General features: G+C 52.8%; 106 protein-coding genes and 1 riboswitch (2 of these 107 only partly in view). Of the genes, 80 read left to right on the plus strand and 26 right to left on the minus strand.

The genetic code is table 11. From position 1 onward, the window contains the following. On the minus strand, positions 1-198 hold the 5' portion of the coding sequence (locus tag RB620_RS10490; protein WP_308094078.1) for an ABC transporter substrate-binding protein. Its footprint begins 99 nt before the window's first position; only the first 198 of its 297 coding nucleotides appear in the window; the start codon lies at positions 196-198; its stop codon lies off the left edge, out of view. A 6-nt stretch (positions 199-204) separates the two neighbouring features. Here RB620_RS10490 and RB620_RS10495 point away from each other — a divergent pair, with 6 nt between their 5' ends. Continuing rightward, entirely contained in the window at positions 205-1,074 is an 870-nt protein-coding gene (locus RB620_RS10495; RefSeq protein WP_308094080.1) for a FecCD family ABC transporter permease, read from the plus strand. An 82-nt stretch (positions 1,075-1,156) separates the two neighbouring features. Here RB620_RS10495 and RB620_RS10500 read toward each other — a convergent pair whose 3' ends face one another. Continuing rightward, entirely contained in the window at positions 1,157-2,299 is a 1,143-nt protein-coding gene (locus RB620_RS10500) for a metallophosphoesterase (protein ID WP_308094082.1), read from the minus strand. Between the two features lie 314 nt (positions 2,300-2,613). Here RB620_RS10500 and RB620_RS10505 point away from each other — a divergent pair, with 314 nt between their 5' ends. The 6 genes from RB620_RS10505 to RB620_RS10530 all read left to right on the plus strand — a co-directional run bounded on the left by RB620_RS10505 (position 2,614) and on the right by RB620_RS10530 (position 9,808). Further along, the gene (locus tag RB620_RS10505; protein WP_308094083.1) at positions 2,614-3,672 is read left to right on the plus strand and encodes a DUF418 domain-containing protein; all 1,059 of its coding nucleotides are present in this window, start codon (positions 2,614-2,616) and stop codon (positions 3,670-3,672) included. Positions 3,673-3,752: 80 nt separating this feature from the next. Beyond that, complete coding sequence (locus RB620_RS10510; RefSeq protein ID WP_308094084.1) at positions 3,753-5,912, plus strand: DNA topoisomerase III; 2,160 nt, start codon at positions 3,753-3,755, stop codon at positions 5,910-5,912. Positions 5,913-6,028: 116 nt separating this feature from the next. Then, positions 6,029-6,745, plus strand: a complete 717-nt coding sequence (locus RB620_RS10515) for a TetR/AcrR family transcriptional regulator (protein WP_308094085.1) — start codon at positions 6,029-6,031, stop codon at positions 6,743-6,745. Positions 6,746-6,756: 11 nt separating this feature from the next. Next, complete coding sequence (locus tag RB620_RS10520) at positions 6,757-7,218, plus strand: DUF2269 family protein (RefSeq protein WP_308094087.1); 462 nt, start codon at positions 6,757-6,759, stop codon at positions 7,216-7,218. Positions 7,219-7,334: 116 nt separating this feature from the next. Next, positions 7,335-8,012 (plus strand): YheC/YheD family protein, encoded by a 678-nt coding sequence (locus tag RB620_RS10525; protein WP_308094089.1) that lies wholly within the window; start codon positions 7,335-7,337, stop codon positions 8,010-8,012. Between the two features lie 143 nt (positions 8,013-8,155). After that, positions 8,156-9,808, plus strand: coding sequence for a putative bifunctional diguanylate cyclase/phosphodiesterase (locus RB620_RS10530; protein ID WP_308094091.1), 1,653 nt, complete (start codon positions 8,156-8,158; stop codon positions 9,806-9,808). Between the two features lie 160 nt (positions 9,809-9,968). Here the strand turns inward: RB620_RS10530 and RB620_RS10535 are convergent, their stop codons facing one another. Next, positions 9,969-11,135, minus strand: a complete 1,167-nt coding sequence (locus RB620_RS10535) for an IS110 family RNA-guided transposase (RefSeq protein ID WP_308094092.1) — start codon at positions 11,133-11,135, stop codon at positions 9,969-9,971. 851 nt (positions 11,136-11,986) lie between these two features. Here RB620_RS10535 and sda point away from each other — a divergent pair. Beyond that, entirely contained in the window at positions 11,987-12,136 is a 150-nt protein-coding gene (sda, locus tag RB620_RS10540) for a sporulation histidine kinase inhibitor Sda (RefSeq protein ID WP_308094094.1), read from the plus strand. Position 12,137: 1 nt separating this feature from the next. On the opposite strand, the gene RB620_RS10545 is transcribed toward sda, so the two are convergent. Both RB620_RS10545 and RB620_RS10550 read right to left on the minus strand, forming a co-directional pair. Beyond that, positions 12,138-12,383, minus strand: a complete 246-nt coding sequence (locus tag RB620_RS10545) for a hypothetical protein (protein WP_308094096.1) — start codon at positions 12,381-12,383, stop codon at positions 12,138-12,140. A 109-nt stretch (positions 12,384-12,492) separates the two neighbouring features. Continuing rightward, complete coding sequence (locus RB620_RS10550) at positions 12,493-13,494, minus strand: NAD(P)/FAD-dependent oxidoreductase (RefSeq protein ID WP_308094098.1); 1,002 nt, start codon at positions 13,492-13,494, stop codon at positions 12,493-12,495. A 365-nt stretch (positions 13,495-13,859) separates the two neighbouring features. On the opposite strand from RB620_RS10550, the gene RB620_RS10555 reads away from it, so the two are divergent. The 6 genes from RB620_RS10555 (at position 13,860) to RB620_RS10580 (ending at position 21,750) form a co-directional block, all read left to right on the plus strand. After that, positions 13,860-15,053, plus strand: a complete 1,194-nt coding sequence (locus RB620_RS10555) for an NAD(P)/FAD-dependent oxidoreductase (protein WP_308094100.1) — start codon at positions 13,860-13,862, stop codon at positions 15,051-15,053. Next, positions 15,053-15,319: a hypothetical protein gene (locus RB620_RS10560; RefSeq protein WP_308094101.1), complete on the plus strand. Its 267-nt coding sequence runs from the start codon at positions 15,053-15,055 to the stop codon at positions 15,317-15,319. Before RB620_RS10555 ends, RB620_RS10560 begins: the two co-directional genes overlap by 1 nt. Before the next feature lie 339 nt (positions 15,320-15,658). After that, a complete protein-coding gene (locus RB620_RS10565; RefSeq protein ID WP_308094103.1) occupies positions 15,659-18,016 on the plus strand; it encodes a helix-turn-helix domain-containing protein in 2,358 nt (785 codons plus the stop codon). 177 nt (positions 18,017-18,193) lie between these two features. Next, complete coding sequence (locus RB620_RS10570; protein WP_308094105.1) at positions 18,194-19,813, plus strand: extracellular solute-binding protein; 1,620 nt, start codon at positions 18,194-18,196, stop codon at positions 19,811-19,813. A 134-nt stretch (positions 19,814-19,947) separates the two neighbouring features. Then, on the plus strand, positions 19,948-20,862 hold the full coding sequence (locus RB620_RS10575; RefSeq protein ID WP_308094260.1) for an ABC transporter permease: 915 nt from the start codon (positions 19,948-19,950) through the stop codon (positions 20,860-20,862). Positions 20,863-20,874: 12 nt separating this feature from the next. Beyond that, the gene (locus RB620_RS10580) at positions 20,875-21,750 is read left to right on the plus strand and encodes a carbohydrate ABC transporter permease (RefSeq protein ID WP_308094107.1); all 876 of its coding nucleotides are present in this window, start codon (positions 20,875-20,877) and stop codon (positions 21,748-21,750) included. Between the two features lie 683 nt (positions 21,751-22,433). Here RB620_RS10580 and RB620_RS10585 read toward each other — a convergent pair. Both RB620_RS10585 and RB620_RS10590 read right to left on the minus strand, forming a co-directional pair. Then, positions 22,434-23,312, minus strand: a complete 879-nt coding sequence (locus RB620_RS10585) for a carbohydrate ABC transporter permease (RefSeq protein WP_308094108.1) — start codon at positions 23,310-23,312, stop codon at positions 22,434-22,436. A 27-nt stretch (positions 23,313-23,339) separates the two neighbouring features. Continuing rightward, the gene (locus RB620_RS10590; protein ID WP_308094110.1) at positions 23,340-24,284 is read right to left on the minus strand and encodes an ABC transporter permease; all 945 of its coding nucleotides are present in this window, start codon (positions 24,282-24,284) and stop codon (positions 23,340-23,342) included. Positions 24,285-24,632: 348 nt separating this feature from the next. Between RB620_RS10590 and RB620_RS10595 the strand changes: the two genes are divergently transcribed. The 6 genes from RB620_RS10595 (at position 24,633) to RB620_RS10620 (ending at position 36,577) form a co-directional block, all read left to right on the plus strand. Further along, on the plus strand, positions 24,633-26,408 hold the full coding sequence (locus tag RB620_RS10595) for a sensor histidine kinase (protein WP_308094112.1): 1,776 nt from the start codon (positions 24,633-24,635) through the stop codon (positions 26,406-26,408). Next, complete coding sequence (locus RB620_RS10600; protein ID WP_308094113.1) at positions 26,383-27,993, plus strand: response regulator transcription factor; 1,611 nt, start codon at positions 26,383-26,385, stop codon at positions 27,991-27,993. Before RB620_RS10595 ends, RB620_RS10600 begins: the two co-directional genes overlap by 26 nt. Before the next feature lie 108 nt (positions 27,994-28,101). Next, positions 28,102-29,823, plus strand: coding sequence for a type 2 periplasmic-binding domain-containing protein (locus tag RB620_RS10605; protein WP_308094115.1), 1,722 nt, complete (start codon positions 28,102-28,104; stop codon positions 29,821-29,823). A 189-nt stretch (positions 29,824-30,012) separates the two neighbouring features. Further along, a complete protein-coding gene (locus RB620_RS10610; RefSeq protein ID WP_308094116.1) occupies positions 30,013-31,125 on the plus strand; it encodes a hypothetical protein in 1,113 nt (370 codons plus the stop codon). A gap of 49 nt (positions 31,126-31,174) precedes the next feature. Next, a complete protein-coding gene (locus tag RB620_RS10615) occupies positions 31,175-35,533 on the plus strand; it encodes a galactose-binding domain-containing protein (protein WP_308094118.1) in 4,359 nt (1,452 codons plus the stop codon). Positions 35,534-35,551: 18 nt separating this feature from the next. Then, the gene (locus RB620_RS10620; protein ID WP_308094120.1) at positions 35,552-36,577 is read left to right on the plus strand and encodes an S-layer homology domain-containing protein; all 1,026 of its coding nucleotides are present in this window, start codon (positions 35,552-35,554) and stop codon (positions 36,575-36,577) included. Positions 36,578-36,672: 95 nt separating this feature from the next. Here the strand turns inward: RB620_RS10620 and hemQ are convergent, their stop codons facing one another. Next, complete coding sequence (gene hemQ, locus RB620_RS10625) at positions 36,673-37,419, minus strand: hydrogen peroxide-dependent heme synthase (protein WP_308094122.1); 747 nt, start codon at positions 37,417-37,419, stop codon at positions 36,673-36,675. Between the two features lie 168 nt (positions 37,420-37,587). On the opposite strand from hemQ, the gene RB620_RS10630 reads away from it, so the two are divergent. From RB620_RS10630 to RB620_RS10660, 7 genes are all read left to right on the plus strand, one after another. Beyond that, the gene (locus RB620_RS10630; protein ID WP_308094124.1) at positions 37,588-37,887 is read left to right on the plus strand and encodes a YuiB family protein; all 300 of its coding nucleotides are present in this window, start codon (positions 37,588-37,590) and stop codon (positions 37,885-37,887) included. A 346-nt stretch (positions 37,888-38,233) separates the two neighbouring features. Further along, entirely contained in the window at positions 38,234-39,754 is a 1,521-nt protein-coding gene (locus tag RB620_RS10635) for a replication initiation and membrane attachment family protein (RefSeq protein WP_308094125.1), read from the plus strand. 50 nt (positions 39,755-39,804) lie between these two features. Continuing rightward, positions 39,805-40,761: a primosomal protein DnaI gene (gene dnaI / locus RB620_RS10640; RefSeq protein ID WP_308094127.1), complete on the plus strand. Its 957-nt coding sequence runs from the start codon at positions 39,805-39,807 to the stop codon at positions 40,759-40,761. A 345-nt stretch (positions 40,762-41,106) separates the two neighbouring features. After that, complete coding sequence (locus tag RB620_RS10645; protein ID WP_308094129.1) at positions 41,107-42,219, plus strand: sulfate ABC transporter substrate-binding protein; 1,113 nt, start codon at positions 41,107-41,109, stop codon at positions 42,217-42,219. Between the two features lie 44 nt (positions 42,220-42,263). Further along, positions 42,264-43,097, plus strand: a complete 834-nt coding sequence (gene cysT, locus RB620_RS10650) for a sulfate ABC transporter permease subunit CysT (RefSeq protein ID WP_308094130.1) — start codon at positions 42,264-42,266, stop codon at positions 43,095-43,097. Positions 43,098-43,162: 65 nt separating this feature from the next. Continuing rightward, on the plus strand, positions 43,163-44,041 hold the full coding sequence (gene cysW / locus RB620_RS10655; protein ID WP_308094131.1) for a sulfate ABC transporter permease subunit CysW: 879 nt from the start codon (positions 43,163-43,165) through the stop codon (positions 44,039-44,041). 36 nt (positions 44,042-44,077) lie between these two features. Beyond that, positions 44,078-44,338: a YezD family protein gene (locus tag RB620_RS10660; protein ID WP_308094132.1), complete on the plus strand. Its 261-nt coding sequence runs from the start codon at positions 44,078-44,080 to the stop codon at positions 44,336-44,338. Between the two features lie 131 nt (positions 44,339-44,469). Here the strand turns inward: RB620_RS10660 and RB620_RS10665 are convergent, their stop codons facing one another. Then, positions 44,470-44,616, minus strand: coding sequence for a YqzM family protein (locus RB620_RS10665; protein ID WP_308094133.1), 147 nt, complete (start codon positions 44,614-44,616; stop codon positions 44,470-44,472). Positions 44,617-44,835: 219 nt separating this feature from the next. Between RB620_RS10665 and uvrC the strand changes: the two genes are divergently transcribed. After that, positions 44,836-46,641: an excinuclease ABC subunit UvrC gene (gene uvrC, locus RB620_RS10670; RefSeq protein WP_308094261.1), complete on the plus strand. Its 1,806-nt coding sequence runs from the start codon at positions 44,836-44,838 to the stop codon at positions 46,639-46,641. Here the strand turns inward: uvrC and RB620_RS10675 are convergent. Together RB620_RS10675 and RB620_RS10680 are read right to left on the minus strand one after the other, a co-directional pair. Continuing rightward, positions 46,607-48,244: a CPBP family glutamic-type intramembrane protease gene (locus tag RB620_RS10675; protein WP_308094134.1), complete on the minus strand. Its 1,638-nt coding sequence runs from the start codon at positions 48,242-48,244 to the stop codon at positions 46,607-46,609. The two genes, uvrC and RB620_RS10675, sit on opposite strands and share 35 nt — an antisense overlap. 134 nt (positions 48,245-48,378) lie before the next feature. After that, positions 48,379-49,281: a LysR family transcriptional regulator gene (locus RB620_RS10680; RefSeq protein ID WP_308094135.1), complete on the minus strand. Its 903-nt coding sequence runs from the start codon at positions 49,279-49,281 to the stop codon at positions 48,379-48,381. Positions 49,282-49,715: 434 nt separating this feature from the next. Between RB620_RS10680 and RB620_RS10685 the strand changes: the two genes are divergently transcribed. The 6 genes from RB620_RS10685 to RB620_RS10710 all read left to right on the plus strand — a co-directional run bounded on the left by RB620_RS10685 (position 49,716) and on the right by RB620_RS10710 (position 56,710). Further along, positions 49,716-50,387, plus strand: a complete 672-nt coding sequence (locus tag RB620_RS10685) for a succinate dehydrogenase cytochrome b558 subunit (RefSeq protein ID WP_308094137.1) — start codon at positions 49,716-49,718, stop codon at positions 50,385-50,387. A gap of 25 nt (positions 50,388-50,412) precedes the next feature. Further along, a complete protein-coding gene (gene sdhA, locus RB620_RS10690; protein ID WP_308094138.1) occupies positions 50,413-52,170 on the plus strand; it encodes a succinate dehydrogenase flavoprotein subunit in 1,758 nt (585 codons plus the stop codon). A 2-nt stretch (positions 52,171-52,172) separates the two neighbouring features. Continuing rightward, positions 52,173-52,937 carry a succinate dehydrogenase iron-sulfur subunit gene (gene sdhB / locus RB620_RS10695; RefSeq protein WP_308094139.1) on the plus strand — a complete coding sequence of 255 codons (765 nt, stop codon included), beginning with the start codon at positions 52,173-52,175 and terminating at the stop codon, positions 52,935-52,937. Between the two features lie 314 nt (positions 52,938-53,251). Next, positions 53,252-54,445 carry an MFS transporter gene (locus tag RB620_RS10700; RefSeq protein WP_308094141.1) on the plus strand — a complete coding sequence of 398 codons (1,194 nt, stop codon included), beginning with the start codon at positions 53,252-53,254 and terminating at the stop codon, positions 54,443-54,445. A gap of 134 nt (positions 54,446-54,579) precedes the next feature. Continuing rightward, on the plus strand, positions 54,580-56,148 hold the full coding sequence (locus RB620_RS10705; RefSeq protein ID WP_308094143.1) for an MDR family MFS transporter: 1,569 nt from the start codon (positions 54,580-54,582) through the stop codon (positions 56,146-56,148). Between the two features lie 4 nt (positions 56,149-56,152). Continuing rightward, a complete protein-coding gene (locus RB620_RS10710; RefSeq protein ID WP_308094145.1) occupies positions 56,153-56,710 on the plus strand; it encodes a helix-turn-helix transcriptional regulator in 558 nt (185 codons plus the stop codon). 113 nt (positions 56,711-56,823) lie between these two features. On the opposite strand, the gene RB620_RS10715 is transcribed toward RB620_RS10710, so the two are convergent. From RB620_RS10715 to corA, 5 genes are all read right to left on the minus strand, one after another. Beyond that, a complete protein-coding gene (locus RB620_RS10715) occupies positions 56,824-57,132 on the minus strand; it encodes a winged helix-turn-helix transcriptional regulator (RefSeq protein ID WP_308094147.1) in 309 nt (102 codons plus the stop codon). 76 nt (positions 57,133-57,208) lie between these two features. Next, entirely contained in the window at positions 57,209-58,069 is an 861-nt protein-coding gene (locus RB620_RS10720) for an EamA family transporter (protein WP_308094149.1), read from the minus strand. Between the two features lie 205 nt (positions 58,070-58,274). Continuing rightward, positions 58,275-59,084, minus strand: a complete 810-nt coding sequence (locus tag RB620_RS10725; protein WP_308094151.1) for a histidinol-phosphatase — start codon at positions 59,082-59,084, stop codon at positions 58,275-58,277. 11 nt (positions 59,085-59,095) lie between these two features. Next, positions 59,096-59,998 carry a LysR family transcriptional regulator gene (locus RB620_RS10730; RefSeq protein WP_308094153.1) on the minus strand — a complete coding sequence of 301 codons (903 nt, stop codon included), beginning with the start codon at positions 59,996-59,998 and terminating at the stop codon, positions 59,096-59,098. A 130-nt stretch (positions 59,999-60,128) separates the two neighbouring features. Continuing rightward, the gene (gene corA, locus RB620_RS10735) at positions 60,129-61,064 is read right to left on the minus strand and encodes a magnesium/cobalt transporter CorA (protein ID WP_308094156.1); all 936 of its coding nucleotides are present in this window, start codon (positions 61,062-61,064) and stop codon (positions 60,129-60,131) included. Positions 61,065-61,475: 411 nt separating this feature from the next. After that, a riboswitch (SAM riboswitch) is annotated at positions 61,476-61,583 on the plus strand. Positions 61,584-61,669: 86 nt separating this feature from the next. Here corA and metA point away from each other — a divergent pair. The 12 genes from metA to RB620_RS10795 all read left to right on the plus strand — a co-directional run bounded on the left by metA (position 61,670) and on the right by RB620_RS10795 (position 75,194). Continuing rightward, positions 61,670-62,587, plus strand: coding sequence for a homoserine O-acetyltransferase MetA (metA, locus tag RB620_RS10740; RefSeq protein WP_308094158.1), 918 nt, complete (start codon positions 61,670-61,672; stop codon positions 62,585-62,587). A gap of 97 nt (positions 62,588-62,684) precedes the next feature. Continuing rightward, positions 62,685-63,842, plus strand: coding sequence for an aminotransferase class I/II-fold pyridoxal phosphate-dependent enzyme (locus RB620_RS10745; protein WP_308094160.1), 1,158 nt, complete (start codon positions 62,685-62,687; stop codon positions 63,840-63,842). A gap of 233 nt (positions 63,843-64,075) precedes the next feature. Beyond that, on the plus strand, positions 64,076-65,212 hold the full coding sequence (mqnC, locus tag RB620_RS10750; RefSeq protein ID WP_308094161.1) for a cyclic dehypoxanthinyl futalosine synthase: 1,137 nt from the start codon (positions 64,076-64,078) through the stop codon (positions 65,210-65,212). A gap of 905 nt (positions 65,213-66,117) precedes the next feature. Further along, positions 66,118-67,053 carry a putative sporulation protein YtxC gene (locus RB620_RS10755; RefSeq protein ID WP_308094162.1) on the plus strand — a complete coding sequence of 312 codons (936 nt, stop codon included), beginning with the start codon at positions 66,118-66,120 and terminating at the stop codon, positions 67,051-67,053. A 427-nt stretch (positions 67,054-67,480) separates the two neighbouring features. Beyond that, positions 67,481-69,415 carry a threonine--tRNA ligase gene (gene thrS, locus RB620_RS10760; protein WP_308094164.1) on the plus strand — a complete coding sequence of 645 codons (1,935 nt, stop codon included), beginning with the start codon at positions 67,481-67,483 and terminating at the stop codon, positions 69,413-69,415. Between the two features lie 128 nt (positions 69,416-69,543). Beyond that, a complete protein-coding gene (locus RB620_RS10765; protein ID WP_374121395.1) occupies positions 69,544-70,041 on the plus strand; it encodes a 3D domain-containing protein in 498 nt (165 codons plus the stop codon). Positions 70,042-70,101: 60 nt separating this feature from the next. Next, positions 70,102-70,245 (plus strand): hypothetical protein, encoded by a 144-nt coding sequence (locus RB620_RS10770; RefSeq protein WP_308094168.1) that lies wholly within the window; start codon positions 70,102-70,104, stop codon positions 70,243-70,245. 132 nt (positions 70,246-70,377) lie between these two features. Continuing rightward, on the plus strand, positions 70,378-71,763 hold the full coding sequence (locus tag RB620_RS10775; RefSeq protein ID WP_308094170.1) for a methyl-accepting chemotaxis protein: 1,386 nt from the start codon (positions 70,378-70,380) through the stop codon (positions 71,761-71,763). Positions 71,764-71,979: 216 nt separating this feature from the next. Next, a complete protein-coding gene (gene liaF / locus RB620_RS10780) occupies positions 71,980-73,014 on the plus strand; it encodes a cell wall-active antibiotics response protein LiaF (protein WP_308094172.1) in 1,035 nt (344 codons plus the stop codon). A 10-nt stretch (positions 73,015-73,024) separates the two neighbouring features. Continuing rightward, the gene (locus RB620_RS10785) at positions 73,025-74,059 is read left to right on the plus strand and encodes a sensor histidine kinase (protein ID WP_308094174.1); all 1,035 of its coding nucleotides are present in this window, start codon (positions 73,025-73,027) and stop codon (positions 74,057-74,059) included. Continuing rightward, on the plus strand, positions 74,056-74,721 hold the full coding sequence (locus tag RB620_RS10790) for a response regulator (RefSeq protein ID WP_308094176.1): 666 nt from the start codon (positions 74,056-74,058) through the stop codon (positions 74,719-74,721). Before RB620_RS10785 ends, RB620_RS10790 begins: the two co-directional genes overlap by 4 nt. A gap of 59 nt (positions 74,722-74,780) precedes the next feature. Beyond that, on the plus strand, positions 74,781-75,194 hold the full coding sequence (locus tag RB620_RS10795; protein ID WP_308094178.1) for a YugN family protein: 414 nt from the start codon (positions 74,781-74,783) through the stop codon (positions 75,192-75,194). 161 nt (positions 75,195-75,355) lie between these two features. Here the strand turns inward: RB620_RS10795 and RB620_RS10800 are convergent, their stop codons facing one another. Next, entirely contained in the window at positions 75,356-76,192 is an 837-nt protein-coding gene (locus RB620_RS10800; RefSeq protein ID WP_308094262.1) for a tyrosine-type recombinase/integrase, read from the minus strand. Here RB620_RS10800 and RB620_RS10805 point away from each other — a divergent pair. From RB620_RS10805 to RB620_RS10820, 4 genes are all read left to right on the plus strand, one after another. After that, complete coding sequence (locus tag RB620_RS10805) at positions 76,133-76,846, plus strand: N-acetylmuramoyl-L-alanine amidase (RefSeq protein ID WP_308094263.1); 714 nt, start codon at positions 76,133-76,135, stop codon at positions 76,844-76,846. The genes RB620_RS10800 and RB620_RS10805 overlap by 60 nt on opposite strands. A 3-nt stretch (positions 76,847-76,849) precedes the next feature. Then, a complete protein-coding gene (locus tag RB620_RS10810; protein ID WP_308094180.1) occupies positions 76,850-77,047 on the plus strand; it encodes a phage holin family protein in 198 nt (65 codons plus the stop codon). Between the two features lie 253 nt (positions 77,048-77,300). Continuing rightward, positions 77,301-78,380, plus strand: a complete 1,080-nt coding sequence (locus tag RB620_RS10815) for a hypothetical protein (RefSeq protein ID WP_308094182.1) — start codon at positions 77,301-77,303, stop codon at positions 78,378-78,380. 68 nt (positions 78,381-78,448) lie between these two features. Continuing rightward, positions 78,449-78,835: a hypothetical protein gene (locus RB620_RS10820; protein ID WP_308094184.1), complete on the plus strand. Its 387-nt coding sequence runs from the start codon at positions 78,449-78,451 to the stop codon at positions 78,833-78,835. 149 nt (positions 78,836-78,984) lie between these two features. Here the strand turns inward: RB620_RS10820 and RB620_RS10825 are convergent, their stop codons facing one another. Beyond that, positions 78,985-79,773 (minus strand): stalk domain-containing protein, encoded by a 789-nt coding sequence (locus RB620_RS10825; RefSeq protein ID WP_308094186.1) that lies wholly within the window; start codon positions 79,771-79,773, stop codon positions 78,985-78,987. 80 nt (positions 79,774-79,853) lie between these two features. After that, on the minus strand, positions 79,854-80,588 hold the full coding sequence (locus RB620_RS10830; protein ID WP_308094188.1) for a DUF4352 domain-containing protein: 735 nt from the start codon (positions 80,586-80,588) through the stop codon (positions 79,854-79,856). Between the two features lie 157 nt (positions 80,589-80,745). Between RB620_RS10830 and RB620_RS10835 the strand changes: the two genes are divergently transcribed. The 18 genes from RB620_RS10835 (at position 80,746) to serC (ending at position 95,769) form a co-directional block, all read left to right on the plus strand. Further along, complete coding sequence (locus RB620_RS10835; RefSeq protein WP_308094191.1) at positions 80,746-81,666, plus strand: stalk domain-containing protein; 921 nt, start codon at positions 80,746-80,748, stop codon at positions 81,664-81,666. A gap of 172 nt (positions 81,667-81,838) precedes the next feature. Further along, positions 81,839-82,045, plus strand: a complete 207-nt coding sequence (locus RB620_RS10840; protein WP_308094265.1) for an N-acetylmuramoyl-L-alanine amidase family protein — start codon at positions 81,839-81,841, stop codon at positions 82,043-82,045. Continuing rightward, the gene (locus RB620_RS10845) at positions 82,006-82,194 is read left to right on the plus strand and encodes a stalk domain-containing protein (RefSeq protein WP_308094192.1); all 189 of its coding nucleotides are present in this window, start codon (positions 82,006-82,008) and stop codon (positions 82,192-82,194) included. The genes RB620_RS10840 and RB620_RS10845 overlap by 40 nt, the downstream gene beginning before the upstream one ends. Before the next feature lie 128 nt (positions 82,195-82,322). Continuing rightward, a complete protein-coding gene (locus tag RB620_RS10850) occupies positions 82,323-82,823 on the plus strand; it encodes a restriction endonuclease (protein WP_308094194.1) in 501 nt (166 codons plus the stop codon). Between the two features lie 66 nt (positions 82,824-82,889). Continuing rightward, complete coding sequence (locus tag RB620_RS10855; protein WP_308094195.1) at positions 82,890-83,081, plus strand: topoisomerase DNA-binding C4 zinc finger domain-containing protein; 192 nt, start codon at positions 82,890-82,892, stop codon at positions 83,079-83,081. 190 nt (positions 83,082-83,271) lie between these two features. Further along, complete coding sequence (locus RB620_RS10860) at positions 83,272-83,973, plus strand: hypothetical protein (protein ID WP_308094196.1); 702 nt, start codon at positions 83,272-83,274, stop codon at positions 83,971-83,973. A gap of 12 nt (positions 83,974-83,985) precedes the next feature. Continuing rightward, on the plus strand, positions 83,986-84,645 hold the full coding sequence (locus tag RB620_RS10865) for a hypothetical protein (protein ID WP_308094197.1): 660 nt from the start codon (positions 83,986-83,988) through the stop codon (positions 84,643-84,645). A 100-nt stretch (positions 84,646-84,745) separates the two neighbouring features. Further along, entirely contained in the window at positions 84,746-84,946 is a 201-nt protein-coding gene (locus RB620_RS10870; RefSeq protein ID WP_308094198.1) for a hypothetical protein, read from the plus strand. A 102-nt stretch (positions 84,947-85,048) separates the two neighbouring features. After that, positions 85,049-85,264 carry a YolD-like family protein gene (locus tag RB620_RS10875; RefSeq protein WP_308094267.1) on the plus strand — a complete coding sequence of 72 codons (216 nt, stop codon included), beginning with the start codon at positions 85,049-85,051 and terminating at the stop codon, positions 85,262-85,264. Between the two features lie 160 nt (positions 85,265-85,424). Continuing rightward, a complete protein-coding gene (locus RB620_RS10880) occupies positions 85,425-85,670 on the plus strand; it encodes a YolD-like family protein (RefSeq protein WP_308094269.1) in 246 nt (81 codons plus the stop codon). A gap of 70 nt (positions 85,671-85,740) precedes the next feature. After that, positions 85,741-85,932 (plus strand): hypothetical protein, encoded by a 192-nt coding sequence (locus tag RB620_RS10885; protein ID WP_308094200.1) that lies wholly within the window; start codon positions 85,741-85,743, stop codon positions 85,930-85,932. A 322-nt stretch (positions 85,933-86,254) separates the two neighbouring features. After that, the gene (locus RB620_RS10890) at positions 86,255-87,868 is read left to right on the plus strand and encodes a trypsin-like peptidase domain-containing protein (RefSeq protein WP_308094202.1); all 1,614 of its coding nucleotides are present in this window, start codon (positions 86,255-86,257) and stop codon (positions 87,866-87,868) included. Between the two features lie 83 nt (positions 87,869-87,951). Further along, positions 87,952-88,644 (plus strand): response regulator transcription factor, encoded by a 693-nt coding sequence (locus RB620_RS10895; RefSeq protein WP_308094204.1) that lies wholly within the window; start codon positions 87,952-87,954, stop codon positions 88,642-88,644. Between the two features lie 4 nt (positions 88,645-88,648). Then, complete coding sequence (locus tag RB620_RS10900; RefSeq protein ID WP_308094206.1) at positions 88,649-90,184, plus strand: sensor histidine kinase; 1,536 nt, start codon at positions 88,649-88,651, stop codon at positions 90,182-90,184. 53 nt (positions 90,185-90,237) lie between these two features. Further along, complete coding sequence (locus RB620_RS10905; protein WP_308094208.1) at positions 90,238-91,218, plus strand: 4-hydroxy-3-methylbut-2-enyl diphosphate reductase; 981 nt, start codon at positions 90,238-90,240, stop codon at positions 91,216-91,218. Between the two features lie 513 nt (positions 91,219-91,731). Then, complete coding sequence (aroF, locus tag RB620_RS10910; RefSeq protein WP_308094209.1) at positions 91,732-92,793, plus strand: 3-deoxy-7-phosphoheptulonate synthase; 1,062 nt, start codon at positions 91,732-91,734, stop codon at positions 92,791-92,793. A 234-nt stretch (positions 92,794-93,027) separates the two neighbouring features. After that, on the plus strand, positions 93,028-94,452 hold the full coding sequence (gene glnA / locus RB620_RS10915; RefSeq protein ID WP_308094211.1) for a type I glutamate--ammonia ligase: 1,425 nt from the start codon (positions 93,028-93,030) through the stop codon (positions 94,450-94,452). 231 nt (positions 94,453-94,683) lie between these two features. Next, positions 94,684-95,769, plus strand: a complete 1,086-nt coding sequence (serC, locus tag RB620_RS10920; RefSeq protein ID WP_308094213.1) for a 3-phosphoserine/phosphohydroxythreonine transaminase — start codon at positions 94,684-94,686, stop codon at positions 95,767-95,769. 123 nt (positions 95,770-95,892) lie between these two features. Here the strand turns inward: serC and RB620_RS10925 are convergent, their stop codons facing one another. Further along, positions 95,893-96,612, minus strand: a complete 720-nt coding sequence (locus RB620_RS10925) for a response regulator transcription factor (RefSeq protein ID WP_308094215.1) — start codon at positions 96,610-96,612, stop codon at positions 95,893-95,895. 129 nt (positions 96,613-96,741) lie between these two features. Here RB620_RS10925 and trmL point away from each other — a divergent pair, with 129 nt between their 5' ends. From trmL to RB620_RS10940, 3 genes are all read left to right on the plus strand, one after another. Further along, positions 96,742-97,209 (plus strand): tRNA (uridine(34)/cytosine(34)/5-carboxymethylaminomethyluridine(34)-2'-O)-methyltransferase TrmL, encoded by a 468-nt coding sequence (trmL, locus tag RB620_RS10930; RefSeq protein WP_308094216.1) that lies wholly within the window; start codon positions 96,742-96,744, stop codon positions 97,207-97,209. A gap of 242 nt (positions 97,210-97,451) precedes the next feature. Then, positions 97,452-97,700: an AbrB/MazE/SpoVT family DNA-binding domain-containing protein gene (locus RB620_RS10935; RefSeq protein WP_308094218.1), complete on the plus strand. Its 249-nt coding sequence runs from the start codon at positions 97,452-97,454 to the stop codon at positions 97,698-97,700. Between the two features lie 368 nt (positions 97,701-98,068). Beyond that, the gene (locus tag RB620_RS10940; RefSeq protein WP_308094220.1) at positions 98,069-99,265 is read left to right on the plus strand and encodes an aminotransferase-like domain-containing protein; all 1,197 of its coding nucleotides are present in this window, start codon (positions 98,069-98,071) and stop codon (positions 99,263-99,265) included. Here the strand turns inward: RB620_RS10940 and RB620_RS10945 are convergent. Further along, entirely contained in the window at positions 99,249-99,974 is a 726-nt protein-coding gene (locus RB620_RS10945) for a DUF2161 family putative PD-(D/E)XK-type phosphodiesterase (protein WP_308094224.1), read from the minus strand. The genes RB620_RS10940 and RB620_RS10945 overlap by 17 nt on opposite strands. Positions 99,975-100,214: 240 nt before the next feature. Here RB620_RS10945 and RB620_RS10950 point away from each other — a divergent pair, with 240 nt between their 5' ends. The 6 genes from RB620_RS10950 to RB620_RS10975 all read left to right on the plus strand — a co-directional run bounded on the left by RB620_RS10950 (position 100,215) and on the right by RB620_RS10975 (position 107,544). Then, on the plus strand, positions 100,215-102,110 hold the full coding sequence (locus RB620_RS10950; RefSeq protein WP_308094225.1) for a PrkA family serine protein kinase: 1,896 nt from the start codon (positions 100,215-100,217) through the stop codon (positions 102,108-102,110). Between the two features lie 195 nt (positions 102,111-102,305). Further along, on the plus strand, positions 102,306-103,313 hold the full coding sequence (locus RB620_RS10955; RefSeq protein WP_308094227.1) for a protoglobin domain-containing protein: 1,008 nt from the start codon (positions 102,306-102,308) through the stop codon (positions 103,311-103,313). Between the two features lie 243 nt (positions 103,314-103,556). Continuing rightward, a complete protein-coding gene (locus tag RB620_RS10960) occupies positions 103,557-105,017 on the plus strand; it encodes a circularly permuted type 2 ATP-grasp protein (RefSeq protein ID WP_308094229.1) in 1,461 nt (486 codons plus the stop codon). Positions 105,018-105,033: 16 nt separating this feature from the next. Then, complete coding sequence (locus tag RB620_RS10965) at positions 105,034-106,029, plus strand: alpha-E domain-containing protein (protein WP_308094231.1); 996 nt, start codon at positions 105,034-105,036, stop codon at positions 106,027-106,029. Further along, complete coding sequence (locus RB620_RS10970) at positions 106,026-106,940, plus strand: transglutaminase family protein (RefSeq protein WP_308094232.1); 915 nt, start codon at positions 106,026-106,028, stop codon at positions 106,938-106,940. The genes RB620_RS10965 and RB620_RS10970 overlap by 4 nt, the downstream gene beginning before the upstream one ends. 103 nt (positions 106,941-107,043) lie before the next feature. Then, positions 107,044-107,544 (plus strand): YhcN/YlaJ family sporulation lipoprotein, encoded by a 501-nt coding sequence (locus tag RB620_RS10975; RefSeq protein ID WP_308094234.1) that lies wholly within the window; start codon positions 107,044-107,046, stop codon positions 107,542-107,544. 97 nt (positions 107,545-107,641) lie between these two features. On the opposite strand, the gene RB620_RS10980 is transcribed toward RB620_RS10975, so the two are convergent. Next, positions 107,642-108,127, minus strand: a complete 486-nt coding sequence (locus RB620_RS10980) for a WGxxGxxG-CTERM domain-containing protein (RefSeq protein ID WP_308094235.1) — start codon at positions 108,125-108,127, stop codon at positions 107,642-107,644. 215 nt (positions 108,128-108,342) lie between these two features. Between RB620_RS10980 and RB620_RS10985 the strand changes: the two genes are divergently transcribed. Continuing rightward, positions 108,343-108,729 carry a hypothetical protein gene (locus RB620_RS10985; protein ID WP_308094236.1) on the plus strand — a complete coding sequence of 129 codons (387 nt, stop codon included), beginning with the start codon at positions 108,343-108,345 and terminating at the stop codon, positions 108,727-108,729. Between the two features lie 187 nt (positions 108,730-108,916). Here the strand turns inward: RB620_RS10985 and RB620_RS10990 are convergent, their stop codons facing one another. The 4 genes from RB620_RS10990 to RB620_RS11005 form a co-directional block, all read right to left on the minus strand. Continuing rightward, on the minus strand, positions 108,917-109,414 hold the full coding sequence (locus tag RB620_RS10990; RefSeq protein ID WP_308094237.1) for a FixH family protein: 498 nt from the start codon (positions 109,412-109,414) through the stop codon (positions 108,917-108,919). Between the two features lie 15 nt (positions 109,415-109,429). Next, a complete protein-coding gene (locus RB620_RS10995) occupies positions 109,430-110,848 on the minus strand; it encodes a PepSY-associated TM helix domain-containing protein (protein WP_308094239.1) in 1,419 nt (472 codons plus the stop codon). 181 nt (positions 110,849-111,029) lie between these two features. Beyond that, the gene (locus RB620_RS11000; protein ID WP_308094240.1) at positions 111,030-112,487 is read right to left on the minus strand and encodes a SpoVR family protein; all 1,458 of its coding nucleotides are present in this window, start codon (positions 112,485-112,487) and stop codon (positions 111,030-111,032) included. 219 nt (positions 112,488-112,706) lie between these two features. Next, positions 112,707-114,170, minus strand: a complete 1,464-nt coding sequence (locus RB620_RS11005) for an MFS transporter (RefSeq protein WP_308094242.1) — start codon at positions 114,168-114,170, stop codon at positions 112,707-112,709. A gap of 189 nt (positions 114,171-114,359) precedes the next feature. On the opposite strand from RB620_RS11005, the gene fabI reads away from it, so the two are divergent. Further along, positions 114,360-115,136 carry an enoyl-ACP reductase FabI gene (gene fabI / locus RB620_RS11010; protein WP_308094244.1) on the plus strand — a complete coding sequence of 259 codons (777 nt, stop codon included), beginning with the start codon at positions 114,360-114,362 and terminating at the stop codon, positions 115,134-115,136. Between the two features lie 172 nt (positions 115,137-115,308). Then, positions 115,309-115,343, plus strand: partial view of an ATP-binding protein gene (locus RB620_RS11015; protein WP_308094245.1) — the start only. 1,237 nt of this gene lie beyond the right edge of the window; the window shows 35 of its 1,272 coding nt (coding positions 1-35); the start codon lies at positions 115,309-115,311; the stop codon falls past the right edge of the window.

Consider the following 115,343-nt stretch of genomic DNA (forward strand, 5'->3'; position numbering starts at 1 on the left):
GTAATAGACGCGGCTTTCCCTAACAGCGCTTAGTTGCTCCCAGTCAGGGGCGGCGGCAAAGGCATGCAATACCGATTCGTCCGACCATAAAATAAGCAATTGCTCGGGATCGAGCTGAAGCAATTCCCGCAAGGAAACGGTTCGGTAAGCGCCGAATTCAAGTCCTTCCTCGGGATCGGGCCTTTTGAACTTTGGCATGCGATATTGGGCCGAGAGGCCGAAGAGCTGGTCTTCATCGTGCGGGAGCTTCGGGCGCCTCGGCTCATCGTTGCCTGTCTTGTTGGGGCTTCCCTTGCGGTGTCGGGCGCGATCCTGCAGGCGGTAATCCGTAATCCGCTCGCCGCTCCGGACGTGGTGGGCATTACCGGAGGGGCATCCGTTGGGGCCGTGGCGTTTATTACTTGCCTGCCCGGGATGTTCACCGTCCATTTGCTGCCCGTCGCATCGATCCTGGGCGCATTCCTTGCGGCACTGTTCGTCTATCTGCTCGCTTGGAAACGCGGCGCCAGCTCGCTAAGGCTCGTGCTTGTCGGCATCGGCGTTGCATCGCTGCTGTCCGCCATCACGTCTTTCATGATGACGTTCGGAGGCACATATACGGCGACGTCGGCCTACATCTGGCTGACCGGCACGATCTACGGCTCCTCCTGGCTCCACGTATGGGCGCTGCTGCCATGGACGGCCGCCGCGTTCGTGATCGTTTACTTCAACACGCGAATCATCGGCGTCCAGCTGCTTGGAGACGAGCTTGCCATCGGGCTCGGAAGCTCGGTCGAGCGGCAGCGTCTAGGCTTGGTCATGCTGAGCGTGGCGCTGGCGGGCTCCGCGGTGTCCATCGGCGGCGTTATCGGATTCGTCGGGCTGATCGCGCCCCATATGGCGCGCAAGCTGACGGGGCCGATCATGTCGAGGCTGCTTCCGGTAAGCGCCTTGACAGGCGCTATCATCGTGACGGCAGCAGATCTGGTTGCACGTACCGCCTTCCTCCCGCTGGACATTCCGGTGGGCGTATTCACTTCGGCGATCGGCGCGCCGTTCTTCATCTATCTGCTCTACCGTTCCCGCAGAGCCTAAACGAAAAAAAGCTTCCACGGGCCCTAGTATACGGCCGTGGAAGCTTTTTTATTGATTTGAAAGCGGAAGCCCAAGATGGGCGTTAGCTGAAATTCACCTCGACATGCAGCACCTCGGATCGGCTGCCAATCCGGACGGGCGGCCCCCAGAAGCCGAAGCCGGACGAGACGATCGCATGGAGCTTGCCCTTCCGTTTGTATCCCCAATCGAGCTCGAATACCTTCTTCGTGATGAGGTGGTTTGGCATCATTTGGCCGCGATGCGTGTGACCGGAGAGGCTGAGGTCGATCCCGCTTTCCTCCGCGGCGTTTAACTCAAGCGGCTGGTGGTCCAGCAGGATAAGCGGCATGGAATCGTCCAGCGGCTCGACCAGTTCAGCAATCGATTGCCGTTTGCCCTGGCCGCCGCCGTCAGCCGCCTTGTCCTTGCGTCCGATGAGGATGAAGCTGTCATCGACGACGGCCGTTTCGTCCATCAAGACGTGGACGCCGATCGTTTCCATCTCGCTGACGTACTCAGGCACCTTTCTGCCGATGTATTCGTGATTGCCGGTCACGGCGTACACGCCAAGCGGCGCTTTCAGCTTGCTGAATGTGGCGGCCAGCCCCTTCCTCAGGAACGGCTCCAGATCGTCGTCGAGCACGTCGCCCGGGATGAGGATAATGTCGGGTTTGATTTCGTTCACTTTGGCGATTAGACGGTTCAAGTGATTGTGTCCGATCACCGTTCCCAGATGGAGGTCGGAAGCGACCGCGATCGTGAGCTTGCTACGATTCCGGGCGGGCTTCGCGATCGTTACGTCGTAGCGGCGGATGACGGGGCTCCATGCGTTCCGCGTGCCATGCACCAAGATGAAGAACAGCAGCAAGGCGGTTACGCCGCCGACGCCGACCAAGTATACGTCTCTGCCTGCTCCGGCCAGCTTCAGCGCGAGCGCGGTCAGGTCCGCGATCGGAAGAAGCAACAGACCGTATTGCACGAGAGCGAACCAATACGAACCGATCAGCTTCACGGGATCCGCGATGATTCGCAAGGCCGAGGATTGGCCGAATCGTCCAAGGATATAGGCCAGCGCAACGAAGGCGACAACGACGGCATATGCGGGCCACGCCTCCCAGCCGGTCAGCTCCGACAGCAGCATCCAACCGTTCCAGCCGATATAGGCCGTAATGGCGGCATAGATCGCGAAGAAGGAGACAATCATAACCAACGTACGGGCTTTCATAGCAATCAGGCTCCTTTTGCGAGAGTAATAAATAAATAGATTGATAGTTAAGCTGTTGAATACTATAGCACAGCGCGAGACCGGCTTCCAATCGGGAGACGGAAGCAACGCGGCCGCTCGTCATCGGGAAGCCTCGGTAGAGGTTTTTTCATAGCCATTATACGGGACGGTCGGGGGGCGGTATGATCGGTTTACGAACAATTCAAACGAAACGAATCTTTCAACTTCGTCATGTTCGCGTAAGCTTGATCGATTTCTTCACAAGCTCATTGCAGGTATACTAAGAGCATGATTCCAAGTATACGGAGGTTACGATGGAAAGGCTTGAACTTACGAGAAGAATAGACGATTTGGATGTTTTGCGCGGTTTCGCGCTGCTGGGCATCCTGCTGATGAATGCGATCCCGCTTCTACATCTTTCGGATCCCGCTCCGGGAACGATCGACGTTTCCTATCAGCGTTTTCTTTACCTGTTCGTAGAGGCGCGGTTTTTCAGCTTGTTTTCTTTCCTGTTCGGCGTTGGGTTTTACCTGTTCATTACGAGAGCGAGCGGAAAGGGTCGCAACGGATACTTGTTATTCTTGAAGAGAGTGGTTGTTCTGTTCGGGTTCGGATGGCTGCATATGAAGGTTCATCCCGGTGAGGCGCTGAGCGTGTACGCTGTCTGCGGTCTGCTCCTGTTGCCGATGTATAAGGTTGGGAAATGGATCAATTTGGCCGTGGGGCTTGCGTTAACCGTAGCGTTCAGCGTTATGGCGGCGAAAATATTGCTTCCTCTGTCCCTCATCCTGCTCGGCATCGCCGCCGGCCAATTCCGCGTGTTCGAGAAGCTCGCCCGACACCGCGGACGGCTTGCCTTATTCACGCTGATCATGCTCGCGTTAAGCGCGGCAGCGCTTTTCTACCAATACGGCCTTGCGCCGGAGGGCCCTTTCTCGCCCTATCTTATTGGCGGCACGGGATCGTCGGAGACCGAGCAAGCAAATGCGTTCATGAGCGCCGGTGTCATGATCGGTCCGATCGTCTCCGGTTTGTATGCCGGGACGATACTGCTTCTCCTGCAGCGCAAAGCAGGGCGCATGCTTCTTCTGCCCCTCAAATTTTACGGCCGTATGGCGCTCACCAATTACATTGGACAAACCGCGCTGGTCATCGCCGCCGGCGACTGGCTGTCGCTTCGCGGAAACATCGGCTGGACGGAGCTGCTCGGGTATCTGCTAGCGATTCATATCGTTCTGATGGCTTTCAGCATGTTGTGGCTCAAGTGGTTCGCGATGGGACCGCTGGAGTGGATCTGGAGGGCGCTGACGTATTTCCGCTGGCCGCCCGTGCTGAATCGCAAACGCGGAAACAAGTCGGCCGCCGGGGGATAAGCGCCATCGGTCGTTGCGCCCATGCCGGGCTTATGTTATCTTGTCTCCATAGCTGAAAAGGATGGGAGAGAGCGCAAGGAATGAAAGCATTGGTGCTGGCCGAGAAGCCGAGCGTGGCGAAGGAAATCGCTAGGGTGCTGGGCTCCGGGGGGAAGCAAAAGGGTTACTTCGAAGGCTCGAAATACGTTGTGACATGGGCGCTCGGACATCTGGTAACTTTGGCGGAGCCGGAAGATTACGACGTTAAGTTCCGTACGTGGAACCTGGAGGACCTGCCGCTGCTGCCGGACAAGATGAACCTGAAGGTAATGAAAGAAACGTCGCAGCAATTCAAGACAGTCGCCCAGTTGTGCAAACGGAACGATATCGGCGAACTGATCATCGCGACGGACGCGGGACGCGAAGGCGAGCTTGTCGCGCGCTGGATCATGGAGCTGGTCCATTGGCGCAAGCCGTTCAAGCGGCTATGGATTTCCTCGCAGACGGACAAAGCGATCAAGGACGGCTTTGCTTCTCTGAAGCCGGGCAAGGATTACAATCATTTGTACGCGTCGGCGGTATGCCGCGCGGAAGCGGACTGGCTGATCGGTCTCAACATGACGAGGGCGCTGACGACCAAATACAATGCGCAGCTTGCCGCCGGACGCGTTCAGACGCCTACGCTGGCCATGATGATGGAGCGGGAGCGCGAAATCGCCGAATTCCAGTCCAAGCCGTATTGGACGGTTTCGGCAACCTTCGGAAGCTTCGCCGCGCAATGGCGCGAAAGCGATGCTCACGACGGCAGGCTATGGACGCGCGAAGCGGCGGAAGCTGCTGCGGAACGCGCGGCTAAGGCGGGTTCGGCGAAGGTGGAGAACCTTCGGACGTCGGAACGCTCCGAACCCCATCCGCAAGCTTACGACTTGACAGAGCTTCAACGCGACGCGAACAAGCGGCTCGGATTCTCGGCGAAACAAACGTCGAACGTGCTCCAGAAGTTGTACGAGACGCATAAGCTGGTTACTTACCCTCGCACGGATTCCCGGTACCTCTCAAGCGATATGGTCCCTACGCTCAAGGGTCGGCTGGAGAGCGTGGCGGTAGGACCCTATGCGCCTCTCGCCCGCAAGCTGCTTCGCGCACCGCTTCAAGTGACGAAGCGGATCGTGGACGACGGCAAAGTTAGCGACCACCATGCCATTATTCCGACGGAGCAATATGTGCAGCTCGGCGCGTTATCGAACGACGAGCGACGGTTATACGATCTGATCGTTCGCAGGTTCATCTCCTTGTTCTATCAGCCGTATCGATACGATGAGACGAGCGTTACGTTGGCCGCGGGCGGAGAGCGTTTCTATGCGAAAGGCAAAATCGAGAAGGAATCCGGCTGGAAGGACGTATACGCCGGCCACTCGGATCCGCTGCAGGACGACGAAGACGGCGATGACGGCGAATCGCATTCGCGGAACGATCGCCAGCCCGCGCAGGTGCTACCTCCGATGTCGATCGGCGGCACGCTTACCCTCAAGAGCGCGGCGGCGAAGGAGCTGCGGACGCTCCCGCCAGCGCGTTACACGGAAGCGTCGTTGCTGACACGAATGGAGAAACACGGCCTCGGCACGCCGGCGACGCGCGCGGATATCATCGAGAAGCTGCTGTCGACCGATACGATCGAGCGAATTCGCAGCTCGCTCGTTCCAACCGCCAAAGGCAAGCAGCTTATCGAGCTTGTCGTGGAGCAACTGCGCAGTCCGGAGCTTACGGCAAAGTGGGAGGGCGAGCTCGAACGGATTGCCAAAGGCAACGGCGATCCTGCCAAGTTTATGGCCGGCATTCGTGAGCAGGCCGCTAGTTGGGTTGCCGAAGTGAAGCGGGAGACGAGAGAATACAAGCCGCATAATATGACCGGTTCGTTCTGCCCGGAATGCGGCAAAGGAATGGTCGAAGTGAAAGGCAAACGCGGCAAGTCGCTCGTTTGCTCGGACCGGGAATGCGGTTACCGGAGGAACGCGGAGCCGGTATTGCTGAACAAACGTTGCCCGCAATGCCGCAAGAAGATGGAGCTGCACGACGGCAAAGCCGGCAAGTACGCGCAGTGCAAGCCGTGCAACGTCATCGAGATGCTGGGCGATAAGGACGGAGGCCGCATGAACCGCAGGGAGCAAGAGAGGCTCGTCCAACAGTACAGCGACGGCGCGCCGCTCTCGAACAGCCTTGCGGATAAGCTCAAAGCGGCGCTTGAAGCGAAAAAAGAATAGATAACGCAAATAGGCAATCAAACAAGCTTCGCAAACGGGCATAAAACATGTCCGTCCGGCGTAGCTTTTTTTGTCCCGGAAATGGAAGTTCTTTACAAACCGACCGGCGGTCTGTTATGATAAGCATATACAAACCGACCGTCGGTCTCTTCTGGGTGCGAAGGCATATTATCGGCCGCGCGAATAAACCGATGGCCGAAACGAATGAAGGAGCGTTCTCAATGTCAATGACGATGCCGGGCATTCCAAGCGGCAATCCGAACTTTAAACGACTTCTCGACTGCGCGAGGAGCCTGATCGAAGAGAAAGGCTGCGTCAAGACGACACTGCAAGACATCATGGCCTGTTCGGGGCTGTCCAAAGGCGCCATCTACCATTATGTGAAGAGTAAGGAAGAGCTGTTCGGATTGCTGCTGCAATTCGAATTGGGGAAGGTGGACGACCGTTTCCGACAGGCGGCGGCTTCAAGCGGCGACCTCACCGGCCCGCTGCGCGCGATTGCCGCCGGACTCACGGCCATGCAGCAAGAGGATAGCGTCGGAAGCCGCGTGCTAACCTATCTTCTCAGCCAGCGGGGGAAGAGCGGCATACAAGCGATCTTGTCCGAATACCATGAACGTACGGTCGCGATGTCTACGGGCTGGATAGAGCTGGGACAGCAGGAAGGCGTTATCCATTCGGAATTGAACGCCTCGATGGCAGCCGAGCAATTCGTAACCGTCGCCTACGGCATGGGGATGCGCAATTTGCTCGCGAACGTATCGGAGGCAGGTGGAGCCGTTTTTGGCGAAGAAGAGTTTTATCGTTACATGTTAGCCATTTTGAAAAAATAGAGGTGTGACGAATGGAAAAAATATTCGTGTTCTTGCATGTATTAGGCGCTATGCTGTTCCTCGGCAACATCATTACGACGGCATTCTGGAAGCTGCAGGCCGACCGGAGCCGCGATCCGGAGCAGCGGCATCGCGCCGCTCTGGCCGTTATGCGAGCGGACTACGCGTTAACGATACCCGGCTTGATTCTGCTCGTCGTTTTCGGCGTCTTGACGGCGCATGCCTACGGATACTCCATGGCCGAGCTGAACTGGTTGACCGCCTCGATCGGATTGTTCGCCCTGTCCGGCATTCTGTGGGGCGCCGTTCTCCTGCTATGCCAGCTTGCGATGATTCGCCACAGCGAGTCCGGCATCCCGAGCGGAGAGCTCCCGAAGGCTTACGATCAAGCCAGCGCGAGATGGAATCTGTGGGGGACGGTCAATACGATCATTCCGATTATCGTATTGTTTCTGATGGTCGTTAAGCCGTAGCCTTCCGCCGGCCATCCGGAACGAATTCCGGCGGCTGCCTAAGGCAATCATCCACGAGCTTTGGACATTCCTGCCATACACTAGAGAGAAGGCGTCGTGAAAGGAGCTCTCCAGGAATGTTCATTCAAGTTTATCAAGGCAGGCAGTTGGCAAGCAAATGGGCCAAAACGGAAGCGCTGCTCTCTGAACGAAGCATCGTGCCCCATATACCTCCAACGAGGAAATATTCGCCGGGGCAGCTGTACAGCATGCTTCAGCAGCACGGCATGGTCGTCGTGAAGCCTATTGTCGGTACTGGCGGTGGCGGAGTAATCAAGGTGGTTCGGGAAAACAGCGGATATTCGCATACGTATCGGAATAAGACTTATCGCGTTGGCAGCTTTCAGGCGTTGGCGCAAGCGCTCAGGAGCCGCACAAGGAAACGCCGGTACCTGATTCAGAAGGGTATCCATCTGGCTACGGTGAACGGCAGGCCTATCGACTATCGGGTCAAATACGTGAAGACGCACAAAGGCTGGGAATACCGGGCGTTAGTGGGGAGAATCGCGAAACGAGGTTTGTTTGTAACGAATTTGAGCCAAGGGGGAGATTTGGTTTCCGCCTCTCAAGGCATCCGCGCTTCGCTGGGATCCGCCTACGTGAAGGAAAAGAAAGCCCAAATGCGGGCTTTGACGGTGCTTTCGACCCGGGTGCTGGAACGGAAGTTTCCGGGCATCGGACAGCTCGGTTTCGATTACGGTATCGATAGACAGGGGAAAATATGGATATTTGAGGTAAATACAAGACCTCATTAACCAAAATATGAGGATTGGACGGGGGATAATCCCGTCTTTTTTTGTAGAATATCATCGACATTCAATGAAAAAAAGGAGATTGGGCAAACTTGTGGAATAGGAAGGGGAGAGAGACAGCGCATACAAAAGGTGGGTAATGGCTTATGAACTCTTCCGCGGTGATCCATCTGCTGCTGCAGATGTTGGATGAGATCGAAGATTCCATTTATATTATGGAAGTGGATGGAATTAACTTTACATATTTTTATGTCAACCGAGCGGCGACCACGCTTAGCGGCATCACGATGGACGCGTTCGGGCTTACGTTCGAAGACGTCAATTCGCCGGAGATGGCCAGCTACCTGCGGATCAAGTACTCGAAAGTACTGCTAAGCCGTAAGCCAATCCGATTCGAAGATGGCGTCAAGCTTCCGAACGGCCTCATCAGCGGCGAAAGCATCCTGAATCCGATTCTCGACCACGCGGGCAACGTCAAATATATTTTCAGCGTCACGCGGGACACGACCATTAGGCGCGACTACGAGGAGAAACTGCTGGAGCATGCATACCACGACGATCTGACCGGGCTGTACAACCGACGCTACTTCTTCGAGCACGTGGGTTGCCCGGGATCCATCTTATTGTTCGATCTCGATTATTTCAAAAACATTAATGATACGTTCGGCCATGACGCCGGCGATGCCGTGTTGACGGAAATCGCAAGCCGTCTGAAACAAACCTTTGGCTCTAGCTGCACGCTCGTTCGGCTGGGCGGTGACGAATTTATCGTCGCCTGCGAGCCTTCGAGGGAAGGCGCGATGACGAATACAGAGGCGATGATTCAGTCCGCTCAGAACCTCTTCCGTTCACCCTTCCTCGTGCAGGAGAAAGAAATGCGCCTGACGGCAAGCATTGGCATATCGCTGCGATCTGGCGAGGAAGATATCCAGACGCTTCTCAAGCAGGCAGACATTGCTTTGTACCGGGCGAAGGGCGAAGGAAGGAACAGGCATCATATCTATCGTCCCGATTTCAGGTACGAGCATGTAGAGAACTTCATCCATGAGCTGGAGTTATCCCGCGCCATCGAACGGGATGAGCTCGCGCTCGTCTACCAGCCGATCTATAGCTGCTCCAAAAAGAATATCATCGGCGCGGAGGCGCTGCTGCGCTGGAAACATCCCGAGCTAGGCATCGTGTCGCCGGCAGACTTTATCCCCATCGCGGAGAAGACGGGACTCATTATTCCGATCGGCTACTGGGTCATCCGGGAAGTATGCAAGTGCTGGTCGCACTGCCGCACGTCCTTCGGCACGGCATTTAGCTTCTCGATCAACATATCGAGCGTGCAATTAAACGCCCCCGGCTTCGTCGGCCGCTTGAAACGCCTTCTCGCGGAAGAGGGCGTCCCGCCGCAAGCGATCGAACTCGAAATTACGGAGAGCACCGTCATCCATAACCTGCAGGCGATCCAAGCGACGTTAAACGAGCTTCGCGCTGAAGGGTTCTCGATCGCGCTGGACGATTTCGGCACGGGCTATTCGTCGCTCAGCATGCTGACACAGCTACCGATCGATAAGCTGAAGATCGACAAGTCGTTTATAAGCGACATGAACGAGGCGCTTGTGTCGGCCATCGTGCAGATGGCCCAGGCGCTTAGGTTGGACGTCGTGGTCGAGGGCGTGGAGGACGTGTCCCAATTCGATAGGCTGGCGAACATGCAGTGCTGGGGCATGCAGGGGTATTATATTAGCAAGCCGATTTCCCAGTCGGAGCTTACCGTGCCGTGGGATTTGGCTTTAGGGTCCAAGGCGTAGAGCGATGCGGCATATCATAGAGGCGAACGAAAGGGGCTGTCCCAAAACCAGCTAATGTTTGTCAAGCTTTAGTATGTTGGCCAATCAGTCAGATCCTGATTTAATTTTACTGTATACCAAATAACCTCCGTTAGCGCGGAGGGCGTTGGTTAAATATGGTTTAAATGGTGTAGGGCGTGCCCTTCTTCAAGATGGCGTATATGTGATGCAATAGCTTGTTGGCGCAAGCGATCACCGTCACCTTGTAGGGCTTGCCCTCTTGTCTTTTCTTATCGTAATATGTCCGCAACTTTTCGTTCATACTTCCTCTAATTCCGCACAACACTGCTAGATACAACGCTCTTCGCAACCGTTTAGAGCCGCGTTTGGTTATCCGGGTGCTGGTTGCCACGAACTGACCGGAGCTATGCACGCCTGGATCTAGTCCGGCGTAAGCCACAAGCTGCTTCGGATCCCCGAACTGATTGACATCACCAATTTCTGCAATTAGCTTGGCAGCCAGCTTATCTCCGATTCCTGGGATGGTTTTTAACAAACCCACTTCCGGGATCCGCCTTGCTTCTTCTTCGATTTTCATTTCCAATTGACTCAGTTGCTCTTGCTGAGCAAGCAAAATTTCCACCATACATAATAATGCCGTCCTTTGAGCCATGCTTGACCTGTTTAGCTCCGGTAGAGCTTGAATTCGATCTACTTTCGCCTGAATCCATGCTTTCCCATGCGAGGTGCCCACGGTTTTCCTAATCACTTCTTCAGTAACAACGGTGCCTATTAGCATATGACGCAGCACTTGCAACGCCGTCTTGGAAAACAGATCGCTGAACACAGCTTCATAAGCCACACATACTTGATCCAGCAGAGCCCTTGCATTCAACTTCGACTGCACAAATTGAGATGTCATAAACTCATGCTGCCGCGTTAAATGCTGGATCTCCGTGATGCTGTTCTCCCACTTACGATGCGGTTTCACATCCCCACGGTAATACATTTCCGCCAAATGCCAAGCATCCGCTGCATCTGTTTTCACTTTGCGTAACTGTGCGCTCTTCGTACGTTTGGATAAGAGTGGATTAACGATGAAATGCGTGATTCTCATACGCTCCAGATAAGCTGCAACGATACGATGGTAATGTCCTGTTGCCTCAAAAACAATAACCGGTTCTTTCCCCGTTTGTTCCTCTAGCAGCCGAATCACGTCGTCAAGTCGTCCGAATCCGCTCTCGGTATGCCGAATTGTCTCCGGTTTTCCAAACGCCTCATTACGCTTCACGAACGCTTGAATTACGCTTGCACCTTTTGCTACATCCAGTCCGATAACCGGTTCCATGTCATCTCCTCCTGATATCGATACTAGCTGGCAATCCCACGATGGTTCCAAACCCATAGCTTCGCTTGTGATACGAGGTCAGGTGCCTCAACCAGCTCAAACATGGTCATTGGAGATAGTGGGAAAACAGTTTTGGGAACGGGTTCGTTGACCCAAGTCATTGTGAGTTCTCCCGGCTACCGCCATCATAGAACAGCCATAAAAATAGGCCAACCAGAAATCTCTGGTTGACCTAATAATACGAAGTCATAGTTGACTTGGGGACAGCCCCTGCGTGTTTGAAATTTCATATACATACAGCCCGTTGCACCCAGAGTGGGCGTCGCGAGAACGTTTTTTCGTACACATTCGGCCTGTTGCGCCCCGAATGGGCGTCGTGAGTACGAATTTTCGTACACATTCGGCCTGTTGCGCTCCGAATGGGCGTTGTGAGTACGGATTTTCGTACACATTCGGCTCGATGCACCCCGGATGGGCGACGTGAGTACGATTTTTCGTACACATTCGTCTCGTTGCACCCCTGTAATCAAAATAAAGCTGCCCTAAAAGTGTATGCTTCTGGGACAGCCCCTTCTTTTTTAGATGGAGAAAGGTACGTATATTCGAATAGTTTCGTTAATAGAACTATAGATTTCAATTAAATTTTTTTATGGATTTTGGAAGAGAATGGGATGTGGATAACCCTATCCACAATATACCATCTGCCATGCCGCGGAAATTGACAACTATTCACAGTTCATACACAGCGTATCCACATCCCCATGTGCATAATGAGGCGTGTTGTCCCGATTTTCGTCGCATGCTACACTAAAAAATGTAAAGAAACGTTTTGATAACAAGGAGGAATTAAGATGGATCTGTTGTCCGACGAACTTCTCATAGATACCTATTTCGCAGCGATCGAATTTAAGCTTGAGCCTGAATTTATTCGCATGCTTGCCGTGGAGGTAAAGCGCAGAGGGGTTGACCTCACCGCTCACGCCCATCAACATACCGCCTGAATTAAGAAGGCCATTCCGATATTAGAATCTCGCTGACGCGGCTGCAATTCTCGCAATAGATAACATGGCAGCACACGTCCCCGGCCGACGAGATCGGCATGTTATTCTGCAAGCTGCCCTCTATAGGCCCATACGGCTCATATGGTCCGGTCCAATCCGATAACCGGCCGCATTCCGTCACTTTTCCTCCGCAAGACTTGCAGCTTTCAAGGTAGTCGCCAATCCCATTGCATAGCGGACATAACATAAGGGTACCCTCCTCGGCTTGAAGTGCGGCAATCGCCCCGATTTCATGAATCGCCAAGTATAGGATACCCTTATCTCTATTTTGTATCACGCAGCGAACGCGGCAATCGTTAAAGCTTCATGTTGCTGCTATGTCCCGGCGAGAGCTTCGCGCCCGGATCTACATATACCTTCGCGTTATTGATGGCGGTAGGCGCTTCGCCGAATCCGACGGCTATGAGCTTCAGTTTGCCCGGATAGGTCGTTATGTCACCCGCGGCGAATATGCCCGGAATGTTCGTCTCCATCCGCGTATCCACGACTATGGAACCTCCCTGAATCGTAATGCCCCATTCCGCAATCGGTCCGAGCGAGGATACGAAGCCGAAATTGACGATGACGGCATCGACGTCCAGCTCCGTCGTTTCATTCGATTTGACATTGGTTAAGGTGACCTTCGTAATGGTTTCGTCGCCGTGAAGCGCCGTAATTTCCGTAGGCGTGACTACGTTGACGCTCGAGCTCATCAGATTCTCCACGCTATGCTCATGCGCGCGGAATTTATCCCGGCGGTGGATCAGCGTTACGCTTTTCGCGATCGGCTCCAACATGAGCGACCAATCGACTGCGGAATCGCCGCCGCCGCTGACGAGTACGCGTTTGTCTTTGAATCGCTGCAAGTCGCCAACGAAATAATGCAGGTTTTTGCCCTCGTATCTAGACGCCTCCGGAAGCTCCAGGCGACGCGGCTCGAATGCGCCTACTCCGGCCGTAATGATAACGGCTTTGGCATAATGGACGGTTCGATCGGTCGTAACCTCGAACAATCGCTCATCCTTTTTCTTTACGTTCACGACTTTCTCTTCGAGGCAAACCTCGGGTTTGAATAAGTCGATCTGTTCCTTCAACCGATCCACCAGCTCTTGCGCGGTCACTTTGGGGAAGCCGGCGACATCGTATATGTATTTCTCCGGGTATAGCGCGGCAAGCTGGCCGCCGAGCTGCGGCATGCTCTCGATGATTTTCACGGACGCTTGGCGCATGCCGCCGTAGAACGCGGCGAACATGCCCGCTGGCCCGCCTCCGATAATCAAAATATCGACCGTAGCCGTTTCGTTTATTTGCTCAGACATCTCTGTGCACCTCCATTAATGGACTTTACGAGTTCCATTATAATCCTTTACGCGCAGTCGCGCATCATCGAGTTGCTTCGATAGTGGTCATCTCAATTGTACAGTGTTCTAAACATTTTCGTATAATTTACCCTTGAACTTTTGTTCAAAAGTCTGTAATATGTCTGATGTATATATGATATGGTTAAGGGGAAATACGGCGATTGCCGTCGAAATTCCAAGAACGTTCTTGGCTCCTTTGCATGATATTGGTTATAAGCGCACAGACTACAGCTGATCATCATTCTTTTTTGTATGGGTTTGTGTAATTTTTCACAAGTATAATTAAACGAAAAAAGAAAACAAGGAATGGATGGGATCCCACAATGAGCAACATACCGAAGATTGTAATTCTTGGCGCTGGATACGGCGGCGTGCTGACGGCGCTTCGCTTGCAGAAAGAGCTGAATTATAACGAGGCTGACGTTACGCTGGTCAACAAACATGATTACCACTACATCACGACGCATCTGCATATGCCGGCTGCCGGCACGGACAACCCCGAGAACGCGCGCGTTAGCATCTCCAAGCTGATCGACGAGTTCAAAATCGACTTCGTCAAATCGACGGTCGTCCAAATCCGCCCTCAGGATAAGAAGGTCATCCTGGAAGACGGAACTCTGTCGTATGACTACCTGGTAATCGGTCTTGGCGGCGAGCCGGAAACATTCGGTATCCCTGGCCTTGGCGAGCATGCCATGAACATTCGCAGCATTAACTCCGTTCGCCTTATCCGCGAACATATCGAATATCAATTCGCTCGTTACAAACGCGAGCCGCATCGCACGGACTACCTGACATTCGTAGTCGGCGGCGCAGGCTTCACGGGCATCGAGTTCGTCGGCGAACTGTCCGACCGCATTCCCGAGCTTTGCAAACAATTCGACGTAGATCCTACGCTCGTTAAGATTTACAACATCGAAGCGGCTCCGACGGCATTGCCTGGTTTCGACCCTGAACTGGTCGAATACGCGATGGACGTTCTCACGAAGAAGGGCGTTACTTTCCGCATCGGCACGGCGATCAAAGAATGCACGCCGGAAGGCGTAGTCGTAGGCGAAGGCGAAGAAATCAAATCCGCTACTGTCATCTGGACCGGCGGTATCCGCGGCAACCGCTTGATCGAGGAAGCAGGCTTCGAGACGATGCGCGGACGCGTGAAGGTTGACGAGTTCCTGCGCAGCCCTGGCTCCGAGAACGTGTACATCGTGGGCGACAACTCGCTGATGTTCAACCCGGAAGGCCGTCCTTACCCGCCGACCGCTCAGATCGCCATGCAACAAGGCGTCGTGTGCGCGCATAACCTGGTGGCGTCGATCCGCAACCAGCCGTTGAAGTCGTTCTCGTTCCAAAACAAAGGAACGGTAGCGTCCCTAGGCAAAGGCGAAGCGATCGGCATCGCGTTCGGCAAGAAATACAAAGGCCGCGTAGCCGCTTGGCTGAAGAAGGCTATCGACCTTCGTTACCTGTTCATTATCGGCGGAATTCCGCTTGTACTCCGTAAAGGCAAATTCCTGTAATGCGCCACTGCAGCGTACAAGTCCGGGGCTTATTGACGAGAGACGAGCTCGATCGTTATAACGCCTTGATCGAAGTCGGATCCTACTTGGAATCGCAGACCCGCTACGATTTGGCTTATACGGTGCAGAAGGAGATCGACATTCTGATCCTTCCGGCCATCGAGCGGTTGAAGGACAAGAGCCGCGCCCGCGACCGCGCGACCCAGGAATACTTGGAAGCGAAGGAGCGGGGAGACTCGTTCGAGGATGACGAGGACGAGGATTAAATAGGCATTTTACGATGGGAACCTTATATGAGATCCCAAGAAACCATAGGCTGGCGCCTACGTTTTCTTGGGATTTTTTTGTTTAGGCATAGATTTGAATCGATCGTCTTACTTGTTTTTGCGATTTTGTATCGATTGAACCATGACAAATCGAATTCATTCATTGTTACAATAGGAATCACGAGCGTTTATTCATTAACGATGAAAAATATATTAAGGAATTCATGAAAAAACAAATGACTATTCGCCGATTACATGTAAAATGTGAGGAGAAGGAAAATAAAACGCTGCTCATTTCTTACATTTTGAAAGCGATTTCTTTTTTGGGGAAGGATGAAGATGATGATACAGAAATGGCGTTCCAGGAAAGAAGGAGAAACCTTCCGTCGATCCGTATTCGTAAAGCTGCTGCTCTCGTTCATGTGCATTCTTATGATTCCCGTCGTCATCGGCGCGCTGCTGTATGGGAGGATGGAGCAAGCGCTGATCGACAACGCGTACGAATCGAATCAAGCGCTGTTGCAGCAAACCCGCTTAACCGTCGACAGCAGAATGAACGAAGTGGATCAGCTCACCGCCCAAATCGCATTCGATCCGATGCTCCAGATGTTTCTCTACGAGGAGAACAACCGTTCAAACATCAACAATTATACTTATATCGAGCTCATCAAAAATTTGAAGCGCTACCGGACACTCAGTCCGTTTATCGACGATTATTTCGTTTATTTGAAGGAATCCGATCGAATTGTCACGACGACGATAAGGACCGATATGGAAACCTTCTTCCGATATATCAACGAATACCAAAACCGCAGCATCAACGAGATTAGCGAGATGTTATCGAGCTACCATCTAAGAACCTACCTGCCTTCCGAGCCGATTCAATACGACCAGATGCGCCGGAATATGATTACGTCGATATCATCCTTGCCTATGGGAGACGACAGCGAAGTCAGAGGTTCTCTAGTCGTGATGATCGACGAAGCGCAGCTGCTCGGACAACTTCGCAAGTCCGACCACCGCGAGACGGATTTTTATATTTTCGGCTCGGACGGCCAAGTATTAAGCACGACGGCGCAGCATGCGGATGCGCTCGGCGGCATTGTGCCGAAATTCCGAGGCGGGCAAGGAAATTTCGCGGCGACGATCGGGAATAACGAAATGATGATTTCCTACACGAAGTCGAGCCAGAACAATTGGACCTATGTCTCCGTCATTCCCAAACCGATCGTTCTGGCCAAAGTTCACGAGACCAAAACGCTTGCGATGCTGCTCGTGCTGCTGTGCATGGCAGGCGGACTTGCCGTTGCCTACTATTTGGCATACAAAAACCATAGGCCGATCCGCGAGTTGATCCATGCCATCCTGCAGGGCAAAAACATGACCGGCATCCAGATCCGAAATGAATTCGCCTTCATCAAAAACGAGCTGCTATCGTCGATCGTCGAAGAGAAGCAGATGCGCGGCAAAATCTCGCAGCAAAAGCCGGTTATTCAATCGGACTTTATTTCACGCCTGATGAAAGGGTATGTCGATACCGCGAAACTGACGGACAAAGACTACCTGTTCATGGACGTGTCGCTTCCGCATCCGCATTACGGGGTTGTCCTCCTGCAAATCGACGATTGTCACAATTTCATTCAAGACGATTCGGAGCGGGAATGGACGCTTATGCGGTTCATCTTGATCAATCTGAGCAACGAGCTACTGCAGAGCAACGGCTACGCGATCGAGATGGAACGGGACCGCGTAGGCATTCTGCTTAATGTTGCTGAGCCAAGCGCGGAAGAAGGCAACGAGCTGGACCGCGTGCTGAAAGCGATCAAAAGCCAGATGGAGTCGAAATTCCGTACGTCGATCACGGTGGCCGTCAGCGGCATGAAGGCGGATTTGGAGCAAATAGCGGTTGCCTATGGTGAAGCGGTTACGGCTCTCGAATACAAGCTGCTTCGGGAGCAGCGCGACATTATGTATTACGACTCGGTCAAGAATGCCGAACATCATTATTTCTATTATTCGCTTGAAACCGAAGCGCAGCTGATGAATTACGCCAAGAGCGGGGATTACGGGAGCGTCGCGAAAGTACTGGACCATGTCTTTGAAATCAACTTCCAGACGAGATCGATCTCGCCGGAGATGGGCAAATGCCTGTTCTCCGAGCTGATCAGCACGGTGCTGAAGCTGTTTAATGCGTTAGGCATGGACGAAAAGCCGTTCTTCGACGGGGAAAGCGACCCGTTCAAATATATGGCCCGGATCGGCTCGACGGAGAAAATGAGCGAGGCGCTGAAGCGGCTGTACGGGTCGATCTGCGAGAAGGTAGCCGGCGAACGAAGCGATCACAGCGATGTGCTTGCCGCCAAAATCCGGCAGTACATCGAAAACCATTTTGCAAGCAACGAGCTTAGCCTGACAACGATCGCCGACCATATCGGACTTAATCCATCCTATCTGTCCACCTTCTACAAGAAACAAAGCGGTCACAACGTCACGGAATATATTACGGCGCTGCGAATGAAAGAAGCGAAGGCTCTTCTCTCGGACAGCGATCTGACTGTAACCCAAATCGCGTTGAAGGTCGGCTTCGCAAGCGACATCGGTTTGATCCGCGTGTTCAAGAAAGCGGAAGGCGTTACGCCGGGCAAATACAGGGAAATTTTGCAGAACAACGGGCATGATAACGAGGCCGTTCTATAGAAAAGTAGGTGAATCTAGATAAACGATAGCTTGAAATCTGATTTTCGAATAGCCATTCTAACAGGTTCGCCGTATCCAATAAATCACTCTCCGTCTACGATGAAATCAGCAAGCCGATGGGCTGCTGAAAACAAGATTTGAACCAACAATTTTCATTGAGAGGGGATTGCATCGCTTATGAAGAGAAGAAAAGGGCTGTTATCGATTCTGCTTTCCTTCGTCGCCGTATCCGTACTGCTTGCCGGCTGCTCGGGCGGCAGCAACACGCCGGGTAATTCGGAAGCAACGAACGCGCCGAAGGAGTCCAAGGCACCGGAGGAAGCGGGGCCGGTCGAATTCCCGGAATCGATGTCGTATTGGGTGCAGCTGAATCCGAACGCGGCTGCGACGATGGCGAACCTGGGCGAGAGCAAAATTTATCAGCAAATGGAGAAGGTTACGGGCACTAAGGTGACGTGGACGCATCCATCGGGCGAAGGCGCCCAGATCGAAGAACAGTTCAATCTGATGCTCGCCTCCAAGAAGCTGCCCGACGTCATCGAGCGCAACTGGCTGACCGTCTCCCGCGGTCCGGACGACGCAATCAAGTCCGGCACGATTCTTCGCCTCAACGAGCTGATCGAGGAGCATGCGCCTAATCTTACGAGTTATTTGAACGAACATCCCGAAATCAAGAAGATGATCATGACCGACGAAGGCAACATTTATACATTCCCGTTCATTCGCGGCCACGAGAAACTGATGGTGTTCTTCGGTCCGATTCTACGGAAGGACTTGCTGGACAAGACCGGTCTGCCGGTTCCCGAAACCATCGACGAATGGGAGAAAACCCTCGAAGCGATGAAGGAGCTGAATAACGGCGAACCTCCTTTCGTTCAGACGATAGCGAACATTAAAGTCGGCAACGCGTTTATTGGCGCATTCGGCATTCCGCTCGAATTCTACAACGATAACGGGACGATCAAATACGGTTCGATGCAGCCGGAATACAAGGAGTTCCTGACGGTCATGAACCGCTGGTACGAAAAAGGACTGCTGGATCCGGACTTCGCCGCTATGGATTCGAAGCTGATGGATTCGAAGGTCACGACAGGCAAGACGGCCGCGTTCGTCAGCTATACGGGAAGCGGCATCGGCAAATACATGGGTCTCATGAAAGACGATCCGAGCTTCCAACTGATCTCGACGCCGTATCCAACCCTCAACAAAGGCGAGAACGCCGTATGGGGACAACGCGACTTCCCTTACACGGGAATTGGCGCGGCCATCACGACGGCGGCCAAAAATCCGGAGCAAATCGTCAAATGGCTGGACTATGCGTACGGACCGGAAGGGCATAATCTATTCAACTTCGGCGTCGAAGGCGAAAGCTTTACGGTCGTGGACAACAAACCAACCTATACCGACGTTATTATGAAAAATCCGAACGACCTGCCGATCACGCAAGCGATGGCGCAATATATTCGCGCCAGCTACAACGGCCCGTTCATCCAGGATCCTGGTTATATCGAGCAGTACCTGGAGCTGCCCGCGCAGAAGGAAGCGCTCGTGAACTGGGAGAAAGCGACTACGGCGATGATGAAGCCCCTTACGACGCCAAACGCCGAAGAAGGCCGCAAGATTGCCTCCATCATGACCGACCTGAACGTGTACCATGAGGAAATGATGCTCAAATTCATCATGGGCACGGAACCGCTCGAGAAATTCGACGAGTACGTCGAGACGCTCAAAGCAATGGGAATCGAAGAAGTGATCAAGCTTGAGCAAGCTGCGTTGGAGCGTTTCTTGAAGAGGTAGAAATAAGTCCGCGCCGGGCAGGACATGCGCTCGCACGGCGCGGACGATTCTAGCGGGTGACAGGAAGGAGTATGGCTATGGCGGTCATCGGAACAGAGAAAACATCGGCACCAATCGGCGGGTCCGGCCTCCGCATGAGCTTCGGACAACGAGCGAAAAAGGATTTTGCGAAAAACAAACTCATTTATTTGATGTTAAGTCCGGCAATCATTTATTTTATCGTTTTCCATTACGGGCCTATGTACGGCATGCAGATCGCATTTAAGGATTTTGCCATCAATCTCGGAATCGGCGGAAGCCCTTGGACGGGCTTCGATAATTTCACGGAGTTTTTCTCCAGCTTTTATTTCGGACGTATTCTGGTGAATACGTTGCTGCTCAGCCTGTACAGCTTGATCTTCGCGTTCCCCGCGGGCATCGTGCTCGCCCTGCTGCTGAACGAGGTAAGGAAGAGCTGGTTCAAGCGTTCGGTGCAGACGATTACGTACATGCCGCACTTCGTGTCGCTCGTCGTCGTCGTGGGCATCATGTTCGACTTCCTGGCAAGAGACGGGCTCGTCAATAACTTGTTGACTTCGGTGTTCGGCACCGAACCGATCGCTTTCATGAGGGAAGCCGATTGGTTTAGAACCTTGTATATCAGCTCCGGCATATGGCAAAACATCGGTTGGAGCTCCATCATATTCCTGGCGGCCATCTCGACGATCGATCCGTCCATCTACGAAGCTGCCAAAATCGACGGCGCGAGCCGTTGGAAACAAACGCTGAACGTCACGATCCCCGGCATCGCGCCGACGATCATCATTTTGTTGATCTTGAACATCGGGCACATGTTATCGGTCGGCAACGAAAAAATTCTGCTCATGTACAACCCGATCACGTATTCCACCGCCGATGTCATCGGCACGTATACGTACCGGAAGGGCATATTGGAAACCAACTACAGCTATGCGGCGGCTGTCGGCATGTTTAATGCGATCATCAGCTTCACGCTGCTGATCGTCGCGAACGCCATCTCGCGGAAGACAAGCGAAACTAAACTATGGTAAGGAGAATGGTCTATGAAGCAGACGACCGGTGAACGCGTATTCGGAGTGTTTAACATCGCTCTTCTCGTCGCGTTATCCTTAGCATCGTTATACCCACTCGTATTCGTACTGTTCGCGTCGTTCAGCGATCCGGGGCAGCTTGTTCAGACGAGGGGAATTCTGCTTGCGCCGAAAGGATTTACGTTCGACGCCTACAAAATGGTATTTTTGAATCCATCGATCGGCACGGCTTATCTGAATACGTTGTTTTATGTCATCGTGGGAACGTCCATCAACATTTTTCTTTCGTCGATGGCGGCTTACGGGCTTTCGAGACGGGACGTGTTGTGGAAAAATGCGATTATGTTCATGATCACGTTCACGATGTTTTTCGAAGGCGGGCTTATTCCATCGTTCCTGTTGATCAATGAGCTGGGCATGCTGGATACCCGCTGGGCGATCATCATTCCGTCGGCGATCAGCGCGTTTAACTTGATCATCATGCGGACGGCGTTCCAGGCCGTGCCGCCCGAGCTTGAGGAATCGGCGAAGCTGGACGGCGCGAACGACTTCCGCATCTGCTGGGCCGTCGTGTTCCCGTTATCGCTGCCGGTCATTGCGGTCATGCTGTTGTTCTACGGTGTATCGCACTGGAATTCGTGGTTCTCGGCGATGATCTATTTGCAGGACCGCGGCTTGTTCCCGCTCCAGCTGATTCTGCGCGAAATACTGATCGTGAACGACACAAACAGCATGATGACGGACGTCAGCTCGGGCGACCAGATGCCGATTGGGGAGACGATCAAATACGCGACGATTATCGTGGCGACCGTTCCGATTCTGTGCGTGTATCCGTTCTTGCAGAAGTATTTCGTGAAGGGTGTCATGATTGGGGCGGTGAAGGGGTAAGGATTTGGCGTTTTACGGGGGTGTGCCAAACGCGGGATGCGGGCTCCAGCGTTGGTGATCGTTTAAGTTCGGCTCGAAGACGCGGGGTATGGCCTCCGGCCGCTGTTAAACCTTGTGTTCCCTTCATTAGACGAAAGGTAGGAACACAAGGTTTAAAGGCGGACGTAAACTCCTACGCCCATACCCCGCTTACTTCGGCTCTCCCTAAACGGCGCAACTCTTCCTCCCGCACCCCGCTTATTGGCAATTCCGTAAACGAAAAATTTACCCCTTCGGGTAGTTGGAAGAAAGGAAAACGCGGGGATTGGACGTAGACTCCTACGCCCATACCCCGCTTTCTTTGGCTCTCCCTAAACGGCCCAACTCCTTTGACAATACCTCGCTTATTGGCAATTACGTAAACGAAATACTTCCCCCTTCGGGTAGTAGGGAATCGCTTATTGAACAACGCCACCGTTTAAAAAAGACGTTTTCGGCCTAAAGGACCTCAGAGTCGTTAAATGGCCGAAAAACGTCTTTTTATTTTTGTAACGGACGCCAGCGACCTTATTGCGCCATAATGTGCAATGATAACGTGATTTAGGTGCAAATAACGCTTCTACGGTCCGTTAGAATTGGATTAATGATGTTTTGAGTGGAATAACGTCATCTCGCTCCGTTAGCCTCACACGCTTATTCCATTGCTACTCCTTGACGGCTCCGAGCACGATTCCTTTGACGAAAAACTTTTGCAGCAGCGGATAGACCGCCAGAATCGGCAGCATGGCGATAAAGATCTGCGCCGCCTTGACGCTTCGGTTGGACATCATCTCCAGATCCTCGGGCGTAATGCCCGTCTTACTGAAATCCTGTACAACCACGATTGTTTGAAGCAGCGTGGCGAGCGGCCATTGCTCCTGCGTCCTCATGTATAACATGCCGTCGAACCAGCTGTTCCAATGGCCGACCATCGTAAACAGCGAGATTGTCGCGATGGCCGGCATCGATATGGGCAAATATACCGAAAACAGGATGCGGAACGAGGTCGCGCCGTCCACGATGGCCGCTTCATCCAATTCCCTGGGCAGCGCGCGGAAGAAGTTCATCATGAGAATCATGTTCCACACGTTGACGAGACCCGGCAAGATGAGCACCCAAAAGGAATTGATGAGGCCGACCTTCTGCACGAGCAAATAATGGGGCACAAGTCCCGCGTCGAAAATCATGATGAACAGGAAAAACCAAACATAGAATGCGCGAACCTTGAATTCGATCGAGCTTCTTGACAAGGAGAAGGAGGCCATGATCGTCACGGCCATGCCGAGTACGGTTCCGATCAAAGCGCGCAGAATCGATGTCTGAATTGCACCTGCGAAGTTGTCATTCTCGAACGTGCGCGCGTAGCTATCAAGATTGAAGTCGATCGGGAAGAAGGTAACCAGATTCGCTTCGGCCGCCGATTTCCCGCTCAATGATACAGCGAATATATGGATCATCGGCAATATGCACAGGATCGAGATGCCGATGAGCAGCGCCAGGTTGATGTAATAGAACACTTTATACGATGGATCCTTGTAATACATAGCAGGTCTACCTCCGTTGTTGGAATCTTAAAAGATGCGGTAATTCGCCCATTTGTAAGCGACGTAATAACCGCCGCTGATCAGAATGAAGCCGACCAGCGATTTGAACAAGCCGACGGTCGTGGCGAGGCTGTATTGACCGTCCTGGAAGGAACGGAACACGAAGGTGTCGATGATATCGCCTTTGCCGAGCACGAGCGGATTGATCAAGTTGTAAATCTGGTCGAAGTTGGCGTTCAGCATGCTGCCAAGCGACAGCGTGAACACGACGACCATGATCGGGAGCAGCGAAGGCAGCGTAATGTTGATCGTCTGCTGAAGCCTGCCCGCGCCGTCGATCTCGGCGGCTTCGTACAGATCCGGATTAATGCCGGATAACGCCGCGAGGAAGACGATGGCCGAGAAGCCGAATTCTTTCCACAAATCGCTGACGATAACCGTGACCCTGAACCAGTTACCGTCTCCCAGGAACATGACGGGTTTGATGTTCAGCGCCGTCAGCAGGCGGTTGACGATACCGTCGAGCGACAACAGATCGAGCAGGATGCCGCCCAAGATGACCCAGGACATGAAATGGGGCAAATAAACCATCGTTTGAATCGACCGTTTGAGCCCCATGCTGCGAACCTCGTTCAGTAGCAGGGCGAACAAGACCGGAACGGCAAGGCCGAAAACGATTTTCAGCACGGAAATGATCAGCGTATTCCAGATGACTTGAACGGTTCCGTTCAAAGTGAACATCAGCTCGAAGTTATCCCATCCGATCCAGGGTGAGCCGTTTATGCCAAGCCAGGGCTTAAAATCCTGGAAAGCCATGACGATGCCGGGCATGGGAGCGTATTTGAACACAAGCGCGATCAAGACGGCGGGAAGCAGCAGAATATGCAGTCTCCATGTTTTTCGGAACGGAATATTTCGCAGCCGCGCGGTTGACGATCTTCCGGTTGATGCTATAATGTCGGTATTCTTCATTGGGACTTCCTCCTGAGTGGGTTGGTAAGGATGACGGACATGCCGGCGAGCGGTCCGGGCATCGGCGGATGCAGGCTGGTCCTAGTGCTGGTTCAAAAAGTCCGGTTTTCAGCACCGAGAAGATTGAAAGAAGCTAGAAATTGAGGAGCGGAGCGTAGTGGAGCTACGTGAGCACCGGAAATTTCGGCTGAATTCAATATTCGATGTCGAGTTTACTCCTTGAAATACTTCGTGATCAAAAATGGACTTTTTGAACTTCCTCTTGTAGGGAAAATTGTAGGGCATCCGCCAAACGAAGTATAGAACACATCTTAAAGGTGGCTGTCAAAATATTAAGGGGGACCTCATGTGAAACGGAGCAGGCCGATCTTCATCAAGATGACCGGCGTCATACTGATTCTGCTTATCCCGGCCGTTATTCTGTACACCTATTTCAGCACGACGAGCCTTCAGGTCATCGACAAGCAGATGAAAGCGTACAAGGAGAGCCAATTGCTGTTCCTAAAGAGCCAGATCGAATCCAACGTCGAACGGCTATCGTTATCCTCTAACGTGCTTGCCCGCGATTCTTCGATTCTGGATTTGCACATCAGCATGTTGACGAAGGATTATTACCGCATGATCGAATACCAGTCGCTGGTCAAAGAAAAGTTGTATCTCCAAAGCTTCTCCAGCCACTGGTCGAACGAGCTGTCCGTTTATTTGCCGGGCAATCAGAGCCGGATCTCCACGAGGCTGAATGGTACATACGATCCGAAACTGCTGGAGCGGTCGGATAATGGCGTGTGGCGATTCCGCAGCGGCGACGGCGCCGACGCACCGTACTACCAGATGCTGATCTGGGATCCCTACTTGTCGAAGAGCGATCCCGATTCCGTCAACGCAGTGTTCGAGGTGCGCTTCGCGCTCGACAACGTGCGGGAGATGCTGGGGCATTACAATCTGGAGAGCCCCGGACACAGCTTCCTGTTGACCGCTTCCGGAGAGGTGTTCTCGGACGCGAAGGATGGAGACGCGCGGTACAAGGCGCTCGGGGCGGATCTGCTCGAAGAAGGGAAGCTGCCCGCGATCGGCAATGCCGATCGGAAGGTGGACGGGCAGCGGTCTTATTTGAGCTACGCGTATTTGCCCCAGCTTGATGCGTGGCTGGTCGATTACGTGCCCCTTCAAGAGTTTCACGCGCCTGTCATCCAGAGCCGCAATTTGTTCTACGTCAGCATGCTGGTGCTGATCGCGCTCGGCGTAGCCGCATCCTATCTGCTTTATCTGCATGTGCAGAAGCCGTTATCCGCGTTGATCCGCGGCCTGAAGCAATTCGAGATCGGCGATTACGGCTTCCGCATCGGACAGAAATTCCATAACGAATTCGATTACATGATGCATCGGTTCAATGATATGGGACGGGAAATTCAGCACTTGGTCCAGAACGTGTACGAGGAGCAGAACCGTTCGCGCCTGGCGACGCTCAAGCAGCTGCAATCGCAGATCAATCCACATTTTCTATACAACTGCCTGTCGTTTATCGCGGCGTGCGCCAAGGCTGGCCACACGGAGACGATCAAGGAAATGGCTTTTCATCTGGGAGGTTATTACAGGTATACGACCCGCGTAGAGAATCAAAAGGCAACGCTGAGAGAAGAGATGGATCTGGTCCGGCATTATTTGCAGATTTATACGTACAGGCTCGAGAGAATCCGCTTTGAGATCCGCATCCCGGACGAAATGCTCCATGAGAACGTCATGCGGCTGATCGTGCAGCCCGCTGTTGAAAACGCCATCATGCATGGCGTCGAGCCGAAGCCGGGAGAGGGACTTGTGCGAATAACGGGTCGGATGGAGGATGGTTGGAAAATCGTGCGCGTCGAAGACAGCGGCGACGGCTTGTCCGACGATGACATAAAGGCGCTTGCTCTTAGGCTTGAGCTCCCGATGGACGAAACTTCGGGTTGCGGGCTTTGGAACGTCCATCAGAGGCTCAAGCACCGATTCGGTCCGGGAGCCGGCGTGACGTTGGAGCGTTCGTCCACGCTTACGGGTCTTTGCGTGTCCTTGAAGTGGAGGGCGGAGGAATTACTTGCCGAGAAGAGGAGTGTGAACTATGAGTCAGCTGTTGTTGGTGGATGACGAGCCGATGATCGTAAGCAGCATGGTGGCGAACGACTGGGCGGGCATCGGCATCGAAGGCGTGCACAAAGCGGGATCCGGGCTCGAAGCCTTAACGATTTTGGCATCGACCCCTATCGATATCGTCGTGACGGACATTCGGATGCCCGGCATGGACGGGCTTCAGCTATGCAAGCATATTCAGGAGCATTACCCGCGAACCAAATGCATCCTGTTGTCGGGGTACGGCGAATTCGAATATGCCAAGAAAGCGATCACGTACGGCACGGTCAATTATTTGCTCAAGCCGGTGAAGGATGAAGAACTGATGGGCGAAGTGGCGCGCGTCAAAGAGCTTGTAGAGCGAGAGTGGGAACGGATCGGCTCCTTCGAGCAGGCGAGGCATACGATTCGCGTCCATCTCCCGCTCTTACGGGCGAATTTGCTGAACGATCTGTTGTCGGGCATCCGCCTGCCGAATACGTTGCTGACCGAACGAATGAACGAATATAGGCTTCCCTTCCGGGCGGGCGAACGCGCTTCGATGCTGCTGGTGCGGATCGACGAATCCGAGCCGGCTATCGGCGATTCCGCGCTGCATGAATATGCCGTTCGCAACATCGCTTGTGAGCTATTGGAATCGTGGTACGAGGTGTGGCCCGGCAAGGACTCCTTCGGTTATTTGTGTTTCTTGTTGCAGGATAAAACGGGCGGCGAATCGGAAGCAGGCGGCAAGCGGCTCGAGAACGCGGCCAGGGAATTGGTCGCGAAGGTCGGGAGTTTCCTGCGGGGACCGATCACCGTATTGGTCGGCGAACCCCGCCTATTCCCGCTCGAGATTGCCGATCAATACCGCAAATCGTTAAACGAATTTCGGAAAGTTCCCCGCAGCGAGCAGGGGATCGTCATCCTCGAGGGGGAGACGCGTTCGCAATCCCGCTCGCTCGATTCTTTGTACGCGCCGCCGGGCTTCCAGCAGCTGTTCGAAGCGGGGCGGTGGCCGGATGCCCGAACGAAGCTTGCCGGCTTGGAGACGGAGATGCGCGAGAAGAGGCTGGATACGGAGGAGCATGTCATCGAAGTCGTATACGCCCTGATGAACGCTTTTCTGTATATCGCTCACCTGCAAGGGAAAACGTTGATGGAACTCACCGGCTTCGAAGCGGATATCGCGTCGGAGCAAGGCATGTTTACTCGTCTGGACGGGGTCATGGAGTGGGCGGACATGGCGCTGCGGAGCTTGGAAACTTCGAACGTGCGGGAATTCAAGGACAGCAAGGGCGTGCTCATCTCCAAAATCCATCGTTTCATCGAAAACCGAATTGCGGACGATGTTTCGCTGCAAGCGATTGCCGACCATGTCGGCCTTCATCCGGCTTATCTGTCCTCGCTCTACAAGCAGGAGAGCAAAGAAAACATCAGCGACTTCATTATGCGGTTTCGGATGGAGAAAGCCAGCGTGCTGCTGCGGACGACGGACATTCGCATCTACGAGCTGTCCGGCCAGCTGGGGTTCCAGAATCCGCCGTACTTCAGCAAGCTGTTCAAATATTATTACGGCGTAACGCCCCAGGATTACAGAGATCGCAACGGAACGTTACCTTAACAATTTGCCACACGATCTTAAAACTTTATCTCTTACCCGGCTGTAAGCGCTGTAATAAGATTAGGTTGCATCTCATTACAGCAGATTTAAGGGAGGTTCCAGCAGCACATGGCAAAAAAATCGATTCTACTGACGCTTGCGGCGATCATGCTGATCACGCTGGCAGCTTGTTCGTCGAACTCGAACAACGGGGGACAAAGAAGCGGCGCTTCAAGCAGCCCGGAGAATGGCGCGGAAGCTACGCAAGCTCCCGCCGAAACGGCGGACCCGAACGCGGAGGCGATACAGAAGGGGACGTACAAGTTCGATCCGCCTGTCACGATTACGACGGTTAAAGCAACGGACGGCACGTTCAAGTTCAAGAACGGGGAAAACCTGGACAACAACGTTCACACGAAGTGGGCGCTGGAGGAGCTGGGCATCCAGCTCAAAAATATTTGGGAGTCGCCCGGCGACCAATTCGCGACGAAGGTCAGGCTGATGCTGACGTCCAAGGAGACGCTTCCGGACGTGCTGATGACGGAAGACATGACGCTCATTAACGAGCTGATCCAGTCCGGCCACTACCGCGATATTACGGCGGACTTCGAAACGTACGCTTCGCCCGAAATGAAGGAGCTATATAGCTCGCATCCGCTTATGTGGAGCCAGGTGACGCACGAAGGCAAAAAAATGGCCCTCCCGAATTTCGCTCATGCAGGCAACGATAACGGCGTGTTATGGATTCGGCAGGACTGGCTCGACGAGCTGGGGCTAAAAGCGCCGACGACGTTCGAAGAGCTGGAATCGGTTATGCAGGCATTCGTCGACAAGAAGCCGGGCGGCGCCAACAACATCATTCCGCTCGGTCTCAGCCTGGGCGCGGGCGGGAACAACCCGAATCCGTTCGCTGGTTGGCTCGGCGAGAGCACATGGGTGTTCGGACCGTACGGAACGATTCCGTACCAATGGCTGGAGAAGGACGGGCAGCTCATCCACGGCTCCACGCTGCCGGAGATGAAGGACGGTCTCGCCCGGTTGAACGACTGGTACAACAAAGGCTACATCTCGCAGGAAGCGGGACTGCATGACGAGAACAAGCTTGCCGAGTTGATCGGTCAAGGACGCGTAGGCATGGTCGTTGCTCCTTATTGGCTGCCGAACTGGCCGATTCCGGATCTGAAGAAAAACGTGGAAGGCGCGGATATGCTGCCTTACCCGCTGCCGACGCTGAACGGCAAGTCCGCGGCCCGCGACACGACGTTCCTGCGGGGCGGCCTGCTGGTCAAACAAGATTTTGAGCACGTGGACGCGCTGTTCCTATACCTGAACCGGATTTTCGGACGCGTCACGCTCGAACCGGGCAGCGAATTCGAGAACGGCTGGGCGAAGGATTACGATTATACGATTCTGGCTGACGGCAGCGTATCGGTAGCGGAGGAGGATATCCCTGGCGGCAAGGTCGGCGTGTCCAAATACGTACTGATCGATCTGAAAAATCCGTTCACCAACCTGGAAATGCTTGCTAATGTCAGCAGAGGCGTGGAGCCGAAAACATCGGCTGAGAAGCGCGCAGCGCTGACGAACCTAAGCACGCTGAAAGCTGCCGAAATCGTGGATGACGGCTGGAAAAACGGCTTCGTTGTCTCCCAGCAATTCACCGGCGCTCCGACGCCGGCCATGCAATCGAAGAGCGGCATTCTGGTCAAGCTCGAAGGCGACACGTTCATCAGCATGATCTACGGCAAGAAGCCGATCGACGACTTCGACAACTTCGTCAAAGAATGGAAGAGCATCGGCGGCGACGACATTACGAAAGAAGCGAACGAATGGTATCAGAAAACGAAATAAAAGCAAGGTCCGCCGCGCGTTGCGGCGGGCCTCGCTAATCGCTTTCGGTCGACCTGCGGGGCAGAACGATAGGTCAGCCCATCGCTTGTGCCCGTTGGTCAGACCGTCAGGGGTCTTCCTTTCCTGAATAAAGATGTCTGAAGATTCAGTCAATAACTGCGTACGCAGATGATTCCGGAGGGGAAAGCCATGGGAATTCGCAGAAAGTCAACTACGTTGACGATCTTCGCCATCCTCGCGGGAGCCGTCCTCATTGCGGCAACTGTCATAGCCGCAGCTGCGGCGCTTCCCGAAGACACCTCGGAGCAGACGGCGGTTGCGGAGGTGAACGGAGATATCGTCACGCTGGCGGAGCTCGCCCATTTCGCGCAGTTCAACCGGGCTTCCGTCATTGAAGCTTACTTGACGGAGGATGGAGCGGAGATGGATGAAAACTTCTGGAAAAAGGAATTCCGAGGGATGACGCCGATCGAGACGCTGCGCGGCAAAGCGCTGGACGAAGCGGTCCGAATGAAGATAGAGCTGCAGCTGGCGCGCGAATTCGGATTCGTGAGCGAGGTCTCCTATGACTCTCTGCTTGAAGCGATGAAGGAGGAAAACGCGCGCCGCGCTGCGGCAATCGCGAATGCGGAGCCGCTTTATGGGCCGGCCAAATTCGAGGAGAGCACCTTTATCGATTTTTACCGCAGCAAGCTGGCGGCTTTGGTGAAAGAACGATGGGCCGAGAGCGTCTTGCGGCCAGACGAGGAAGAGCTGAGGTCGTATTACGAGTCGATGAAGTCGTCGATCGCCCCGATGGAAGACCGCATGACGTATGAACGAATAACGATATCCTATCGGCACGAAGGAGAGGACTCCGAATGGCGGATCAAGGATGCGTTCAAGGTTGCGACGGCAGTCCGGGAGCATCTATTGGCGGGAGACTCGGCTGCGGAAGCAGCAGCGGAGCCGGCTTCGCTCCCAAGCGGAATAACCGCCGTCTATGATGGAGAGATGGCATTGAACGAAGACAGCGCGTCGCGTTTGTATAAGTCGGAGAATGCCCTGTACCTAGCGCTTCGCGACAGTTCGGCAGAACATCCGGTACCGGCCGTCATCGACGATCGTGCGGCGGGCCGTTATGTCGTCGTGCGCGTTACCGGCCGAGAAGAAACAAAAGACCCCGCTTTCGAGGAAGTGCGGGATCAAGTCAGGAAGCTGTATATCGAAGGAGAATATGCGGCCTACGTGCAGTCTCGCGCCGAATTGGCCTCCGTTCAGCTTCTTCCGGCTTTCGACGAAACGATGTTTAGCATTGACTAATGAACAATTCGGATTATTGAAAGCGTATACAATCAAAGGAGGAAAGATGATGTTGCGAACAAACAAGCTCAAATGGTTAAACATGCTGCTCGTTGCGGTCATGATCGCGGCGATCGGCGTTCCCGCCTGGAAGGCCGAGCCGGTTCAGGCGGAGGAGAGCGGCGTCGTGTATTACGTGGATGCCGCAGGCGGCGACGACGGGCAAGCGGGTACAAGCGAAGGTTCCGCCTGGAAGTCTTTGAACAAGGTGAACGCCACAGTGTTCCAGCCGGGCGATACGATTCTGTTCAAGGCCGGCGGTGCTTGGAAAGGGACGCTGTATCCGAAGGGCTCGGGCGCCGCGGGCAGCCCCATCCGGATCGACAAGTACGGCGAAGGGCCGAAACCTCTTATCGCTGGGGACGGCGCGGACGCGGCGGTGTACTTCTACAGCCAGGAGTACTGGGAAGTCCGCAATCTGGAAATTACGAATCACGCCGCTACGCAAGGCGAGCGCCGGGGCGTTCATGTAGCGGGTCATAGCGGCGGATGGAACAATCCGAAGGTTTATCGCCACTTCGTATTCGAATATTTGGATATCCATAACGTCAAAGGCAGCCTGAGCATGGATTACGCCCACAACGGCGGCATTATCGTCTGGGATCCCAGTTGGAATTACGTTGTCACGGACGTTACGATCCGGAACAATAAAATCTATTCGATGGACAGCGTGGGCATCTACTTGAACGGCGGAAGCAGACCGTACTCCTTCAACAACACGGTGGCCGACAACGTCATCTACGACATCGGCGGCGACGGGGCGTTCGTGCTCAATACGACGAACGGCGTCATCGAACGCAACGTGGTGTACGATACCCATAAACGTTCTACCAGCTACCATGTGCCGCTTTGGGTTTTCGAATCCAAGGATTCCGTCATTCAATACAACGAAGTATTCAATACGTATCCGGGCGGCGACGCGATGGCGTACGATTCGGATTACAAGAGCGAAGGCACTGTCATTCAGTATAATTATAGCCACAACAATGCCGGCGGACTGTCGTTGGCGGTGAACGACGGCACGCAATCCGGCTCCTACAACCGGGATACGGTCATTCGCTACAATATTAGCCAGAATGATCTCGGAGCCGTGTTCAATTTTAGCGGGACCCCCGAGAACACCCATATCTACAACAATACGGTCTATATTCCGCCGAACTCGACGACCAAGGTCGTTGACACGCTGAACTGGGGCGGCTGGGCGAAAAATACGAACTATACCAACAACCTGATCGTCAATCTGGGCTCCGGGGGCTACAATTTCGGATCCAGCACCAACAATGTTTTTGACAATAACCTGTTCTACGGCAATCATCCGGTCAACGTCCTGAACATGGACGCGAACAAAATCGTAGCCGATCCGATGCTTGCGGCGCCGGGCACGGGCCGTATCGGCAGGGACACGCTGGCCGGCTATCAATTGCTCGAAACTTCGCCGGCGATCGGCGCAGGGAAGCTTGTCGCCGACAACGGCGGGTTCGACTTCTTCGGCAATCCGGTTCCGGAAGGCGCGAACCCGAATATCGGCGCTTACGAGGGACCTGGCATCCCCGAAGGACAAATTCCTCCCGGCGCGGAAATCGTGAATCTGCTCGCCAATCCTGGCTTCGAGGACGGGGTGTTCGGCGGCTGGGGCACTTCGTATAACGGCGCTGCCATCGTGGACCAAGGAGCGCGCAGCGGCAATTACGCCGCCGTTCTGGCGAACGCCGTATCGGGCATCGAGCAGACCGTTACCGTTAAGCCGAATACGATCTATAAGCTGTCCGGTTACACGAGAAGTGAGGGCGGGGGCTCCGCGGTTATCGGTGTCAAAAATTATGGCAATCCGTCCAAAGACGTCTTCGTAAGCGGTGCGACATATACGGGAAGGGAGGTCGTCTTCACGACCGGCAGCGCCAATACGACTGCCGTAATCTTCATGTATAAACAAGGCGGTACGGGCACCGTCGCCTTCGACGACATGCTGCTGTTCGAATACGGGGAAGTATCGCCTCCAGGCATCCCGCCGGAGCTTCCTCCGGAGCCGCTCCCAGGCAAACAAAATTTATCTCCGCAAGCGACATTGACGGCGAGCTCCAGCAATCCTGCTTACCTTCCGTCGCTGGCCGTGGACGGATCCTTGGATGCGACCAGCCGATGGATCACGCTTGGCGGCAGCCAGGCTCCGCACTGGCTGGAGCTGAGCTGGGAGGAGAGTTACGATATCGACCGCGTCCGACTTTGGAGCGGGGCCGGAGCCGGAACAGCCGGCTGGCAAATTCGTGATTTCCAGATCCAGTATTGGGAGAACGGCGAATGGAAGGTTGCCGCATCGGTCACGAACAATACCATGGACGGCCGCATCAGCGCATTTAATGATTTGGTGTTCCCGGTTGTCCATACCGATAAGATTAGACTATGGGTGACGAAAGGGACGACAAGCGCCCAGTCGAACGACAACGGGGCGCGCGTGTTCGAGATCCAGGTGTGGGAACATGATCCGAATCCGGTAGAGCCGGAAGTGACGCCGGTATACGTCATTGGCGTTCAGGTGGGCTCCGCGAACCGGATTACGAAACTCGATGCAGGCGGTACTCTCGCCATGGCAGCGGAGGTGAAGCCCGCGAACGCGGACGACCGCACGGTGTCATGGCGAGTCGAAGGGTTGGACGGGGAGGTGACAACGCTTGCCTCTATCGGCCAGAACGGCGTGCTGACGGCACTGTCTCCTGGCAAGGTCAAGGTGGTTGCCGAAGTTAATGACGGCACGGGGATTCAAGGCGAGTCGGTCATCGAAATAACGGCGCCGCCAGCCCATCCGAATATTGCTCCGTACGCTTCCGTGACCGCCAGCACGAGCCATGAGAACGGCAATTTCCCGCCATCCCTTGTGGTGAACGGGATTCGGCACGTCGGCTCGGACCGCTGGGTAACTGGTGCGAATGGCCCGCACGGACTGGAGCTGCAATGGAGCACGGTTCACGAAGTGAATCAAGTTCGGCTCTGGAGCGGTCAGATCGACGCCAAAGGGATGCAGCTCGTCGATTTCGAGCTTCAGATGTGGGACGGCTCCGCTTGGCAGACCGTTCGAACGGTAACGGGCAACGAAGACGATAACTATTACGGCCAATTCACCGACCTCATCTTCGCTCCCATCGTGACGGACCGCTTAAGGCTCTCCATTACGAAAGGAAATCCGGTATTCGACGATCGTGCAAGACTGTTCGAAATCGAAGTCTACGGGGAGCCTGCCACCGCCGAACCGAAAACGCTCCCCGCTGTTCAGATGAGCGGCCCGGCAGAGGTTTATGCAGGCCAGCCGCTTAGCCTTTCCGTCTCCGCGACGGAAAGCACGTATGCATACTCCGCGATCAACGCGATCGTTGCTTACGATCCCGAGGTGATTGACTTCGAAACGGCCGAGTCCGGGGACGGTCTGCTTGAGCTTGCCGGAACGGCGATAACCTCGATCCGCGAGGGACTGTCCGTGCTTGGCACCGCCGTCAAACCTTCGCAAGGCTTGATTAACGTCTTGTTAAGCGCGCCAGGCGGTTCTCTCGCCGAAGCAGGCGAGTTGTTCCGGCTTCACGGCAAGGTCAAGGACGACACTCCCGCCCTGCCGACGCAAGTATCGCTCGCCAAATTCGAAATCGTCGGCCATGATCAGGAGCTTCATGCGATTGCGGTTGATGCGGCGGGAGCGTCCATATCCGTAACCGCCGCGGATCGCACCGCGCTCGGCAACGCGATAGCCGATGCCAGAGCCATGCACGATGCAGCAACGGAAGGTACGGCGGAGGGGCAATATCCGGCCGGCTCCAAGGAATCGTTAAGGCTGGCGATTGAGGCCGCCGAAGCGGTCTACCAACAGCCGAATGCTTCGCAGCTAACCGTGAACGAAGCTCTTGCGGGATTATCCGCTGCCGTGCAGTCGTTTGCCGCATCCGTCATTCAGCCTCCGGTCGTGATCAGGGAAGAATTAGGTGCGGCGCTTGAGCAGGCTCGAGTGCTGCTGGAGCGGGCTTCGACCGGAACGAAGGTAGGGAACTATCCGCAATCCGCCGTTACCGCGTTCGATGCGGCGATCGCGGCGGCAGGAGCGATCTACAACGAAAGCCACTCCCAGCCGGCAGTGGACGCTGCGGCCGAGCAACTGGTTAGCGAAACGGCAATATTCCGCGCAAGCCGGATTACGCTTGTGGATGGCGAATCGCAAGTCACGCTCAAAACATTGTCGATCGTCGCCGGTTACTTCGGACGAACATCCTCCGACGCGGATTGGAGCGAAGTTGAAGCGGCGGATATGCTGGATCAGGGTGAAATTACGATTCAATCGCTTGCCGCCGTAGCCCGCATGATCTTGACCGATTGGTTCCATGAACGATAAGGAAGGAATGAAGCGGGGATGGTGCGGAAGCGCTTGTTGATCATAAGCATGGCCTTCTTGTTCATCTGTCAGTTTATCGGGCCGGGGCAGTCGACTTTCGCTAAGGGGGCGGACGGCTTCGAGCTGTCCGTTGCCCAAACGGGAGACGAGATCAAGGTAACCGTTACCTTAAACGGGGCAAAGAATCTGTACGCATACGACCTCGTACTGGCTTACGATCCTTTGCGTCTCTCATTCCTGAATGCGTCGATTTCGTTTCCGGGCTTGACGGTGAAGCCGGTGCTCGCCCGCGGCCAAATTCGGCTGGCGCATACCAGCGTCGGAGAGACTGCCGGCCGCAGCGGGAAGATCGAGCTGGCGCGTATCGCTTTCGGGAGGCTAAGGGGCGGCGACGCTTCCGTGGAGCTGAAACAAGCCAAGCTGGTGGATGCCAAGCTTGCGATGAAAGCATTCGCGCCGGAAGCCGGCATTACGTTGGAGTCCGGCCAAGCGGAGCGGAGGCCTGGCGATCTCGCCGGCCATTGGTCCGAAGACGTGGTCCTCGAAGCACTGGAGCTTGGTTTCGCGACCGGCTTCGGTGACGGCACATTCCGTCCCGAGGAGCCCGTCACGCGGCAAGAGGTGACGGTGCTGCTTGCGAAAGCCATGTTGATCGAAGCGAATGAGAGTCAAGGGATAACCTTCCGGGATTCGGGGGACATTCCGCCATGGGCGCTGGATTACGTAAGGGCATCGGTTCGGGAGCGGTGGATCAACGGTTATGGGGACGGAACGTTCCGCGGCGGAGAGCCGATTGCGAGACAAGAACTCGCCACGGTCATCGCGCGCGCTCTGGATTTTTCCGCAATCGGAGACGAGGCGGCTTTGGCCGGGTTCGCGGATCGTCAACTATTAGCTTCTTGGGCAATCGGGCCAACCGCTCTGGCGGTCGAGCGCGGAATCATGCAAGGGCAAGCTAACCGTCTGCTGAACCCGCTGGCAACGACAACGCGGGCCGAGGCCGTCTCGATGATCCTGCGGATGCTTTACGCGATGGACTCATGAAGTAAACGAACCAAAAAAACAAGCTGCCCTCCGCATTAGCGGATAAAGGGCAGCTTGCTGCTGTCGTTCGACCTATTTTAGAGATTAGATCGGCATTAAATCTTCAGCAATACCGCAATCTTATCGGCATCCAAGAAGTTGCCGACGTAGAAGTCGCCGAAATCTCCGAATCTCGCGCTTACTTCGTCGAAACGCATTTCGTAGACCAGCTTCTTGAATTGCAGCGCGTCGTCCGCGAACAGCGTAACGCCCCATTCCCAGTCGTCGAAGCCGACGGAGCCGGTAATGATTTGTTTGACTTTGCCCGCGTATTTGCGGCCGATCATGCCGTGGCTGCGCATCATCGTTTTGCGGTCCTCCATGCTCAGCATGTACCAGTTGTCGCTTCCGGAGCGGCGTTTGTTCATCGGGTAGAAGCAAATATGTTTCCACTTCGGAAGAATTGGCTTCAGCCTTGCAACGACTTCCGGATTCTCCATCGGATCGGAGCCCGGCTGCCCCATGTAGTTGCTAAGCTCAACGATGCTGACGTAGGAATGGACGGGATAGGTGAAGCTTGCGAATGTCGTTTTATTAAAAGCGGTTTCGATCTCGTTCAAATCCTCCAACGTCTCGCGCAGATGCATGAAGACGAAATCGGCTTTTTGTCCGACAATGGAATAAACGGCCGTGCTGCCCAGCTTCTGATCTTCGATCTGCGCCCACTCCGCTAGGAATGCGTTCAGCTCGTCCAGCGCGCGGGCACGCTCGCCATCCGTGGCGAGACGCCACGCTGTCCAGTCGACGCTGCGGAAATCGTGAAGGGCGTACCAGCCCTCTAATGTTTGTGCGGCTTCGCTCATTCGGTCAAATGCTCCTCTCGGGTTGCTTAAATATGGTTGTACCCATTGTATCGTACCCCGCGACGCGCAAGCAAATGACGGACTTGTGACATTTGGCCGGAGCCGATTGACTTCATATTTCGCATTCATTAAACTTATGTATAGTGTGTGAAAGGAGTCGTACGGCGAATGGTCGAGGCAATACAAATTATCATCGCGACGGTGCTGTTTTTCGTCATGATGTTCGGTATCGGATTTATCTTGAATATGCTGCTGAAGACGACATGGTTCCCGATCGGTCTATTCGTCATCGTGCTGATCGGACTCGCGATCTGGGCCCCGTGGCCGGATGCGGACAATCCGACGCTTGCCAACTTCGGCACCTATACGCTGGTCTATTATATTCCAATTACGGGAGCCTTGATCGGCGCGTATGTGAGCGGCTGGGCTATCCGGGCGCTACGCAAAGGCGGCTATAAAATGTTTTAAGGTAGTTCAAAAAGTCCGCTTTTGATCACGAAGTAAATTCAGGGAGCGAGCTCGACATCGAATCTTGAATTCAGCTGGAACTTCCGGTGCTCACGTAGCTTCCACTACGCTCTGCTCCTCATTCCCAGCTTCATCCAACCTTCTAAAGCGTTTTGGAAAAAACGCAGCATCGGAAGCATATGCTCATGTGCTGAAAACCGAACTTTTTGAACTCGCATTTCATTTTCGAACTAGCATTTAAGCGGAAATCCCTCTTTCGGGGGATTTTTCTATTTTTCAAAGCCGTCATCTGCCTCGATATTTATGCTAGAATGATAGGTAGAAAGCAAGGGATGGAGTCGATGCAATGCGCATCCAAAATATATTGCAATACACGGAACATCACCGATATTACATATTCCGCAGCTTCTCGCTCAGCAGTATCGATCATAAGATGTTGTCGCTAATCTACCAACCGATGGTTGGCGCGTTCGCGATTGCCTTGTATCAGCAGCTGTACCATAGCATTGCGGAAGATCGTAACGGATATTCCAAGCTGGAGCCGCAGCGCCGCTTGTTCCTCGGACTTGGTCTGGAGATGAACGAGAAGAGCCGAAGGTTCGTGATCGAACAAGCATCCAAGCTGGAAGCGGTTGGGCTGATGCAGACATCGAGACTTGGAGGACCCGATCTGGCGGATGTCGTCTACGAATACGAATTGGAGCAGCCGCTCTCGCCGGTCGAATTTTTCCGCAACATGCATTTAACGATGCTGCTTCGGGATAAGATTGGCAAATACGCGGTCATCGATCTCAGGGAATCGTTCGGCGCGAACGAACCCGACGAGCTGGCGGGCGCGGAATTGACCAAAGAAAACATTTCGGTGCCATTCTACGAGCTGTTTAAGCTGAATATGCAATCGTTTGATACGGAGCTCGAGCAGGCGCTCACGGAGGTTGCTCCATCGCGACAAACGGTAGGCCGGCCTGATCCGTCAGCCACTGCGGGCATTCCTTACGGGGAGCTTATCCTGCACTTCCCTCGCTCATCCGCGAACCGCACAAGCGTGGAGCGGCTGCGCGGCGATGCGGACGGCATGGCGCAAGTCAATTACGTCGCTTACAAATTTAATTTATCCGTCGTGAATGTATGCCGGCTCCTAGACGAGGTCGGTGTTTTTGATGCCTCCGGCAAGCTGAACGTGGACGAGCTGCAGCTCAAGGCGAGCAGCATGTACCGCCAAGACAGGAAGCGGGATGACGACCGCCAGCGTACGCTGGCGAAGACGAAAGTAATCGCGGAGACCGAGACGGAAGAAGAGGATCAGGAGGAAGTCGCGGTGCAGGAGCAGGATTATTTGCCCGTGCCTAAGGCGCTTACCGGCCGCTGCGATATACAGCAATACAACATGCTTATGCGCAACGAGCCGCATACGCGGTTTATTCGCCGATTTTTCCCTGGAGCCGTGCCGAGAACGTTGGAAGATTTATTGTTTAAGATCGACAATAGCTATCGCATGGTTGAACCGGTTATCAATGTCCTCATTCATTATGTGATGAAAGAGCCTGAGAAAAGCAGGCTAAGCAATAAATTTATTGATACCGTTGCTATGAATATGTTAGGGGCGGGCGTCGATACGTTCGAGAAGGCCGTGCAATATGTGCGTCTTCAGGCACAGCTTGAGCAGGACAAAGAGAAGCGGAAGGAAGCGGGAGCCGGTCCTGCGGGATCGGTGTATTCCGGCGGCAGGGGCAGCGCGAATCGCGGCGGATTTTCGCGCAAGCCGTCCATTCCGATCGTCGGCGAGAGCAGCTCCTCCGCTTCGGTATCCGCTTCCGAGCTCGAGGAGCTGCGCAAGCTGGCTCGCAAGCTGGACGGCAAAGGTTAGGCTGAAGGTTATAGGTTGACCATCATGGGGGAAACGAGGTGTGATTCGGGATGGAATCGTTAGGCGAATTGTTAAAGTCATGGCCTTCAGGCCAATCCTTTACGGAGAAGGCGGAGCGGAAGCTGACCGAGCTGATGCGGGATCCGCTCATTGGAAAGCTGCTGGACAAGTACCCCGATCTGGACGAGGATGTCCTTCGGCTGAACTTGAACCGCGTCTACCAGTACGTCACGGAATACCGCAATTGCTCGAATTGCCCGGGACTCGACCGTTGTCCCAACGACTATGAGGGTCATTATACGCTGCTGAGCTCGGAGACGGCGAACGGATTGACGCAGCTCCATGACCGGAAAGTATCGTGCAAGAAGTTTATCGCGCGACAGACGGAAGAGGCGATTCGAAGCCGAATCCGCAGCTTCTACGTGGACGACGCGGCGCTTAGAAGAGGATATTCCTCGGACGAAATTTTGACTAGCGACCTGGAGAGGGCGAAAGCCGTCGGCCAGGTGTTGCGATACATCGACAGAACGAGGGAAGGCGGCTTGCAGGAGGAAGGCATGTATCTTGCTGGCCGTTTCGGGACGGGCAAGACGTTTCTAATGTGTTATTTGCTGCAGGAGCTTGCAAAGGCCGGTTATTCGGGCGTCATCGTCTACATGCCGGACTTCGTCGAGGATTTGAAGTCGCTGATGCACGAGCCGGCCAAGCTGAAGGAAACGGTGGAGATGATGAAGGAAACGGACTTGCTCATCTTCGACGACATCGGGGCGGAAAACTTGAATCCTTGGGTGCGCGATCATGTGTTAGGCGCGATCCTGAATTACCGCATGGAGCGGAAGCCAACGTTCTACACGTCCAATTACGACTTGGACGCGCTGGAGCGGCACTTTAGCTTCACGAGCAAGGACGGGGACGAGCTTCACAAGGGACAGCGGCTTATGGACCGCGTTCGTCCTTATGTCGAAGTCGTCATGGTTACGGGAGAGAACAAACGCGGGCGCAAGTAGCCCGCGTTTTTTTTTGCAGCACTGCCCCTAAAAGCTTAAATGTCGATGGTCCAATCGTCGTTTATTCTCCAAGAAGGTGGACGGACAGCTACATTTTCTCATATCGGAAAAAAGTTTGAAACCATCTTGGAAGAGGTCAAAAACCCAGTAACGGCGTGGGTTTAACGGTTATATAAGCGTTCTTTATGACCCCTATAGGGATTGCAAATAAATGGTTGACAGTGGAAGGCAGCGGCTGGTAATATTCATTCATAACCAACTAAACGGGTAGGAATAATGGTTAAATGACCGGACATACCGGAGTTTACGCTTCCCTATCACAAAAATTTATAGGGGTGTTCGTGTATGAGAAACAGCTTGGTACGCGTCAGGTCAATCGTCTTAATTTTAGTGATATCCACTTTACTCGCCGCTTGCGGCGCGCAGAACAATAACGGCGGCAATACGGCAAGCCCCTCGGCATCGTCCAACGCGGCGACAGCCGAACCAACCGCATCGCCTGAAGGAACCAAAGAACCGCTGCCTCCCGTCAAACTATTGAACGTATCCTATGATCCGACAAGAGAATTTTACGTGGAATATAACAAAGCATTTGCGGCCTACTGGCAAGCGGAAAAAAATCAAAAGGTCGAAATCGATCAATCGCATGGCGGATCCGGCAAACAAGCCAGGGCTGTCATCGACGGACTAAAAGCCGACGTCGTTACGCTGGCGCTTGGATTCGATATCGACGCGATCGTCGAAGCCGGCCAGCTGGATGCGGATTGGCAGTCGCAATTCGAGCTCAACAGTTCACCGTATACGTCCACAATCGTATTCCTCGTCCGCAAAGGCAATCCGAAAGGCATTAAGGATTGGGGCGACCTGCTCAAGGAAGGCGTTGAAGTCATTACGCCGAATCCGAAGACATCCGGCGGCGCGCGCTGGAATTATCTTGCCGCATGGGGTTACGCGCTGAAGCAGAACAACAATGACGAAGCGGCCGCTCAGCAATTCGTGGCGGACTTGTTCAAGCACGTGCCGGTGCTGGATACCGGAGCGAGGGGCTCCACGACGACGTTTGTCGAACGCGGCATCGGCGACGTTCTGCTGGCTTGGGAGAACGAAGCCTACCTGTCGATCAACGAGCTGGGCCCGGACAAATTCGATATCGTTTATCCGTCGCTGAGCATTCTCGCGGAACCTCCGGTAGCAGTTGTCGACAAAGTGGTGGATGATCACGGCACAAGAGAAGTCGCGGAAGCCTACTTGCAATACTTATACTCGGAAGAAGGCCAGAAACTCGCAGGCAAACATTATTACCGTCCGACGGATGAGGTGATCGCCAATGAATTCGCGGATCAGTTCCCGCAGTTGGAGCTGCTCAAGATCGCCGATTTCGGCGGCTGGAAGGAAGCCCAGACCAAACATTTTGCCGACGGCGGTATTTTCGATCAAATTTATACGCCGGGCAAATAAGGCATGGCGTTTGTTTTCCAGAACAAGAACGGAGCTGATTTCTCATGAAAGGTTCCAAAAATCGCAGGGCGCTTCCGGGATTCGGACTGTCTCTAGGGTTCACGATCTTTTACATTAGCCTCATCGTCCTAATCCCGCTTGCCGCGGTGTTCTTCAAAACGTTCGAGCTTTCCATGGCGGATCTATGGAGCACGATTACGAACCCAAGGGTTCTGGCTTCGTATCGGATCAGCTTCACGACGGCGTTATGGGCCGGACTCATCAATGCGGTCTTCGGTCTGCTTGTTGCCTGGGTGCTGGTGCGGTACCGGTTCCCGGGCAAACGGATCATCGATAGTCTCGTCGATATCCCGTTCGCGCTCCCTACGGCCGTAGCCGGCATCGCGCTAACGACCATCTACGCGAAGACGGGGTGGGTCGGCTCGCTGATCGAGCCGCTAGGTATCAAAGTGACCTATACGCAGCTCGGCATCATTATCGCGCTTGTATTCATCGGGCTGCCGTTCGTCGTCCGAACGGTGCAGCCGGTGCTTCAGGACTTGGAGAAGGAGACGGAGGAAGCGGCTGTCATGCTTGGCGCTTATCGGCTGAGGACGTTTCTGCGAGTCGTGCTGCCGGAGCTAATGCCCGCCTTGTTGACAGGATTCGCTTTGGCTTTCGCGAGAGGGATCGGCGAATACGGATCGGTCGTCTTCATCTCCGGCAACATGCCGATGCGTACGGAGATTGCGCCGCTTCTCATCATGACAAAGCTCGAGCAATACGATTATGCGGGAGCGACGGCGATCGCAGCCGTTATGCTAACCGTATCCTTTATCCTGCTGCTAATCATTAACCTGTTGCAATGGCGAATGAGCAGACGCGCGATTCCGGATTGAGGCCGTACCGTCAGCTAGCAGGAATCACCCATACTACAAAGAGGGGATGAAAGGAGCTGATTCGGATGGCCGGTGCCATAACCGTATTCGCAAGCAAAGAAACGGCCCCGCGGCCGAAACATATTACGGAGCCTAAGTTCGTGCAATGGCTTCTAATCGGAATTGCCCTACTGTTCCTCGGTTTCGTCGTCCTGCTTCCTCTAGTGTCCGTATTCGTGGAGGCATTCAGGAAAGGCGTAGGTTTATACGTTCAAGGCTTAAGCGATCCGGACATGGTAGCCGCCTTGAAGCTGACTCTGATCGTCGCCGCCATCGCGGTGCCGCTCAATACCGTGTTCGGCGTTGCGGCGGCCTGGGCGATCAGCAAGTTTCAATTCAAAGGGAAAAATCTTCTCATTACGCTAATCGATTTGCCGTTCGCAGTATCTCCCGTTATCGCCGGTATGATATACGTGCTCCTGTTCGGCGCGCAAGGTTATTTCGGATCTTGGCTCGACGAACAAGGCATTCAAATCATTTTCGCCGTACCGGGCATCGTGCTCGCCACGATTTTCGTTACCGTGCCGTTCGTCGCGAGGGAGCTCATCCCGCTTATGCAGGCGCAAGGGGTGCAGCAGGAAGAAGCCGCGGCTAGCTTAGGCGCCAAGGGAGGATCCATCTTCTGGCGGGTGACGCTGCCGAACATCAAGTGGGGACTGCTTTACGGCATCATCCTTTGCAACGCCAGGGCAATGGGAGAGTTCGGAGCCGTGTCCGTCGTATCGGGGCATATTCGGGGGCAGACCAATACGCTGCCGCTGCACGTGGAAATTTTGTACAACGAATATCAGTTTTCCGCATCGTTCGCCGTTGCTTCGTTGCTCGTGATGTTAGCCGTCATTACCTTGATCGTGAAAGGGATCGTCGAGTGGAAATCGGGTTCGTCGCATGAGGCTCGGACGTAGCTCCGCAGCAGAAAACCATTGATGGAGGGGATTGTAATGGCAAAGCCGTTGGAAGTGGATGAAGTGTGGCAAGAAAGAATTTTGGAGCAGGTGAGTGGATTGCAATACGGCCAGGTCGTCATTACGGTCCACGACGGTAGAATCGTCCAGATTGACCGCACGGAGAGGAAACGGTACGACGCTCCGGCTCCAAGGCAAACTTCTGCGGAACAAGCGGACTCGGACCAGTCGGGCGCAGGCCATAGAACGAAAGCGAAAGGCTCTAAGGGCGGGGAAACGCTAAGAGCCGTCCAGTAGCGGATAATAAAAAACACGTCTCCGAACGGCTGATGCCGACTCGGAGACGTGTTTATTCGTTTGACGGTAAACGATAAGAGCCGCACCAGTCCTCCGACTGGTACGGCTCTTATCGCTGTTGGCATCCCGTATTAAGAGATGATGAACTTCACGATAACCGCAACGGCGAACGCAATGGTCATAAAACCAAGCATGCCGCCGAATCCGAACACAACATCCATCAAATCGTCGCGAGGCTCTTCGTTCACATGCTCGCGCGGATCTCTGACATTCTCCATCGGTGACGTCCTCCTTCAAAGCTTGCCCGGCAAACTTATCGTCATAGCTGATAATAGTATACCCAAAGTTTCGAATGATTGTAAAGAAGCCACGGTGACAATTGTAAGGCAATAACGATGCGAATTATGCTAAAATGGGAACAGAAGATCGGCTTCCGGGAGGGGAAACAAAAGATGGAGCATACCGAAGGCGCGAACACGGCCCGCCCAGCGGCGGTCATGGATGCCATTCGAAACAAGCTGGCGCTGCTGCCCGACAAGCCGGGCTGTTATCTTATGAAGAACAGGGACGGCCTCATTATTTACGTCGGCAAAGCGAAGGTACTCAAGAACAGGGTTCGCTCATATTTCATCGGGAGCCACAACGGCAAGACGCAGCGGCTCGTATCCGAGATTTACGATTTCGAATTCATCATAACCGGCAGCAACATGGAAGCGCTCATTCTGGAGTGCAACCTGATCAAGCAGCATCACCCGCGCTACAACGTTCTTCTGAAGGACGACAAGTCATTCCCGTATATCAAAATCACGAACGAAAAACATCCAAAACTGGAAGTGACGAGGCGGATCGTCAAGGATAAAGGCAAATACTTCGGCCCTTATCCGAACGCGTTCGCCGCCCAGCAAACGAAGAAGCTGCTCGACCGCCTGTATCCGCTTCGCAAATGCAAGACGCTGCCGGATAAAGTTTGCCTCTATTACCATCTTGGCCAATGCATCGCTCCATGCGAATTCGAGATCGAGAAAAACACTTACGATGCGATGATCGGAGAAATCGCGAAGTTCCTGAACGGCGGACATGATGCCGTGAAGGTGGAGCTCCAGCGGAAAATGGAGGAAGCGGCCGAGTCGCTCGAGTTCGAGCGCGCGAAGGAATACCGGGATCAGCTCATCGCCATCGACGCGGTTATGGAGAAACAGAAAATTACGATGTCCGACGCCATGGATCGCGACATCTTCGGTTACGCGGTCGACAAAGGCTGGATGGGTGTGCAAATCCTCTACATGCGGCAAGGCAAGCTCATCGAGCGGCATGGCACGACGTTCCCGTATTACGGCGAGGAATACGATGATTTTATGACGTTCGTGACGCAATATTACAGCGACAATCCCGCGTTGCCGAAGCAGATCCTGCTGCCGTTGCCGCCCGAAGGGGACAAAGAGCAGGAAGAGCTCGTGACTTCTTCGCTTGGCAGCTGGCTCAAGGTAAAGGTGTTAATGCCGCAGCGCGGCAAAAAAAGCGAAGTCGTGACCATGGCGCACGACAATGCGCGGATGAGTCTCGACGAGAAGTTCCGGTTGATCGAACGCGACGAGGAACGCAGCGTTAAAGCTTCCCGGTCGCTTGCCGGCTGGCTGGGGATGGAGCATATCAATCGCATCGAAGCATTCGATAACTCCAATATTCAAGGCACGAACCCGGTATCCGCGATGGTCGTGTTCACGGACGGCAAGCCGGATCGGAAAGAATACCGCAAGTATAAAGTGAAGACCGTCGTCGGAGCGGACGATTACGAGACGATGCGTGAAGTGATAAGGCGCAGGTACGAGCGCGTATTGAAGGAAGGGCTGACGCAGCCCGATTTGATCGTGGTGGACGGCGGCAAGGGCCAAATTTCGGCCGCGCTGGACGTCCTCGAGAACGAGCTCGGTTTGTTTATTCCCGTCTGCGGTCTGGTCAAGGACGCGAAACATAAGACGGCGCAGCTCATGACCGGCGATCCCGCGGAGATCGTTCCGCTGCCGCGGGACAGCCAGGAATTTTATTTGCTGCAGCGCATTCAGGACGAGGTTCACCGGTTCGCGATTACGTTCCACCGCGAGCAGAGGGCGAAGTCCATGGTGGAATCGAGGCTTGACGCCATTCCGGGTATCGGAGAGAAACGCAGGAAGCAGCTTCTTAAACACTTCGGCTCGCTCAAAAAAATAAAAGAGGCCTCCGTCGAAGACTTCAGGCCTCTCTCGATCGGCGATAAGCTCGCCGGGGATATTATTGCGGCTCTAAGGGATAAACCGTCGACGTGATCGGCGGATTCGTCCTTTTTTTCTTCCGATCCCAAGCCCTGAGCACATAGGCAATGAGAACAGGCAGCAGCACGAAGAAAATGGCGGAGACGATATTCGGCGCTCCCCCGACCATGATCAGCGAGCTGCCGACGGCGATGCTATTGAAGATGGCATGGGTGAACATCGCGGTAATGAAGCCGTACCGGACGAAGATGAAGCTGAACAGCAGCCCGATGACCATCAGCTCGAACAGTCGCGTCGTCGAAGGGTAGAACGGGTACATGACATGACCAAGCGACCAGAACAGCGTCGGAAGGATAGCGGCGGCGAACGTATGGCGGAACCACTTGCGGAATAACCCGATGCCGAAGAACCGGAATACGGCTTCCTCCGAGATGGCGGCCGCCCAGGCCAATACCGGCATAAGCCATAACACGCTAAAGTTATAGGGTGACATCGTGACGTCGCTTGTTCCCCAAGTACCGATGATTAGCTCAAGCGCCCGGAAGATGAGCGGCTGGATGCCGAGCAGAATGACCGCTAACAAATAGGATAGACCCATGCTTCGCCACACGTAGTCCCCATAACCGGGCTGTCCGAGACGCGGCCAAACTTGCCGGCCTTGCTCCTTCCATAACCCGTCTCCCGCGACGATGGACAAGTAAACGGATGCCGCCATCGGAACCGTGAGCAAGACGGTGATGACGGCCGTGAAGACGAGGACGCCATCGTCGAGAGGCGACTCGCCCTGGGCGGCGATCATTCCGTCGAAAACACTAAGGTTCATGATCAAATAGGCGATCGTGAAGACGACGGTTAATAGCCATCCGTATTTGAACGATGTAAACTTGCGATACAGTATCGAATAAACGATAGCCAGAATGCCAAGAATGACGCTCATCAATAGGTAGCCGATGCCGGTAAGCCAACCTGCCAGCCGGTCCTGACCCTTGACGTACGATTTATAGTCCTCCGGAACGTCGAAGACGGGTTTGTACATCGTGATGACGGATTTGCCGTTCACGGATTGAACTTGAAGTGTCACGTTCAGGTCGGCTTCCCCGGCTTTGATCCCTTCCGGCGTCATTCCCCACTCCCCGTTCTCGTATTCCGTTAACGATTCGAGGTCGGCGTCCTTATATTGTTTGCCGAGCAAAAAACTTTGCAGCTGCTCGCGCTTCTCTTCCTCGCTCAGCGAGTCGGAGGCAGCGGCATTCAGGTTCCACGCCAGCACGTCACCGGTATACATATTCAAGTAAACGAAGCCCGATCCTTTGCGATCGGCGAATTTCAGATTCACTTGGAACGTGTCCGTCGCGAACCGGTTGCCGTAGTCATCCTCGAATTTCTGAGTCAGCTTCTCTTTGGATAAATACCCGCTTAGGAGCTTGTCGGATTGATGGACCGTCCTGGCCTCGCGCACGGCATAACCCGTTTCCGATTCGGCGAATCGAACCGCCATCTCTTCAATTTCCCCCTTATCGATCACTTTGCCCCCGTATTTATGATCGGAGACGGAGAGAATCATGGGAACGATCTCGAGCAGAACGAACAGGATGCCTAATACCGCCGCCGCGATTACGTAACGTTTCCATTCTTTGCGCGTTATGATTTCAGTCATGCTTCACCTCGGATATGTATTGTAATCAGTTCTCCCATTACCTTATCACATTGTTGGGGAAATTATCCAACGACTTGTTTCCCGCGAATCGGACTCGCCGCGATCGGATTCAATAGCATTTATTATGGAAATAACTATTTAGACGGCGGCTGCGCGAAGACGGCCGAAATTTCGTTGATGCACAGCCTGACCGATGGACTAAGGGAAGCGGGATCGACATGAATGAGCGAAGTCGTTCGTTTCGCTTCCTCCAGCTCGCGAATCGGCATGACGATCAGATCGTTATCCTCGAGCAGCTGCTGTCTCATATACGATTTCGGCAGCAAGGTAGCCGCGCGGCAGGTATGGAGAAGCCTGAGAATCGCTTCGAACGAGTCAATCTCCATCCGAACGTCCGGCGAAATCCGATGCGTATCGAACAGCTCGTCCGTTAAGATCCGATACCAGGTGCCCTTCGAGAACAGGATCATCGGCAGGCCGTTCAAATCGTCGATTCGCAGGTCGCCCTTATCCGTGATGACATGGTTGCGCGGCAGGACGAGCAGCAGATGGTCGTCGAATAGCGAGACGCAGCGGATCGACGGATCGTCGATGCGGGAGGCGACAACGCCGAGGTCGACTTTATGCTCCCGGACATACGAGACGATTTCATGCGTTTTGCCGGTTACCGCCTTGATGTCGAATTCGGGATGGGTGGACGTCAGCCGCTGGATCAGGTCGGGCAGCGTCGTCTGCAAGGTCGTCAGGCTGGCGCCGATCGTCAACGAAGTTCGGCCAGTCGCCGTAAATTCGGAGACGTTGTGGAGAAACGCGCGATGAAGCTGCTTTAGCTCCAGCGCGTATTCGTAAGTCAGCTGTCCGATTCGGGTCAATTCGAGACGCTTGCCGACGCGCCGGAACAGCTGGGTGCCGATCTCGTCCTCCAGCTTGGCGATTTTGCGGGATAGCGCGGGCTGAGACAGGTTTAACAGCGCGGATGCTTTGTTCATGCTGGATTGCTCCACGATGACGCGGAAAACGTCGATCTCGTCGTACATGCCATAAGACTCCTTTTTAGCCGGTAATAAAATCTCTTATATCATTATGTTATAAGAAATTATAAAAAATATGCAATTCCATTATAAGCTGAAAAGGAGTAGGATGGAAGTATGGCAAATGTGTGTCGACTTTTGTTGACGGGGGTACGAGCGGGCGTTAAAATGTAGAATGGTTTGTTTAAGTTGTTTAAGTAAGAGTTCAAAAAGTTCGGTTATCAGTACCGAGAAGATTGAATGAAGCTAGAAACTGAGTAGCGGAGCGTAGCAGAGCTACGTGAGCAACCGCAATGTTTCCGGAGGAAACATACTTCGAAAGCATATGCTTAAGTTCGGCTGAATTCAATATTCGATGTCGAGTAAGCTTCTAGGATTACATCGTAATGGGAAGCGGACTTTTTGAACAACCTCTTAAAGTCTTGAAAGGAGAAGGAAACATGAAAGGAAATTCGTATTTCTCGCGCAAGCTGCACTCGCTCCTGGGGATCATTCCGCTGGGCGGGTTCATTGTTGTGCACGGACTCACGAATTATCAAGCGTTTGAGCGGGGGCCGGAGGGCTTTGATAAGGGCGTTCACTTCATCAACAGCTTGCCGCTGCTGCCATTGCTTGAAATATTCGCGATCTATCTTCCGTTGTTGTTCCACGGTATTTACGGCTTGTATGTCGCATACCAGTCGAACTCCAACACGGGACGCTTCAAGTATGGGCGCAACTGGGCGTTCACGGCGCAGCGCGTAACGGGCGTCATTACTTTTGTATTCGTTTTCTGGCATGTGTTCCAGACGCGCATGCAGGTCTACCTCGGCAATATTACGCACGAGGAGCTCGGCTCCACGATGAACCACATCGCCACCAGCCCGACTTACTTCGTGCTGTACGTCATCGGCGTGCTGGCTGCCGTGTTCCACTTCAGCAACGGCCTGTGGGCGTTCCTGATCAGCTGGGGCATCACGATCGGACCGAAGGCTCAGCGTATCTCTTCCTACATTTGCATGGGCGTGTTCGTCATCGTGTCCGCCCTGTTCATTCTTTCGCTGGTAGCGTTCATGGGCGACGAGTTCAAAGAAGCTGCGAATGCCGCTTTGACATGGACGAATATCGGTTAGTTTCGAAGACAAGGAGCGAAGCGTAATGGCAAAAAATAAAATTATCGTTGTCGGCGGCGGCCTTGCCGGCCTAATGGCAACGATCAAGGCAGCGGAAGCCGGTATCCACGTTGACCTGTTCTCCCTCGTGCCGGTCAAGCGTTCCCACTCCGTGTGCGCGCAAGGCGGCATCAACGGCGCGGTGAACACCAAGGGCGAAGGCGACTCCCCGTGGGAGCACTTCGACGATACCGTCTACGGAGGCGACTTCCTGGCGAACCAACCGCCGGTCAAGGCGATGTGCGAAGCCGCGCCTGGCATTATCCACTTGATGGACCGGATGGGCGTCATGTTCAGCCGTACTTCCGAAGGATTGCTCGACTTCCGCCGGTTCGGCGGCACCAAACATCACCGTACGGCTTTCGCCGGCGCTACGACAGGCCAGCAGCTGCTGTACGCGCTGGACGAGCAAGTTCGCCGCTGGGAAGCAGCGGGTCTGGTTAACAAATTTGAGCATTGGGAATTCCTGGGCGCGGTGCTTGACGACGACGGCGTTTGCCGCGGCGTATCCGCACAGGATCTGCGCTCCATGGAAGTACATACCGTTCGCGCTGACGCGGTCATTCTGGCGTCCGGCGGCCCCGGTATTATTTTCGGCAAAACGACAAACTCGGTTATCAATACGGGAACTGCCGCAAGCGCGGTGTACCAGCAAGGCGTCAAGTACGCTAACGGCGAGTTCATCCAAATCCATCCGACGGCGATCCCAGGCGACGACAAACTGCGCCTCATGTCGGAATCCGCGCGCGGCGAAGGCGGACGGATCTGGACGTACAAGGACGGCAAGCCTTGGTACTTCCTCGAAGAGAAGTATCCGGCCTACGGCAACCTGGTTCCGCGCGACATCGCGACTCGCGAAATCTTCTCCGTCTGCGTAGACCAGAAGCTTGGCATCAACGGCGAGAACATGGTGTACCTCGACCTGTCCCATAAGGATCCGAAGGAACTCGACGTGAAGCTCGGCGGCATCATCGAAATTTACGAGAAATTCATGGGCGACGACCCTCGCAAAATCCCGATGAAAATTTTCCCTGCGGTTCATTACTCCATGGGCGGCATGTGGGTCGACTACAACCAAATGACGAATATCCCAGGTTTGTTCGCGGCAGGCGAATGCGAATACCAATATCACGGCGCGAACCGTCTCGGCGCGAACTCCCTGCTGTCCGCAATCTACGGCGGCATGGTAGCCGGTCCGAAAGCGGTCGAGTACATCAAGGGTCTCAAGAAGTCGGCGGAAGACGTAGCCTCGTCCGTATTCGAGCGCGATACGAAACGCCATACCGAGAAGTACAACCGCATTCTCGGCATGAACGGCACGGAGAACGCTTATGTCATTCATAAAGAGCTTGGCGAGTGGATGACGAACAACATGACCGTCGTTCGGTTCAACGACAAGCTGGAAGCGACGATCGGCAAGATCAAGGAACTCAAGCAGCGTTACCAGAACATCAACATTAACGATACGGCGCAATGGAACAACGCCGGCGTGGCGTTCACGCGCCAGCTGTGGAACATGCTTGAGCTTTCCGAAGCGATGACGCTCGGCGCCTTGATGCGGAACGAAAGCCGCGGCGCCCACTACAAACCGGACTTCCCGGAACGCGACGACGATCAGTTCATGAAGTCGACGATCGCCGACTGGACGCCGGACGGGCCGAAAATCTCCTACGAGGACATTGACGTTAGCCTGATCGCTCCGCGCAAACGCGACTACTCGACCGAAAAGAAGAAAGGAGAATAACGATGGCCGAAACGACTGTAGCATCCAAAACCGTTAAGTTTATCATTTCCCGTCAGGATACGCCGGAATCTAAGCCGTACACGGAAGAGTTCGAGCTGCCTTACCGTCCGAACATGAACGTCATCAGCGGTTTGATGGAAATCCAGCGAAACCCGACGACGGCGGACGGCGCGAAGACGTCTCCGGTCTGCTGGGAATCCAATTGTCTGGAAGAAGTATGCGGCGCTTGCTCGATGGTCATCAACGGCAAACCTCGCCAAGCATGCAGCGCGCTGATCGATCAGCTGGAGCAACCTGTTCGTCTGGAGCCGATGCGCACGTTCCCGGTCGTCCGCGACCTCGTCATCAACCGCGAGCGCATGTTCAATGCCTTGAAGAAGGTCAAAGCATGGATTCCGATCGACGGCACATACGACCTCGGTCCCGGACCGCGGATGGCGGAATCGAAGCGCCAATGGGCGTACGAGCTGTCCAAGTGTATGACATGCGGCGTCTGCCTGGAGTCCTGCCCGAACGTGAACGACCGCAACAGCTTCATCGGTCCTGCGGCGATCTCGCAGGTTCGACTATTCAACGCTCACCCTACGGGCGAGATGAACAAGGAAGAACGTCTCGACGAACTGATGACGGACGGCGGCATCGAAGGCTGCGGCAACTCGCAGAACTGCGTGCGTTCGTGTCCGAAGGGCATTCCGCTGACGACATCCATCGCGGCGATGAACAAGGACACCACCACACATCTTTTCAAAAAATGGCTTGGCATGTAATCCAGCGTCTCGTCATCGCAGGTTTTGCCTATTTCATGGGCAGCCGGCATATCAAGGCCTCGCAAGCGGACAACCGCAGCGGGGCTTTTTTTGCGCCTATTTGATATTGATAATTATTATCATAGCAGTCGATTTTATCATAAGCAATTTGCGCATCCTTGTCAATCGCGGGAAGACTAACGGGGGATACTATTCGGAGGGAGACAAGCGGGTTGCCAAAAAAAGTTGCGCCTGATAAGATAGTTAACGAACGTTCGTTAAGCAATCTCGCAGGCCATCTTTCGAGAAATTCAAACAGCAGAGGGATTACATTCATGAAACCGATCAAACAACAAAAAGCAGTTATCGTTATTCTTCTCAGCAACATCTTCATTGCATTCGTTGGCATCGGGCTAGTCGTTCCGGTGATGCCGTCGATTATGACAGAAATGAACTTATCGGGCAAAACAATGGGGTATCTCGTTGCGGTATTCGCGGTGGCTCAGCTTCTCATGTCGCCGATTTCCGGACGATGGGTCGACCGGTACGGCAGGAAAAAAATGATTCTGGCCGGTTTGTTTCTATTCGCGGTCTCGGAGCTGCTCTTCGGGCTAGGGCAACATGTCTCCGTGTTGTACGCATCCAGATTGCTGGGAGGCGTCAGCGCCGCTTTCGTCATGCCGGCGGTAACAGCCTATTTGGCCGATATTACGACTGTCGAGGAACGCCCTCAAGCGATGGGGTATTTATCCGCCGCGATCAGCACCGGCTTCATTATAGGACCGGGCATTGGCGGTTTCGTCGCGGAGCACGGCATCCGTTTGCCGTTTTATTTGGCGGCGGGAATCGCCTTCGCCGCTTGCGCCGTATCGTTGTTCCTATTGAAGGAACCGATGACCAAGAAGCAGCTTGCGGAGCTTGCGGGGCAAACAAAGGAATCCAGCTTCTTCGGGGATTTGAAGAAATCGTTCCGGCCGGATTATTTTATCGCCTTTCTGATCGTTTTCGTCCTGGCGTTCGGCTTGTCCGCGTACGAGACGATATTTAGTTTGTTCTCCGATCATAAATTCGGATTTAGTCCGCAGGACATTGCGGCCATCATTACCATAAGCGCCGTCTTCGGCGTTATCGTGCAGCTGTTCCTGTTCGGGAAGATGGTAGAGAAAATCGGGGAGAAACGTTTGATCCAGCTCTGCTTGGTCGCTGGCGCCGTTTTGGCGGTTCTATCCACCATGGTCGACGGATTCTTGTTGGTGCTCGCGGTGACTTGCTTCATCTTCCTTGCGTTCGATTTGCTTCGTCCGGCATTAACCTCTTACTTATCCAAAGCGGCAGGGAAGGAACAAGGTTATGTCGCGGGGATGAATTCCACGTATACGAGCATGGGCAACATCGCGGGTCCGGCGCTCGGAGGCATGCTGTTCGACGTCGATATCAACTTCCCGTATTTATTTGCCGCCGTCGTCATTTTCATTGGCCTGCTTCTTACGACAGTATGGAAGGAGCGCCAGCCAATAAAGTCGAATTAGACCGATGCTATACCATACGCCGTACCGTGCCAGTCTGCGGTCTGAATTATACTCAAATTTGAGGTTGTATATTACTCAAATTTGAGTATAATCTGTGAATAGGGATAACGAACGAAAGAAGGATAGGTGAGAAGATGGACGCGGATAAAAGCAACACGAAGCTAGTCGTAGCGGGTCTAATGTTGGGGTTATTCATGGCTGCGCTGGATCAGACGATCGTATCGACCGCGATGGCGACGATCATCAAGCAGCTGGGCGGGTTCGAATATTTTATTTGGGTATACTCGGCCTATATGATCGCGATGGTCGTGGCGACGCCGATCTTCGGGAAGCTGTCGGACATGTACGGCCGTCGCAGGTTCTTCCTGCTCGGACTCGGCTTGTTCGTGATCGGCTCCATTCTGTGCGGAACGGCCATGAACATGGAGCAATTGATCATCTATCGCGCCATTCAAGGGATCGGCGGCGGGGCGTTGATGCCGATCGTGTTCGCGATTATTTTCGATATGTTCCCAGCGGAGAAACGCGGCAAAATGATGGGTTTGTTCGGGGCCGTATTCGGCATTTCGAGCGTATTCGGTCCGATCATGGGGGGAGCCATTACGGACAACTTCAGCTGGCGCTGGATTTTCTACATTAACGTACCGATCGGCATCCTGTCGTTTTTGTTTATTCTCAAAGCTTACCATGAATCGAAAGTAGTTAAAAAACAATACATCGACTGGGCGGGCGCGATTCTGCTGACGACGTCCATTCTGCTGCTGATGTTCGGACTGGAGCTCGGCGGCACGGATGGCTGGGCTTGGGGGTCGGCGCAAACGATCAGCTTGTTCGCGGGCGCGGGCGTATTGCTCGCCTTGTTCTTGTACGCGGAGACGAAAGCCAAGGATCCGATCGTTAATCTCGGCTTGTTCGGCAGGCAGGTGTTCACGAGCAGCATGATGATCAGTTTGTTCTACGGCGGCGTTATGATGGCGGGCGCGACGTACATCCCGATTTTCATCCAGGGCGTCTTCCACAAGACGGCCACGGAAACAAGCACCGTGCTTATTCCGATGATGCTGGCCGTCGTCGTGAGCAGCCAGATCGGCGGCCGCGTCGCGGACAAATTCAAATTCCGCAACGTCATGGTCATTTCCGGTTTGACGCTGCTCGCCGGCACGCTGCTGCTGGGTTACGGGTTGGACACGTCGACGAGCAGAGGCATCATTACGCTTTATATGATCGTTATCGGTCTCGGCATGGGCGTTTCGTTCTCATTGCTTAATATTTCCGCGCTTAGCGCCGTACCGCCGCAATCCAAAGGTTCGGCCACGTCCTTGATTACGTTCTTCCGGACGATCGGCTCCGCGCTCGGCATAACCGTATTCGGCGTCATTCAGAAATCGAGCTTCCAGTCGGGGCTCGAAGAGGTACCAGATCTGAGCCCGGCGTTCGCGGAGCAGATCAAAGGCGGCCAAGCGCTGCTGGATCCCGCCGTGCAAGCGCAGATGGGATTAAGTGAGGATTTGGTAACCTCCTTGCTTGGCAAGCTGGCCGACTCTATTATCGAAGTGTTCCAATGGTCGGCTATTCTGCCGATTGCGGCGCTTGTGTTCGCGATTCTAATGGGCAGCGCCAGAATGAAATCCGCTGCGTCCCCATCCGCTTCCGGCCAGGAAGGCGGCGGACATCCGGCAGAGCCGTCGCTGCGCAGAGGATAACACGATGTCCGTAAAGCTGCTCGTTCTGGGGTTGATGATGGAGCAGGATCGTCATCCCTATGACATTCGCCAGACGATAAAAGCCCGGAATTGGCATGTTACTTTCAATGTGCGCGACGGCTCCTTGTATTACGCGGTCGATCAGCTTCGGGAAGAAGGCATGATCGAAGCGGCGGAGGTCGTGCAGATTTCCGGCCAGAACAGGCCGGACAAAACGATTTACCGCATAACGGACAAAGGCAGGGAGGCGCTGAACCGGATGCTTAACAAGCAGCTGGGAGAGACGGCTTTCCCGCAGCATCCAGTCTTGCCGGCTCTGCCGTTCATTCGGCATGGCGATCGGGACCGCACGCTCCGTCATTTGGAGAGTCAGCTGACGGCATGCAAGGAGCGAATCGCGTTAATGGAATCCGTCCAGAAGTTGAAGGAAGGGGCGCTGCCGCGAGGTTCGATCCACTTACTGCGCGGCATTCTGAAGTTCAGCTTGGCAGAGAAGGAGTGGCTGGACGAAATCATCGCGGAAGCGAGGAACGGAAGGCTATTCGAGCCTAAGCCTTTATAGCCCCTGCTGGCGAGTGAATAACGCCATAACAAACAAACCGCCAAGGACCAGGTCCTTGGCGGTTATTGCCGTTCTGCGGCAATTGCCGCTGGCATGCTAGGCAGTTGCTGCGCTTACATCCACTGCTCGCCCCATGCTTGGATCGATTCGATGACGGGCTGCAGATCGCGCCCTTTGGGCGTCAGCTCGTATTCGATCCGCACCGGCATCTCCGGATAGACTTGACGGTTCACAATGCCAAGCGTCTCCAGCTCTTTCATTCGGTCGGTTAACATTTTATCGCTCATCTCGGGAATTTGCTCTTTCATGTCCTTGAATCTCTTCGGACCGCCAAGCAGCACCCGTATAATTCTGCCCGTCCACTTCTTCCCTAACAAATCCGCCGCTGCTTCGTATCTTGGGCACATTGTCGAATAATCCACCGAAATCACCCCGCTTTTTGTATTTACATTGTAGCATATGTACGAACAAAAAGTAAGTGCCAGCATGTGCCAGCGCTTACAACCGGATAACGATCAGTCCGCCGATCAAACATAAGAAAGCCGCCCATTGAATTATCGTGAGCCGTTCCTTATAAAGCAGGATGGAGCCCGCGGCAATGACGAGACCGTTCGTCGCGAAGATCGGCGCCGCCAGATTGGCTTGTCCGGTCGCGATGGCGATGGCATACAATTGAAGACCGCCGTAGCTGAATACCCCTGCCAGCAGACCGAGCCGCAAGCCCGTAAGCCGCGCGGCTTTCGATTCCGTCCCGGATTCGCCAGTTGGGATCAAGAACCAGAGCAGCGATAAGCCATATGCGATGAACAGGATCGTCGCGTTCGGCAGGCCGAGCTCGTCGGTTACCTTCAATCCGCCGTTCCGGAATGCGAATAACAGGATGGCCAGCCCGACGAGCAGGAACCACTTTCGTTCCTTGATCGTCATAGGTTCTTTCCGCCTATAAGCAATACATACGACAGCCAACAGTAACAAAGCGATTCCGAAGGCTTGCGCCAAGGAAAGCGGCTCGTCGTAATACCAGGTGGACACGGCCACAACAAGCACGATATTCATATTAGTCAGCGGCGATGTCAGACTGGCAGGTCCATAACGCAAAGCTTCCATGAACAAAGCGTTGCCCCAAGCGGAGCCGGCTCCGATCAATAGACCCGCGGCCCATATTCTCAGATCGCCAAGCCAATGGAAGGTCAGCGTTCCTTCGAACCAAGCATGGATGCCGAAGCCCGCCGCACCCGCCGCATATAAGCCAAGCAGAAGAAAGCGTGTCGCGCCTCCGTTCATCTGGGACACTTTCATCCACCAACCGGCTAAGCCGAACAACGCCGAACTGCCGATGGCTGTCCATAACCACAACATAATCCACGCTCCCGAAATTTGTTACACAATTGAAATGTTGCTGTGACACTCCGATTACATGCCGGGGTTAAGATAGATCCAAGACCCCCTTTTCATATATCGATTGGGACCTGCCGCTGGCGGGTCCACTTTTTTTTGTTCGCAGTAAGAAGCCGGATGCGCGAGGACAATAACGCCCCATGCATCCGGCTAACGATCAATCCGCTTATAAAGGCACATTGATTGGCTGGCGGTTCCGGTAAAACACCCATTGCGAGAATCCGATCTCTTTCAGCCGCTTCGCTACAAGCTCCCATTCGTCTCCGACCCTGCTCGGCACATGGGCGTCGGAGCCGAACGTGACCCTTACCCCGAAGTGGAGCGCTCTCTCCAGAATATCGTCCGATGGGTACCAGCCGCCGACGTCCTTGGTGCTTCCTGACGTATTAATCTCGATCGAAACGCCGCATTCCGCGATGGTGCGCAAACAATCGTCAATCTCCGCGTGGGCGGGGATATCGGAGAAAGCGGGGTAATAGCCCTTCATCGCGTCAATATGGCCGAGAATGTCGAACATGCCGCTCCGCGCCGATTGTTTGATCAGATCGTAGTAGCTCCGTTTCTCCTCCACATGTTTCGACTCGTGAAGGTTCTTCCACCGGTTGCGATTGAAGATGCTGACGCCTCCGACCTGATGGACCGATCCGATCAAATAATCGAAAGGTACGCCTTCGTACGCTTTGCGGTAATCCTCCGCGTACTCGGGAAAGAAGTCCGACTCCATGCCGAGAAGCACTTCGATCCGTCCCTCGTACTTATGCTTCAGGCGGAGCACCTCATCGACGTAATTCGCGAAATCGCTTCTCGCCATCGCGATGCCCGGCGAAGGTTGATCCTTTTCATGGTAGAAGTATGGAGAATGATCCGAGATGCCGATCGCTTGCAGTCCGGCGTCTATGCCGGCGATGATGTAATCTTCGATGTTGCCGTCCGCATGCCCGCATCTGAGATGATGGGTATGTAAATCGAATTTCAATGCAATCACTCCTACTCGCTGCTGATGAATTGATGTTCCGGCATCCCTTTCAGGTCGCTTAGGAATTGCTGCATGGCGGTATTGAGATATTTGCCGGACTTGTAGACGACGCCTACCGGGTGAGTCAATTCAAGCTCATGGACTTTGATCATCTTGAGCGTTCCAAGCTTCAGCTCCGTCAGAATGGACTTCTTGGATACGATGGCCGCGCCTAGATCGATCTCAACCATCCTTTTGATCTCCTCGCTGCTGGACAGCTCCATGACAATATTGGGTTGTATGTTGTACTTGCGGAAGATGGCATCGACGAACCTTCGTCCGAGGGTATCCGGCGCAAGCATGATCATGGGAATATCCTTTAGTTTGTCTACAGTCGTATGCGTCAATCCGCCCATGGGGTGGTCGGGCGATACGACGAGCTCGAACGTGTCGTAATAAAGAACCGATGAGGCAATATTCGGGTTTTTCTCCGTCAGATAGGTGATGCCGACGTCGACGGACCCGTTCTCCACGCTGGTCATGACTTGCGAGGAAGGCATCGTATGAATCGTTGTTTTGATCTGCGGGTATTGGTTCTGGAAATAAGATAATACGCGAGGCAAAATTTGAATCGCGATCGAAGACGTCGTCCCGAGCAATATATGGCCTTGCGGCGTCTGCTGCAAATCATCCAGCTTCTGCTTAAGCTCTTCCACGATTGACAGGATCCGCTCCGCATGCTCGAGGAAAACCTGGCCATGGTCGGTAAGCGTCACTGGCTGGTTGCGGTCGATCAATACGGTTTTGAATTCGTCCTCCAGACTCTTGATCTGAGCGGAGACCGCCGGTTGCGTCAGGTTAAGCAGCTCCCCTGCCTTGCGAAAGCTCATCGTCTTGGAAATGGTAAGCAACGTTTCCAGCTGACTCATGTTCATGTCCAGTTATTCCCCCTCTCGACAGTGCCGAACGAACACTAGCCATACCATCATTATAGCTAATAACGCCAATGAGGGCAAAATAGGAAATCATTTCGCCGTAAACAAAAAAAGCTCTGCAGCGAAGCTGCTAGAGCCATTCTTTTTTGCGAAAAATGTAGAACATTCCGAAGCCGAGCATCAGCATGAACGCGAGCAGGATATAGGCGCCCAACCTGTAGTGAAGGCCGGGAATATCGTCGAAGTTCATTCCGTAGATGCCGGTCAGGAATGTGAGCGGCATGAAGATCGTCGTAATCGCGGTGAACACGCGCATGATTTCGTTCGCGCGGCTGGACAGGCTGGACTGGTAGGCTTCTCGCAAGTTGCCCATCAGGTCGCGGTAAGTCTCGAACGATTCCGCGATCTTCAGCGCGTTCTCGTAGACGTCGCTGAAATATTTCTGCAGCTGGTCGTCGATCAGCTTAAGCTCCTTCTTGTTGAGCGTGAAGATTACCTCGCGCTGAGGCCCGAGCACCTTCTTCACCCAAAGAATTTCGCCGCGAAGACCGATGATTTCGTTTAGATGCGACTTCTTGGTATGCATCAGAATATCTTCTTCAAGCGTCTCGATCCGATTGTCGATCCGGTCGCCGACGGAGAAATAGCTGTCGACGACGAGGTCGACAAGATAATACAGAAACTGATCGGGACGGCACACTTCTTGCTCCCATAGAATCGGCTTCAGCGTGCGCAGCTCGTTGATTTTTTGCTTCGTGACGGTGATGATGTAATGGCGGCCGAGGAAGATGTTCAGCGCGCGAAGGAAAATTTCCTCGTCGTCGAACCGGATGCTATTGATGACGATAAAATAATGCGGTTCGTAAATTTCGATTTTGGGCCGTTGTTCTTCTTCCTGCATGCAATCCTCGACGGCGAGGTCATGCATGCCGAACAGCGGCTGCAATACGGCAAGGTCTTCCACATCGGCATCGATCCAGTAGAAGCCTTCGGCAGGCTGGACCAACGTTTCCTCGATATTTTCCACCGCTGTAAAGATGCCGTTTTTTACATGTCTGATTTTCATAGGCAGTTTCTCCTCTCGTGTTGCAGGAGACGGGCTGGCGCCCAGGACGGGGCAGCGGCTCTTCGCTGTGCCTTACATTCCGCTAAGCTTTATGTGGATGACGGAGCGTACGGGTATTCGAAGGGGCATTGCTTCGCTTGGGACATCCTGCCAGCGTCCATGCTGGATATCGGGTCGGGCTCAGGTCTATCGCCTTCCATGATCCGCATACACTCCTTTATTTTGTCGAATATAAGTCCAATCCTTGTCTAGTATACTCCTGCCGCCGACGAACATTCAAGGACAAATATGTCGACGTTCTTGCCTGATTGGCTGCTGGATATTATCTTATGCAAAAGAGGTTCTTGACGGGAATAACGGAATGCATTAAAGTGTAAATTAATTAAGCAAGCAACAATTGAATAGACTACTTTCTTATCAAGAGCAGGCGGAGGGACTAGCCCGATGAAGCCCGGCAACCGGCGTAATAAGCACGGTGCTAATTCTTGCGGAAACAGCGATGTTTCTGAGAGATGAGAGAGGCGGACGGCTTCTTTTCCGAGCAGACGACCTTTTCTCATGCAGAAGGGGTCTTTTTTATTGCTTAACACCAAGGAGGAATCGATATGCCGATCAAAGTGCCAGACAACCTGCCAGCCAAAGAAATACTGAACAACGAGAACATCTTCGTCATGGACGAAAGCGTCGCTTACCACCAGGATATTCGTCCGCTGCGGATCGCGATATTGAATTTGATGCCGACCAAAGAAACGACGGAGACGCAGCTTCTTCGCCTCATCGGCAATACGCCGCTGCAGGTGGAGGTCGTGCTGCTGCACCCGCGCACGCATACGTCGAAGAACACGTCGGCGGAACATCTCGAGTCTTTCTACAAGACGTTCGACGAGATCGCGCATCTGTATTTCGACGGGATGATCATTACGGGCGCACCGGTCGAGCATTTGCCGTTCGAAGAAGTGAACTACTGGGATGAATTGAAGGAAATCATGGACTGGACGAAACGCCACGTCACTTCGACCTTCCATATATGTTGGGCCTCCCAAGCGGGTTTATACCATCACTTCGGCGTGCCGAAATATAATCTCGATGCCAAAATGTTCGGCGTGTTCCCCCATACGGTCGAGAAAAGGAACGTGCCTCTCCTTCGCGGCTTCGATGAAATGTTTTTCGTACCGCAATCGCGCCACACGGAAGTGCGCCGGGAGGATATCATAGGAAACGAGAAGCTGGACATTTTGTCCGAATCCGATGATTCCGGCATTTATATCGTCGCTTCGCGCGACGGCAGACAGATTTTCGTGACGGGACATTCCGAATACGATCCGACTTCATTAAAGTACGAATACGACCGCGATGTATCTAAAGGGATGGAGATCGAGCTGCCTCGAAATTATTTCCCGGGCGATAATCCGGATCGGATTCCGCTGTCCACATGGAGAGCGCACGCGAATCTGCTTTTCTCCAATTGGCTCAATTATTACGTGTACCAGCAAACGCCATACGAGCTGGGCGCGGGTATTTAACGGTCGAAACCGTGGCGCTCTCGGGAGCGTCCGGCTTCGTTTGCTTCATTTATAGAAGGTTATTCTATCCGACAGTTTAAGGAGTTGCGACGAACAGATGAAAATCGAAAGTCAATTGGCACAAATCGGCTCAGTTAAAGAGCCCGTAACGGGTGCGGTCAGCTTCCCAGTCTATCAGGCGACTGCGTTCCGTCACCCGAAGCTTGGACAGAGCACGGGATTCGATTACGCTCGCACGAAGAGCCCTACCCGTTCAGTGCTGGAAGAAGCGGCAGCGCAGCTGGAATCCGGCGATGCGGCATTCGCGTGCAGCTCTGGCATGGCAGCTTTGCAGACGATCTTCGCTTATTTCAGCCAAGGCGACCACTTGATCGTGTCGCTCGATCTATATGGCGGAACATACCGCCTGCTGGAAAGAATCATGTCGAGATTCGGCGTTACGGCTTCCTATGTCGATACGAATGACATTGACGGCATGTCGTCGCTTCTGCAAGCGAACACCAAAGCGGTGCTCATCGAAACGCCGACCAATCCGCTCATGATGATCACAGATTTGGAACGCGTTTGCGGCTGGGCGAAGTCCAAAGGTCTCCTGACGATCGTGGATAACACGCTTTTGACGCCATACTTGCAGCGTCCGATCGAACTGGGCGCGGATATCGTCATCCATAGTGCGACCAAATATTTGGGCGGACACAACGATGTGCTTGCCGGCCTGATCGTTACGAAAGGCGAAGAGCTGTCGAAGGAAATGGCTATCCTCCATAACTCGATCGGCGCCGTCCTGGGTCCGCAGGATTCCTGGCTCCTGATGAGAGGAATGAAGACGCTCGCGCTGCGCATGGAGCGCCATCAATACAACGCAACGAAGATCGCAGAATATTTGCTCGAACATCCGGCAATCGAAGAAGTGTATTACCCAGCTCTGTCACATCATCCGGGCCACGAGATTCAGAACCGCCAATCGTCCGGCAACACCGGCATCTTCTCGTTCCGCTTGAAGGATGCGCGATACGTCGAGCCGATTCTCCGCCATATTAAGCTGATCGCGTTCGCGGAGAGCTTGGGCGGCGTCGAGTCGCTGATGACTTATCCGGCCATGCAGACGCATGCGGACATTCCGGAAGAAATCCGCAGAGCCGTCGGCGTGGACGAGCGCCTGCTTCGGTTCTCCGTCGGCATCGAACATGTTGACGATCTGATTGCCGATCTGGAACAAGCGCTTGCGGCTGCGAAGGAAGAGCTGGAAGCTTAAAGGCAGATTCTTGGAGCAGGAACAGGAATGAAGGTTGAAACGACAATTTTACCTCCGCACGCGGCCGCTCGATTCCGATTGGCCGTCGCGGAGGTTTTTTGTTGGCGGCGGAATGGCTGGGAATTGCGTGAACTTTCGTTATTTTGACAAATTGGGCAATCGGTGACGGATGACTAGCTGAATGATTCTATGGTAGGATTAGTACAAATGGAGCAACAGTAAGGAGGTCTCGGATGAGTACAATAGACCGAATATTGGACAAAGCTTTGCGCGGCGAGCGTATCGAGCTGGAGGAAGGCATGGAGCTGCTCGCTTCCGATCAAATCGAGAAGATGGGCCATGCTGCAAATCAAGTTATGCTGAAACGCCATCCCGAGCCAGTCACCACGTTCGTGGTGGGACGGAATGTCAATTATACGAACGTCTGCGACGTATACTGCCGGTTCTGCGCTTTCTACCGGGCGCCCGGTTCCAAGGAAGGGTATGTTCTTGATGACGAAGTTATCTTGAACAAGATTCAAGAGACAGTCGATGTCGGCGGCACAGAAATATTGATGCAAGGCGGCACGAACCCGAATTTGCCGTTTACGTATTATACCGATTTGCTTCGCAAAATCAAGGCGCGGTTCCCGAACATTACGATGCATTCCTTCTCTCCGGCGGAGATTCAGAAGATGAAGGTCGTTTCAGAGGGACTGTCGCTCGACGAGGTTGTTGCACAGCTTCACGAAGCCGGGCTCGATTCATTGCCGGGCGGTGGCGCGGAGATTCTGGACGACCGTACCCGCCGCAAGATTAGCCGCATGAAGGGTTCGTGGACGGACTGGATGGATGTCATGAATTCCGCCCATCGGCACGGAATGAACACGACGGCAACGATGGTTTACGGACTGGGCGAAACAATCGAGGAGCGCGCGCTTCATATGCTGCGCATTCGCGACGAACAAGATAAAGTAAAAGTATTAGGGTATCCTTCCCCGGGTTTCCTTGCGTTCATCTCTTGGCCGTTCCAGCCTGACAACACGAATTTGAAGCTGGAGAAAGCGAAGCCTGAGGAGTATCTGCGCATCGTGGCGGCGAGCCGCATCATGCTCGACAATATTCCGAACTTCCAATCTTCCTGGGTGACGATGGGGCCGGAGATGGGCAAGCTGTCCTTGTCTTACGGCTGCAACGACTTCGGAAGCACGATGATCGAAGAAAATGTCGTATCGGCGGCGGGCACCACGCATAAAGTGAATATCGAGCTGATTCTGCAGCTGATCCGCGAAGCAGGCAAGGTGCCGGCTCAGCGGGATACGAAATACAATATTTTGCGCATGTTCAACGAAACGGACAAAGCGGACAAAGATTTTGTCATGCAGAATTAACTTGAACGAATCTATTAGTTGTGAGACGTAACGACCTTATCCTATTTAATCATCAAAACCGGCTAGCCTTCCATAGGTTTGCCGGTTTTTTGCATGGGTATCGTTGCGCAAGATGGCGGCGAAACGTATGTAGCGCCTCAAAAAGGGGACATGTCAGCCGTTCACCTTGCTGGCCTGTATTCCGAGAAGGTAACTAACGGACACGGGCGCCGCTTTTCGGATGAAAACGGATTATGCAATTTCTAACGGAAACAGGAGCGCTTATATGGATGAAAACAGGCTTATGCAATTTCTAACGGAATTGGTGGCTGTTATTGGCCTAGGAAATTAGGTTTTTGGGTAGATTTCGGTGCGATAGCGGCTGAGGTTTCCGTTAGACTTGAAAAAGTCGAAAAAACAGGCGAATAGCGGCTGTGGTTTCCGTTAGCGTCGGGGATAAACAACGCTCTTTCGAACTTTATGGGTGCTGTGATTAGGTTTTCTACTCTTTTCGTTACATAATGCGAAGAAGGGGCCAAGGGGAGCGGTGAGCGGTGGAGGATGGGGGGAATGGTCGGAGGAGTTTACGTCCGCCTTTAAACGTTGTATTCCAACCACTATATTAATTCTGAGGAATGCAATGTTTAACAGCGGCCGCAGGCCATCCCCCATCCGTAACCGCGTCTCCGCCCCCAAATGCCAACGTCTCCATTGTATATTTAGCGGCCGCAGGCCATCCCCCATCCGTAACCGCGCCCCCGCCCTCCACATCCCAACGTCTCCATTATATAGCGGCCGCAGGCCACCCCCCATCCGTAACCGCGCTCCCAGCCCCCACGATTTCGTCTCCTGCTCATGCCAATGTCTTCTTTGTATATCCCGCGGCCGTGGACCATATACTGTAACGGAAGGAAAGGGGTGAGCGCATGGACTTGTTCACAGTGTCATTGCCTGCAAGTCTTCATGATTCCATCGAGCAGCTGCAATCGCTGCTCACGGAGCATACAAACGAGGATTTACATAATTACGCCCATGCGGATGCGGCTTCCGGCGGGATCGCGAGATACGATCTTCGCGATGGAGCGATTCAGTGCCAGGCGATACTTCCAGGGTTTCAGTTGAAGTTTCACGGAGGACTTGTCTATAAATCCGCATCGCGAGCGATAGCCGAATTCGTTATGCAAAGACTTGAATCCAAGCTGCTGTCCGCGATCGTTAACCGTAAATACAAAAACAATCCGTCGATGGATACGGCCGTTATTGAGCAATATTGTCATGAGTTGCTGCACGGCAAGGATTGGGAGGGACTTGGCGGCAAGTTTCACGAAGCGGACCGCATTCGCCGTAGGGGCAAAATAGCCGAGGATTTGGAACATTACTTGCAAGAGCAAACGGAGCTAAATCTAGAGGGCTTCACGACCTTTCGCTTGCATGCCTACCGAAGCGAGCTGGCGGAGATCGTGGAGTACGCGCTGGACGAATACGTGCTCGACAAGCAGTATCAGGAATTTATTTCGCTGCTCAAATATTTTGTCCAAATGCAGGAATCCAAAGTTCCGCTCGTCCATCTGCTGCATAAAGGCGGACCTGATTTTGCGATGTATAATGAAAGCTTCCAGACGCTTGAGCATAAGCCGCCGGCCGACCGGATCGTAGCGGAAATGCTGGAGACGGAAATGAATATCGAGGATATGGTGATTAGCTCGCTTATCTCGGTTTCGCCGAAGCAAATCACGATCCATACCAGACAGCCGGAGCTGCAAGTCATTCGTACGATCGAGACGATCTTCGACGGCCGGGTTAACGTATGCGTGCAATGTTCGTCCTGCGCGAGCACGCTGGATGAATGGATTCAGCCTTAAAACTTAGCGTCTTGGGCTTGACCCGAAGGACGCGCCGTTCTATAATGACGACATACACTAACGCAACAGCAACGACAGATGACATGTATCCGTCAAGGCGCTTGAACCAGAGAGAGGAAACCTCGGCTGAAATTTCCTTCCTGACGCGGTCGGATATACCCCATCTATAGCTGTACGGTTGAACCTCCCATGGCCTTGCAATATGACGCGATGTGGAAGCCAGTAAGCCGTACCGGATATCTCCGTTACCAGATCATACGAGGACTTTGTCGCAAGCGGACTTAAGATAGAACGCTTGAGGCCGGACAGTCGAAGTAGGGTGGAACCACGAGAACAAGCACTCGTCCCTTATGCGGGACGCAGTGCTTTTTTTGCGCGTTCCGAAGACTCTGCTTGATCATATACTCGAAGCGAAAGGAAGTTGGAAATGAGCATCAAAGTAACATTGCCGGACGGCGCGGTACGTGAATATGAGGCAGGCACAACAATCGAAGATATCGCCGGATCCATCAGCTCCGGACTTAAGAAGAACGCGATTGCAGGCAAGATCGACGGGAAAGTGGTCGACATCTACGCGAAAGTCGAGAAGGATTCGGCAATCGAGATCGTTACGCTGGACGGCGCGGATGGCCTTGAGGTGTACCGCCACAGCACGGCGCATCTGCTCGCGCAGGCGCTGAAGCGCATCTACGGCAACCAAACGGTGAAGCTCGGAATCGGACCGGTCATCGAGGACGGCTTCTATTACGACATCGATATGGAACAGCCCCTTTCGTCAGAAGACCTGGCGGGTATCGAGAAAGAAATGAACAAAATAGCGAACGAGAACTTGGATATTCGCCGCCGCGTCGTCAGCCGCGAAGAAGCGCTTGCCATCTTCACGGAACTGGAGGACAACCTGAAGCTCGAGCTGATCCGCGACTTGCCGGAGGAGGCCGAGATTACGCTCTACGATCAGGGCGAGTTTTTCGACCTGTGCCGCGGACCGCATCTTCCGTCCACGGGCCGAATCAAGGCGTTTAAGCTGCTTAGCGTGGCGGGCGCCTATTGGCGCGGCGATTCAAAGAACAAGATGCTGCAGCGTATTTACGGAACGGCTTTCCCTAAGAAAGCGCAACTCGACGAGCATCTTCATTTCCTGGAAGAAGCAAAGAAACGCGATCACCGCAAGCTCGGCCGCGAGTTGAAGATGTTCACGTTCTCGCGCGAGGTCGGTCAAGGCTTGCCGCTCTGGCTGCCGAACGGCTCCAAGGTTCGCAGAACGATGGAACGTTACATCGTGGATTTGGAAGAAAGCCTCGGCTACCAGCATGTCTATACGCCGGTGCTCGCCAACGTAGAGCTATACAAGATTTCCGGCCACTGGGAGCATTACAGCGAAGATATGTTCCCGCTCATGGCGCTAGATAACGAGGAGCTGGTGCTGCGTCCGATGAACTGCCCGCATCATATGATGGTGTTCAAGAGCGACATGCGCAGCTACCGCGACTTGCCGATCCGAATCGCCGAGATGGGGACGATGCACCGTTACGAAATGTCGGGCGCACTCACCGGCTTGCACCGCGTTCGCGCGATGACGCTGAATGATGCTCATATTTTCTGCCGTCCGGATCAGATCAAGGAAGAATTCGCGCGCGTCGTGAACCTGATTCGCAAAGTCTACGAGGATTTTGGCATCAAGGAATACCGCTTCCGCCTGTCGTACCGCGATCCGAAGGACACGGAGAAATATTTCCAAAACGATGAAATGTGGGAAATGTCGCAGCGCATGCTGCGCGAGGTTGTAGAAGAGCTGGAACTTCCGTTCTTCGAGGCGGAAGGCGAAGCGGCATTCTACGGACCGAAGCTGGACGTGCAGATTAAGACGGCGCTGGGCAAGGAAGAGACATTGTCGACGGCGCAGCTGGACTTCCTGCTACCCGAGCGGTTCGAGCTCGAGTATGTCGGCGACGACGGCAAGAAACACCGTCCGGTTGTTATCCACCGCGGAATTATTAGCACGATGGAGCGGATGACGGCGTTCCTGCTTGAGAACTTCGCGGGCGCGCTTCCGCTTTGGCTCTCGCCGGTTCAAGCGAAGGTCATTCCGGTATCGACGGCCTACGAGGCATACGCGCGCGAGGTGGCGGAACAGCTTCAGCTCGGCGGCGTTCGGGTCGAGAGCGACCTGCGCAACGAGAAACTCGGCTATAAGATCCGCGAAGCGCAATTGGAGAAAATTCCTTATATGCTAGTCGTAGGCGATAACGAGATGCAGGCGGGTGCGGTATCGGTCCGCAAACGCGGGGAAGGCGATATCGGAACGATGCCGACTTCCGAGCTGATCGGATTGCTGAAAGGCCAGATCGCGTCCAAAGAGTGAGAAATCCTTTATCGAGGCCATTTCAGGATGAGCGACTGACGTACCGCGCATAAAGCTTGTGCCATCGGGGCAATCTTCTTTCTGAGGAGGAAAGTGCCCTGATGGTTACAAGCTTTTTTCTATTTGCGATGAGATCCTTGTTCATATGGTTAGCCGCGTGTTTGGCTTATCTGTCAATTGCCATGACGACTGGAGCAAGCGTCTCGGCTAATCGGGCGCCGGAGCAAATCGAGGTCGTCGCTACCGGCTACACGGCTGGAGTGGAATCGACCGGCAAACGTCCTGGCCATCCCGGATACGGCATCACTTATTCTGGCGTGAAGGTGCGAAGGGATCAAGTGTCCACGATCGCGGCCGATCCCAAGCTGTTCCCGATCGGCACGCTTCTTTATATACCGGGTTACGGCTATGGAGTCGTAGCGGATACGGGATCCGCGATCAAAGGAAACCGGATCGACCTGTACTTCGAAACGATAAAGGAAGTGTACGAGCAGTGGGGCAAGCGCAAGGTCAGCGTCCAAGTGCTCAGGAAAGGCAAAGGAAAGCTGACGGAGTCCTGGCTGCGCAACATTAACCAAGCCGTACAAGTAGGTAAGCCGATTCCGCAATCGTATCTGGAATCGTAACGGTCTGCATAGTTTGAGGCGGCCTAGCCATACTAAACTTGGACGGGGAGGTGATTAACAATGGCTAAAAACAAAAACAATAAAGCCGCTCAAAACAACAAGTTCAATGCCGAATTCGCGGAAGAGTTCAACCAGAACAACGCTGCGAGCAACCAAGCTGCGAACCAAAAAGCGAATCAACAAAACCAACAAAATCAACAATAATACGGTCACCGATAGCATGATGATCGAAGAGAGAGGAGCCATAGCGGCTCCTCTTTTCATTTGTCGAAATCTGGGATATAATGTAGGGAAATTTTACATCCCCATTATTCGACGAAAGCACGGTGACGGAACATGCGAACGGCCAGATGGTTCAACCGAAACGCGAACGACGTAACGCCAGACGAAACGAAGCAGGAACGAATGAATCAGTTGTTGAACGAGTCCGTTGTCATATCCGATCAACTGAAAGCTGCGGTTGACGAGGTGGACGGTACGATCGGACATTTATCGGCGATCGCTGACGCATCCCACTCCCAAGAGCAGAAGCTAAGGCACTCCAGCTCGCTTGCGATGAGCCGAATCGAAGAAACGTTCTCCTCCCTGCAGGAAGTGGCGGCGGCGGCCGAGCAGATCAGCGGCGCATCGGCGCACTTGAACGAGAAAAGCAAGGAGACAAAAGAAGTCGTGCTCGACGTTTGCCGTTCGCTGATCGATACCGATGAGGCGATGAACGAGCTCAAGCGGCAAAACGAAACGATGGAACGCCATATTTTGGAACTCATACAGCATACATCTCAAATAAACGAAATCAATGCCCTCATTCATGAGATCGTATCGCAGACGTCGCTTCTCGCACTCAACGCTTCCATCGAGGCGGCGCATGCAGGCGAATACGGACGCGGCTTCTCGGTCGTCGCATCGCAGATCAAGAAGCTGGCGGAGCAAAGCGCGAATGCCGTCAAACGTTCGACCGGCATGGTCGAGCAGATCGAAGGCGGGGTAAGGCTCGTCGTGGATGCGGTCGGCAAGGAGAAGCTTTCGGTAGAGCGGAGCGTCTCGGAGATGGCCGTCAACAAGGAGAGGATGGATGCCATCTTCACCAAGATTACCGAGGTCGACGAGCTTGTTAGCCAGACGGCGGCAGCCAGCAGCGAACAAACGGATCATATGAACGGCACGACCGCCATGCTGAAGGATGTCGTGGATTCCGTCAACGAAACGATACATAGCGTCGACGAGACGCTCTTGATGGCGAACAAGCAGCGCGAGCAGATTAACAAGCTCAGCCGGGTTAGAGTTAATCTCGGACGCTCTTCTTCGGAGCTGTCGAAGGCGGTCGATCAAGTCGGCGTGAAACGGAACGCGAACGAAGCCAAAGGCAATGTTGCCGCGCTGCGTGAGTGGCTCATGGCCGCGGCGGCCGATCCGGAGCTCACGACGCTCGATGAAGTCGCGCACGGCCGCAAGCTTGCCGCTATGTTAAGCTCGAAGCCTGATATCGAGGCGATCTGGTCGAATCGCGCGGACGGTTCGTTTTTGATTTCGCTTCCCGAGGCCGGGCTGTTGAACGCGAAGAGCAGGGAATGGTGGAAACGGGCGATGGCGGGCCAACCGTTCCAATCCGAGGCGTACGTGTCCGCGATTACGAAGCAGCTTTGTTTGACGATCTCCGTGCCGATTCGCGATGCCGAGGGACAAGTCGTCGGCGTCATCGGAGCGGATATATCCATTCGATAAACCATGCAATCATAAATGGCGCATTTAGCCGTCGCAGCCATAGGCTCGGCGGCTCTTTTTTGTTAGGAAGCATGCTCCTTCCAGCCGGTGGCAGCATCTCGGTCTCTAGACGGAGGCAAAGTTCAACCGGCCGTCCCTACTTGTTCGAGGGCGGAATGCGCTATACTGGATTTACAAAGAATTAAACCATGCTGATTGTGTAAGGAGTTGTGCGGAATGAACGGAAATTTCGCCGGCCGGTTGTTTACCGGCTTGATCGTCATTACGGTAGGTTTGTTTTTCCTGCTGCGTCAATTAGGCGTTAGCCCATTCGAAAGCATTAGCATCGGCGAGCTGTTCTCGACATACTGGCCGTGCATATTAATGTATTTCGGCGTCGCCCAGCTGCTTAGCGGCCGCTTTCATGGCGGCTCTGGCTGGTGGGGAGCGGTTATGCTGCTCATCGGCTTCGTGTTTCTCGGCAACAACCTGGAATGGTTCACTTGGTCGATTGGCGATATCGTGCCGTTCCTCATACCCATCGTCATCATTATCGTAGGTTTAAGAATGATCTGGAAACCGAGCAAGCCGCAGCACAAGGCGCCTCCCGCGGATGAGTGGAAGTCTTATCGCCCATACGACAAGGAATCGGCGGATGTTCCGCCAGCGCCACCTCTTCATCCGGATCCGACGGCGCCGGGTGGCGGGGAAGACGCATATAAGCGAGTAGACGGAACTGATCCGAATTACGAAAGCGGCCATATCGGCAATGAAGAGGATGAGGATGACGATCATGACGGCCGAATGCATGCGAACAAACAACGTCGGAAGAAAGGCGGCTCGGATCATGGCCGCGGCGGGCATGTGGAGTGGTGGAATCATAATGATCCGAAAGTGATGAACCGCTCCGGGTTTATCGGCGACATTCACATGGGTCAGGATTATTGGGAGCTGAAGCCGCTTAACATCTCGCATTTCATCGGCGATACGGTGCTCGATTTGACGAAAGCCGAGATTCCGTACGGTGAGACGAAGGTCAACATTTCCTCTTTCATCGGCGATGTGAAGATCTATGTGCCGAACGATTACGATCTGGGCATCCAAGTCGTTTCCAGCGCTTTTATCGGCGACGTGAAGGTGCTCGGTCAGAAGGAAGGCGGCCTGTTCACGAACGTGAATACGACGTCGCCGAGATATTCGGATTCGGACAAAAAAATCAAGCTTATCGTCAGCACCTTTATCGGCGATACTCGCGTCATAAAAGTGGGGTGACGATACCGTTATGATGGTTCGGTTCTTGCGAAGCGGCAAGTGGGAGCTGGTCGGCATGTTCGTCCTCGCTTCCGTCGTTTCGGTACTGCTGGCGTTTCTATTCTGGAACATGATGCAGGAGCATTTCGGTTACGCGGAACTAAAAATAGGATCGGGAGTCATCGTGCTGCTGGTGAGCGCCGGATTCGGCTATTGGGCCGCGCAGCGGTTCGGCCAGCGGCTCGATTCGTTGTTTCTTGCCATCAAGCAAGCGGTAAACGGCAATTATGAGGTGCGGATCACGGAGAACGGCACGAATTCGTTTGGACCGCTTTATCGGGAATTCAACGAGCTCGCCAAAAACATGGAAGAGAAGATGAAGCTGCTCCAGCAGCTCGGCGAAGAGAAAGTGCTGACGGATTCGGCATCGAACGAAGCGGCCGTATTAGAGGAGAGGAAGCGAATGGCGCGTGATCTTCACGACACGGTCAGCCAACAGCTGTTCGCCATTCATATGTGCGCATCCTCCCTGCCGAAGCTTCAGGAAGTGGACGAGGCGAGGGCGGCATCCGTGCTGGACCAGTTGATCCAAATGTCGAATCTGGCGCAGAAGCAAATGCGCAACTTCATCGCGCAGCTTCGTCCGATGGAGCTTGAAGGCAAGACGCTGCAGGAGGCGCTGGACAAGTGGTTTCCCGACTTTTGCCGGCAGAACAAGCTGCAAGGCGTGCTGGAATGGCGCTTGAACGAACAGCTGAGCGAGGCGAAGGAGCAACAGCTGTTCCTAATCGTGCAGGAAGCGATGGCGAACGTCGTGAAGCATGCCAAGGCGGACGGCTGCACGTTAACGTTAACGGATACGGAGCGACAGGTCGTCATGATGTTGTCCGATGACGGCGCCGGCTTCAAGGCGGACGAAGTACGCCGAGGTTCATACGGCTTGTCGACGATGCAGGAGCGGGCGCAGAAGCTGGGCGGCACGGCAGAGATCATCAGCAAGCTGGGAAGCGGGACGAGGGTCAGAGTCACCATACCGAAAATTTACCGGGGAGAGCAAAATCGATGAGCGCAGCGGGAAACATAAGAGTGATGATCGTAGACGATCACGATATGGTTCGGATCGGCCTCCGCACGTATTTGATGCTGGAGCCGAAGTTTGAAGTCATCGCGGAAGCGAAGAGCGGCGCCGACGCGATCAGGCAGTTGGAAGCGTTCAGTGAAGAAGAGCGGCCGCATATTATTTTGATGGATTTGATGATGCCCGAGATGGACGGCATCGAAGCGACACGTACGATCATGTCGAATCATCCTTCGATGAAGATCGTCATGCTGACGAGTTTCCTTGAAGATGACAAGGTGTACGGGGCGATCGAAGCGGGTGCGGTCAGTTACGTATTAAAAACCGTATCCGCCGAAGAGCTGATCTACGCGATCAACGGAGCGTTCAAGGGCATGCCGGTTATGACGGCCGACGTGTCGCAGGCGCTTACGAGAGGTCTTCGCCAGAGGACTGCGCAATCCGGCGACGAGGAACTGACGGAGCGGGAGAAGGAAGTGCTGCTGCTGATCGCGGACGGACAATCCAACAAGGAAATCGCCGAGGAGCTTCATATCAGCATCAAGACGGTCAAAACCCATGTGAGCAACCTGCTTATGAAGTGCGAGCTCGAAGATCGTACGCAGCTGGCCGTGCTTGCGCACCGCAAAGGTTGGGCGAATCGCACATAAGCGCACAGTCGACGGGATATACTACTCTCTAGCATAAACCAAATGATGGAGGGTTAGGCATGATACCGATCTCATCAAGCGTGGAAGGCCAAGAGAAAAAGTTTACGGAAGTGCAAGTGCTGCTGCAAGAACGGCAATTCTCGCTCGGCGGCAATTGGGACTATGACGGAGGTACGTTCGATCGGGCGCTCGATGGAGAGAACAAGGTTTGGCTTCGGATTCCGTTCCGGGTGACCGATGGCAACATCGACAGCGAGCTTTCGGAGAATAACGCCCAGATCCAATTCGGCCAGCCGTTCGTTCTCAAACATTTGTATAATGAGGGGAACGATCCGGAAGCTTCCGTACGGTTCGTCGGCGCCATGTTCGATCAGTTTCAATCGCCCGTCGATCCTGATGCCAAGGTCGAGCGGCGCTGGGTGGAACGAGGCGAAGCGGTCATGCGGGAAGTCGAGAACGCGATTCCTTTCTAACCACCAGCGAACATACGCAATGAACCGATAACGAACTCTCCATAGCCGATATGGAGAGTTTTTTATGTTAGATTAAATTCCTTTTAAGTTTGTTTTAAAAGAAATTCGATGTGTAGTCAGCATTTATAAGGGGTATTGCCCACAAGTTGCCCACAAACTGTTTAAAACTCGCCGAGCAGCGCATCGAGCTTATCGACGTTTGCCCGACGTCTTGTCTCTGTAACGTGATAATAGACGCGCTTGGTCATTTCATCAGATGCATGTCCGAGCTGTTTCTGGATATCCTCCAGGGTGACCTCTGCTTCCGCGCTGAGGCTTGTAAACGTGTGTCGCAATCCGTGAGCCGTTATAAGCTTGCGGGGGATGCCTGCGGCCTCTAACGCTTCTTCAAGCATATCGTTGATTTTTGATTGTCTTAGTGGGTAACCAGGTAAGTGTGAAGTTGGCATAACAAAAGCAAATTCGCGTTCAGTATGGTACTTGGATCCGGACAGCAGCCGGAATGCTTTGAGGTCACGGAGCTGAGCATCAAATACATCGGCGACACGCCTGCTGATGTCGATTGTGCGTCGGGATTCTTTTGTCTTTGGTGGACCAATCTCATAATGCCGCAGACCTCGTTTTTCATACAGAGTGGCGGCGATCTTTACTGTTAGCTTTTTCGTATCAATTCGCACCGGCTCAAGCGCTCCAAGCTCTCCGATACGCATGCCGGTGTGTGCCAAGATAAACACCGTCCGGCTAAATTGCCGCCAGCCGAAAGCATCTCTTGGCCGTTCAGCTTCTGCCGCTTTGTCCTTTGCGGCACGGATTACTGCAAGCAGCTGGTCCTTTTCGAGAAATTTAGGAACTTCATCAATATCCTCGTCCGTTTCTTCTTCCTTCGGAAGGATGGCTCCAGCAGCAGGGTTTGAGCCTATCTGACCGCGCTTGACAGCATCGTCGAGAAGAACATGGTGCTGAACATGTCGCTCTACCAGTTCGAGCGGTTTAAGCAGCTAGGTGTGCCGGTGGCGCTGACTCGTAACAGCGACGTCACACTCGAGCCAAATCTGCGCACGACGCTGGTCAAGAACAGCGGGGCGAAGTACTGCATCTCGAACCACATTAACGCGGCCCCAGCGGCGACGGCGGCGGGCGCCGAGGTCATTCACAGCGTCTACAACGACGGGAAGCTTGCCAAAGTTTTTGCGAAATCTCTCACGGCAGCGGGACAAACACTCCGACCGACGGCTACTTATAGTCGGAAGAACGACGGAGGCAGCGATTACTACTTTATGCACCGGAACACCGGCACCGTCGGAACGAATATCATCGAATACGGCTTCTGCTCGAATGCTGCAGATGCTGCCCGACTGCTCGCGAACTGGAAGAAATACGCGGAGGTGGTCGTAAAAGCTTACTGTGAATTCACCGGCCGCAAGTATACGGATCCGGTTGATCCGGATCCCGTGACGCCACCGGCGGAAACGGTGGAGGGCTTCAAGGATATCGCCGGGCATTGGGCGGTGGACTTGATCGTAAAGGCCAAGAAGGCTGGAGTGATGAACGGCGTCGCCGACGATCGTTTTGCGCCTGATGAGCCGGTCACGCGTGCGCAGCTGGCCGTCATGCTTGATCGGCTCGGATTACTAGACAAGGGGGTGAAATAGAAGATGGAAAACGAAATCATCCAATATATAGTATCTGAAGCGCTGGTGCTCATGCCGGTGCTTTTTATTTTTGGCCTGTTGCTAAAAAACACGCCGAAAGTCGCTGACTGGACCATCCCTTGGGTGCTGCTCGTCGTCGGCGTCGTCGGTGGCTACAGGGATCGGTGCAGGGCGTCCTCGTTACCGGCGTTACGGTACTGACGCATCAGCTCGCGAAGCAAACCATTAATAAGCAATAGACACGAATAAGTAATTTGGCAATATGTGGTAGCGGTAAAGCCCGAAGATGACATCGTGGGGTTGCGTTTGAAATTTCATTTTTAATTTTGAATTCTTCAAAATAGTTTGTTCACAAAAAAGACGCATTTGTAATGTAACTACTTCCATATTTAAGGTGTTATTGAATTAGAGCTGGCCAGCTTAAATTGATACAAATAAGGGAGTAGTGAGAGTTTTGAAGAAGATTATAAGTCTAATGTTAACCATCGCAATTTTATTTGTAACTGCAACAGCATCAGTTGGTGCAGATGCTAGTATTCCAACTAACATTCCACCAACGATTCCAGCAGAGGGCATTACAAAAGATTACTTGAAAGATTTTACAAAATCATTTAACAAGGAATATTTAAATGAAAACCCTGAATTTGCTGCTGCTCTGAATGAACTCAAAAAACTATTGCAAACTGAAGAAACAGATGTAAGAATTATTGAAAAACAACTTCTCCAAACTGAGTCGATGAAAAAGTTAGCTATGGAACTAGGTGATACTGAAACACTTACGCTTTCTGCTATGAATTCACCGGAAAGTCAGGAACAATTAAAAAGAATTGATGACCTCGCCCAGGAATTTTACAAACAGTATGAATTGACTGGAATTTTACCGGAGACTACTATTAATCAAGAAGTACTTGCTGTTGCCGAGGATAGAGAGTATGGAAATGATGATGTTTACAGTGTGTCCACAGGTGATGCTGTTATAGCTCTTTCAACTGTAGGAGTTGTTGAAACAGAGGCAAGATTGGCTACTAGGCTTGTTACTTTAGGTGCACTCTCGACTCTAGATGGCCCCTTACCAGTAGCAGACTTAATTTGTCTTGTTGTTGGGATATCTTTACTATGGCACCATACGGCAACTAAACTTAGCAGTAACAGTACAGCAGTATCTAATCAGATTGGAACATATTACGGATCACAAGCAAAAACGAAAGCTATAGGAGTAATGATTGGCTCTGCCACCATCACTGCTCAAGTTAAGCAAGGATGGAACCATTTTGTGGCATATTTATTTCCTGTGAAACCAGGGGGGATAACATTAGGTAGAAATATGACTTTTGTAGATGCAGCAGAACATCTTAAAAAAAATCTCGATGTATGGTCTATCGGCAAAAATACAGCTAAAACATTAGCTGCCAATATTTCATACGGAACTGGACCGTATGATGAAGTTCATAATACTAACGGTTGGTTTATGAACCGTCCACATTGGCATGCAAGAGTGCTTGGTGTAAGAGTAGGCGGACATTCCTTCTGGTAAAAAAAAATTTAAAATATACCAACCCCAGCGTACAACGTGCGCTGGGGAATTTATTGGAGGTGTGATTTATGTGTTATTTTTTATATGTCGCTACAAAAGACGAGATTTCTGAAGGCTTAGTCGAACTGTATCAACAAGACCATAATATCTATTTTGACAAGGTTAATGAGTATCTAAAAATAAATGTTTCGAATCAATATTATCTTATACACCGACAATGTTCTTGTGATTTTATACGTACGAGTGATAATAGTTACAATGAAATATCTGCATTATTCAATATCTTGAGCAAACCATTTGAAATTATCTTACTTGATAAAAGTAATTTTCCTGATGTTGAATTAGACGATGTAATTATAAATGATACATTAACGGAAGAGCTTTCGCTGAATAAATTTTTGATGTTATACCCTGATAAGCTAGTTAGTTCAAGAAAATATATCGTTGGTATTTAATATTATTGTTGCCGTTGGGCGATCAAGGAATGCTTCAATGCTGTGGTGACGTGGGACAAGGTTGACCAAACAGTTAACAATGATAAATAACGATCAAGCCCGCCGACCGTAATGGTTAGCGGGCTTTTATTGTAAGTATTGGGAATTAATTATTGCACTTTGAACCAAATGCCGCCTGTGCCATCATAATCACGTCCAAATGCTAGTACTGGCGTATCACCTTTCTCGACTAAGTAAGCGGCCCATCCTTCATCGGAAGCACCTTCATATAACGAAACATTAAATTCAGGTTCAGGAGTTACGATGCTCTCCTTTGCATAATCCTTTCCACTCGAGGAAACCAAGTCGAAGTCATAATAACTTACTTGTACCGCTTTATCTTCGATGATATTCTTCAATACCTTGAAGTTGATTTTTACAAGAAGGTACTCGTACCCCTCCGGAGGTGCCTCGTTGAACATGTTAGCATCGTACACCATCTCCCAAGCTTCTTCACCTCTGATAGATTCTGTGATTGTCGCTTCGGCAGTATATTTACCTGAGAATTCGTCATAATCGAATTTTACTTTCGTATTCAAAGGTGCGGGATTTTTACGTGAGAATCCAACCGCTTCTGTTGGCTTCTGCCCAGCTTCCACTGCAGAGGCACCTTCTCCTAGCCAGACGGTATTGTTTTTTCCGTCCCAGCCTACTTCGACTCCGAGGGCATCGCCAGCAGTCCGGATAGGAAGGTATGTAGTACCGTTGTATGTGATTGCATAGACATTCTTGCCACTCGCGTCCTTCGGAGTCCAGTCCTTCCCATCTACCTTGAACTTAAGACCCAGGTTTAGATTTGCTTTGATCGCTTGCAAATTCGTTGCGCCGTATGCGCCAGCTGCGGCAGAAGTAAGCATGAGGGCCCCCGCGGCCAATGTGATGAGCAGTTTCTTCTTCAAGTCTAGTTCCTCCTCAATTGGGTAAATTCTCCTACCAGTCTACTACAAACTACCAAACTTTCCTATTGATTTTTTGTCCTTTAATTCGTTGAAAACCAATTGCCAGCTACTTCAATTAATGGTTTTGTGTCATCTGTTCGAACAGCAAAGACAGCCCATCCAGTATGCTGTGCCCCCTCATACAATTCTTTGTAAACTTCCCCTTCCGTTACTAAGAAGACTGGATCGTATTTAACTCCATTTTCAGATACCAATGAAAATGTATTACTATTAACTGACAATGGATCGCCCGACTTTGATTTGTCTGCACGAACCGTTATTTCAGCAAGCATATATTCATGTCCCGCTGCCGGTGCAGGGTTATATTCATTCCATTTCGTAACCAACTTTTGTGCTTCATCACCGCGGATGGATTTATTAACTGTTATAGATAAATCAAATCGCTGCTTCCCTGCTCCTGTTAAAGCAAAGTATTGTTCGACAGAAAAAATGTGGCTTTGGCCAAGATTTATAGGATCTCTCCTTGTTCCGTCTGGCGTTTTATCTTGTTGGGTTACAGCTTGGTTGGAAGCTACCTCATTGCTCTCAGTATCTACAAACGTGAATATAGCAACAATTAGTATCACGAAGAGCAAAATAACTCCGCCGATGGATGCTGCGATAATTGTAATTACCTTTGCTGCTGTAGACCGGACCTTTAGAACTTGTGGTGGGTAAGCTGTGCTTAGCAACCAGTTGCCGCATCGAATGCAATTCTTGTTCGATGGACTATTATGTGATTTACATGCAGGGCAAACATAGACTAGTTTGCTCAATTTAATTCCTCCTTGAGGTTGGTTAATTTTCACTTATTAGTCTACTACATACTTCCAGCACTTCATAATTGCTTAGTTTTTTTCTAGTATTAATGTACTAGACAAACTGCATTCGGTTGAGTTATCTTTATGGAAAATGGTGGATTGGGGTGCAAAGTTGAAAAAAATAGTTCTTGGATTTATTCTTGGATTTGGTATGTGTCTCACAGTCACGGTTTCAGCAGAATCAGCAAAGGAATTTATATTAACAAACCTAAAGTTCCCAGTTTTTTTAAATGGATCTGAATATGTAAATAATGATTTACCTTTTATGAACTATAAGGGTAACACTTATGTACCGTTGAAAATTACTGGTGAAATCTTAGGGACACGGGTTAATTGGAATGAGGAGCACAGGAGAGTAGAGATTGGAACGCCCGTTCAAAACGACAAGCTAGAAATCATTCAGAACTATAAGAGACAAAATATAAATGCCATTGATTTTCAAGGTGAGATATTTGTTTCATTCAGCCGATATTTAGATGAATATACTGGTGGAAGGCAGTACTTTACCTATGATGCAGACAAAAAGGAGTTGATTGCTAAGCACGTTGGGAAATCTATTGTCATAAATGATGGAGCTATAACTGGTTCTCAGGGTTTTATTCATTACGGTACTACATACGTTAAAGAAAGCGTTATTAATGAAATTTTAGATTTGATTAAAATGGAAAGTGAAAAGTTGGCCGAGAAAGAAGAGTATCAAAAACTCAAAAATTACTTTAAAGTGGACAATAAAACTCTCTTGCCGGGCAATACTACTGTGAGCGTAACTTCTGCATTCTCTAGTAATAATCAGTCTGTACTTGATGATGTAGCTGAATTAATTAATCAATTAGGTGATGATGCACAATTGTTATTTGAATTTTATGCACAAGAGATTCAGAAGCAAAATCCCCAGTATGGTTTGCAAATTAACTTTTTTATTCTTGGCGACCGAGTACATGATATCGGAATTGTCCAAATAGATGCGAATGGGGTTATTAAGAATTCCAATATTGTAAATAAAGTAGATGTTAGCAAAGTAAATTTAAACTAAATTAATTCCAAAGCCCACTAACTTTAATGATGGTGGGCTTGTTTTTAAAGGGATGTAGTATCAAGACACTGAAGCAAGGCGCGCGGCATTGAGAAGTTCCATTATCCCGGCAGTGTCGCCGGTAAGAAAGCAGCGAAGATGCTTCACCATCGTCTGCTGACCGGGGACGGCACTGCCAAACTGTGGCGTCAAGGCGGCGGACTTCGCAGTGCTTCATAACACGACGATGCCGGTCGTGTTGCTCGAGTGCGGCTTTATGACCAATTCGGCCGAAGTGGCACTGCTGATGACGGCGGCCTACCGCGCCGAGTGCTTTGCGAGCTGTACGGTGTGGCCTTTGTGCGAAAGACTCCACCGGCGCCGGTCAGCGACCAGGTAGATATCTGCGTCATCGGCAAGCTGCTGGAGCAGAAAGGCACGCTGAAGAACGGAGTGACGATGGTGCCGGTTCGGGCTGAAGCGGAGGCTCTAGGGGCTTCGGTACGGTGGGACGGGAATGTGCGAACTGTGTTAATCGAGGTAGAATAGACGAAAGCTCGCTGGCCGTGAGGGCTAGCGGGCTTTTTCAATTATTATCTTTCAGTACTTTAGGACTACCAAACTATTGGGAATGAGGTATGATTATAGGAACTTACTACTAAGGGAGATCATGGATTGTGGCGCGAAGAAGAAGGAAACAACAAGATCCGATACAAGGCTTGTTGATAATGCTAATGGCGTTATCACTGTATGGGTCGTATCAATTAACTGAGTCGCTTTTAGTTGGGTGTATTGCTGCTGGTTGTGTGCTTGGGGCATATGTTGCAATCATGATCATCATTAACCAGAAGCGAGCTGAACGTCTTAAGCGGTCGGGCATATCTGAAATCGATAAGATGGAAGGTAGGAGATTTGAACTTTACTTGGGTCATCTGTTCAAAGCGCATGGCTATTCGACCGAAGTGACCAAATCAGCCAGTGATTACGGCGCGGATTTGGTCATTACAAAAACCGGTAGAAAGATCGTGGTACAAGCGAAACGATACAGTAAAAACGTAGGCCTGAAGGCTGTGCAAGAAGTACATACCGCAATGAATCATTATGGAGCTGCAGAGGCGTGGGTCGTGACTAACGCAGATTATACGGAACAGGCGTACTCATTGGCCAAGTCAAATTGAGTTCGGTTGATAAACCGACAACAGCTTATAGAGATGATTTTGGTTTTAAATCCGGGGTCTTCTAAGATGCCGTCGGCAAAGGAGATTATCACACAACTAGTTGAAGAAACTGCTGAGAAGCCGTCTCGATCGGAAATCGATAACGACGAATGCCCGCGTTGTGGTTATATGCTGGTTAAAAGAAAGAGTAGTCGCGGCGAGTTCTACGGCTGCTCAAATTTTCCGAAATGCAGACATATCACCAAAATTACAGGATGAGAATGTAGAAAGCCTGCTGGCCGTGGTGGCTGGCAGGCTTTTTTAAAACCTTGAATACGAACTTATGTTCTTGTATTATTGATACTAAGTACAACGGTATCAGTTGTCACACATTTTTTAATATTGGATAACCTAAAAACCGTTGACCATGATAATATATGGTTATACAGGTACTAAGGAGGTGTTTTCCGTGGATCTTACAATTAAAATCATCAAGAACGTGCTGTTCATTTTGCCAGCTTTATTTGGAACGCATGTTTGGTTGTACGGAAAAAATCCAAAGTACTATTTTTTTGTGGTAAGGTTGTTTTCAAAATGGAGAGATACAACATGGGCAGTAAATGTTGATTTTAAACTCAGCACTGTCGACGGTGCATATATAAAAGTTGAAGATGTTTTTAAGGAATTGTACATAAATAACAGATATAAACGAGTAGTAAATATGAAAAACAAAAAAGTATATGAGTGTGGACTATTTAATATTATCGTTCAAGATGATTTTGATTCAGGTGTTTTATCTGAGAATAAATTAAACATTAGAATTGCTCAAATTAATGTAACCACCAATACTGCAGAAGAAAAATTAAGAGAACTTAGAGAATTTTTCAATAAGCTTTCACACGCTCTAGTTCCTGTGTCTCAGAGCTACCACCTCGATGTCCAATTTGAAAATGGGAAAAACCCCTTTTATGGATTAATGGTCCAACGGTTAGGTAGGGATAATGTACTACACTTTGAATGCGTTTTTCCTATCAGTGCTATAGTTCCAAAGAACAACGGCAACGACAGAAATCCACATTATTTGAGGATTTTCAAGGAAAAATTATGTATTAATGAGTCGTCATTTGATATACTGGAGGAGACTGCCAAAAGGGCGTTACTATTCAAATGACGGGGTGACTAAATGTTCAGTGTAAGTGTATTTGACGTTACACCATCCGAAGAAGCACAATTAACCGAGATAGTTCGGGAGGCCCAGCATTTTCAAGAAACTAAAAGGGTGAATGATTTTGATGAAACACTCGATACGTTTATTTTTGCAAATGAGACTTCACCTACTGGGTACCAGAACTATCGAATCGTAACGGATGAAGTGCTTGATTTTCGGGCAAGAGTTAAAGGTGACTTGATTGATCAAGTTATAAAGCAAGGTATGTATGAAATCTATTACCACCCGACCAAGCGCAGATTGGTTGCAATTTGCAAAAAAGAAGACGCATTTAAAGCGACTGGGATATTTGAAGTTCGTTTCCCGATGCAACTAGAGAAGCATAGATTCAATATTTTAGGGATCATTGCTGAGTCTGCAGATGTCAGAGGTGCGCGCTTTAACGTACAGATTGAAACAGTAACAGGGGTTTCTTTGAAAGGTTCAAACATCGATGGTACGCAATATTATACGAACATGCTTCAAGCTGGTAGTTTAACAGGCGTAATTGTTACATATGATCACTTTGATAGAACTATAACATTGAGAGTTTCTGTCGACGGCACTCTCTTATTTTATACAGCATTAGAGGAGTATGAGTGTTTGGACTTTATCGATATGCTGTATGACGTATAAGATCATTAAAAAGCTGACCACTTGGTCAGCTTTTTTTTACCTTGCACTCCGAACATCTGTTTGCATATAATGAGAACATACATTCGTATTCGAGGTGATCATGGTGGAGGAATTTATCGGTAAAGTCGTGCAGCTCATATATAACGATAGGCGGCGAAAGGTGACGATTCGAGACGTCCGCGTGTTGGCCATCAAGGATGGCCGCATGAAAGCACGTTGCTTCTCCGCCGGCGCCGTTCGCATATTTGATGTTGACAATATCGTGGATGTGGAGGAGGTGCGGCGCCGTGGAACAGCGTAAGAAGCTCGAAGGTAACGGGATGTGGGAATCGTCTAGGATGAGCTTCCAGAGCATAGGCAAGCTCTCAATGCCTGGTCGGCTAAGTCTAAGGAACGCTCACGTATCGAGCTGGACGACCAAGAGCTCGAGGCCATTGGCCGCCGGCTGACGGAGTCACACCAGCTGCGAGTGCTCGTAACGGTCAAGATGTATCATCCAACGGAGGAACTGCAGATCGTCGGCATGGTGGATCGGATCGATCGGCAGCGTGGTCGCTTTATGGTTAACGGGGATTGGTACGCGCTTGGTGATATTGAGGGTGTTGTCGACGTTGACTGACCATAATCGGAAGGTGAAGTTTCTTGAACCTGAAATACGAATCTGGATGATTGAATGGGCAAAGCGATTCGACCCAGAAATCGTTAAGCGAATTGAAGAATCCGATGATGCCCTGAAAGAATACATCGCAGATTTCATAAAACGAGGAGGCGGTTTTCACGTGGCAAAAGATAAAGGGCCCAAAAGACCGACCAGGGATGAGTATGTGCTAGAGGAATTAGGTGAGCGACTAGTAGAGGCGCAGCAAGAAGAATCAACGGTGCAATTGGAAATCTGGTATCAGAAATTCGTTGTCGGTAAAATTGTGAAGATGGACTCAAGAACAAAAACGATTCATGTCCAGCAAAATAATGGTGAAACTGAGAAAGTACCGTTTATGGACATTATGAAGGTGGATAATAATTAGGGTTTCGAGATGTCTGTTATGAAGGTAACTAATGGAGTATGTCGAATACATTCGCAAGGAGAGTGGTTCGATGTCGATCGTAAATAGATATTTTGGAGAAAACGTAGTGGTCAAGCTGGACAATGGTGAGACACATCAAGGGATTTTGGAGGATGTTATAGAACCGGAGATCGTTGGATACGTGAGAATTTCAGACGGGAACGAGACGGTTCTGATCCCGGAGAATCAGATCGAGGATATCAAGCCGGCAATATTGAATTGAGAAAGAGCCGTATGGGAAAGTATCCTTGCGGCTCTTCTGTATTTTTTATCCCGCTCATCGACTACATTTATATAGGAAGAGAAATCGGGTAACATAATTGAAACTGCCCACAGGATGACCACAATCGAAACCTTTTTGTAGGTTGTTCTAAATGATCTTCACTTATCAAAACCATTGATTTATCTGCATTTTACCACCCCTAAAATTATCTAAATTTCATGTACTTTTAAGTTTGTTTTAAGGTAGAATGTGCATGATAGAAGTAACAAATGAATCATTTACTTGCATTCGAGTATGAGCATTGGGATGGAGGAGAACGCACATGGATGATCAAAACAACAAAAAGGGGTACGACGAATTTTTTTCTTCCGACAATAGGGAGCGTTCAGACGAATCGACAGATTCCGATAAAGTAACGGGCACGAACAATCAAGAAGCCAAACCGGCTTATTATTATTCTTACGGCCCGATGTCGAACGAGCCCCAGCAACCAACTACGCACGGATCTTCTGGAGCATCCTTATATGGTGACGGAACAAACGAGCCGGAGCCGGCAACGGAGCGATATCAAGCAAGCTCGGACGACCCGCAAACGCATGCGCAGCCTCCGCAGCTGAGACCGTTTGCTCCTTCGCAGAGCACGGGCAAAAACGGCTGGCAAGTGAAAGAGAAGAGAGGCGGCGCCTCCTTTAAGTCCGTATTCGTTTCCTTCTTGGCGGGGGTTATTGTGGTCGGCGGACTGATGTATACGGCCGATGTCCGCAATTGGTTCACGCCGAGCGAGACGGTATCGTCGCAATCCGAAACAAGCGGCGCAGGCAAATCAGCGGAGTCAAGCGGCTCTGGATCGGGCCTCTCTACGGTGGCGGCTCGTCCCGACAATATCGCGCAGCTGTTCGAAACGGCTAGCCCTGCCGTCGTGAAGATCGAAACGTACGCGAAGGCGCAAAGCCGGAGCGGCAGCGGAGGCAGCCTGCTGGACGATCCGTTCTTCCGCCAGTTCTTTGGCGATGATTATCCGGGTACGACGCCGGAGCAAGGACAGGAAGGGCAAGACAACCAGATGCAGCAGACAGGCATCGGAACGGGGTTCTTCTTTGAAGACACGGGTTACATTTTGACGAATCAGCATGTGATTGGCGAGGCGGACGAAATTCGGGTGACGGTGCAAGGCTACGACAAGCCGTTCACCGCCAAACTTCTGGGCTCCAGCTACGATCTCGACCTTGCGGTAGTGAAGGTGGAAGGCGACAAGGCGTTCCCAACGCTTCCGCTCGGCAGCTCCGACGACATTAACATCGGCGATTGGGTCGTCGCGATCGGCAACCCTTACGGCTTTGACCATACGGTTACGGTTGGCGTGCTAAGCGCCAAAGAAAGACCGATCGACATTCAAGACCAGCAAGGCGAGCGGAATTACAAGCATTTGCTCCAGACGGATGCATCGATTAACCCGGGCAACTCCGGCGGCCCGTTGCTGAACGTAAAGGGCGAAGTCGTCGGCATTAATACCGCGGTTAGCTCGCAAGCGCAAGGCATCGGCTTCGCCATCCCGACGAGCACGATTCAGGAAGTGCTGGACAGCCTGAAAAACAATACAGAGATTCCGAAAGAGCCTGCACCGTTCATCGGCGCGGAGCTATATGACATGACCGAGGACTTCGCGAAGCAGCTCGGCATCGAGAAGGCGGAAGGATCGCTCGTGAAGAGCGTATACTACAACTCGCCGGCTTACCTCGGCGACCTGAAGCAATTTGACGTCATTCTCGGCATCGACGGCAAGAAGCTGAATACGACCGCCGCTTTGATCGAAGAGATTCAGGCACGCAAGGTCGGCGACAAGGTGCAGTTCAATATTATCCGCCAAGGCAAAACGATGGATCTCCAAATCGAGATCGGAGACAAAAACAAGTTCGGAGTTACGGATAACGAATAGGCGCACAATGGAATGGTTGACCTCAAAAAGCGCAGAGCTTCAATCCTCTGCGTTTTTTGTTGTAACAGGAAGGGGATAGGATTTTGAGGCCTCATATTATGGTAGTAGACGACGACGAACGGATTATTTCGATGCTTCGGAGAAGCTTGGCTTTCGAAGGTTACGAGGTGACGACGGCATCGAATGGAGCGGAAGGACTGAAGACTCTGCTAGGCACTGATCCGGATTTGCTCATTCTGGACGTTATGATGCCGCAGATCGACGGATGGGAAGTATGCCGCCGCGTCAGGGAAGGCGGTAGCGCGGTGCCCATTCTCATGCTGACGGCGAAGGACGATATCTCCGATCGGGTCAAGGGACTCGATCTCGGTGCGGACGATTATTTGGTGAAGCCGTTCGCGCTGGAGGAGCTGTTGGCGCGGGCCAGGGCGCTGCTGCGCAGGAAGTCGGATAAACTGGAGGAAACGAGCAGCCAGCTGACGTTCGAGGATCTTGTGCTCGATATGGATGCGCGGGAGGCGATTCGCGGAGGACGGAGGATCGAGCTGACGTCCAAGGAATACGATCTGCTGTTGCTGTTCATGCAAAACCCGCGCCGCGTTCTGACGAGGGATGCGATCATGGAGAAGATTTGGGGCTTCGACTTCAGCGGCGAATCCAACGTGCTCGAGGTGTACATCGCGATGCTGCGCCAGAAGGTGGAGGAGGGCGGCGCGAGGCGCGTCATCCAGACCGTGCGCGGCACGGGGTACGTGTTAAGGGGAGAGGCGGGATAACGGCATGTCCATACGGCTTCGCCTTACTTTATGGTATTCGGGACTGCTGGCGGCGACGCTGCTTGTGTTCGGAGTTAGTTTGTATGTGTTCATGAATTGGAATACGTATAGCGACGTTAAGACTCAATTAAAAGCGACGAGCGATAGTCTCAGGCCAGGCGTTTATGGCAAAGTTCTGAACGGCAGGTTAACGCTCGATCTGGATTATCAATCAAGGTCGCAATTGGGTAGCGTTTTCGAGAAGGACATGTATTTGCAGCTCATCAACTATCAAGAAGGCCTTATTACACCTTCCGGCAATCTTAGAGATCTTGGCAATATATCGATTCCGTATCCAGATGCAACCTCCAATCCGAAGGAGGGTTTCGTCAGCACCTATGTCACGATCGGTAAAGCCAAATATAAAATGATGACGTACCAAGTGCCTCTTCCCTACGAGGGCAAGCTTATCGGATTGCTTCAAGTCGGCGCGTTCACCATTAATGAAGATAAGCAGATGAGCGGACTGCGCACGATCCTGATCTTTTTGTCGGTGGCCGTCGTGCTAATCGCATTCACCGTCGGCTTGCTCATCGCGCGCCAAGCGCTCAGGCCAATCGAGCGGGTCATCGTGGCGACGAGGCAGATCGAGAAGGGCTCGGACCTTAGCATGCGCATCCCGGAGGGCGGGCCGAAGGACGAGATCGGCACGCTTGTCGACACGCTTAACAAAATGTTGTCCCGTCTGGAGCTGGCGTACAACGAGCTCGACGATGCCTACAAGGTGCAGCGCCGGTTCGTGTCGGACGCGTCCCACGAGCTGAGGACGCCGCTTACGACCATTCGGGGCAACATCGATCTGCTCGAGAAGATGTGGAGCCGCGCGAAGGATCAAGACGGGGAAGCGGCTGCGGCCGGCTTAAGGCTAACGGCGGATCACTTCGACATGTCCAGCGAAGCAATGTCCGACATTTCGGCAGAAGCCAAAAGAATGAGCACGCTCGTGAACGATCTGCTTGCGCTTGCCCGTGCCGATGCCGGTTACGTGATGGAGAAGGAAAAACTCGACTTGCGGCAACTGACCGAGGAGGTTGTGAGACGCGCCGCCCTTCTGCCTCGTAATGCCGATTGGAAAGTCGGCGACCTGTCGAAGCTGCGGGAGGCGCCCGTGTACGGCAATCACGATTATTTGCAGCAGCTCCTGTTCATCTTCATTGAGAACGCGTTTAAGTATACGCCTTCGGGTTACGTTGAACTCAGTTCGATGCGAAGAGAGGGGCATGTCGGCTGGATGATCCGGGATACCGGCATCGGGATGAACCCGGATGAGATTCCCCACATATTCGATCGATTCTACCGGGCCGACGAATCGCGGGGCGTAACGGTCGGAACCGGCCTCGGATTGTCCATCGCCAAGTGGATTCTCGACGAACATCGTGGTTCCGTCGAAGTGACGACGCTCGAGAATGAAGGCACTACGTTCGTCATCTGGCTGCCGATAGACTTTAACCTGCGAGCGGATTCGTCTATAATAGTAGAAACGGACCGAGACGACGACTAGACTCGGGTGCGAGCAGGAAACGGGAGCGGTCCGCAGAAAGCAGGTGCAGCAGCATGGAAATCGTAAAAATTTCGCCGCGCGGCTATTGTTACGGCGTCGTCGACGCGATGGTTATCGCCTTGCAGACGGCCAAAAACTTGGAGCTGCCGCGGCCGATCTATATTCTCGGCATGATCGTTCATAACGCGCATGTGACGGAGGCGTTCGAGAAGGAAGGCGTCATTACGCTCGACGGCGCGAATCGCCTTGAGATCTTGGAGCAAATCGAGCAGGGCACGGTGATCTTCACGGCGCACGGCGTATCGCCCGAAGTGCGCGAACGCGCGCGGGCGAAGGGGCTGGCGGTCGTCGACGCGACTTGTCCGGATGTCACCAAGACGCATGATCTCATTCGAGAGAAAAGCGCGGAAGGCTATCATATTATTTATATCGGGAAGAAGGGCCATCCCGAGCCGGAAGGCGCCATCGGCGTCGCGCCCGATCTCGTTCACCTGATCGAGAGGGAAGAGGAGATCGAAGCGCTGCAGGTACCAGAGGGACGTGTCATCATTACGAATCAAACGACGATGTCGCAATGGGATATCCGCCTGATCATGCAGAAGCTTCGAGAGAAATACCCGCATGCGGAAATCCACAACGAGATTTGCCTCGCGACGCAGGTCCGTCAGGAAGCGGTAGCGGGCCAGGCCGGAGAAGCGCAGCTATGTATCGTCGTCGGTGACCCGCGCAGCAACAATTCCAATCGGCTGGCGCAAGTGTCGGAAGAAATTGCCGGCGTCAAAGCGTACAGAGTGGCGGACGTAAGCGAGATTAAGCGAGAGTGGCTTGAAGGACTTGATCGGGTGGCCGTTACTTCCGGCGCTTCCACCCCTACGCCGATCACGAAGGAAGTGATCGCGTACCTCGAGCAATACGATTATCGCGATCCATCCACATGGGAAATCAAGCGGACGGTCAACATGAACAAACTTCTTCCGAACGTTCGCGTCAAGTCGGCGACGGACAACGAAAGCGCGGAATCGGCAGCGAAGTAATGCTATATATGGACCGCAATAAGGCGGCAGGGGACGACCAGATCTCTTGCTGCCTATTCGCGTTGTTCGCGCACTTGCACCGAGCGGGGAATGAAGGAAGAGCCCGGCTTCGGAGGCTTGTTCGTGATTGTTAAAAAAAACACATGGCAAAGGGTTGACTAGGACAAGTCTTTTCATGTATATTTACTTTAGTGGTTAAAAGCATAAAAGCTAAAAAGCCTAAAAGCATAAAAGCGCTAAAATGTGGCAAGCAGCAATGTTATAATCAATCAATTAAAATGTAAGTTCAAAAAGTTCGATTTTCAGCACCGAGAAGATTGGATACAACTAGAAATTGAGGAGCGGAGCGTAGCAGCGCTACGTGAGCACCTGCAATGTTTCCGGAGGAAACATACTTCGAAAGCATATGCTTGTTTCGGTTGGATTCAATATTCGATGTCGAATATGCTTCTCGAGAAACTTCGTGATCAAAATCGAACTTTTTTGAACAACCTTAAAAAAGGAGAGATGGCGATGATAGTTATTACGAAGAACAGCGTGACGGACGAGCGGATTGGGGAGATCGTCCGATACATCGAGAACGCGGGCGTGCAGGCTCACGTTTCCAAAGGAACGGACCGTACGGTCATCGGCATCATCGGCAAAGCGGAGCCGACGCTTGCCGAGCACCTGCGCTCCATGAAAGGTGTCGAGAACGTCATTAAGATTTCGAAATCCTACAAGCTTGCGAGCCGCGACTTCCATCCCGACGATACGGTGATCGATATTAAAGGCGTCAAGATCGGCGGGAGTAACCTCGTCATCATGGGCGGCCCGTGCGCCGTTGAATCGCCGGAACAGATCGACGAAATCGCAAGACTGGTTAAGGCGGCCGGCGGTCAAGTGCTTCGCGGCGGCGCTTTTAAGCCTAGAACGGGACCGTACAGCTTCCAAGGCGTAGGCGTGGAAGGGCTGATCATGATGGCGGAAGCCGGCAAGAAGCACGGCCTCCTCACGATCACGGAAGTCATGACGCCGGAATACGTGGATATTTGCGCGGAATACGCCGACATTCTCCAAGTGGGCACGCGCAACATGCAGAACTTCGATCTGCTGCGCAAGCTCGGAACGATTCAGACGCCAGTCTTGTTGAAACGGGGCTTCAGCTCAACCTACGACGAGTTCCTCAACGCCGCGGAATATATCCTCGCGGGAGGCAACCCGAACGTTATGTTATGCGAGCGAGGAATCCGAACGTTCGAAACTTACACGCGGAACACGCTGGACCTGTCCGCGATCCCGGTACTCCAATCTCTGAGCCATCTCCCTGTCATCTCCGACCCGAGCCACGGCACGGGCAGACGCGAATTGGTAGAGCCGATGTCGAAGGCATCGGTGGCCGCGGGTGCGAACGGGCTCATTATCGAGATGCATACGGACCCCGACAACTCGATGACGGGCGACGGCGTTCAGTCGCTGTTCCCGGATCAATTCGCGAAGCTGCTCAAAGAGCTTGAACAGCTGGCACCCCTTGTTGGGAAAGAGTTCCACACGGAGAAGGAGCCGGCGGAGGCATTCCTGGAATGGGTCAAATAACTTAATATGGATGCTCGGCCGACAAGGGCCGGGCATTCTTTTTTTGCCCGCAAATCCGAATTTGTGAACAGAAGTTCAAACTTGTAAGTATTCCTCACATAGCGATAAAAAATACCTTACATAACTATTGACGGAGAGGAAACGGTAGTTTTATAATAACGACAAGGTTTAGAGCAATTATTGAACGTTCGTCATTCAAACACAAGTAAATGTTCGGAAATGGAGGAAGTTTAGATGTCAGTTCAAAAGGTTTTGGATCAAATTAAAGAAAACAACATCCAGTTTGTAGATTTCCGTTTTATCAGCCTTGGCGGTGGCGCTCACCATATCACGTTGCCTGCTACAGAGGTGGACGCTGATACGTTCGTGAACGGCGTTGCTTTCGACGGTTCCTCGATCCCAGGTTTCCGCGGTATCGAAGAATCCGATATGGTTATGATGCCAGATACGGAATCCGTATTCGTAGATCCTTTTACAAGCCATCCAACTTTGAATGTGATGTGTAATATTTACACTCCAGACGGCAATCGCTACGAGCGCGATCCGCGCAGCATCGCACAGAAAGCCGAAGAATACCTGCAAACGACAGGTATCGGTACGGCAGCATTCTTTGCTCCTGAATCCGAATTCTTTATCTTCGATGATGTTCGTTACGAAAGCTCGATGAACACTTCCTTCTTCTCGGTTGATTCCGAAGAGGCGGCTTGGAACACGGCTCGCAAAGAAGAAGGCGGCAACCTGGGCTTCAAAATTCCGGTTAAAGGCGGTTACGTGCCAGTAGCTCCAGTGGATTCCCAGCAAGACATCCGCAGTGAGATGGTTCGCCTGATGCAAGAATCCGGTCTTCGCGTTGAGCGTCATCACCATGAAGTTGCAACTGCCGGCCAAGCCGAGATCAACTTCCGCTTCGACACGCTGACTAAAACAGCCGACAACCTTATGAAATACAAATATATTGTTCACAACGTAGCTCGCCAGTGGGGCAAAGTGGCAACATTCATGCCGAAACCGCTGTTCGGTGACAATGGAAGCGGCATGCACGTTCACACGTCGATCTTTAACGGCGACGAGCCATTGTTCTATGACAACAAAGAGTACGCGAACCTGAGCAAGATGGCTATGAGCTACATTGCTGGCGTACTGTACCACGCTCCGGCTCTGATCGCGATCACGAACCCAAGCACGAACTCGTTCAAGCGTCTGGTTCCTGGTTACGAAGCACCGGTTAACCTCGTATTCTCCAAAGGTAACCGTTCCGCGGCTGTTCGTATTCCAATCGCTGCCGTTACGCCAAAAGGCTGCCGCATCGAGTTCCGTACTCCGGACTCCACAGCTAACCCTTACCTCGCATTTGCGGCTATGCTGCTTGCAGGTCTTGACGGCATCAAGAAAGGTCTTGACCCGGTTGCTCTGGGCTACGGACCATTCGACAAAAACATCTACGAGCTTCCTGAAGAAGAGAAAAAAGAAATCCGCAGCGTTCCAGGCACCCTGGACGAAGCGCTTGACGCTCTTGAAGCTGATTCCGGCTTCTTGACGGAATCCGGCGTATTCACGCAAGATTTCATCGACAACTACGTTGCTCTGAAACGCCAAGAAGCAAAAGCCGTATCCATCCGCGTTCATCCGCATGAATACAGCCTATACTTCGGCTGCTAATCCAAATCGCTTAAATGAAACGAGCCCTTCGGGGCTCGTTTTTTTGCGTTGCCGATAAGCACTTTTAGGCATTCTACATGTCATTCGATTATGCCAAAAACCGAATAATCTATGAAGTTTCATTCATTTTGTTCGACTTTAACGTCGTTGGAGTACGATTTCACTTGATGCAGCGGGCCAAACTTGCTATCATAACCATATCATGTACAAAGCTGAGGGGTGGAGAGAAAGATGGCAAGAGCATTTAACTTTAACGCGGGTCCTGCGGCCATTCCGCTGGAAGTGCTGCAGCAAGCGGCGGAGCAATTCGTCGATTACCAAGGTGCGGGAATGTCGATCATGGAGATGTCCCACCGAAGCGCGTTGTACGAAGGCGTCAATAACGAAGCACAGTCGTTGCTAAGAGAATTGTTCGGCGTACCGGACAATTACCAGGTTTTATTCCTCCAAGGCGGTGCCAGCACGCAATTCGCGATGCTGCCCATGAATTTGCTTAAGCCGGGACGTCCTGCCGCTTACGTGAAGACGGGCGCATGGGCGGATAAGGCGATCAAGGAAGCGAAGCTGATCGGAGACACGGTGGTTGCGGCTTCGACGGAAGCAGACAGCTATATGAGAATGCCGGAAGTGGCGGAAATAATTGTTCCTTCGAACGCTTCCTATCTCCACTTGACTTCGAACGAAACGATCGGCGGCACGCAGTTCCATGAGTTCCCGGACACCGGCGATATTCCGCTCGTGGCCGACATGTCGAGCGATATTCTTAGCAGGCCTATCGACGTCAGCAAATTCGGCGTCATCTATGCCGGCGCTCAGAAGAACCTTGGTCCTTCCGGCGTAACGGTTGTCATTATTCGTGACGATCTGGTCCAGGAAAGCCCGAAGACGATTCCGGCCATGTTCCGTTACGATACGCATGCGAAGAGCAGCTCGCTTTATAATACGCCGCCATCCTTCTCGGTTTATATGGTTAGCCTGGTTCTGAAGTGGATTCAAGCCAAAGGCGGAGTCGCTCAGATGGAGCAATACAACCGCGACAAGACGAAGCTGATTTATGACGCGATCGACCTGAGCGGCGGTTTCTACAGAGGCTGCGCGCAGCCGCAGAGCCGTTCCCTCATGAACATCACGTTCCGACTCGGAAGCGAGGAGCTGGAGAAGCTGTTCGTGAAGCAATCCGAAGCGGAAGGTTTCGTAGGGCTCAAAGGACATCGCGACGTCGGCGGCTTGCGTGCATCGACTTATAATGCCGTGCCGCTGGAAAGCTGCGAGGCGCTCGCCCAGTTTATGGCCGACTTCCAGAAACGCAACGGGTGATTATGTAAATGCGTGTTCAAAAAGTCCGGTTTTCAGCACCGGACAACCTCTATTACATCAAAAGCGCCCTCTCCCTGGGATTCCGGAGGAGAGGGCGCTTCTGTAGCGAGTGAATGGAATTGCTTACGCGAGCGATGACGTTTCGCTTAAGGATGGGCCGTTCAATTTGTACCCGACGTTGCGCACGGTCGTAATATATTCCGGCGTTCTTGCGTTCTTCTCGATCTTGTCGCGCAGATGGCTGATATGAACGTCCACGATCCGCGTATCGCCGAGGAAATGATAGTCCCATACGCCATGAAGCAACTGTTGGCGGCTGAGCACCTTGCCTCTATGCTTGCAGAGGAAGAGCAGCAGTTCAAATTCCTTTGGCGTGAGCTCGATAAGCTTGCCGTCGAGCAGCACTTCGCGTTGATCCGCAAGCACGTTCAGCCTGCCGATCGTATAGATCGTCTCGTCCGATGTGCCAGGCAGCGTCTGCAAGCGGCGGAATAACGCGCCGATGCGGGATATGAGCTCCTGCGGGCTAAACGGTTTCGTCATATAATCGTCGGCGCCGTTGTCCAGACCCGCGATTTTGTCGGTGACGTCCTGCAGCGCCGTTAACATAATGATCGGTACGGCATTGTTTTGTTTGCGAAGTTCCCTGCAAACCTGAATGCCATCCATTTTGGGCAACATAAGATCGAGAACGATGAGATCGGGACGGAAAGGCTTGAGCAGATCGAATACCGCTTCGCCATCGCTGACGCATCGGACATCGTACCCGGCAAGCTTTAAATTGAACTCGATTAACATGGAGATAGATGGTTCGTCATCTACGACCAGTATTTTTTTTCGCATCAATTTGTCTCCTTTGCCTCCAATTATAGTACCATTATGAAGGGAGACATTTCGCTTAAGATTAACGGTACGTTAAGCGAATGTTAAATCATAACAAGATCATGGACAAAAGATAGGAGTTTTGCCTTTATGGCGTTTCACATTGTATTGGTTGAGCCGGAAATTCCGGCGAACACGGGCAACATCTCCAGAACGTGCGCGGCAACGGGAACGATTCTGCATTTGGTCAGGCCGCTCGGCTTCGATACGGACGACAAGACGCTGAAGCGTGCCGGGCTCGATTATTGGCATTCCGTGCAAATCATGTACCACGATTCGTTCCGGGAAGTACAAGAGCTGTACCCGGAAGGACGGTTTTTCTTCGCCAGCACGCGGGCGACGAAGCTGTACACGGATTTCCGGTTCGAGGATGGAGACTTCTTCGTATTCGGGAAGGAAACCAAAGGACTTCCGCAGCAATTGATCGATGACAATCTCGAAACTTGCATGCGCATGCCGATGAGAACGGATCATGTCAGATCCCTAAATTTGTCAAATTCAGCCGCAATTGTAATATATGAAGCGTTGCGTCAAAACAATTTCGATGGTTTGGTTTAATTATTCGAAAATTCCAACTTAATTTATGCGGGAGGAAATTGTCATTTATCGTCGAATGTGTAGAATTGCATAAGAAAAACTTCTTACAGAAGTCTTTCGAGGAAGAGTGACCGCATTTAAGGTTGTTTTTATCGCCCAATCGAATTTATGTTTCCGATATCCTTGGACAACGTATTAATTCTATCGAGGCAAACAAAGGTTTCTCATTACTGCAAATTCAGGCACAAAAGAGGTGAAACTTGATGAAACCAGCTGGAGTGGTAAGAAAGGTGGACCAACTTGGCCGCATCGTGCTTCCGAAATCATTGCGCAAACGTTACTTGATGAACGAGGGAGATCCTGTCGAAATTTTCGTCCAAGGCGATCACATCATTCTAGAACGTTACCGCCCTAAGTGCGTGTTCTGCGGATCGATGAACGAGGTTCATGAATTTAAGGAAAGATACGTTTGCGGTGAATGTATGGGAGAAATGGGCTTTCTTAAACGATAGCCGCAAGCGGTGAGGCGACCGGTCAAGGGGATCGGAAGCGAACAAACGACATGAAGCTTCTGCGCCAAGTCCAACTTGGTTCAGAAGCTTCATTCGTACTTCGTAAGTATGGAGGCTACTGTATTATAGCCCGCTTGTTTTGTCGTCGTTGTACGAGCTCGTCAAGATTGCGACTATAAACAACACAAACACCGTCATTACGATCCAAAAGTTCAATCCAAGCATTCCATCGACACCTCCAATTAGCTATAGATATTATAACCAACAGTTGCGAAAAAGAAAACTTTAAAAGTTGTGAACACATTGTTAACATAGAGGATATGAGTATTGTAGAAATCCATCGCATGATGCCGGAGAGGAGCAAGACCATGGAATACCGTTTTTCGACAAATGTAGCGAATTTAAAATCATCCGCCGTTCGCGACATCCTTAAGCTTACGCAAGGACAGGATATGATCTCGTTCGCAGGCGGATTGCCTGCTGAAGAGCTGTTCCCGGTTCAAGCCGTCAGAGAAGCAGCAGATCGCGTGTTCTCGGCGGGAACGGGCGCGCTTCAATACGGGCTCACGGAAGGGTTCCATCCTTTGCGCGAGCAGCTGTGCGGAAGAATGGCGGCCAAAGGAATGAAGGTCGCGCCCGAAGAAATGATTTTGACGACGGGCTCCCAGCAAGCGATCGACTTGTTGATCGGCGTGCTAACGGAGCCGGGCGATACGGTGCTGGTGGAGAAGCCGACTTACTTGGCAAGCCTGCAAGTATTCGCGTTGCATGGCCTTAAAGTGGTCGCGGCGGATTCCGACGAATTCGGCATGATTCCGGAAGCGGCGGAAGAGCTGATCAAGCAGCATGGGCCAAAGCTGATGTACGCCGTCCCTACGTTCGGCAACCCGACGGGCCGCGTATGGAGCGAAGAGCGCCGGAAGCGGATGCTCGAGCTTTGCAAGCAGAACGGCATGCTCGTCATCGAAGACGATCCTTACGGGGACATCAAATTCGAGCAAGGGGAACATTATTCGACGTTGTTCTCGCTGGCGGGGGGAGCGCAGGACAACCCTGTCATCTACACAAGCACGTTCTCCAAAACGGTGGCGCCTGCCCTGCGTACCGGCTGGGCGATCGGCGACAGTCGGGTCATCCGCATGATGGCCAAGGCGAAGCAAGCGGCGGATCTTCACTCCAGCACGATGGATCAGCAAATTCTGAGCCAACTGCTAAGCGGCTTCGATCTTGATGCTCATATCTCGGTCATATCCAAAGAGTACGGGGATCGCATGCGCGAAATGCACGGGCTGCTTATGCAGAAGGGGCTGCCCGATATGTCCTGGCTGAAACCGAAGGGCGGCATGTTCTTATGGGTCGAGCTGCCGGAAGGGCTGGACGCCGAAGCGCTGCTTCGGTGCGCGGTAGGGAAAGGCGTGGCGTTCGTGCCGGGCGTCTCCTTCTACGCGAATGAACCGAAGCGCAACACGGCGCGCCTGAACTTCACGCATAACAAGGGAGCCCGGACGATTCAAGGGGTGGAGAGGTTCGTCGAAGCGATCGGCGAATTCACGGTTCGAAGTTAGTCTCGGAGATCCAACGCGACAAGACGTCTCCGTACTGCGCTAGCGCGTTTTCGCCTTGGGGCTGCAACGCGTACTTGCCGCGTTCGATCCGGCGAAACCAGCCGTAATGGTTTTCACGCATCATCTGGCCGCTTCGGCTAAAGCCGGTTTTCGCTGCTACGTCCTTCGGCGCGGAAGGGCCACTTGCTTGAAGCACGTAGGCGCAGCGGAGCGCCTTCTCCCGATAGGCGGTGACAAGCTTACGGCCGGCGGAGCCGCCGACGTTATAATCGCCGCTTCGCTCCTTGAATTCCGTAAGCAGCCGTTCTCGCTTCCGATGCCTGGCGCCTCGGATCGGCGGTTCGCCGGGCTCGCATAACATCTCGATGACGGGTGCCTTCGTTTTGTAGAAGGTTACGGTCATGAGACCAAGGCCGAGCATGCGGCATAGCTCCGTTAAGTCACCGAAACGCTGGTTATGGGCGCCGCTTTTTTTGCGGTTCCGCTCCACGGCCAGCACGACGTCCGCATTCAAGCGAAGACGTTCAATCCCTTGCAGCAGCAAGGCGAGATTGAACGTCTTTTTCATTTCGACAATGACCGTCTCGTTTCGCTCCGGGTGTACGGCGACCATGTCGCAATGCATGACCTCGCTTTTTACGGTAAACCCTCTAGCCTCGTAATAACGTTTGATGGGAGAGTAAAGCTCTTCTTCCTTTAATACTGCCAATATTACCCAACTCCTTCTGACGATGAACGGGCATTCCATGTCTCTCCATTATAACAGCGGCCAAGGACGGCTTGTCGATTTTTTGCGAGCCTCCGAATAAAATTAGTGGTCAATTTATGGGTGGAATAAGCATAGGTATTTAATACTTCACAAAAAGTTGGACCTCAAGGCCACAGGTTGGAATGAATCCCGAGCGGAGAAGGAATAGCGGAGATTGGAAGCGATGGGAGGAGACACGGCATGGACATTTTCAAACGAATATCCGAATACCAAGCGGAAGGCGAAAGGCTGGCATGGACAGGGAGCTTCAAAGAATACGTAGAGCGACTGAGGCAGGACCCCTCCCCGGCTATGACCGCGCATGCGCGGGTGTACGAGATGATCGAATCGTATGGGGTCGAGGATGTCGGCGGGCGCAAGTCGTACAAATTTTTCGAGCAGGAGATATTCGGCTTGGATCGCGCGGTCGAGAAGCTGGTAGAGGAATACTTCCACTCTGCTGCTCGCAGATTGGACGTTCGGAAACGGATTCTGCTGCTAATGGGACCGGTCAGCGGCGGCAAATCGACGATCGTTACGATGTTGAAGAAAGGACTCGAAAGATACTCGCGAACGCAGCGTGGCGCCGTCTATTCGATTAAAGGCTGTCCGATGCATGAAGATCCGCTCCATCTCATCCCTCACGAGCTGAGGCGGGAGATCGAGAAGGAGCTGGGGGTCCGGATCGAGGGCAATCTCTGCCCGTCCTGCCAGATGAGGCTCCAGACGGAATACGGCGGCCAGATCGAAAGCGTACTTGTGGAACGCGTGTTTATATCGGAAGACAATCGCGTCGGCATCGGTACGTTCAGCCCTTCGGATCCGAAGTCGCAGGATATCGCCGATCTGACGGGAAGCATCGACTTCTCCACGATTACGGAGTACGGATCGGAATCGGACCCGCGCGCGTATCGGTTCGACGGGGAGCTGAACAAGGCGAACCGCGGACTCATGGAGTTCCAGGAGATGCTCAAGTGCGACGAGAAGTTTCTTTGGAACTTGCTCTCGCTGACGCAGGAAGGCAACTTCAAAGCGGGGCGGTTCGCGCTCATCAGCGCGGATGAGCTTATTATCGCCCATACGAACGAATCGGAGTATAAGGCGTTCATCAGCAACAAGAAAAACGAAGCGCTGCAATCCAGGATGATCGTCATGCCAATTCCTTACAACCTGAAGGTATCGGAAGAAGAAAAAATTTACGACAAGCTGATCTCCCAGAGCGATATGAGGCATATTCATATCGCGCCGCATGCCCTGAAGTCGGCAGCGATCTTCTCGATTCTGACCAGGCTGAAGGAAACGAAGAAACAAGGCATGGATTTGGTCAAGAAGATGAGAATGTACGACGGCCAGGAGGTCGAAGGGTTCAAGGAAGCGGATCTGAAGGAAATGCAGAGCGAATATGTCGAAGAAGGCATGTCGGGCATTGATCCCCGTTATGTCATCAACCGGATATCGAGCGCTCTCATCAAGCAGGATATGCAGTGCATTAACGCGCTCGACGTGCTTCGCGCCTTGAAAGACGGACTCGACCAGCATCCGTCCATCACGAAGGAAGAGCGAGAACGGTACTTAAACTTTATTTCCATCGCGCGCAAGGAGTATGACGGCCTTGCCAAGAAGGAAATCCAGAAGGCATTCGTCTATTCCTTCGAGGAGTCTGCTCGGACGTTATTCGAGAATTACCTGGACAATATCGAGGCGTATTGCAACTGGGCGAAAATCAAGGATCCGCTGACCGGCGAGGAACTGGATCCGGATGAGCGCCTCATGCGCTCTATCGAGGAGCAGATCGGCGTTTCTGAAAACGCGAAGAAGGCGTTCCGCGAAGAAATTCTGATTCGGATATCGTCATACTCGCGCAAAGGGAAAAAGTTCGACTTCACGAGCCACGAGCGGCTTCGCGAAGCGGTGGAGAAAAAGCTGTTCACCGACCTAAAGGATATCGTCAAAATTACGACGTCGACGAAGACGCCGGACGAAAGCCAGCTGAAGCGGATCAACGAGGTGACGAAGCGGCTGATCGACGAGCATTTGTATTGCCCCGTATGCGCCAACGAGCTTCTAAGGTACGTTGGCAGCTTGCTTAACCGGTAACCAATCGGGCGGACGTTCGTCCTGCTTGTAAGTAATGCATACGAGAATTCGAGGCCTTTACCTTCGCGAGGGGGTAAGGGCTTCGATTTCTTCATGAAAGATTAACAATTGTTTCTCTGCCCCTCTTCGGGAAGATACGGCAATGCCGATATAATAGAATAGAGTCGCTATTTTACCAGAGGAGCCGTGTGCGCAATGATTAACGTGACCGCAGATCGTCGCAAGCAACTGGATTATACCGGAATTAAGGAGCAGGAGCTGCAATTGCTTAAGGATTGCCGCCCGATCTTTCAGAAAGTCGTAGATGAGGTCGTGGACCGTTTCTACGCGCAGATCGGCACGCAGCCGGAGTTAGTAAAGTTAATTGATAAAGTTAGCAACGTAGATAGATTAAAAGAAACGCAGCGAGGGTATTGGCTGTCGCTTACGGACGGGCTGATCGACCAGACATTTATCGAGAACCGGATCCGGATCGGGGCGGTGCACTCGCGAATTGGCCTCACGACGGACTGGTACCTCGGCACGTACATGACGTACCTCGATATCGCAACGGACGTGCTTAAGCAGGCGCTTCCGGACCGGTGGCAATCCGTCGTTTTTGCGCTGACCAAAATGTTTAATCTGGACGCGCAGTTTGTGCTTGAGGCATACAACCAGCACGAGCAGCGGCAAATCCAAGAGCTGGCCGATGCCAGGGCGTCCATGCTGTCCACGGTCACGACGGCCGTCCAGGAGCTGGCTTCCCTGATGGCGGAGCTGGACGAAGGCGCGAATCAAATCGCGGCGACGGCCATCTCGACATCGCAATCCCAGGATAAGGCGCATATGCTGCTCATAGAGCTTCGCGGCGAGCTTGACGGAATCGGCGAGATGGGCGACCTCATTCGCGGGCTGTCGGATCAGACGCATCTGCTCGGCTTGAACGCGGCGATCGAAGCGGCGCGGGCAGGCGAGCACGGTCGGGGGTTCGAGGTCGTCGCTAACGAAGTGCGCAAGCTGGCCGCTTCGTCCCGCAACGCGATGGAAGGCATACAGGAGAAGCTGAGCGATATCGATAAGAAGCTGAAAGAGGTTCGCTTAGAATCCGAGCAGACGTCGGATCAAGCGCGCAATCAGGCTGCCCGTTCGCAGGAGCTGGCTTCCTTCGTTCATATGGTGGATAAGGTCACGCAGGATTTGAAAAGCCTGAAGCCTTCAGACTAAAATAGTAAATCCAATACCGGACGCAGCTTAAAGGAAACAGAGGATCTCATTGGGGATGCCTCTGTTTTTGTTTTGTGTTAAGTAAGTTGACATCAATTTTTTAATTTTGTATGATTATCCTAACATTACACATCATTTCCTATGATAATGTTAAGTTTTATTACTCCAAATGAACGAAGTTGGCCTCGAAATGAGGCTGCGCAGCAGAAAACGCTTGCACCCACCATGAAGGAGGCGGTTGTCATGTCGACGGCCAAACAGTCGCAAACCCCTTTTTACGATTCCCATTCCTTTTACGACGAGATGTTTGACCGAGACTCCTCGATTCGTTCGCATTACGCGAACATCCATCGGCTGTTCGACCGCATCAAGCCGGCAGAGCTTGCGATGAGACAACAAGCCATCAACCAACGCATGCTGGAGGAAGGCATTACGTTCACGCTGTACAACGAATCGCAGCATGAGCCGCTCGAGCGGACGATCCCGTTCGATTATATTCCGCGAGTCATCCCGAAACACGAGTGGGAGCTGATCGACCGCGGCGTCAAGCAGCGGACGAAGGCGCTGAACGCATTCCTGCATGACGTATATCATGAGGGTCGCATTTTTAGGGACGGCATCGTGCCGAGAAGCATGATCGTGTCCAATACGTATTTCCGTCCGGAAATGGCTGGTCTACAAGTTCCCGGAGGCGTATATATTACAGCATCGGGTATCGATCTCATCCGCGACGAGAAGGGCCGTTATTTCGTGCTGGAAGACAACTTGCGCTCCCCTTCGGGTTTCTCGTATTTATTTAAAGGCCGAACGCTGATGAGTGAGTTGTTCCACGAGTTATACCTGTCCAGCTCCGTGCAAAACATCGATCGCAGCTTGAACTGCTTCTTAAGCTCGCTTCGATCGCTGTCTCCGAACGGCAACCGCAATCCTCTCATTGTGCTTCTTACGCCCGGCGTCTACAATTCGGCATACTACGAGCATACTTTCCTGGCCCAGCAACTGGGTATCCATCTGGTAGAAGGCAGAGATCTGGTTTACAAGGACCACAAAATTTATTTGCGCGATCTCAGGGGGCTACGCCAAGTCGACGTTATCTATCGCCGAATCGACGACCACTTCCTTGACCCGCTTGCCTTCCATCCTGATTCGCTGCTTGGCGTGCCGGGATTGATGAACGCCTATAGGGCGGGCAATGTCGCGATCGCCAATGCTCCGGGTACCGGAGTGGCGGACGATAAGGCAGTTTATGCGTATGTGCCGGATATGATTCGTTATTATTTGAATGAAGAACCGGTTCTCCATAACGTCACGACGTATGTGCTGTCAAGGAAGGAAGAGCTCGAATACGTGCTCGCGAATCTGGACCAGCTGGTCGTGAAGGAGACTTCCCTTTCCGGCGGCTACGGCATGCTGATCGGTCCGAAGGCGACTTCCAAAGAAATCGCTGCGTTCGCCGACGCGATCAGGAAGGAACCGTCGCGTTACATTGCGCAGACGACGATGAAGTTGTCCCAGGCACCGGTCATGGTGGACGGACAAATGACGCCTCGCCATATCGATCTCAGGGCGTTCGCGCTTATGGGAGAAGAGGAGACGCATGTCATCCCCGGGGGGCTGACCCGCGTGGCGATGAAGGAAGATTCGCTCGTCGTCAACTCGTCGCAAGGCGGCGGCGTGAAGGATACTTGGGTACTTAATCGATAAATAGGGAGGGTTAGCCATGCTGAATCGGAATGCTGAGGCTTTGTTCTGGATAGGGAGGTATATGGAGCGGGCTGAAAACCATGCAAGACTGGTTGATGTCCATTATCATCTGCAGATCGACAAAGAAGCCGCGTTCGGCGAGGAGACCGATGAAGCATCGGATGCCGAGGCATTCGCCAAGTGGGCGCGGATCGTTGACGCGCTCGGAAGCAGAGATGCTTATGAAGGCCAGTATGGCGCCTATACGGAAAAGGACGTGCTCTATTATACGACGCTGGATCGGGACAATCCCAACTCGCTCATTTCATGCGTAAGCTATGCGAGAGGCAACGTCCGCACGCTGCGGGAGAAGCTGCCCAGCGAATTATGGGATGTGGTGAACGGCTGTTACTTATGGCTTCGCGAGAAGCGGCCCGACGAGGTGCTGGGCGAATCGCCGCATCAATTTTATGCCCGCATCAAGGAGTGGACTTCCTTATTCCTCGGGGTTAGCATGTCCGTGATGCCGAGAGAGAACGAATGGCATTTCATCGAATGCGGGAGGTACTTGGAGCGCGCCGAGAATACGCTCCGCATCATCCGGTCGGCTGGGCAAACCGTCAATCAGGAGAAATGGGACGCGGCAGGCAGCTACCCTTACTTGCAAGCCGTTCTGCGTTCCGTCAGCGGATATCAGCCGTTCAGGCGGTATTACGCGGACGGCATTACGCTGCAAGCGATTATGGAGTTCGTCGTACTCAACAACGTATTTCCGCGTTCGCTGCAGTTCGCGCTGCATATGCTCGACGAGAGCCTGTGCCGGATCGATCTGCAGGACAAAAGCTTGCGTATCGAACATGAGCGGATGATTCGCCAAATCGGCAAAGTGAAGGCGGATATCGCGTGTCTGGAGCGGGAGGATCTGGCCATCGATTCCGAAGGCATGATCATCACGCATCTGCTTAAGGCGACGCAGCAGCTCGGCACCGTTTTCGCGAAAACTTTTTTTCGAATGGGGGAGGCAAGCGCATGAAGCTGCAAATCTCCCATGTGACGCATTACGAATACGAGACGCAGGTATCGGACAGTGTCAATGAAATTCGGCTGACGCCTAGCACGAACGATCGCCAATCCTGTTATCAGCAATCGATTACGATCGAACCGAATGCATCGTTGTTCAGCTACGAAGACTATTTCGGCAACCGGGTGCACGCGTTCTCCGTGAACGGTCCGCACAAGAAGCTGATCATCAAGACGAATATGACCGTCGTGACGAAGGAGGCGCCAAACGCGGCCGAGCGCGCTCGGGTCTTGGGCAATCACCCTATCGAGCTCGCTTGGCAATGGCTTCGAAGCGCCGAGGCGGCGAATCGGTTTGCGGAGTTTCTTGTTGATACGGAGTATACGGCCGTGACGCCGTCGGTCGTTTCCTTCGCCCAAAACATAGGGAAGTCTTCGGATGCCGGTTCCCATGCCGGCGCGGGTGAGTACCCCTTGTCCGTCATCGATTGGCTGAGCCTGCTATGCGCGAAGATCAAATCGGAATTCGTATACGATCCGGATGCAACGAACGTAAAGACGACCGCGTCGGAGATGTTCGAGCTGAAGCGCGGAGTCTGTCAGGATTTTGCCCATCTCATGATCGCAAGCTCACGTTCTGCCGGCATTCCGGCGCGATATGTGAGCGGCTATCATTTTGTCGGCGATCTGCAGGGCGGAAGCGCCGACTTCGAGCAGGCGTCGCATGCCTGGGTGGAGGCTTACGTGCCGAAGCTGGGCTGGTGCAGCTTCGATCCGACGAACGCCGATTCCGTCGGCGAACGATACGTGAAGCTTGGCCATGGCCGGGATTACAAGGATATCGTGCCGGTCAAAGGCGTCTATCGGGGCACGGGCGAGCAGAAGCTTCTGGTCACTGTGGACGTTCGCAATTTGGAGGAATGACGTGTCGAGTTCCGCGGCGGGCATTCGGGTCGTCGCTTAGGGCATGCATAATTCATCCGTCTCTGTAAATGTTAAGAGCATGACGACGGAGGTGGATAATACAATGATGCCTTTGAGAAACGTAACCTATACGCTCCTACTAACCGGCGTCTTGGCGCTGCAGAGCGGCTGCGGGGATGTCATGCCGGATCGAAACGATGAGAACGGCATGCGGACGGAAACGAATCGCCTAGGACAGCTCAGCATGAGATCGCCGAACGGCGGCGTGGCTAGGGTGAACCGCGATCAATTGACGAGAATAGCCGAGCAGGTGCCAGGCGTCGAGCAAGCCGTTCTCGCCATGAACGACAAGGATGTTGTTATCGGCATAAAAGTGGATAACGCGGGCAAGCGGCGCATCGTCGAGAAGCAGGTATATTCCCAGCTATTGTGGCAATATCCGGAATACGAATATTTTGTCACTTCGGACGAAGCGCTGTTCGATCGGGTCAGAACCGCTAACAAGAACCAGACCGTCGGGCAATACCATACGAAATCCGTGACGTCGGATAACGAAATCAAGACGCTTGCCGACGAGATTACCCGCGCAATGGTCAAGCCTTAATCGTGTCCGCAATCCGAAGAAAGAAGAAACCTTCAACTCCGTCACCGGTTTTGAAGGTTTCTTCGCATTCATGCGCGAATGATTCGTTAATTCGGTTTTACGCGCGGTTGCGGTCGCGGCTTCTCATCCCTGCTAAACCGAGCAGGCCAAGCAGACCGAGCCAGCCCCAGCTAAAACCTCCGCCGGTTGCCGTAGTAGCCGTTGCGCGGTAACCATTGCGGTTGTTGTTCGTTGTGTTGAGCGTATTGACGCGACCGTTATTCATTCTGCCATTATTCGTACCAATGCGGTTATTATCATTGTCGTTGTCAAACATGCGGTCGACGCCGTTCTCCATGCGGTCCGCGGTGCGGTTCAAACCCCTCTGGACGTTGTCCGCGGCGCGGTTGACTCCGTATTGCGTACGGTCTACGGCGCGATTCAAGTCGTCTTGCACGGTGCCGTTATTATTCATTCGCGGAGTCGTGACGTCGACGGTGCCGCGCGGTTCGATGCCTTCCCATCGGTTGGCGTTAGCGGCCGGAACGGCGAGCACAAGCATAAAGCACGCGATGATAATAGCCAATAAACCTGTTCTCTTCATGTACATGAACATCCCTTTCTGAGGTGGATTGTTGGTTCCGGTTTATGTTTGGCATAATTCGATTCCACTATGCGAAGCCTTGCTTGGATCTGCCATGGTAAGTTTTTGACCGCATGTTCACGCGATGTTCAAGGCTATAGCCCTTTTGAGTCATACGATTCCGCTTGCGCTAATGTTAAAATAATAGAAACCATGGTTGGAAAGCAGGTGCAGCTTTGTTCGTATTCTCAAAAAAAAGCGCTTTGACTGTTTTGGCCGTTCTTTCGTTCGTTTTAATGACGGCCTGTTCATCAACGCCGGAAACCTCCGTCGATCCAGCGAATGTCGATGTTTCCGTCACGACGAATCCGTCTCCGGCGCAGCCTAATTCAAAGGTTCGTTTGTCCGGGCAATTCACGGGCATCGAGCTGAACAAGTCGGCTACCGTTTCTTTCGAGATCCGAAAAGGCGACAAATCCGAATTCATCGATGCCGTGTATGAAGGCGACAACATTTTCGAGGCTGACTATACGTTTACGCAATCAGGCATTAACGAAGTGTTCGTCCATCTGTACACGGGCGATCTTCACGTGACGAAGAAAAAGCCGGTCGAAATTCAATAATTGTGAAGAGCATCCAGCTCATGCGTGCAGGCGTTGGTCGACGAGGCATCGGATTGAACCCTGGATCGAGTAAGCAAATCCTTCGCCGAATGGTTCGGCATGCCTTAGACGATAGGCCGGAAACAAAATACCCCTGGAAGAATGGCTCGTTAGCCGGTTCTTTCCAGGGGTATTCTCGTGTCTCTCCTCAGTGGGGATGGCCGCCTTCCGCTTCTTGGGCAGTACCGCCTTGTGCTTGCGCGGCCTGCAAAAGGGCCAATCGTTCCACTGCATCGGCGCCGATCACCACCCTCTTGGCTGGCATGACTTGATCGCCGTCTGCCTTCAAACGCGACTGCACGACGTATAAACCGTCTTCCTGCATCGTTATCGCGGCGCTGTATACGCCGGGAGACGTTTCCGACGCGGCCACGGAGAATGCGTCCTGCGGAGCTCCCTCCGGCCAAACGACGAACTCGGCCGATTCCGCGCCTTCCACTGGCGTACCTCCGTGAAGGATCTCCACGGAATATAAGGATTCTTTCCCGCGTTCCACCTGCGGCGGCAGGTTCAGTCTTACGGCGATATGCGGCGGAAGCCCTGTCTCGTCTACCTCCGGGACATTCGCCGTGCAGCCGCTAACGAGAAGCGAGATCGACGCGTAGACGGTAATTGCGGCCGTTTGAATCCAACTTTGTTTCATCATCGTGTGCTCCTTCCTTTAAACCGAGAACCATCGCCGAAGCGGCTTGATTCTGCGGATGATCAACAGGTCGATCGCAAGGACGACCAGAATAGATAAACCGACAAGCGGCATAAGCGCGCCGCAGATCAGCAAAATGGCCACTACGCCGATCGTCGCTTTGTTGTTTTTCGGATTGGCGGGTGCGCCAAGCTTGCCTTCCGGCTTGCGTTTGCGCCACATGACGTAGGAGCTGAACGCGATCAGAATGAGGCCTAAGCAAGCAATCAGCCCGAGCAGCTGGTTGGCAAGCCCGAATAATTTGCCTTCGTGGAAGGCGATGCCCCAACTAATCAGCTTGGCTGTCATACCGTAATCCGCGAAACGAACATCCGTCAGGACGGCGCCGCTGTATTGATCCAAGTGGAGCGTGGCGTTGCGGCCCGGTTTGTCATGTGCGGTGGAAACGGTGAATACGCCGGTTTCCCCTCTCGGCATCGTAATCGTATAGGGTTTCTTTACGCCTTGGCCATCCGCAATGACCTCCACGTCGTTCACGCTAAGCGTGATGTACCCGCCCGAGGCGGATACCGGCACCGGCAAGCTCTCTGCCGCCCAAGGCAAATCCTCCGCGATATCCTTGGCCACGGTGACGGATTCGGGTCCGGGCATAAAGCTATACGCGTATGGCGGCGTATTCGTATTCGTCACGTTCGCGAACTTTTCGATCTGGCCTCCGAGAATGCCGGACCACGGTAGTCCGCCTAAGATCACGAGCAGCAGGAGAAGCGATATCCAGAACGCCGGCACAGCGTGTAGATCGCGCCAGAAAGTTCGGCTGCCGGGTTTGCTCAGCCTCGGCAGCACGGTTCCCCATAGGGCCGTTCGGCCTCGCGGCCACCATAGGTAAAGTCCCGTCAATAGCAAGATGATCGCCCAGCAGGCGGCAAGCTCGACCACACGGTTGGCGAACGTGCCTCCGACGACAAGCTCGCTATGCATTTTTTTGAAGAAAGCCGCGAACGTCTTGTCGCTGTCCAGCATGCCGAGCACATGGCCCGTATAGGGATCCGCATACATCGTCGTTGCGGCTCCGTTCCGTACGGCGGACAGTTTATAACTGGCCTTTGGATCGTCCGCTAGCGTAATGGAGGACACGGTGGTACCCGGATAAGCGTTTATCGTTTTCGCGATGATCGCATCAGGCGGCATCGGCGTCTCCCCGACCTCGCGTACCGTCAACATATCCTTGTACAGAACCCCTTCGATTTGCGGCTTGAACAAATAAACGCCTCCGCTGAACGCCAGTATGATCAGGAACGGCGTGAAAATAAGTCCGGCATAAAAATGCCACCGCCAAACCGATTGGTACACCGCTTGACGCAGCTTTCCGCTAGGCTGGTTCTTCCGATCGATCTCCGTTGTTGGTTTTAATTGCTCGAGTGGCATTGCGCACATAGTATGACCCCGTTTCTTTCATGATCCGATACGGACTTATTATAGCGGCATCGTTAGGCGGCGGGATGACTCGAAAGGGCTAGCGCTGCAGATAATCGATCGGAACGGTTGGTCTGTCTCACAAATTGGACATAAAAAAGACCCGCGGATAGCGGGTCCCGTTCCAGCAATAGCTTGATCGTTACAGAAACTTCCTGCTCGTTTTTTTGCCGTCGCAGCTGAACACGATTTTTTTGTCCTCGACGATGGTTTCCAAATGGACGTTTTTTCCCCATACCTGCACGACGTAGGGCAGCGTCCGCTCCACGTATTTCAAGTCGAGCTCGGTTCCCTCGTACTGGTGGATGAGGTATAGCTCGCCTACGCGGTTGAAGTCGCCGTCCTTTACCATCAGCGTCGGGAAACCGCCGTTCACTTTGGAATAGACGAGCTGGTCACGGATGTTCTCCCACGATTTGTCCGTGATTTTCCATTCCGGCCCCTTCTTCTCGAAAATATACAGGTCGAGGTCGTCGACGAGCTCCTTGGTCAAATAGTTGCGGAGGAAGGAGATGTCGGAATCGAACTCGCGCACCTCGAACATTTTCTCCCTTCCTTTGCCCGGCACCCGGCCGAACCGTATTTGCTCTTCTTTCGTAGGATTGTCCCAGCGCTTCTCGATGTCCTCGAAAATTTTCAGCCCGAGATAATAGGGGTTGAGGCTATGCCTCGACGGGACGACGACGGACGAATTAAGTTTGGCGAATTCGATCGTTTCGTCGCTCGTTAGATCAAGCTCGCGGATGATGCGCTGATGCCAATACGAAGCCCAGCCTTCGTTCATGATTTTAGTCTCGAGCTGCGGCCAGAAATAAAGCATTTCGTCGCGCAGCATGGACAGGATGTCGCGCTGCCAATCCTCGAGGATGGTCGAATATTCTTCGATGAACCAGACGATATCCTTCTCCGGCCTAGGCGGGAACCGCTTCGCGTCCGCGGCCTTCGCTTCGGCCTGCGCGGCGGCGGCCGCCACCGTCTCCTCGTCGAGATCCCACAGATCGTCGTACGAGGAGCCGAGCGGAGGTGACTGTTTGGCGGAACGGTCCATTTCCTTATTGCTCATCTCGATGTACCGCTTCTTATCCAGCTGGTAAGGCTTGATGAGCGTCGGGTCGACATGCTCCTGGATCGCCAGGATGGCATCGATGAACTTCTCGACCGCTTCGGAGCCATATTGCATCTCGTATTGGTGAATCCGGTCCGCCGTCGCGGACATGCTCTCGACCATATTGCGGTTGGAGACGCCGAATCTCGCGTTGTTCTTGAAGAAATCGCAGTGGGCAAGCACGTGCGCGACGATTAGCTTGTTCTGGATCAGCGAGTTGCCCTCCAGCAGGAACGCGTAACACGGATTGGAGTTAATAACAAGCTCGTATATTTTGCTCAGGCCAAAATCGTATTGCATCTTCATTTTGTTAAACGTTTTGCCGAAGCTCCAATGGCTGAAGCGGGTCGGCATGCCGTACGCCCCGAACGTATAGATGATGTCTGCCGGGCAAATCTCGTACCTCATCTGGTAGAAGTCGAGCCCGAAGCCTTGCGCGATTTCCGTTATTTCATCGATCGCCCGCTCCAGCGCCCGAATCTCATCCTGTTTCATCGATCATCCCTCCGAATTCCTAAATACGGTTCATACCATATGTATGTGGACGGGGGAGAAGATATGAGGATGAAAGGACGGTCGCGTCGATCCGATTTGTACACCACATAAGAATTAATAAGTTTCCGAGCTTGTCGGAAGCTTATTAATTCTTATTGGCGATAAAACCTACCTTTAAGCGCGGTCGCCCATCTTCGAAAAGCCTCGACAGAGGTTTTCTCATTGCCGAATAAACGCCCGTTTCCTCTGTCCGCCGAAAGCCGAGAAACCGGCAACCAGCAGCAAGAGGATGCCCGTGAAACGAAATCCTTCGACGATGCCGAAGGTTAGCCAGCCAAGCACGGATGAGCCGGCGACGACGCCAAGCGAGAAGAAGGCGTAGAAGTAGCCGTATGCTTTGCCGCGCAGCTCAGCCGGCGTCGCTTTGATGAGCAATGTATTGATGGATGGGAATAGGAAGGCGAAACCAACTCCGTACAGTCCCAGCACGCTATATAGAGCAAGCGTGGATGCGGCTTGGCTGATTACGAGCTGGCTGATTCCCATCAATCCGACTCCGATGGCCATCGTAACCGAAGGCGCTGCCCGATCGAATAGACGGTTAGTAGGAAGAACAAAAAGAAGGACGGCAACGATCCCGAAGGTGCTCATCAAGGTGCCGCTTAATCTGGAATCGTAACCGAGCGACTGGACGTACAAGGGCAGCAAATACGCGATGGCGCCCTGCGAGAACATAAGGAAGAAAGCTCCTGCGTATGCCTTTGCGACACCCGCGTTTATCTTCAATCCCGAACGGCCGTCGGCTGCATCGCCATTCGATTTTTTCTCAAGCTTTTGTTTGCCTAGAAAAACGGCGGACAAAAGCGCAAGCAATAATCCAAGCGCCGAGACGCACGTGAAAACGAAAGGCACGGATGTTTTGCTGGCCGTGATTCCGCTGAACGCGGGTCCGATAATGGCCGCGAGTCCGACGAACGTGCCGGTGAAGGCGACCTTACGCCCTTGCTGATCTCCCGCCGTCGTATTCGCGGAGTACGTGAATGCGGCCGGGACGATGAGCCCCGCGACGAAACCGTGCAGGATTCGGACGGCGATAAGCAAGCCGGGCCGATCGACGAAGTGGTACAGAAGCAAAGCTCCGCTCGACAAGAGCAAGCCGGCCATCAGCATTTTGAAAGGACCGACCTTGTCTGTCAAGATGCCCGACATGATGTTGCCAAGCGTATTGGACAACGAATACAGCCCGATGACGAAGCCGACAACAAAAGAGCTGGCGCCGACGGAAGCCGCGAACGTGCTCATGACGGGAAGCTGCGCGAATAAATCGAAAAATGAAAAAAACACGATGCTGTATACGAGCAGCGCGACATTAAAAGTCGTGACGGCATATTTGGCTTGCGCTTTCTTAAGCTGCCAGTCCAGTATGAAGTTGCCAAACGGGACGAACGCAGCGGCGAGCGCAGCCGCGGGCCAGAGGATATTCCACTTCACCCGAAGCGCGGAATAAAGAATGGCTGCCATATAAAGAATGAAAACCCCGCCGTGAATGCTTCCCATCACCGTGACGGCTTGGTCCATTCCCCATACGTATTTCAAAGGCATGGCGACAGCCAGCAACAGCAGCAGCGATAACCCGTCAAGCAGGCCCGCGAGGCGTAATATAGCGATTGGATGAATCCTCACCTGATGATCTCCTCCGTTTTATGAACAACACGTTAACCTATTCTACCATTTAAGAACGCCCGCATGTTGGCTAAGCGCGGATTGACACCAAACGTTAAAGATTGATAAGATATTAAAAAATTAGTATCAGATACTAAACTCAGGTGCTAATCCTGAATACTGGATATACAAAGTCAACGGAGGTGCGGGATGTACAATTGGATGGCTGGCAAAAACGTGGTCGTGATGGGCGTCGCGAACGAAAGAAGCATTGGATGGGGAATCGCCAAATCGCTGCATCGGGCTGGTGCCAATCTTATTTTTACTTATCGGAAGGAACGTTCCTTCCTCAAGCTTTCCAAGCTGTTGGAGGACGCAGGCATTCAGCCGCTTTTGACGGTTTCCTGCGACGTTTCCGACGATGCGAGCATCGCCACCGCGTTTCATCAGATTGGCGAGCGGGCGGGAATCATTCACGGGGTGGCGCATTCCATCGCGTTCGCGGATAAGGATGAGCTCAAAGGCGAATACGTGGACACCTCGAGGGAAGGGTTCCTGCTCGCCCAGAACGCAAGCGCGTATTCCTTCGTTGCCGTAGCACGAGAAGCCAAAAAGTGGATGAGCGAAGGCGGCGGAATCGTTACGCAAACCTATATCGGAGCAGAGCGCGTCGTCCGAAATTACAACGTCATGGGAGTAGCCAAAGCTTCATTGGAGGCAAGCGTCAGATATTTGGCGGAAGACCTCGGCAAATACGGCATCCGGGTCAATGCGGTATCCGCCGGCCCCATACGGACATTGGCCGCCAAAGGGGTGTCCGGCTTCAACGATATTATGGCGACGATTGAAGAGAAGGCTCCGCTGAGGCGGAACGTCGACCAAGACGAGGTAGGGGACGCCACGCTGTTTTTGCTCAGCGATCTGTCTCGGGGAGTGACGGGCGAAGTGCTTCACGTGGATTCCGGATATCATATTCTTGGCCTATGAGCCGGCCGAACCGTCCTTCGACAGGGCGGTTTTCTGTTTTATGAAAATCGAATAAAAATAGGTTGTGAGCCCTACGCGAAGAAGGGTTACATCGATTTGTGTCGAATTAATCGTTTAAGCAAACGAATGGAGAGGTTAGAAGCTTACTAATTCCTAGAAGGGATTGACGGACTTGAGCCATGACTTGTGGGCGCATGTCGTGCATAG

This window comes from Paenibacillus sp. LHD-117, from assembly GCF_030929555.1.
In the GTDB taxonomy this organism is placed as follows: domain Bacteria; phylum Bacillota; class Bacilli; order Paenibacillales; family Paenibacillaceae; genus Pristimantibacillus.

What these genes read in the sequence shown, in the direction of transcription:
- RB620_RS10500 (WP_308094082.1), bottom strand. Translation starts at nt 2,299, where the DNA reads ATGAAAGCCCGTACGTTGGTTATGATTGTCTCCTTCTTCGCGATCTAT.
- RB620_RS10505 (WP_308094083.1), top strand. Translation starts at nt 2,614, where the DNA reads ATGGAAAGGCTTGAACTTACGAGAAGAATAGACGATTTGGATGTTTTG.
- RB620_RS10510 (WP_308094084.1), top strand. Translation starts at nt 3,753, where the DNA reads ATGAAAGCATTGGTGCTGGCCGAGAAGCCGAGCGTGGCGAAGGAAATC.
- RB620_RS10515 (WP_308094085.1), top strand. Translation starts at nt 6,029, where the DNA reads ATGATAAGCATATACAAACCGACCGTCGGTCTCTTCTGGGTGCGAAGG.
- RB620_RS10520 (WP_308094087.1), top strand. Translation starts at nt 6,757, where the DNA reads ATGGAAAAAATATTCGTGTTCTTGCATGTATTAGGCGCTATGCTGTTC.
- RB620_RS10525 (WP_308094089.1), top strand. Translation starts at nt 7,335, where the DNA reads ATGTTCATTCAAGTTTATCAAGGCAGGCAGTTGGCAAGCAAATGGGCC.
- RB620_RS10530 (WP_308094091.1), top strand. Translation starts at nt 8,156, where the DNA reads ATGAACTCTTCCGCGGTGATCCATCTGCTGCTGCAGATGTTGGATGAG.
- RB620_RS10535 (WP_308094092.1), bottom strand. Translation starts at nt 11,135, where the DNA reads ATGGAACCGGTTATCGGACTGGATGTAGCAAAAGGTGCAAGCGTAATT.
- sda (WP_308094094.1), top strand. Translation starts at nt 11,987, where the DNA reads ATGGATCTGTTGTCCGACGAACTTCTCATAGATACCTATTTCGCAGCG.
- RB620_RS10545 (WP_308094096.1), bottom strand. Translation starts at nt 12,383, where the DNA reads ATGTTATGTCCGCTATGCAATGGGATTGGCGACTACCTTGAAAGCTGC.
- RB620_RS10550 (WP_308094098.1), bottom strand. Translation starts at nt 13,494, where the DNA reads ATGTCTGAGCAAATAAACGAAACGGCTACGGTCGATATTTTGATTATC.
- RB620_RS10555 (WP_308094100.1), top strand. Translation starts at nt 13,860, where the DNA reads ATGAGCAACATACCGAAGATTGTAATTCTTGGCGCTGGATACGGCGGC.
- RB620_RS10560 (WP_308094101.1), top strand. Translation starts at nt 15,053, where the DNA reads ATGCGCCACTGCAGCGTACAAGTCCGGGGCTTATTGACGAGAGACGAG.
- RB620_RS10565 (WP_308094103.1), top strand. Translation starts at nt 15,659, where the DNA reads ATGATGATACAGAAATGGCGTTCCAGGAAAGAAGGAGAAACCTTCCGT.
- RB620_RS10570 (WP_308094105.1), top strand. Translation starts at nt 18,194, where the DNA reads ATGAAGAGAAGAAAAGGGCTGTTATCGATTCTGCTTTCCTTCGTCGCC.
- RB620_RS10575 (WP_308094260.1), top strand. Translation starts at nt 19,948, where the DNA reads ATGAGCTTCGGACAACGAGCGAAAAAGGATTTTGCGAAAAACAAACTC.
- RB620_RS10580 (WP_308094107.1), top strand. Translation starts at nt 20,875, where the DNA reads ATGAAGCAGACGACCGGTGAACGCGTATTCGGAGTGTTTAACATCGCT.
- RB620_RS10585 (WP_308094108.1), bottom strand. Translation starts at nt 23,312, where the DNA reads ATGTATTACAAGGATCCATCGTATAAAGTGTTCTATTACATCAACCTG.
- RB620_RS10590 (WP_308094110.1), bottom strand. Translation starts at nt 24,284, where the DNA reads ATGAAGAATACCGACATTATAGCATCAACCGGAAGATCGTCAACCGCG.
- RB620_RS10600 (WP_308094113.1), top strand. Translation starts at nt 26,383, where the DNA reads ATGAGTCAGCTGTTGTTGGTGGATGACGAGCCGATGATCGTAAGCAGC.
- RB620_RS10605 (WP_308094115.1), top strand. Translation starts at nt 28,102, where the DNA reads ATGGCAAAAAAATCGATTCTACTGACGCTTGCGGCGATCATGCTGATC.
- RB620_RS10610 (WP_308094116.1), top strand. Translation starts at nt 30,013, where the DNA reads ATGGGAATTCGCAGAAAGTCAACTACGTTGACGATCTTCGCCATCCTC.
- RB620_RS10615 (WP_308094118.1), top strand. Translation starts at nt 31,175, where the DNA reads ATGTTGCGAACAAACAAGCTCAAATGGTTAAACATGCTGCTCGTTGCG.
- RB620_RS10620 (WP_308094120.1), top strand. Translation starts at nt 35,552, where the DNA reads ATGGTGCGGAAGCGCTTGTTGATCATAAGCATGGCCTTCTTGTTCATC.
- hemQ (WP_308094122.1), bottom strand. Translation starts at nt 37,419, where the DNA reads ATGAGCGAAGCCGCACAAACATTAGAGGGCTGGTACGCCCTTCACGAT.
- RB620_RS10630 (WP_308094124.1), top strand. Translation starts at nt 37,588, where the DNA reads ATGGTCGAGGCAATACAAATTATCATCGCGACGGTGCTGTTTTTCGTC.
- RB620_RS10635 (WP_308094125.1), top strand. Translation starts at nt 38,234, where the DNA reads ATGCGCATCCAAAATATATTGCAATACACGGAACATCACCGATATTAC.
- dnaI (WP_308094127.1), top strand. Translation starts at nt 39,805, where the DNA reads ATGGAATCGTTAGGCGAATTGTTAAAGTCATGGCCTTCAGGCCAATCC.
- RB620_RS10645 (WP_308094129.1), top strand. Translation starts at nt 41,107, where the DNA reads ATGAGAAACAGCTTGGTACGCGTCAGGTCAATCGTCTTAATTTTAGTG.
- cysT (WP_308094130.1), top strand. Translation starts at nt 42,264, where the DNA reads ATGAAAGGTTCCAAAAATCGCAGGGCGCTTCCGGGATTCGGACTGTCT.
- cysW (WP_308094131.1), top strand. Translation starts at nt 43,163, where the DNA reads ATGGCCGGTGCCATAACCGTATTCGCAAGCAAAGAAACGGCCCCGCGG.
- RB620_RS10660 (WP_308094132.1), top strand. Translation starts at nt 44,078, where the DNA reads ATGGCAAAGCCGTTGGAAGTGGATGAAGTGTGGCAAGAAAGAATTTTG.
- RB620_RS10665 (WP_308094133.1), bottom strand. Translation starts at nt 44,616, where the DNA reads ATGGAGAATGTCAGAGATCCGCGCGAGCATGTGAACGAAGAGCCTCGC.
- uvrC (WP_308094261.1), top strand. Translation starts at nt 44,836, where the DNA reads ATGGATGCCATTCGAAACAAGCTGGCGCTGCTGCCCGACAAGCCGGGC.
- RB620_RS10675 (WP_308094134.1), bottom strand. Translation starts at nt 48,244, where the DNA reads ATGACTGAAATCATAACGCGCAAAGAATGGAAACGTTACGTAATCGCG.
- RB620_RS10680 (WP_308094135.1), bottom strand. Translation starts at nt 49,281, where the DNA reads ATGTACGACGAGATCGACGTTTTCCGCGTCATCGTGGAGCAATCCAGC.
- RB620_RS10685 (WP_308094137.1), top strand. Translation starts at nt 49,716, where the DNA reads ATGAAAGGAAATTCGTATTTCTCGCGCAAGCTGCACTCGCTCCTGGGG.
- sdhA (WP_308094138.1), top strand. Translation starts at nt 50,413, where the DNA reads ATGGCAAAAAATAAAATTATCGTTGTCGGCGGCGGCCTTGCCGGCCTA.
- sdhB (WP_308094139.1), top strand. Translation starts at nt 52,173, where the DNA reads ATGGCCGAAACGACTGTAGCATCCAAAACCGTTAAGTTTATCATTTCC.
- RB620_RS10700 (WP_308094141.1), top strand. Translation starts at nt 53,252, where the DNA reads ATGAAACCGATCAAACAACAAAAAGCAGTTATCGTTATTCTTCTCAGC.
- RB620_RS10705 (WP_308094143.1), top strand. Translation starts at nt 54,580, where the DNA reads ATGGACGCGGATAAAAGCAACACGAAGCTAGTCGTAGCGGGTCTAATG.
- RB620_RS10710 (WP_308094145.1), top strand. Translation starts at nt 56,153, where the DNA reads ATGTCCGTAAAGCTGCTCGTTCTGGGGTTGATGATGGAGCAGGATCGT.
- RB620_RS10720 (WP_308094149.1), bottom strand. Translation starts at nt 58,069, where the DNA reads ATGTTGTGGTTATGGACAGCCATCGGCAGTTCGGCGTTGTTCGGCTTA.
- RB620_RS10730 (WP_308094153.1), bottom strand. Translation starts at nt 59,998, where the DNA reads ATGAACATGAGTCAGCTGGAAACGTTGCTTACCATTTCCAAGACGATG.
- corA (WP_308094156.1), bottom strand. Translation starts at nt 61,064, where the DNA reads ATGAAAATCAGACATGTAAAAAACGGCATCTTTACAGCGGTGGAAAAT.
- metA (WP_308094158.1), top strand. Translation starts at nt 61,670, where the DNA reads ATGCCGATCAAAGTGCCAGACAACCTGCCAGCCAAAGAAATACTGAAC.
- RB620_RS10745 (WP_308094160.1), top strand. Translation starts at nt 62,685, where the DNA reads ATGAAAATCGAAAGTCAATTGGCACAAATCGGCTCAGTTAAAGAGCCC.
- mqnC (WP_308094161.1), top strand. Translation starts at nt 64,076, where the DNA reads ATGAGTACAATAGACCGAATATTGGACAAAGCTTTGCGCGGCGAGCGT.
- RB620_RS10755 (WP_308094162.1), top strand. Translation starts at nt 66,118, where the DNA reads ATGGACTTGTTCACAGTGTCATTGCCTGCAAGTCTTCATGATTCCATC.
- thrS (WP_308094164.1), top strand. Translation starts at nt 67,481, where the DNA reads ATGAGCATCAAAGTAACATTGCCGGACGGCGCGGTACGTGAATATGAG.
- RB620_RS10765 (WP_374121395.1), top strand. Translation starts at nt 69,544, where the DNA reads ATGAGATCCTTGTTCATATGGTTAGCCGCGTGTTTGGCTTATCTGTCA.
- RB620_RS10770 (WP_308094168.1), top strand. Translation starts at nt 70,102, where the DNA reads ATGGCTAAAAACAAAAACAATAAAGCCGCTCAAAACAACAAGTTCAAT.
- RB620_RS10775 (WP_308094170.1), top strand. Translation starts at nt 70,378, where the DNA reads ATGCGAACGGCCAGATGGTTCAACCGAAACGCGAACGACGTAACGCCA.
- liaF (WP_308094172.1), top strand. Translation starts at nt 71,980, where the DNA reads ATGAACGGAAATTTCGCCGGCCGGTTGTTTACCGGCTTGATCGTCATT.
- RB620_RS10785 (WP_308094174.1), top strand. Translation starts at nt 73,025, where the DNA reads ATGATGGTTCGGTTCTTGCGAAGCGGCAAGTGGGAGCTGGTCGGCATG.
- RB620_RS10790 (WP_308094176.1), top strand. Translation starts at nt 74,056, where the DNA reads ATGAGCGCAGCGGGAAACATAAGAGTGATGATCGTAGACGATCACGAT.
- RB620_RS10795 (WP_308094178.1), top strand. Translation starts at nt 74,781, where the DNA reads ATGATACCGATCTCATCAAGCGTGGAAGGCCAAGAGAAAAAGTTTACG.
- RB620_RS10810 (WP_308094180.1), top strand. Translation starts at nt 76,850, where the DNA reads ATGGAAAACGAAATCATCCAATATATAGTATCTGAAGCGCTGGTGCTC.
- RB620_RS10820 (WP_308094184.1), top strand. Translation starts at nt 78,449, where the DNA reads ATGTGTTATTTTTTATATGTCGCTACAAAAGACGAGATTTCTGAAGGC.
- RB620_RS10855 (WP_308094195.1), top strand. Translation starts at nt 82,890, where the DNA reads ATGCCGTCGGCAAAGGAGATTATCACACAACTAGTTGAAGAAACTGCT.
- RB620_RS10865 (WP_308094197.1), top strand. Translation starts at nt 83,986, where the DNA reads ATGTTCAGTGTAAGTGTATTTGACGTTACACCATCCGAAGAAGCACAA.
- RB620_RS10870 (WP_308094198.1), top strand. Translation starts at nt 84,746, where the DNA reads ATGGTGGAGGAATTTATCGGTAAAGTCGTGCAGCTCATATATAACGAT.
- RB620_RS10885 (WP_308094200.1), top strand. Translation starts at nt 85,741, where the DNA reads ATGTCGATCGTAAATAGATATTTTGGAGAAAACGTAGTGGTCAAGCTG.
- RB620_RS10890 (WP_308094202.1), top strand. Translation starts at nt 86,255, where the DNA reads ATGGATGATCAAAACAACAAAAAGGGGTACGACGAATTTTTTTCTTCC.
- RB620_RS10900 (WP_308094206.1), top strand. Translation starts at nt 88,649, where the DNA reads ATGTCCATACGGCTTCGCCTTACTTTATGGTATTCGGGACTGCTGGCG.
- RB620_RS10905 (WP_308094208.1), top strand. Translation starts at nt 90,238, where the DNA reads ATGGAAATCGTAAAAATTTCGCCGCGCGGCTATTGTTACGGCGTCGTC.
- aroF (WP_308094209.1), top strand. Translation starts at nt 91,732, where the DNA reads ATGATAGTTATTACGAAGAACAGCGTGACGGACGAGCGGATTGGGGAG.
- glnA (WP_308094211.1), top strand. Translation starts at nt 93,028, where the DNA reads ATGTCAGTTCAAAAGGTTTTGGATCAAATTAAAGAAAACAACATCCAG.
- serC (WP_308094213.1), top strand. Translation starts at nt 94,684, where the DNA reads ATGGCAAGAGCATTTAACTTTAACGCGGGTCCTGCGGCCATTCCGCTG.
- RB620_RS10925 (WP_308094215.1), bottom strand. Translation starts at nt 96,612, where the DNA reads ATGCGAAAAAAAATACTGGTCGTAGATGACGAACCATCTATCTCCATG.
- trmL (WP_308094216.1), top strand. Translation starts at nt 96,742, where the DNA reads ATGGCGTTTCACATTGTATTGGTTGAGCCGGAAATTCCGGCGAACACG.
- RB620_RS10935 (WP_308094218.1), top strand. Translation starts at nt 97,452, where the DNA reads ATGAAACCAGCTGGAGTGGTAAGAAAGGTGGACCAACTTGGCCGCATC.
- RB620_RS10940 (WP_308094220.1), top strand. Translation starts at nt 98,069, where the DNA reads ATGGAATACCGTTTTTCGACAAATGTAGCGAATTTAAAATCATCCGCC.
- RB620_RS10950 (WP_308094225.1), top strand. Translation starts at nt 100,215, where the DNA reads ATGGACATTTTCAAACGAATATCCGAATACCAAGCGGAAGGCGAAAGG.
- RB620_RS10955 (WP_308094227.1), top strand. Translation starts at nt 102,306, where the DNA reads ATGATTAACGTGACCGCAGATCGTCGCAAGCAACTGGATTATACCGGA.
- RB620_RS10960 (WP_308094229.1), top strand. Translation starts at nt 103,557, where the DNA reads ATGTCGACGGCCAAACAGTCGCAAACCCCTTTTTACGATTCCCATTCC.
- RB620_RS10965 (WP_308094231.1), top strand. Translation starts at nt 105,034, where the DNA reads ATGCTGAATCGGAATGCTGAGGCTTTGTTCTGGATAGGGAGGTATATG.
- RB620_RS10970 (WP_308094232.1), top strand. Translation starts at nt 106,026, where the DNA reads ATGAAGCTGCAAATCTCCCATGTGACGCATTACGAATACGAGACGCAG.
- RB620_RS10975 (WP_308094234.1), top strand. Translation starts at nt 107,044, where the DNA reads ATGATGCCTTTGAGAAACGTAACCTATACGCTCCTACTAACCGGCGTC.
- RB620_RS10980 (WP_308094235.1), bottom strand. Translation starts at nt 108,127, where the DNA reads ATGAAGAGAACAGGTTTATTGGCTATTATCATCGCGTGCTTTATGCTT.
- RB620_RS10990 (WP_308094237.1), bottom strand. Translation starts at nt 109,414, where the DNA reads ATGATGAAACAAAGTTGGATTCAAACGGCCGCAATTACCGTCTACGCG.
- RB620_RS10995 (WP_308094239.1), bottom strand. Translation starts at nt 110,848, where the DNA reads ATGTGCGCAATGCCACTCGAGCAATTAAAACCAACAACGGAGATCGAT.
- RB620_RS11000 (WP_308094240.1), bottom strand. Translation starts at nt 112,487, where the DNA reads ATGAAACAGGATGAGATTCGGGCGCTGGAGCGGGCGATCGATGAAATA.
- fabI (WP_308094244.1), top strand. Translation starts at nt 114,360, where the DNA reads ATGTACAATTGGATGGCTGGCAAAAACGTGGTCGTGATGGGCGTCGCG.